Raw genomic sequence first — 90,482 nt, 5'->3', positions numbered from 1 at the left:
GGGGTAGGGCTCGCTCCGTCTACGTGGTGCGCACTTTCTCGTGTCGCTGAGTGTGCAATCTATCGTGTCGCTCAACACGCGGCTTCTTCAGGGGAGTCCCACGGCAGGGACAGGTCTGACACAGCAGGAAGCTGCTCGACAATACCAAGCACCTCTTCGGCGTCATACTGAGCCTGAAACAGTGGGATTTGCTGCACTTGCTCAGGCCACCAGTCAGGAATGCTGATGCCTCGCTCAAGGATGACTTCCGCTACCTCGATGAAGGAATCGCAGAGCATCCCTGCGTTGTAGTAGATCCAAAAGTCCTTCCCGAGGTCCTCCCGGCTCAGCCCCGCGTATTCGACAAGGAAATCGAGGAGCCCAGCGAAGTCGAGCATCGACGCGTCCAGCCGGGCGAAGTACGGCATCGACTCGTAATCGCGCGAACGCAAGTCAGCCAGCTGAACCACTAGGACCTTCCTTCCACATCAATCGGAAACGCGGTGAGTTTTCCCCACCACCGTCAGCACCAATATAGTACTGCGATCTCAGAGAAACACCAGCATAGAACATATCTTTACGTACCCGGGCACAGCCCTTCGCGAGTCTCTGTGGCACAATTACATGGCGCTTCACATGTGCCACGGTGCGGGGTGGTCCACACGGTTGGTGATGTGCCCGGCGATCGTCTGAATTTCTTTCGGCGTGTACGGGGGCCGGAACCGCGGGATACATGCGAGCTGTTCGAACCACCACGACGGCACGGGCACATCACGCACGATCACCTCGTCGACGACGTAGCCCAAGGAGTCCTCCGGGTATCCGCAGTCGAGGCATATCCACGCGTCTTCGTTCAGGTCGTCTCGGGTAATTCCTGCAAGCTCGATGAGGTAGGTGACGAGCGCAAGAAAGTCCTCAAACATCACGTCGTTAGCATCGCTGTGACTCATGGACATGTAATCTCGCGTCCGCATGTCAACCAGTTCAACAGCCATCGCCCTACCTCCTTGAAGCTTCCTTGAGGGGAACGCTATGAGCTTCGCCCCCAATCACCATCGGCATCAGCATCGTACTGCAATCGCACTGTAGCCCCAGCGTGCGATGCCCCGGTTTTCGACCCATCCGACTTGCGTGCGAGTGTCCTTGGGAGTGTCTGAAAAATGTGGGGGATTGTCGCGGGATGGCGTTTTGAGGTCCGTATAGAGGACGCACAAAAGCTCCCTACCTGGAGAAACAGGTAGGGAGCCAGTGGTGGAGCTAAGGGGAATCGAACCCCTGACCTTCTCATTGCGAACGAGACGCGCTACCAACTGCGCCATAGCCCCTGTGAGTCACGGGCACTGCCGGGGTGGCGTGTGTCCGTGTGGACTCCTTAGAGGTTACTCCTTCACGCCCGGGACACAAATCATGCCCCGGGCCTGCGGGTTTTCTTAGGCGTTGACGGGTGCGTCGCCGAGGATTCCGACACCCATGGTGGCTTTGAGGTCGCCCATGAGGGAGCCGGAGCGGGTGACGCGGAGGTTTTCGCCGAGGACCATCATGGTGGTGCGGTCCGCACAGGTGAGGTTGACGTAGACGTCGGATTCACCGGGGTGGGCGGCGAGGACTTCTTTGAGTTTGACGAGGTTGGCGGGGGTGCATTGGTCGGTGCGCAGGGTGATGCGCAGCGGCAGCCCGTTGCCGTTGCCCGCGCCCAGGTCGGGGGTTTTCAGGTCGTCGCAGAACAGGCTCATGCGGTCGTCGCGGATGCTGATGTGCGCTTTGGCGAGGACGATGTTGTCTTCGACGATCTGGGTGGACACCATGGAGTAGACCTTGTTGAACACGAGCAGTTCGACCTGCGCGCCGTTGTGGTCTTCGATGGTGACGATGGCCCAGGGGGAGCCGTCTTTTTTGGAGAAGCGGCGGTCGACGGAGCTGATGATGCCGCCGATGATGACTTCGGTGCCGTGGGTGAGCTCGCCGCCGAGGACGGTGGTGAGTTCGGTGTCGGTGTAGGCGGCGAGTGCGCCCTCAAAGCCGTCGAGGGGGTGGCCGGAGACGTACAGGCCGAGCATTTCACGTTCGTCGTGGAGTTCCGTTTTCCGGTCGAGGGTGGTCTCCGGGATGTCGATGTGGAATGCGCCGGCGAGTTCGGGGTCGGCGTCGCCGAAGCCGGCGAAGAGGTCGTATTGGCCTTTGTCGGCGGCTTTTTTGGTGTTGAGGACGGAGTCGATGGCGGCTTCGTGAATGTCCCACAGGCCGCCGCGGGGGTGGCCGAGGGAGTCGAAGGCGCCGGCTTTGATGAGGGAGCCGGTGACGCGCTTGGAGCAGGCGACGGTTTCGATCTTGTCGAGGTAGTCGGAGAACGAGGTGTAGGCGCCTTTTTCTTCGCGGGTTTTCACGATGGAGGCGACGACGTCTTCGCCGACGTTGCGGATCGCGCCGAGGCCGAACCGCACGTCGTCGCCGACGGCCTGGAAGTTGAGGGAGGATTCGTTGACGTCCGGGGACAGCACCCGAATACCCAGGTGGCGGCAGTCCGCCAGGTAGATGGCGGACTTGTCTTTTTTATCCGCCACGGAGGTCAGCAGGGCTGCCATGTATTCGGCGGTGTAGTTGGCCTTGAGGTAGGCGGTCCAGAAGCTCACCAGGCCGTAGCCGGCCGCATGGGACTTGTTGAACGCGTAGGAGGCGAAGGGCTCGATGGTGTCCCACAGGGCTTTGATGGCTTCCTTGGAGAAGCCGTTGTCGAGCATGCCTTTTTCGAAGGTGACGAATTCCTTGGCGAGGACTTCGGGCTTCTTCTTACCCATGGCTTTACGGAAGCCGTCCGCCTGGCCAGCGGTGTAGTTCGCCACCTTCTGGGAGATCCTCATGATCTGCTCCTGGTACACGATGAGACCGTAGGTCTCTTCCAGGATGTCCTTGAGGGGTTCTTCGAGTTCCGGGTGGATGGGGGTGATTTCTTCGCGCCCGTTTTTGCGGTCGGCGTACGCCCAGTGCGCGCCCATGCCCATGGGGCCGGGGCGGTAGAGCGCGAGCGCGGCGACGATGTCGTCGAAGCCGGTGGGCTCCATGCGCTTGAGCAGTTCGCGCATGCCGCCGGAGTCGAGCTGGAACACGCCGAGGGTGTCGCCGCGGGCGAGGAGTTCGTAGGCGGCGGTGTCGTCGGTGGTCAGGCCCTCAAGGTCGAGGTCGAAGCCGCGGTTGGCTTTGATGTTTTCGATGCAGTCACCGATGACGGTGAGGTTGCGCAGGCCCAGGAAGTCCATCTTTAGCAGGCCGATGGCCTCGCAGGCGGGGTAGGGCCAGCCGGTGATGAGCGCCCCATCTTGGGCGCGCTTCCACATGGGGATGCAGTCGAGCAGCGGCACGCTCGCCATGATGACGGCGCAGGCGTGCACGCCCGCCTGCCGGACCACGCCCTCGAGGCCGAGGGCGGTGTCGTAGATCTTCTGCAGCTCCGGGTCGTTTTGGATGACGGAGCGCACCTCCCCGGCCTCCCCGTAGCGGGGGTGGTTGGGGTCGAAGATGCCCGACAGGGGGATGTCTTTCGCCATGATGGCCGGCGGGAGGGCGCTGGTGATGGTTTCTGCCATCTTGTAGCCCATCTGGCCGTGCTGCACGCGGGCGGAGTCTTTGAGCGCCTGCTTGGTTTTCACGGTGCCGAAGGTGATGACCTGGGCGACTTTGTCTTCGCCCCAGTTGTCGGCGGCGTAGCGGATCATTTCGCCGCGGCGACGATCGTCGAAGTCGATATCGATATCGGGTGCCGAGGGGCGTTCCGGGTTGAGGAAGCGCTCGAACAGCAGCCCGTGCTCGATGGGGTCGATGTTGGTGATCGTCAGCGCGTAGGCGACGAGTGCGCCTGCCGCGGAGCCACGGCCCGGGCCGACGCGGATGCCGATGGAGCGGGCGTGCTTGATGAGGTCAGCGACGATGAGGAAGTAGGACGGGTAGCCCTTCATGTCGATGACTTCGATTTCGTACGTCGCGCGGTCGATGTACGCCTGGGGCACCTGGCCGCCATCGAAGCGGTCTTTGAGCCCTTCCATGACCTCGTGGGTGAGCCAGCTAGTGGGGGTGTGCCCGTCGGGCACGTCCGCGATCGGCATGCGGTCGTGGGTGTGGGGTTCCCAAATGGAGCTGTAGTCCTGCACCCGTTCCGCGATGAGCAGGGTGTTGTCGCACGCCCCGGGCACCATCTCGTCCCAGGTGTTGCGCATTTCCTCGGCGGATTTGATGTAGTAGCCCTCGCCGTCGAATTTGAAGCGGTCCGGGTCGGCGAGCGTCTTGCCGGTCTGCACGCACAGCATCGCCTCGTGCGGCTTGGCCTGGGATTTGAGCACGTAGTGGCAGTCGTTGGTGACCAACGGCGGCAGGTCGAGCTTGCGGCCGATCTCCAGCAGTTCGTCGCGGACGCGGCGCTCGATTTCGATGCCGTGGTCCATGAGCTCGAGGAAGTAGTTGTCCTTGCCGTAGATGTCCTGCCACATGGCGGCGGCCTCGAGGGCCTCGTCGAACTGCCCGAGGCGGAGGCGGGTTTGCACGTCGCCTGAGGGGCAGCCGGTGGTGGCGATGATGCCGGTGGCGTTCTCGGCGATGATGTCGGCGTCCATGCGGGGCCACTTGCCCAGCTGCCCTTCGTAGGACGCCATGGAGGACAGGTAGAACAGGTTGTGGAGGCCTTCAGCGGTTTCCGCCAACATCGTCTGGTGCAGGTACGCGCCGGAGGCGGACACGTCGTCCGCTTTCTGGTGGGCCTCACCCCAGCGGACGCGTTGCTTGTTGAAGCGGGAGCCGGGCGCCATGTACGCCTCGATGCCGATGATGGGCTTGATGCCCGCGTCGACCATCTTGCGGTAGAACGCGTCGGAGCCGAACATGTTGCCGTGGTCGGTCATGCCGACGGCGGGCATGCCCTGCCGCAGCACTTCCTCCGCCAGCAAATCCACCTTCGCCATGCCATCGAGCATCGAGTACTCGGTGTGGTTGTGGAGATGCACGAAGGATTTACTCATGCGGCCATTGTACGGGGGCCGTCAAGCCCCCACCCCGCGGCCACAATCCCGCAGGCCACACCCCATTTTTCACCCGTTTCCAGCAGTGGCACTCCCCCACCCCGGAAGGCCCCCGCCGTCCCCTCCCGCCACGGCACTGCGCGCACGCCCCACTGCCCTCCCCGCGCGCCCCACCCCGCGGGGGCGCACACCGTCGGGTCCGGGTTCGGCGGCAGCGAGGGTGTCGGATACAGTGACTGGCCATGCTCTTCGCCCTCGCCGCCTACCTGTTGTGGGGAGCCTTCCCCGCCTACTTCCCGCTGCTACAGCCAGCCACCCCGCTGGAGATCCTCGCCCACCGCATCGTGTGGACCGCCGTCGTCATGCTCCTCGTGCTCGTGGCGAGCGGCCGCTGGCGGGAGCTCGTGCGACTGTCAGCGCGCACGTGGGCGGCCACGGGCCTGCTCGCGGTGCTCATCGCCACGAACTGGCTGCTCTATGTCATCACCGTCAACAGTGACCACGTCGCGGAGGCCGCCTTGGGCTACTTCATCAACCCGCTGGTCTCTGTCGCTCTCGGCATGCTGCTCCTCGGGGAGCGGGTGCGGGGCCTGCAGTTGGCGAGTGTGGTGCTCGCGGTGGTGGCGGTCGCCTATCTCACGATCATTGGTGGGCAGCCGCCCCTGCTGGGGTTGGGGTTGGCGTTGTCGTTTGGGTTCTATGGGCTGCTCAAGAAGCAAATTGGGATCTCGGCGGCAACGTCGCTTGCGGCGGAGACGCTGATCCTCGCACCCCTCGCGTGCGGGTACCTGCTGTGGTTGGGCCACGCGGGCCGCAGCACGTTCCTCACCGAGGGCGCGGGGCATGCCTGGTTGTTGATCTCGACGGGCGTGGTGACGGCGGTGCCGTTGCTGCTGTTTGGGATTGCTGCCCGCCGGATTCCCCTGTCGACCGTGGGGATGCTGCAGTACATCACCCCGACGTTGCAGATGCTGTGGGCGGTGTTCGTCGTCGACGAGCAGCTGGACACGACCCGCTGGGTGGGGTTTGTGCTCATCTGGGTGGCGGTCGCCCTGTACCTGTGGGATGTGCTCCGCCAGCGGCGCCGCGCACCCCGGACTTAGAGATGTGGCTGCGGGTGGGCCCGCCGCAGGCGGCGCTTGCGTGCGGCTAGCTGCCGCTGCCTCGGGCGCCCGCAGTGGTACTCCCGGCGGTGGTAGCGGCCGTCGTGCCGGCGCCCTCCGCGCGGCGCTGCACGGGGCTGACCCCGAAGCGCCCCCACACGGCCCCGACGGGGGCGGGGTCGATCGCCAGGATCCCGGAGCGCCCCTGCAGTTGCCGAATATCGGCGGCGGTGTCGCGCACGATGAGGCCATCAATGCCGTCGATGGGCAGCCCTGCCCGCTGGGCGCGGCTGAACCATTGGGTGAACACGTCCTCACGGTTCTGGCCCGCCACCGGTTCCGGGAGGGCGAGTTCTTTCGACCCGTCGAACACCAGGGCGCTGACCCGGGTGAGCGGGACGCCCTCGATGACGACGGCAACCTGGGCGGGGCTCAGCGGCTGGGAGAACGACACCAGCGCGTAGACGGTGTCCGTCTCCCCCAGCTCGCCGAGGGCGTGGTCGGTGCGGGCGATGTAGTCCTCCATCGTCTCCCCGGTCTCCCGGCCGATGTGGTCGCCGTTGATGAGCATCGGCTTCGCGGTGCGGTCGCTGCGCGCCAGCACCACCCACAGCCCCAGCAGCAGCACGCCGATGAGCACGAGTGCGGCGACCCGCCGGCGCCGGTAGATGACCTCCGGGGGCACGGGCCGCGGGCCAGCGCCTGGCCGCGCGGTGGGCGCGGGGCGTGTGGTGTCTTCCGCGCGGGGCACGACGCGGCGCGTCACGCGGGACGAACGATCGCCGGGTCTACCGGTCGTGTCGGTCACGGTGGTCTCCGAGGACGTCACGCTAGTCGGCGCGCAGCACGTCGAGGGCGTGCTGCAGGTCGTCCGGGTAGGGGCTTTCGATGAGCATGCGGCGGCCATCGGCGGGGTGGGTGAACCCGAGGGACACCGCGTGCAGCCACTGGCGTTCCAACCCCAGCTTGGCGCTGAGCTGCGGGTCGGAGCCGTACATCGGGTCCCCGCAGCACGGGTGGTGCAGGGCCGAGAAGTGCACGCGGATCTGGTGGGTGCGGCCGGTCTCCAGGTGGACGTCGACGAGGGTGGCCTCCCGGAAGGCCTCCAGGGTGTCGTAGTGGGTAACCGAGTGCTTTCCGTCGGTCGTCACCGCAAACCGCCACCCCGCCGAGGGGTGCCGGCCAATGGGGGCTTCGATGGTGCCGGACAGGGGGTCCGGGTGGCCCTGCACGAGGGCGTGGTAGGTCTTGTCGACGGTGCGGTCACGGAACGCTCGCTTCAAGTGGGTGTAGCCCCGCTCGCTGGCGGCGACGACCATGACCCCGGAGGTGCCGACGTCGAGGCGTTGCACGATGCCCTGGCGCTCCGGGGGCCCGGAGGTGGAAATGCGGTAGCCGGCGGCCGCGAGCCCGCCGACGACGGTGGGGCCTTCCCACCCGACGGTGGGGTGGGCGGCGACACCGACAGGCTTGTCGACGGCGATGACGTCGTCGTCGGAGTACAGGATCGTCATGCCCTCGACGGGTTCGGCGGTCGGCAGGAGCGGCGCGGGTGCCTCAGGCAGGGTGACCACGAGCCACGCGTCGGCCACCAGCCGGTCGGACTTGCCCAGGGCCACCCCGTCGAGGAGCACGTCGCCGGCCTGCGCGAGCTCTGCGGCGACGGTGCGGGAGATGCCGAGAAGTTTCGCGAGCCCCGCATCCACCCGCATGCCGGCCAGGCCGTCGGGCACGGGAAGCTGTCGTACGTCACGCATGCGTCTGTCCTGTCGTCGGGGCGTCGGCGGGAGCATCCGGCTGGAGGAACACCAGCACCACGATGAGTGAGGCGCCGCAGGTGATCGCCGCGTCGGCCAGGTTGAAGATGGCGAAATGACCGATCGAGATGAAGTCCACCACGTGCCCCACGGGGAAGCCGGGGGCGCGGAAGAGTCGGTCGATGAGGTTGCCGGCGGCGCCGCCGGCAATCAGGGCGGTGCCCACCGCAGTGCCGCGGGTGGTGATCCGGGGTGCGGCGATGGCCGCGCCCAGGACGAAGGCCGCCTGGATGAGGGTGAAGACCCAGGTGTGGTCGCGCCCGAAAGAAAACGCCGCACCGGAGTTGAAGGTGAGGTAGAGCCGGGCAATCTCGCCCACGATGGGGGTGGGCACCCCGGGGGTCTGGGTGGCGAGGATCATCGCTTTGCTCAGCTGATCAAGCGCCACCACACCGGCGGCGATGAGCAGCATGAGGGGAACATGGTGGGTCTTCGGCACCCGCCCATCTTGTCACACCCTGGGGCGTGCCGGGGAGACGGGCCGGGTAGATTTGTGGTTTATGACATCCTCCGCCGCCGCTCTCTTCCCGCTGTCTGTCCCGCCCCGCCGCACTGCCGCGCACCCGAGGCTCGCGTCTGTTCCGCGCCGCGTGGCGGCGATGGTGCTGGCGTGCACCCTGGCCGCGGGACTGTCGGCCTGTTCTCAGGACGAGGGCGCCCAGGATGCCGCCGTCGCAGGTGAGGGCAGCGCCCCGCTGGAGGTGGATGCGGCGAAGCTGACGCTCGTCACCCCCGGCGAGGGCGATAAGCGCGTCCTGGCCTACCGCGCACCCGCCGGGGAGGCCCCACAGACCCAGGAGGGCAAGCTGCGCCTGGCGCAGGGGTTCACCCAAGGCATCGGCGACGCCTCGACCTCGCCGCTGCCGGCGCAGGAATCGGAGGTCACGGGCCTGTCGGTGCCGTACACGGCCCGCACGGTGCACGCTGAGGACACCCGCATGGTGACGCTCACCCTGGGGCAGGGGCGCTTCGATGATCTGTCGCGGGCGGGCGACGTCGTCGCCGCGGCCGATGGGTTCTCCATGGCGATGGCGGTGGCCGACACCGGGCAGGTGCGCACCGTGTCCCTGTCCGCCCCGCAGGACGCCACCGATGCGGGCCGGGCGGTGGTGGAGTCCCTGCTCATGGCGCAGCTGGCGACGCCGGTGGTGTTTCCCGCCGAGCCGATTGGTGTGGGCGCGGTGTGGGAGTTGGATTCCCGGGTGCCGGGCAGCAACGCCCTGCTGCAGCACACCACGCTGACCCTCACAGCACTGGAGGGGGACCGCGCCGAGGTCGATGTCACTCTCACGCAGCGCCCCACCCAGTCCGCCCTCGACCTGGGCAGCGTGGGCCGCGAGGGGGAGCTCAAGGTGTTGAGCTCGGAGACGCTGTCCCGCGGCAGCCTGACGGTGGACCTGTCGCAGCCGCTGCCGACGAGCGGCTCGATCGAGGCGATTACCCGGGTGATCTACGGGGAGGACACCCCCGACGCCACGCAGCGGGTCGTGCAGGACACGAGCTTCCTCGTCGACTACGCCCCGCAGCCCACCGCCGGCTAGGCCCCCACGCCCGCCGCGGACACACACCACTGCGGGCACTGATTCCCGTCCCACTCCCCACATCACCCCTATCCGGGGGTAGCGTGGGGAAATTTTTTCGCCCCTCCCCCAACCGGCCGCATCGCCCCCACAGCGGCGCGATCCCCTGCGGCATACCCGGCCCCACGCCACTGCACTGCCGGCCAGCACGAGCGAAAAAGTCGCAGCGCACAACCCCTTCGGGCCAGCGCGGCGCCCCTCGGGCACGACGCCATCCGAGCCGTCACGGCTGCCCCGCGGGGCCGCTGCGCGTTGTGATGCGCGGTGGCGCGAGAGGGGCGCGAGAGAAAAATTTTCTTCCCAAATCGCCCCCACGCACGCGCCCGGTCGCATACATTCCTAAGCACGAAAGCACCGCGCGCCGCTGGCCCGACCTCAGGAGCTCGCGCACCAGGGCCCGCGACCGCGCGGCGCTTTCGCACACGCCGAGACCACCTTCATGGGTGAGGTATGGAAGAGCCCGTGATTCTTTCTCGTCACGGCACACCCCGCCTCCCCCGGGGGTGGTCTCACGCGCGCCAGGGGTAGGTGTGGCATGACGAACGCCCCGGGGCACCTGGTGAGGTGCCACGGGGCGTTGTGCCGCATGGGGCCTGCGATCGTGATGGCCGCAGGCGGCGGGTTTAGTTCTCGGCCGGGGCGTCGGCGGGGGTGTCCGCGGCGACCTCGCCGGGGGCTTCCGCATCGGCGGCGGGTGCCGGGGCGGCGGGCGCGGGGGCGACCTCAGACTGGCACATCGCCGGAACCTGGTCCGGGGTCACGGTGTTGGTGATCAGGGTGCAGGCCCAGGAACGGGACAGCTTCCAGGCGCCGTCCTCGTAGACGAACTCGACGTTCTCCGCGGTCTGGGCGGGGCGCTCCGGGAGGGTGAAGGACACGGTCGCCAGTGCGGAGTTCGGGGTGTAGCCCGGCAGCACCGGGTTGACGACCTGGAACACGGCGCCGGACTCTTCCTTGGAGCGGGTCATGGTCTCGAACAGTTCGGGCGCGGTGTCGCCGTCCTGCACGGTCATGATCTTCTCTTCGACCGGCAGCGCCGGGTCGGTGGCGCGGTTGAGGACCTCGTTGAGTTCCTCTGCGGTGGGGGCGTCGGCCATGGCGGCGGCGGTCGTGGTGGTGGCCTCCGCGGCGGTGGTGGCGGTGGTGCTGGTGGCGGGAGCCTCGTCGTTTTTGTCGCTCGAGCACGCGCCCAGCGTCACGACGCAGGCGACGAGTGCGGCGGCGGCAGCAGCCTTGGGTGTCTTCATGTTTCTCCTTGGGGGTACTTTCACAAGCTCCCCCACCGCCGGTGGCGCGGTGGGCGGCAGGGTGTCCCACACCCTCGTGCACCGCACACAGGGTGCGTCTGCACGTGGCAACCCCGGCGCCGCGAGGCGGCGCGGGGTGCCACAGAAGGTGGGGTACGTGCCCTCCCGGCGCCGGGGCGCCTGGCAGGGATCAGCGTGGGGTGGTGGCAGTCGTCCTGCACACACAACGCACTCATGGTACACCTGTGACGGATGTGAATCGAATGCACGGCTGTGGTTTGCAGATGTGCGCCACCGCAGGAGCATGACCGCCGCAGCACCGCGCCCGGGGTGCGGCCCCCTGCGGGGGCAGCGGCCGCCCTGCCGCGGGGCGTATGCATATGGCAGCATGTTGTGCATGACTTCCCCCGCAGACGTTTCCGCGCCCACCGACCAGCAGCCGGCGAAGGCCATCGTGGTGCTCACCACGGGCGGCACCATTGCCTGCACCCACGTCCCCCAGGGGGAGCTTCTTCCCACGGTGTCCGGGGAGGAACTCGTCGCCCCGGTGCGCGCCCGCTTCGAGGGCACCGGCACGGAGATCCGCGTGCAGGAACTCACCCGCATGGATTCCGCGTCGATGACGTTTGCCGACATCGACGAGATCGTCGAGGCAGTCCACACCATCCTGGAGGACGACACCGTCGCCGGCGTGGTCGTCACCCACGGCACCGACTCCATGGAGGAGACCGCCATCGCGGTGGACACCTTCCACAACGATCCCCGCCCGGTGGTGTTCACCGGCGCGCAGCGCTCCTACGACCACCCGGAGTCCGACGGCCCCGGCAACCTCTTCGAGGCAGTCGTCATCGCCGCAGATCCCTCCGCCCGCGATATTGGTGCTCTCATCGTCTTCGGGCATGCGGTGCTGCCCGCCCGCGGCGCGACGAAGTGGCACACCAGTGACGAGTTGGCGTTCGCCACCAACGGCCCCGAGGAGCCCACCCGCCCGCTACCGATTGTCCCGCACCAGCTCGACGGGATCCGCGTCGATACCATCAACGCCTACGCCGGCGCGAGCGGCGACCTCGTGGATGCGGCGATCGCGGCCGGCACCCAGGGCATCGTCGTGGAGGCCATGGGCTCCGGCAATGTGGGCTCCGCGATGGGGGCGGCCCTGGGCCGCGCCCTGGAGCGCGACATTCCCGTCGTCATCACCACCCGAGTACCCCGCGGCGAGGTGTTCGGCGCCTACGGCGGGGCCGGCGGGGGCGCGACCCTCAACGCGAAGGGCGCGGTGGGCTCCACCTACTTCCGCGCCCCGCAGGCCCGCGTGCTGCTGGCCATCGCTGTGGCCACGGGCCACCACCCGGCCACCCTGTTCTAAACACTCGCCCGTCGCCCACGCCCCACCCTTCTCACGCGGCCCCGCGCCCGCCCGCCTCCCCCGGCAGGGCGGGTACTGCCGGGGGAGGCGGCATATCAGCCCTCTGGTAGCTCCTCCCCTACCGTGCGGTCTTCCCTCCCGGGTACGGCGTCGCCGGGGTCCTCGTCGCTGTGCCCGGCGCGCGCATCCTCCGCGGGCTCCCGGGCGGCAAGTGCGGCTGCGATTTCCCGCTCGCCTAAGCCCCACTCGAGGCTATCCAGCGGGTCCGCCGGCTCCAGGAGGGGATCGTCGACGGCGAAGCTGCGCGCCCGCGGGGTCGTCGTGGTGCGGGTTTCAAAGCGCACGCTGACGACCCCGTGCCCGGAGCCCTGCACCCACCCGTGGCCGTAGTCGGGGTGCCACACGTCGCGGGTGGGCCACCACTCGTGGGTGGGCTGCGGGCCCGCGTCCTCCCCGCCCTCCGCGCCGGAGGCGTCTGTGGGTGCTGGCTGCGGCATCGTCATCCCGGCCTCCCACTCGGCGGCGCGCTCCGCATCGCGGGCCAGCTGATGCTCCTGCCGGGTGGTGACCAGCAGGCGGTCGAGTTCGGGGAACATGACCTGCTGGTGGGCGTGCTCCAGGTTGGAAAAGCTCACGCCGACGAGCCGGATGGGGCCCACGTCCGCCGGGTAGCGCACCAGGGTGGTGGCCTGCAGCCACAGCACGTCTTCGTCGCTGGTGGGGTGCGGCAGGGTGGCGCTGCGGGTGTGCTGGGAGAAGTCCGACAGCTTGATTTTCACGGTGACGGTTTTCGCGCCGCGCGGGTCTTTGCGGAAGCGGCGGAGTGCCGCGTCGAAGGCCCGCCGCAAGGCCTCATCGGTGTGCGCGGTGGTGGTGAGGTCTTGCGGGTAGGTGTGCTCCGCGCCGATGGACTTTGCTTCCTTCCGCGGGGCGGTGGGCCGATCGTCGCGCCCCTGGGCCAGTTCGTGGAGACTACTGCCCGCAGCCTGCCCCAGCAGCCGGACTGCGTCCGCGCGCCGCAGTGCGGCGAAGTCGCCGATAGTGCGGATCCCGGCGGAGTGCAGTTTGGCTTCCGCGACGGGCCCAATCCCCCACAGGCTGCGGACGGGCAGCACACTGATCTGTTCCTGCTGGGTGGCGTGGTGGATGACGTGCACCCCGTCGGGTTTCGCCAGCCCGGAGGCGATCTTGGCGTATTGCTTCCCGGAGCCCGCCCCGACGGAGCTCGGCAGGCCGGTTGTGGCCGCAATCTCCGCGCGCAGTGCCTCCGCCCAGGCCACGACCTCGGAGGCGTCTGCGCCCTGGAGGTGGGCGGGTTCAAGGAAGGCTTCGTCGATGGAGAGCTGCTCGACCACGCCGGCGGCGCGGGAGATGATGTCGAATACTCTGCGGCTGGCGGCGACGTAGACGGCCCGCCGGGGGCGTACCGTGACGGAAGAAAAACCGGCGAGTTTTTTCGCCTGCCACATCGGCATCGCCGAGTGCACCCCGAACGCCCGGGCCTCGTAGGAGGCGCCAGCGACCACGCCGCGCCCGTCGACACCGCCGACGAGCACCGGCCGGCCCCGCAGGGTGGGGCGGGTGAGCTGCTCCACGGAGGCGAAGAACGCATCCATGTCGATGTGCAGCACCCAGCGGCGCGGCTGGGTGGGCGCGCCACTGCTGTGAGCCTGTGCGGCGAGTTCGCCTGCGTCAGGCGGCGTGGCTGTGGGTTCGCTGGGTACTGTCATGGGTTCTCAGGCACACACAGTACAGGCCCGGGGTCTACCCGTCTGAGCAGGAACCGGCACCTGAGGCCTCGGCCGGATCCTCGCGAGGCATCGCTGCGTCTTCGCGGCGGCGGCCACCCGGGGCGGGGCGCTGGGGAGTTTTCCGCAGCGCGACCGCCACCACGACAAGCCCAATCCCGCAGATCTCCACGGGCGTCAGCGACTGGTGGAGCACCAGCCAGCCCAGTACGGCGGCGGTGACGGGGTAGAGCGCCGAGAGCACGGAGAACACGTCCCGCCCGGCAATCCGCATGGCCTGCTGATCGCACATCGCCGGCAACACCGTCGACAGCACCGCCAGCGCAAGCGCCATGCCCGCAAGCGTCGGCACGGGCACCGTCCACCCCGGCCAGGTGACCAGCAGCACCGGGCTGGTGAGCACCGCCGCGTAGAGGAAGCTAATGCCGAGGGACTTGTTCGACAGGCCCGCATTGGCGATTTTCACCCCGGCGATGATGTACAGCGCCCAGCCGGTCGCCGCGCCGAGGGCGAAGAGCACACCCAGCGGGCTGCCCTGCCACTGGGCGCCGCTGACGGCGACGACGCCGAGGACCGTCGCGGCGAGGATGAGCCAGTCCCGCAGGGTGCGGCTGCCAAGGGCGGCGACGACGGCGGGGCCGAGGAATTCGATCGCCACCGCGGTCCCCATGGGAATCCGCCCAATTGCCTCATAGAAGCACATGTTCATGCCGACCATCGCCAGCCCGAAAATCACCGCCGTACGCCCCGGGGTGCCGACGAAAAGCTCCCTTCGGGGCCGAAACAGCACGAGGAGCACCACACTGGCGACGGCGACGCGCAGCCACGCCACCGTCACGGGCGACAGGTGGGTGAACAGGCTGATGGCGACGGCGGCACCACTATAGAGGGACGTGGCCGATGCCACGATGAGCGCCGGGGCGGCGGCAGCCTGGGCTGCAGGGTGCCCAGAGAGGCGATGGGCGGTCGGCATGACTGGGGCAACCTTCCTTCACGGATTCACGGTGGGCGTGGGGCGGGAACGGGGGCTCATAGGTACGCGACACCCCGCCGACGCCAGGAAGAAGAGCACCTGGCGTCGGCGGGGGTACACGGCGGGGGCCGGGGTGCGGCCCCGCGTGGGGTGTTAGGCGTCGACCTTGCGGCAGACGGCGGTCACACCGTCGACCACCTGGTGGGTCTCACCGTCGAGGGCACCGCCGACGATCTCGAAGTCCTCGGCGAGCACCTCCCCACTGATGAGGTCGCGGTGGCGCTGCGCCCACTCGAGGCGCTCCTCGGGCACCGCGAGGGTCACGGCGATGCGGTCAGACACGTCGAAGCCGCTGGCCTTGCGGGCGTCCTGCAGGCCGCGGATCACGTCCGCCGCCCAGCCTTCGGCCTCCAGTTCCTCGGTCAGCGTCATGTCGAGCACCACGAGCCCGCCGACGCCTTCCACCTGGGCGGTGGAGTCGGGGTCAACGGCGACGAGGCGTTCGGTGAACTCGCCCGGCTCCAGGGTGATGCCGTCGGCGACGACGGTGTCGCCTTCGCGGGTGTAGTTGCCGGCCTTGACGGCCTTGATGGCGCGCTGCACATCGCCCCCGAGGCGGGGGCCGGCGACGCGGGCGTTGACGACGACCTCGAAGCGGCCGACGGAGTCCACGTCATCGGTGAGCTGCACGTCCTTGACGTTGACCTCGTCGCGGATGATGTCCGCGAACGGGGCGAGTGCTGCCGAGTCCGGCAGGGCGACGGTGAGCTTCGGCAACGGCAGGCGGTTGCGCAGCTTGTGGGACTTGCGCACCGAGGACGCGGCGGAGCACACCGCACGGGTCTCGTCCATGGCGGCCACCAGTGCATCGTCGGCCGGGTAGTCGGCGGCCTGCGGGTAGTCCGTCAGGTGCACGGAACGTTCGCCCGTGAGCCCCTTGTACATGACCTCCGTCGCGTACGGCAGCAGCGGGGCCGCCACCCGGCACAGAGTCACCAGCACCGTGTAGAGGGTGTTAAAGGCCTCCGGGTGGGCGTCGTCGCCCGCCCAGAAACGCTCCCGGGAGCGGCGCACGTACCAGTTGGTCAGCGCGTCGCAGAACCAGCGCACCTCATCGCAGGCGCGCGCAATGTTCGTATCATCGAGGGCTTCCTGCACCGCGGCCACCAGGTTGTGCGTCTTGGCGAGGATGTAGCGGTCGAGGACGTTGTCGGAGCTGGTGTCGAAGGACGCGGCCTTCGAGGAGTACAGGGTGAGGAAGCTGTAGGCGTTCCACATCGGCAGCAGCGCCTGGCGCACACCCTCCCGGATGCCCTGCTCGGTGACGATGAGATTGCCGCCGCGCAGGATCGGCGAACTCATGAGGAACCAGCGCATCGCATCGGAGCCGTCGCGGTCGAAGACCTCGTTGACGTTGGGGTAGTTGCCCTTCGACTTGCTCATCTTCAGCCCGTCGTCGCCGAGCACGATGCCGTGGGCGACGACCTTGGAGTAGGCGGCCCGATCAAACAGGGCGGTGGCGAGCACGTGCATGGTGTAGAACCAGCCGCGGGTCTGCCCGGAGTATTCGACGATGAAGTCGGCCGGGAAGTGCGTCTCGCACCAGTCCTTGTTCTCGAAGGGGTAGTGCTTCTGCGCGAAGAACATGGAACCGGACTCGAACCAGCAGTCCAGCACCTCCGGGACGCGGCGCATCATCGACTTGCCGGTCGGATCGTCGGGGTTGGGGCGCACCAGCTCATCGATGTAGGGGCGGTGCAGGGAGGTCGGGCGCACACCGAAGTCGCGCTCCAGCTCGTCGAGGGACCCGTAGACGTCGACACGGGGGTAGTTGTCGTCGTCGGACACCCACACCGGGATGGGGGAACCCCAGTAGCGGTTACGGCTGATGTTCCAGTCGCGGGCACCCTCCAGCCACTTGCCGAACTGGCCGTCGCGGATGTGGGAGGGCATCCACTCGATCTGCTCCCGGTTGAGTTCGACCATGCGGTCGCGGAACTTCGTCACGGCGACGAACCAACTCGGCAGCGCCATGTAGATGAGCGGCTCCCCGGAACGCCAGGAGTGCGGGTAGGAGTGTTCGATGGTCTGGTGGCGCAGCACCCGGCCCTTCGCCTTGAGGTCCTTGATGATGTCCTTGTTGGCGTCGAAGACGAGCTGGCCTTCGTAGTCGGGCACCAGGGAGGTGAACTTGCCGTCCATGTCGACGGGGATGACGACCTCGATGCCGTAGGCGTCACAGGTGTTCATATCGTCCTCACCGAAGGCGGGCGCCTGGTGGACGATACCGGTGCCGTCCTCGGTGGTGACGTAGCTTGCTTCCAGGATCTGGAAAGAGTTCGGGTGGTCGGCGAAGTAGTCGAACACCGGGGTGTAGGTCAGGCCCGCCAGCGCGGAACCGGGGAAGGTCTCCACCACGGTGTGCTCCTTGCCGAGCTCCTTGGCGTAGGCGCCGATGAGGTTCTCCGCGAGCAGCAGCTTGCTGCCCCGGAACTCCTCCAGCCCGTCCTCGCCGACCTCGACGAGGGCGTAGGTGACCTCGGGGTTGACGGCGAGCGCCAGGTTCGACGGCAGGGTCCACGGGGTGGTGGTCCAGGCGATGGCGGCCGCGTCGTGCAGTGCCGGGTGCTCCGCCCAGGTGTTCTCCGCGGCGGTGCCGGGCTTGGCGCCCGTCAGCGGCAGCGTCACCGTGAGCGTCGGATCCTGACGCATGCGGTAGGAGTCATCCATGCGGGTTTCCTGGTTGGACAGCGGGGTGTGCTCCGCCCAGGAGTAGGGCAGCACGCGGAAGCCCTGGTAGATCAGGCCCTTGTCGTAGAGGGTCTTGAACGCCCACATGACGGACTCCATGAAGTCCATGTCCATGGTCTTGTAGCCGTTGTCGAAGTCCACCCAGCGGGCCTGGCGGGTGACGTAGTCCTTCCATTCCTCCGTGTACCGCAGCACCGAGGTGGCGCAGTACTCGTTGAACTTCTCCAGGCCCATGGACTCGATTTCGCCCTTGTCCTTGATGCCCAGCTGCTTTTCCGCCTCCAGCTCTGCGGGCAGGCCGTGGCAGTCCCAGCCGAAGACACGGCCGACCTTCTTGCCCCGCATCGTCTGGTAGCGGGGGATGATGTCCTTGACGTAGCCGGTCAGCAGGTGACCGTAGTGCGGCAACCCATTAGCGAAGGGCGGGCCGTCGAAGAAGGTGTACTCTTCGGCCCCCTCACGCTGGTCGATGGAGGCCTGGAAGGTGCCGTCCTGCTGCCAGAACTGCAGCACCTGCGCCTCCATGTCGGGGAACTTGCTGGACCCGCCGGTCAGATCGACCTTGGGGTACACCGAGCCAGTGTCAGCCATAACGTGTGCGTCCTTCTTACTCCACGCCCCCGCAAGCCCCCTGCGAAGCACCCCCGCCCACCGCTCCACGGTGCCGCGGCCCACCTGCTGCACAGCACCCCTGAAAAAACAGGGGGCGCGACAGGGTGGGTCTTCGGGCAGCGCTCGGGTGTGTGGCGTGCGTGCGCGCAGTGACCTGGAGGACGAAAAACCTTAGTCTGACGACCGCCGCACAAGTGCGGGGTGTGTCAGGTGTGCGTTGTCATCCAAACGCCCCCACCTGCCGCGGATGCGACGGGTGCGGGCGGTGCACGATGCAGGGACGCGTGCCGCGCGGTACCACCCTGCTTGGGTGCCCCTTTCCTCCCTTGGCGCGCGCGTCAGCGGCGCGAAGGAGGAGCAGGACACCCCACTTCGTTGGTGTGTTCAAAAGGTCACAGTGCGAGCACTCCCCCGGGTGCAACAGCCACCACGAGAGCTACTCCTCGGGGAATATCGACCCCCGCCTCGCCCGGTTCTACTAGCCACCGCACATGAATCAAGGCGGCTGCGTTCTTCCGGGGCGCTTCCCAGTGATCGCTGGATCAATGCGCACGTTGTTGGGATTTAAGCTACCTGCGCTTGGCCATGTGGTCAAGCGTGAAGAGCACCAGGCCAATAAGCACATCTGCCAGGAGGAGGTAGAGGTAGATGTCGCTGGTGGACTGCACGGCGACCACGAGGAGGCCGAAGCCGATGAGTGCGCACACAATCGCCGCAACCAGCATTGCTTTCCTCGCCTCCAGTGCGAACCCCGGACGCGGCGCGCGCGGGGAGAAAAAGTCATTGAACAGGTGGTGTCCGGGCGCAGCTCTGCGCCGGGCACCAGGGGGTGATTCTAGCGCACCGACCCGCACACCCCCGGGCATGACGACACCCCCGCTGCCCTTGGCGCGTGCGCGCCACGGGAAGCGGGGGTGCGGGGGTTCTCCCCTGAGGCGGGGAGTAAGCGTGAGTTAGGAGTTGTCCGGGGAGCCGGCGGGGGCGGCGGTGCCGCGGGTCTCCAGCTCGGCGAGCTGGCTCTCCAGGTAGCTCTTGAGGCGGGTGCGGTACTCGCGCTCGAAGGTGGACAGCTCGGCGATGCGTGCTTCGAGAGCAGTCTGCTGCTTCTTCACGGTCGCCATGATGTCGGTGTGCTTCTTCTCCGCGTCGGCCTGCAGGGCGTTGGCCTTGTCGGTGGCCTGCTTGATCTGAGCCTCGGACTGGGCGGTCGCCTCGGCGATCATGGTCTCAGACTTCTCCTTGGCCTGAGCCACCATGGTCTCGGACTTCTCGGTCGCCTCAGCGACAGCCTTGTCGGCGCGGGCGCGAGCGTCAGCCAGGGTGTTGGCAGCCTCGGTCTTCGCGGACTCGAGGGTGGCCTTGGAGGAGGCGTTAGCGTCGGAGATGGTCTTCTCGGCGGCGGTGCGCGCATCGTCCAGCATGGACTTGGATTCGGCGCGAGCGTCGTTGGTGAGACGATCGGCCATCTCCTGGGCCAGGCCCAGGACGCGAGCGGCCTGCATGTGGGTCTCGGCGGTCGCCATCTCGCCCTGCTCGGCGGCGGGTGCGGCCACGGCGGCAGCCTGTGCCGGTGCGGCAGCGGCGTTCTTCTTCGCTGCGGCAGCTTCCTCGCGGGCAGCCTTCGCCTCAGCCTGAGCCTTCTCGGTGGCCTTGGTCGCGTCGGCGAGCTTCTTGTCGTACTCGGCACGCAGCTCAGCCTCGATCTCCTTGCGGAGAGCAGCCGTGTCGACCTTCGCGTCACCCTTCGAGGCAGCAGCAGCGGCGGTCGCGCCACCCTTGCCCTTCAGTTCGGCCTCAAGCTCTTCCACGTGCTGGCGCAGGTCAGCGTTTTCTTCCTGCAGCTGGCCCAGAGTGTCCTCAACGAGGTCGAGGAACTGGTCGACCTCGTCCTCGTTGTAGCCACGCTTTCCGATCGGCGGCTTGCTGAATGCGACATTGTGCACGTCGGCTGGAGTCAGCGGCATGAACGTACCTTTCCTACATGGCCCAAACGCGGCAAGCGCCGCACATGTGCCGTTGACGAAGATTCATGAAGAAGTTGTTACCCGACAAGTGTACCCAGGCACACCCGTCAGTGCGTGTAAACCTAGGCCAATTGTGGGCTGTGTCCGAAAAATACACAACTTCACACCGGCTATCTACCCCCTGCATCGGGGGTAGCGCGCAGGTGATGCGCGAAACGTCACACACCCCGATATTCGGAATGCTTCACGGCTCGCACGCCCCGCAGACACGCACCGTGTCGTGGTGCTGCGGGCTGGTGGAGAACTGTCGTGGCAGGCGATCATGGCCTGGTCACCCACCACGGGACAGGGCTTGCCGCAGACCACACACACCCCGACGATCGCGGGGTGCGGCCTGCGGCAGGAGATGCAACAGCACTCCACCGCTGTGGTGACGCACATCGGGTGCGCGCCACCATCCACCTGCCCATCCTGCACGAATTGCCCCCGCACGCGGCTGCGCAACACGCTGGGACCTGCGAAGTTTTCCACGCGGTGCCATCCGCCGCGCGCCCACCCCCAGGCCACGAGCCTCATCCCACTCCTCTCCCACGGCCGAGGATCACGTGCCAACAGCGTGTGCTGCGCCCGCCCGGGACTGCGACCAGCACACACGCCGCACTACCTGCGTATCTGCCGCCACACTCGGCGCAGGCCGGCGGGGCACGCCCCGCGGGTGCCCGGGCAGACGTGCCGACCACGCGCGCTCACCCCACCGCGCGGTGCGCGCCACCGAAGATGACGCACTGCACCCACCCAATTCGAATGCGAATATGTGTAATTTTCGCGGGGGTCACACGAAAGATGGATTTTTCCGCCCGCCCCACCCGAAGAATCCATAAAAGGTTTCGCATGGGCGTGGCGCACCATGGGGCCCACACCCCGTGACTGCTGAAGCGACACCCGTCAGCCGCACTCGGGCGCAGCCAGTCGCACACACCTCCCCCGCCCACACCCTCCGCCCCGAGGACACGGGGCTGCTGCACGTCTCTGCACGTCTCTGCACGACAAAGGCCCGCAGCCTCAAAAGCGGCTGCGGGCCGTGGGAGTCCTATGCAGTGGTGTCAGGTGCCTGCGAGAGCACCTGGCACACCACCATCGTGGCGGCGGGTCTGAGCGCGCAAGACTCGGGGGTGTGGCTTAAAGGAAGACGCGCTGAATGATGAACTGCGCGACCATGATGAGCAGGAACAGTGCCAGCACACCCATGTCGAGGCCCACGTTGCCGAGACGCACCGGCGGGATGAGGCGGCGCAGCGCCCGCAGCGGCGGGTCGGTGAGCACGAAGAGCACCTCGCTGATGGTGGCGAACCAAGCCGGGGGCCGGAAGTCGCGGGAGAAGGACGCGATCATTTCGATGATGATGCGGCCCAGCACGATGTAGGAGTACAGCTGAAGGGCGACGAGAGCGATGAGTGCGACGTTTTCCACAAGCGCCCACCATACTTGACCGCCGCGCAGAAAGGGTCCTGCGCCTGGCCGGAGGGCACCACGCCCGCACGTGCCACGCCCCTGACATGCGAAAGCCCCGGGAGGCACGCGGCGTCACCGGGGGGTGGTCACCTGACTGGAAGAGGCGTTGCTCTGCACGCGCCTGCACGAGGATCCACCCGCCTTCCACTCCCCCGCAGATTGCGGGGTGTGGGAACGCTGGTGGGGGCAGGCGCAGTACCCGCGTGAACGGGAGCGTTTAGTCGCCCCGGTAGGCCTTGAGGAGTTCGTTGTCGGTGAACAGGCGGTTTTTATCCATGAGCGCCCACACGTTGTCGTCGAGGCGACGCAGCGTGCCCCGCAGGCCGAAGGCCAGGCCGGTGGCGAAGTCGAAGACGCGCTTGGCTTCGTCGTAGGCCATGTTGCTCAGGTCGAAGATAACCGCGTCGCCCTGCTTGAAGGGGTCGCCGATGAGCGGGCAATCGCGGAAGGAATCCACCACGACGGTGACGACGACATCGGTGGCGGGGCGGATCATGTCCGCGGGCGCCATCTCCGGGCGGGCGACCAAGTCCTCATACTCGGCGTAGCTCTCCGGGCCGGTGTAGGCACCGGGACGGAGGCCGAAGTAGTCCTTCAGGTAGTTCATCATGGTCATCGTGGTTCCTCGAGGTTTTTTCGCGTTCGTGCGGGGGAAGACAAAACAAACGGGCGACGCCCCGGATCCTGCGTGTTCCCCCATAGTGCGGGGGAGAAACACAAGCGCCGTGCGGGCGGTGTCCACGGTAGCTCAGCGGGCAGGATTTCTGCTGCTGACACGCACCGTTTTTAGGGATTTTTTATGTTCCAATCCCTCGGTGGCGAAGGCTCACTTCAACCACCACAAGTTCGGATATGAGTGCCCCGGCCGCGGCCGGGACGGGGTGGGCCCGTGGGTGCCGCGCGCATTCACTCGCACGCCACACACGGGCACCGGTGGGCGCCGTTACAGCGCCTGCAGTGGGGCTCCGGTGAGGAACCCCAGGGTCGCCTGCCGCCCGCAGGTGCCCTGCCGGCGGTAGGAGAAGTAGTTGTCGTCGGTGATGGTGCACTCCGGGTTGACGGTGACGTTGTCGATCCCGAGCTGCGCCAACTGGTGGACGATCCCTCGTCGCAGGTCGAGCCCCGCGGTGCCAGCCCGTGTCGTGACCCGACTGCCGGGCAGGTGCTGCTCGACATCGCGGGCCATCGCCTCCGGCACCTCGTAGAGCGCGCCGGAGGCCGCCGCCCCAATGAGGACGTGGATGGTCTCCGGGCGGGCCCCGAGATCCTGCATGGCGGCCACCGTGCGGGGCACGATGCCATTGCGCGCGCCCAGGCGTCCGGCGTGCGCGGCGCCGACGACGCCGTGCACCGGGTCGGAGAACACCACCGGCACACAGTCGGCGGTGAGCACCACGAGCGCGAGCTTTGCTGTGGTCGTCACCAGGGCATCCGTGGCGGGCACGGGCCCGCCCACAGGCTCGTCGACCTGGGTGACGGTATTGGTGTGGAGCTGCTCCATGTACACCATCCGCTCCGGGGGTAGGTCGGCGATGCGGGCCAGGCGGGCGCGGTTGGCGGCGACATGCTGAGGGTCATCACCGACGTGGTCGCCCAGGTTGAAGGAGTCGTAGGCACCGGTACTCACCCCGCCGTGGCGGTTGGTGTACAGGGTGCGCACGGGCCGCTGCTCCGGGGGGAGGCCGCCGGCGTACTCGACGTCCGCGTCGTGTGCTTCGGGCCCGGTGGGAGCAGGTGAGGCCATGTGTTTCTGCGTCCTTGAACAATCGCTGCCCCAGAACCAACCGCGCATGGCGGGTGTCTCAGCGGGCAGGGGTGGATGGGAGACAAGTTCGGCCCATCGGCGGGGACAAAGCCACTCCACGGGCGGGAAGAAGAAAAAAGGGGGTAAGGCTGAGGTATCGGCCCATGCGCGGGCTCCACCGGCATGCGCGGGGCGTGCAGGTGGAGTCTGTGCACTGGGACGACACACCGGGGTGTGTCACACCAAGAAGTCCCAGGGGGCAGTGGGTGCCGACCTTCGGGGCGCGCAGCGCGCCCCCAGGGCCGTTCACGCGCCCTTAGAGGAAGTCCGGCACCTCAAGGTCGCGGTTGGTATCGCGGCCGTGGCGCTCCTCGCGGGGGTGCTGGCGGGGCGCCTCGTAGGAGGTGCGGTCGGTGTAGAGGCCCGGGCGCTGCGGCTGCGCAGGCGGGGTCGGCTGCACCGGCTGCTGCGGGGGCAGCTGCTGGTGGGTCGGCTGCGGCTGGGCCACCGGCTGGGCCGGCTGAGCGGGCTCGCGGTGGATGTCCTGCTGCTGCGGGGCGGCGTACTCGCCGGCGCGCGGGTTGGTGAAGGACAGCGAGGGGGCGGGCTCCACAGAGGGCTGGGGGGCGACGACCGGCTGCGCGGCGGGAGCCGGGGTGGGGTTGGTGTCGGCGACGAAGGCGTCCGGGGTCGGCTGCTGCAGCGGCTGGTTGACCTGGGCGGCCTGCTTCTTCTGCTCCGCCTCGGCGGCCAGCGCGCCCGCCGCCTTCTCGCCCTTGATGTCCTCGTTGAAGCCAGCGGCGATGACGGTGATGCGGATTTCGTCGCCGAGGTTGTCGTCGAGGACGGTGCCGAAGATGATGTTGGCGTCCTCGTCGCAGAGGTCTCGCACGACAGAGGCTGCGGCGTTGACTTCCTTGAGGCCGATGTTGGAGCCGCCGGCGATCGACATGAGCACGCCGCGGGCGCCGTTCATGGAGGTCTCCAGCAGCGGGGAGTTGATGGCGTGGTGCACGGCCTCAGTAGCGCGGTCCGGGCCCGATGCGGAGCCGATACCCATGAGCGCGGAGCCCGCATCACTGATGACGGAGCGCACGTCGGCGAAGTCGACGTTGATCATGCCCGGGGTGGTGATGAGGTCGGTGATGCCCTGCACGCCGTTGTGCAGCACGTCGTCCGCCTTGCGGAAGGCGTCCATCATGGACAGGTCGTCGACGTCAAGCGCCAGCAGGCGGTCGTTCGGGATGACGATGAGGGTGTCACACACGGCGGCGAGCTCAGCGATGCCCTCCTGCGCCTGGCGGGTGCGGCGCTTGCCCTCGAAGCCGAAGGGGCGGGTGACCACGCCGACGGTCAGCGCGCCGAGCTTCTTCGCGATCGACGCCACGACCGGGGCGGCGCCGGTGCCGGTGCCGCCACCCTCGCCAGCGGTCACGAACACCATGTCCGCGCCGCGGAGGGTCTCTTCGATCTCCTCCTTGTGATCCTGCGCCGAGGTCTCACCGACCTTCGGGTCGGCGCCGGCACCCAGGCCACGGGTGGCCTCACGGCCGATGTCCAGCTTCACATCAGCGTCGGAGAACATCAGGGCCTGCGAATCGGTGTTGATCGCAATGAACTCAACACCCTTCAGGTCCTGCTCGATCATGCGGTTGACGGCGTTGCAGCCGCCGCCACCGACACCAACGACCTTGATGATGGCCAGGTAGTTCGGGCTCGGGGTGTTCGGCGAAGTCATAGGGGGAAGTCTCGCTTTTCCGGTTGGAGGGGCTTCTTGGTTGGTTTACATCTTGAAGCACGGGCGAGCGTTTTCGGCGCACATTTTGACCCGCGTGTCTTACCCTCAAGCTTTACTTTAGGGTTTTTCACCTGCGGTTTTAGGGCACCCACCCACCACTTGCTCGACGCTTTCTACCAGCCGCCCACTATGGCCCGCGCCACCGCCACACAGTCAGTGAGCGACACCCCATAACGCAGCGCACCCGCCCCGCCCGGCAAGAACCGCCGCCACCCCCGCACCCCACACCCGACCGCCACGACAGGCGCGAACCCCAACATCTAGCGCCCACGCCACCCCCACACCACAAGACGACGCCGCAGACTCCACGCACCAGCGCCCGTCCATTGCCCGCACAGGGCACATATACCCCGACAGATTCCCCGCCGGTACGCGCCACGCACCCCACAGGCGATCGCACCACACGCCCCGTACGCACCACGTGCCGCATCGGCGTCACGTGGGCGACGCGCCGCCGCGCAGCATCACCCCTCCCCCGCCACATCCGGGCCCCCATCCCACACCCCGGCAAGGAGTGGGCAACATCACAGTCGATTCAGGCCCCGCGCGTGTCGCCATCTGCATCATGCGGAAAATCGCATGAGTGGTGGGGTGGTGCGCCGCGCACGACAAAGGCCGCGCCCTTTTTTCAGGAGCGCGGCCGTCGTGGACGTTAATCCTTGCGGGTCACCAAATACGGGTCGGAGACGTTCCACTCCTGCCCCGGCTGGGTCAACACCGTCGCCGTGACGCGGGCTTTGTGCTCCGCGTCCTCACTGCTGCCCCAGTACACGGAGCGCTCCTGCGTACACCGCAGGGTGATCCGCTCCGGGGAGGTGATGTCGATGGCCTCCACCTGGGCGCGCACCTCCGGCGCGAGGCTCGCCACCACGTGGGCCGCCGCCTGCAACACCTGCTGATCCTCCCCGTCGGTGCCGATGACCTCGACGGTGCCGGCCGGGGGCGCGGCGATGACGAACTTCGCCCCCTTGGTATCGACGAGGATCTCCCCTTCCGGGGCGCGGAGGAACAACAACGGCTCGTGCTCCTGCACGGTGACGTCCACCGTGTCGGGGGCGTGCTGGTGGATCTCCGCCTTGACGACCCACGGCAAGGCAACCACGTTGCGGACCGCCTGCCCCATGTCGATGCGCAGCAGGTTATCCCCCTCCTGGATGCCGGTCGCGTCGACGACCTGCTGGTAGGGGGTATTGGTGTTGCCCTCGACGGTGATGGTGCGGACTTGCAGCACCGGCACCGCCATGAGCAGCACCCCGATGATCACACCAGCGACGATGAGCGCACCGGCGCCGAAAGCGATCTTGGTGCGCAGCGCCAACTGCCGCCACCCCGACCCACCCGTCGCCTCCTCGACCGCGCGCTGCGCTGCAGCGTCATCCACGCGGATGTCGGCGGGGTCGTTCTCGCGGGCGGGGTCCGGAATGTGAGGCATGCGGGGTGTCCTTGGGGCGCAAAAGAAATTGGGGCGGGCGAACAGCGGCACACAGCCCGCCGCGGGTGGCGGGCGTGCCGAGGCGGACGGGGGTTACTCCCCGTAGGCGAGGCGTTCGAGAATATCGTCGGCGAGCATCGTCACGGACCCCGCACCCATGGTGAGGATCAGGTCCCCGGGCTGCGCGACGGAGGCCACGCGCTCGGCCACCTTCGACATGTCGGGCTCGTAGATCACCTCGGCGCTGACCTTGTCGGAGATGGTGCGCCCGTCCACACCCGGCACCGGCTGCTCCCGGGCACCGTAGACGTCCAGGACGATGACCTTATCCGCCAGCGACAAGGCGTCGGCGAATTCCTGCGCGAACTCCACGGTGCGGGAGTACATGTGCGGCTGGAACACGACGACAACCTGGCCGCCCTCCCCCTGGGCCTGCAGCTTCGCGTGGGAGGCCTTGAGCACCGCCGCCACCTCAGTCGGGTGGTGGGCGTAATCGTCGAAGACCCGGGCACCCAGGAACGGGCCCTCGGCGATGGTGCCACGGTGCTCAAAGCGGCGGCGCACACCGGTAAACCCACTCAGGCCCTCGGCGAGGCGCTGCACGTCGCCACCCGCCAGGGCGGTGGCCAGGAGGGAACCCGCCGCGTTGAGCATCATGTGCTCGCCGGGGACGTGGCAGTCGACGTGCACCTCCTGCGAGTCCTGCCCCTCGAGGTCCACCCGGCAGTCAAAGCTCGTGCCGAAGTCCGTGACCTCAAACGAGGTGATGATGGCTCGGGCGGGGATGTCCGGGTGGGCGTCCGCATCCGCCTGCAGGCCGTAGCCCGCCACCCGGATGCCGCGGGCCTGCGCCCGCTCACCCAGGGCCGCCGCGCCCTCGTCGTTGAGGCACACCACGAGCGTGCCCTCCGGAGTGATGCGGTCGGCGAACTTATCAAAGACCTCGTAGTAGGCCTCCGCGGTGTGGAAGTAGTCGAGGTGATCCGGCTCGACATTGTTGACCACCGCGATCGTCGGCCGGTAGCGCAGCAGCGAGGCATCCGACTCGTCGGCCTCCGCGACGAAAATATCGCCGGTGCCGTGGTGGGCGTTCGTGCCCGCCTTGTTCAACTGTCCGCCGATCGCGAAGCTCGGATCCAGGCCCGCGGCCTGCAGGGCGACCACCGACAGCGACGTCATCGACGTCTTGCCGTGCGTGCCGGCCAGCAGCAGCTCCGTGTACTCGCTCATGAGCTCGGCCAAGAGGTCGGAGCGGCGCAGGATCCGAATGCCGTGCTCCTTGGCGGCCACCAGCTCGGGGTTATCCTGCGGGATCGCCGCGAAACTCGTCACCACCGCCGTCGGCAACTGCCCACCCAGGGTGAGGTTCGAGGCCTCATGCCCGATAGCAACATCCGCGCCCATGGCGCGCAGCGCCAACACGATGCGGGAATCCCGCATATCGGAGCCGGTGACCGTGGCCCCCTTGGCGAGCAGAATCCGGGCCACGCCCGACATCCCGGCGCCACCGATACCGATGAGGTGCACGCGGGACAGATCCACGGGGGTGGTGTCCTCCGGGGTGGTGGAGGGGGTGGGGGCAGCAGAGTCAGTCATGACACACCTTCACTGGCTCCCCGCGGCCACACCCGCGCGCGCAGCGCGGGAGGGAAGCGGGGAGACAAACATAAAAACAACACGAAAAGCTTGGTGCACCTCGCGGCAGCCAGAGGCGGCCACCCACGACGCGCAGGAGAAGAAGAGAAAGAACAGTCACCGCGACCAGGGCGAGATGCCCGCGGGGCTAGCTGCGGCGGGCGGCCACCGCGTCGGCGATACGGCGGGCGATGACTTCGGCGGCGTTGCCCGCCTCCGATGCACTTGCCGCGTGCCGCATCGCGGCCGCCTGATCGGCGTCACCCAGGATCTCGGTGACGTGGCGGACCACCACCTCGGGCGACAGCTCCGCGTCGGCGACCAACCGGGCCGCGCCGGCGGCCACCACGGCTTCGGCGTTGAGCGCCTGCTCGCCGTTGCCGTGCGGCAGCGGCACATACACCGCCGGCACCCGGGCGGCGGTGGTCTCCGCCACCGTCATCGCCCCGGAGCGGCACACCACCATGTCGGCGACGGCGAGCGCCAAATCCATCTCGGCGATGTACGGCACCGGCACGTAGCCGGGGTGTGCCTCCGGCAGGGGGTTCTTCTTCCCCACCGCGTGGAGGATCTGGAAACCCTGGTCGGTGATCTCCCGGGCGGCGGCCTGCACCGCGCCGTTGATGGACTGCGCGCCCTGGGACCCGCCGGTGACGAGCAGGGTGCGCTTGGCCGGATCGAGGCCGAAGTGCGCGTAGCCGCGCTGCGCGCGCTCGGCCAGCACACCCGGATCGGTGGCCGCCAGCTCGGCGCGGATGGGCACGCCCACCACGTCGCCGGCCAGGCCCGAGTTCGGCACCGCGTTCAGCCCCACGCCGCCCAACGCCACGCCGAGCTTATTGGCCAGGCCCGCGCGGGCATTGGACTCGTGCACGAAGAACGGCAGCTTGAGGCTGCGGGCCGCCAGGTACGCCGGGGCGGACACATAGCCACCGAAACCGATGACGGCGTCAGCGGAATGCGCCCGCAGCACCTCGCGGGTCTGCCGCACGGCGGCCGCCACCCGGCCCGGCAGCTTCAGCAGCGCCAGGCTCGGCTTGCGGGGCACCGGCACCGGGTCGATGAGTTTAAGTTCCACGCCGCGGGCGGGGACGAGGTCAACTTCCAAACCTTTAGGCGTGCCCAGGGCCACCACGTCGGCGTCGAAGTGGGTGCGCAGCGCGTCCGCGACCGCCAGCGCGGGCTCAATGTGGCCGGCGGTACCGCCGCCAGCGACGACGACGCGCAGCGGCCGGGGCGTTGTGGGATGCGGGCTCGTTGGGGTGCTCAACTGGAACTTCCACCACCTTGGGGACAAACGTCGGGGAGCAAAAAGACAAAGCAAGCGCCGGCGCGCAGCCGAGCTCTAGCTGTCCAGTCTAGGCCCGCTCGGTGGTTCAACCCCGCTGCGAAACGTCGGCGCGCCCCACCTGCGACAACCGTGCGCGGCACACGCACCGACTCAAGGCCCACGCACCCGCGTGCGCTAGCGGCGGTCCGTGCCGCGCCCGCGGCGCTGGCCGCCGCGCGGGGTGCGGCGCTGCTCCCGGGGAGAGCGGCGCTGGTCACGCGGCTCGTACTCGGTCCGTTCGCGGCGCACCGCGCCCCGGGCCCGGCGGGGCGTGTCCTCGTGCGCACTGTCGGCGCCCAAACGCCCCCGGCCGCGGGGCGGGGTGCCGGCGGCCCCGCCACTGCTGCGCGCCGCGCGGCCACGGGCGGTCACCGGCACCTGCCGGCTGCTGCGCGGCTGCCGGGAGGTGCGCGCAGCAGAGCCTGCGGTACGCGACCCCCGACCGGTGTCCTCCCCAGCAGTCCTGCGCGCGGACGCATCCTCGCCACCGCGGGGGCGGCGCCGGGTGGGCTCCTCCGGGGCATCTGCCCGGTACGGGCGGGGTGCGGGCAAACCCAACCACTTGTCGAAGTTGCTGCGGCCCCGATCCGCGATCGCGGAGACGTGCTCCGGCTCGTGGCGGGCACAGTTCGCCACCAATCCCAGGGAGGCCAAGGTGATGATCGTGGAGGTACCTCCCACCGAGATCAGCGGCAGCTGAATACCCGTCACCGGCAGCAGGCCGACGACGTAGCCGATGTTGTACAACGCCTGGAAGACGATGCCCAGCACCAGGCCACCGGCCAAGAACCGCAGGTAGGGGTCGGCGTTGCGGCGGGCGGCCCGCAGGCCGAAGAACCCGAGGAACACGAACAACAGCAGCACCATGATGGCGCCGACGCTGCCGAGCTCCTCGCCGACGATGGCGAAGACGAAGTCGTTCTTCGCCTCCGGCAGGTAGAACCACTTCGCGCGCGACTGGCCCACACCGACACCGAACAGCCCGCCCTCAGCCAGGGAGAGGAACCCCTGGTAGGACTGGAAGGCCTCGTTTTGGGTATTCGCGAAGTCGCCGGTGAAACCGTCGAGGAAGGTCTGCAGGCGGGAGGCGCGGAAGTTGTTGCCGGAGGAGCCGTGGCCGAACCAGATGAACGCTAGCGCCAGCGGCACGAACAGCGCCAGGGCGCTGCCGATGGACTTGTAGGAGGCGCCGCCGAGGAACACCACGATGGAGCCCACCACAAGCACCGTCAGGGTCATACCGAGGTCGTTTTCGGCGAAGATGAGGCCACAGACCAGCACCATCATGCCGGTGTAGACGATGAGCCTGTCGACCCGGTCGAGCAGCGGGATGAGACGGGCGCGGCGGCCGGCCAGCCAGTCGGCACCCCACATCACCAGGGCCACCTTGGCGACCTCACTGGGCTGGAGGCGCAGCGGGCCGAACTTCAGCCACGACTGGGAGCCCTTCTCCGCCTCGCCGATACCGAGCGGGGTGAACACCAGCAGCAGCAACACCACCGCCAGCACCATGAGTGCCGGGGTGAAGCGCCGCAGCTGCGCCGGGGAGATCCGCAGCGCGAAGTAGAACGCCACGGCTCCGAGGCACACCATGATGAACTGGCGCAGGAACTGCCCGTACACGCTCGCACCGGAGATGTACTGGCCGGAGTCGTCGTAGAACGACGACGGGCCGGTGATGCTCGCCGCCATGATGAGGCCGACGAAGGTGAGCGCACCGGTGATGATAAGCAGCATCGTGTAGTCGACGCTGGGGCGAGACAGGAAATCGGCGACGTTGTCGCCGATGCGGCGCGCCAGGCCCCGGCTGCTGGTGCGGGCGGGCTGTGTGGCCCGGGGCGGTCGGCCCGTGGCCTTGGTGTTCGGCGCGGTGGCGCGACCGGCCGTGGCTTTCTTCGCGGCGGGGCTGTCCTGCGGCACCCGCCGGCGGCGGGAGTTGCGTGCATCCATGGTGGTCTCCCCGTCGTTAGTGTGCGGCGCGGGCTGCGGCGGCAAACAGGTCGCCACGCTGCCCCATGCCCTGGAACATGTCGAGGCTGGCAGCCGCCGGGGCCAGCACCACTGCGTCACCGGGCTGCGCGGCGGCGATGGCGGCGGCGACAGCGGCATCCATGGCGCGGGCGGGGTCGGTGTCGTCGATGAGGGTGACCGGCACCTCCGGGGCCGCGTCTGTCAGCGCCTCCGCGATGAGCGGGGCGTCGACGCCGAGCAGCACCGCCGCCCGCAGGCGCGGCGCGCAGGACGCAACGAGGGGGCGGACATCCGCACCCTTGAGCTGCCCGCCGGCCACCCACACCACGTGCGCGAAGCCGGCGAGTGCCTGCTCTGCGGCGTGGGGGTTGGTGGCCTTAGAGTTATCCACGAACACGATCGGGTCAGCACCCGGTGCCGGGGTCAGCCGGTGCACCACCTGCCCCCGGTGGGGGGCCACCTCAAAGCCTGCGAGCGCGGCGGCGATCTGCTCAGCTGTAATCCCCTGCGACAGGGCGATCGCGGCGGCCGCCAACGCGTCCAAGATCCCCGCCGGCCCCTGCGGGCTGATGTTGTCGGCCGGGCACAACGCACCCGCCCCACAGGCATTGTCGTAGAGCATGCCGTCGCGCACGCCCAGCTGGCCCGGCTTCGGATCGCCGGCGGTGAACTCGATGACGCGGGTCGCGGGGTCGTTGAGGCGCTCCAGCTGTGCGGCGGCTGCCGCACAGTCCACGCCCACCACGGCCACGTCGCCGACGAGTGCGCGCGCCTTGGCCGCCGCATAGCCGGGGTAACCGCCGTGCCAGTCGAGGTGATCTTCCGCCACGTTGAGCAGCGCGCCCGCCGCCGGGTGCAGCGTATCCGACCAGTGCAACTGGAAGGAGGACATTTCCGCCACGAGCACATCCACCCGCGGGGTAGCGGTCAGCGCGTCGCCGATGGCGACACCAATGTTGCCCACCGCCTGCGCGGTGCGCGGCCCCTGCTGCATCATGGCCGCCAGCATCGCCGTCGTCGTCGTCTTCCCGTTCGTGCCGGTGACCACCAGCCAGGTACGCGGCGCGCCGAAGCAGCCCGCCTGGTCGAGCTGCCACGCCAACTCCACGTCGCCGATGACGCGGTGGCCGGCGGCCTGCGCCGCCTGCAGCAGGGGTGTCTCCGGGCGCCAGCCCGGGGAGGTCACCACCGCGCTGAACTCCCCCAGCCGCCGGGCGGCGTCCTCGGTCGACACCGAGTCGCAGCCGGTGGCCTCCACGACGCGGAGGCGGGCGGTTTCGTTATCGTCGGCGATGGTGACGTGGACGCCCAAAGCGCTGAGCATGTGGGCGCAGCCCGCGCCGGACACGCCCGCGCCGCACACCAGCACCTGGCCGCGCAGGTTCTCCGGGAGGCGGGGGGATGCAACAGAAGTCATGGTTTCTTCGAGTTACCTTTCAGCAGCGGGGGCGCGCACCGCCACGCCACAGCACACTCACCTGACAGGAGGCGCGTGTGCTGCTGGGTTCTGGGCCCGCAGGCTGGGGGCAACCTGCGTCGACGGCGGTGGACAGTCGTCATCAGTTGATACTACTGGTGCGCCTGTGACACCGAGGGCGAAGACACTCGCACACCCCGCACCCGGGCGCTCCCCCGCACACCCCGACATACGCCGACGCACCGCCAACCCCGGGGAGATTCCAGGGGCGGCGGTGCGTCGATGAGGGTGGCTCGACCGAGGTGCTTAGACGCCGGCGGCGTAGAGCCAATCCGAGTAGAACAAGGCCACACCGACCAGGCAGGCCATGGCGGTAATCAGCCAGAAACGAATGACGACGGTGGTTTCCGCCCAGCCACCATTTTCAAAGTGGTGGTGGAAGGGAGCCATGCGGAAGAAACGGGTGCCGCGGGTGCGGAACACGATGATCTGAATCGCCACGGAGGCGGCCTCGATGACGAACAGGGAGCCAATGATGATCATCAGCAGTTCCGTGCGGGAGGCGAAGGAGATACCGGCGACCAGGCCACCGAGTGCAAGCGAACCGGTGTCGCCCATGAAGATCTTCGCCGGGGCGGCGTTCCACCACAAAAAGCCCAAACATGCGCCCATGCCGGCGGCGGTGAGCACCGCCAGGTCCAGCGGGTCGCGCACCTGGTAGCAGCCGGGGGCGGCGGCAATGGCGCAGGAGTTGCGGAACTGCCAGAAGGTGATGATGGAGTACGCGCCCATGACCATCGCCGTCGACCCCGCCGCCAGGCCATCAAGACCATCGGTGAGGTTCACGGCGTTCGACCAGGCACTGATGACGAACACCACGAAGATGAGGAACACGATCATGCCGAGGATCCCGGCGCCGACCTTGACGGGGAAGGTGTCGATGTCGCGGATGAACGACAGCTTGCCGCTGCCCGGGGTGAGCCCCTTGTCGTTGGCGAAGCTCAGAATTCCCCAGCCGAACAGCAACGACACCACCAGCTGGCCAATGAGCTTGGCCTTCTTATTGAGGCCCAAGTTCCGGCCCTTGGCGAGCTTGATGTAATCGTCGGCGAAGCCGAGCAGGCCGAGGCAGATCGTCAGCGCGAGCACCAGCAGACCGGAGGCGGTAAACCCGCCGGTGCCGCGGGCCAAGGAAATCAGGTTCGTACCCACGTAGGCGACCACGATGCCGGTGAGGATCGCGATACCACCCATGGTGGGGGTGCCACGCTTCCGCAGGTGAGACTTCGGCCCCTCTTCGCGGATTTCCTGGCCGAGGCCCTCCGCGCTGAAGAAGCGAATCAGTACTGGTGTGAAGAAGATCGACACCAGGAAACTGAGCGCCCCACTGATAATGATCTGTTGCACGGTTGTTTTCCGGTCCTTTGTGCGTAGTCGACGTCCACGTGCCACGCGCACGGCATGCACGGGCGTGTTCGGTTCGATTTCACAGCGTATCGGTTGCGCCGTGAGAGTTACTAAGCGCGCAGGTCGCTTCACGCTGCGCGCTGCCGGCGGCAGCAGCGCCGGGCTAGCCGGTGGCGAGAAGCCCCTGGGCGACCCGCCACAGGCTTTCCGCATAGGACGCCTTGACGAGGACGACAGGCGGGTGGGCGGCGTCGTGGTCGAGGAAGGCGGTGAGCTGATTGTCGACGAGGTTGACGGCGGCGTCAGCGCTGTCCGCGCTCACGGTCGCGATCCCGAGCTCCGCGGCCCGTGCCGCGAGCGCACCGATGTGCACCCCGGTGCCGACGGCGACCAGGGAGCGCACCCCCAGCGCGGCGAGTTCCTCGGCCAGGGCTTGGTGTTCCTCGGTGGCGGCGTCGCCCAACTCCCCCATCTGCCCCAGCACCGCAATGGTGGGGGCTCCGCCGCGGGCGTCCGCCATGCGGGCCAGGGCGCGCAGGCCCGCCCGCATGGAATCCGGGTTGGCGTTGTAGGAGTCGTTGATGACGGTGACCCCGTCGGCGCGGTGTTGGACGTCCATGCGGTGCGCCGAGGACGCCTCGTGGGAGCCCAGTGCCTTGACCACGAGGTCGAAGGGCAGCCCCGCTTCGAGGGCGGCCGCTGCGGCCGCCAGGGCGTTGGCGACCTGGTGTTCGCCGGCCACTTTCAGCGTCACGGGCGCCACCCCGGCCGGGGTGTGGAGGGTGAAGCTGGCGCGGGCGAACTCGTCGGTGCGCAGCTCGGTTGCGAAGTAGTCGATCCCGCGCTCGGCCGCAGTGTCCGCATCGACTGCCGTGGAGAACAGCACCACCTTCGCGGTGGTGCGGCCGGCCATGCCGGCCACGTACTCATCGTCGGCGTTGAGCACCGCCACACCGCCGTCGGCGGCAGACGGCAGCGCCTCAACGAGTTCGCCCTTGGCCTGCGCGATGACCTCCCGGCCACCGAACTCCCCCAGGTGCGCGGTGCCGACGTTGAGCACCACCCCAATCCGGGGCGGCGCGATCCGCGCCAGGTGGGCCACGTGCCCCACCCCGCGGGCCGACAATTCCGCCACCAGGTAGCGGGTGTCTTCCTCGCAGGTGAGCACCGTGTAGGGGTGCCCAATTTCGTTGTTGAAGCTGCCAGGGGGAGCCACCGTCGGGCCCGCGGCCCGGAACAGGCTCGCCATCATGTCTTTCGTCGAGGTCTTCCCCGCGGACCCCGTCACCCCAATGATGGTCATGCCGCGCGCCGTGAGTGTGGTTGCCACGTGGCGCGCCAGGGCACTCATCGCCGCCAGCACGCTGGCGGTCGCGCCCGTGGGGTCGTTGTCGAAGGCCTCGGCGTTGCTGTCGGGCTGCTCCACGGGCGCGGCGATGATCGCCGGCGCGTCCACCGGGCGGGCCGCGAGTGCCGCCACCGCCCCGTCGGCGATGGCCTGCGCGGCAAAGTCGTGGCCGTCGACCCGCAGGCCCGGCAGCGCGACGAACAGCCCACCGGGGGTGAGTTTGCGGGAGTCGAACTCGACCGACCCGGTGACCTCCACGCTGGGGTCGTCCACCAGGTCGAGGGTGCCGCCGGTGAGGGTGGCGATGTCTTCAAGGCTCAAAGGGATCACAGCAGGCCGCCTAAAACAACAGGGGTAAGAAACAAGCTCAAGGGAAGAAGAGAAGCGAGAAAAAGAAAGAGGACAAACATCAACGGCAGAAAACAACCACGCCGGTACAGACCTTGCGGCCCTCGCGGCGCTGCACGAAGAAACGAACACAACGTGCGGCCACCACGGGTGTCGAAGCACCTCGGTGCTTCACCGGGGTGCCCCCGGGTGCGCGCTCCCGCTAGCGGGTGTCGGCCGCGTGGGCGTGGAGTGCCCGGCGTAGTTCTTCCCGATCGTCGAAGGGGTGGGTGACGCCGGCGACGAGTTGGCCGGTCTCGTGCCCCTTGCCGGCGACGACGATGGCGTCGCCGGGCTGGGCCCACTGCACGAGCGCATCAATCGCCCGGGAGCGGTTGGGCTCCTCGCGGATCTCAACGGCGCGCCCACCGGCGGCGCGGGCGCCCTCGAGGACGGCGGCGCGGATGGCGGCCGGGTCCTCATCGCGGGGGTTGTCATCGGTGACGACGACCAGGTCGGCGCCCCGGGCGGCTTCGGCACCCATGAGCGGGCGTTTGGCAGTGTCGCGGTTGCCGCCCGCACCAATGACGATGCCGACGCGGCCGGTGACCTGCTCAGAAAGGGTGCGCAGGATGGCGGCGACGGCGGCCGGCTTGTGGGCGTAGTCGACGACGGCGAGGAAGGGCTGGCCGACGTCGACGCGCTCCATGCGGCCGGGAACAGCCACCCGCGACAGGGCGTGGGCGGACTGCTCCAGGTCCTCGCCGACCTCGACGAGGCAGGCCAGTGCCAGCGCCGCGTTGGCGACGTTGAAACGGCCCGGCAGGGGCAGCTCCACCTCGGCCGCAGCGCCGGTGGCGTGGTCGATGAAGGAAAAACCATGGCCGCCGCCGGGGCGAGAAGTCACCGCGCCGACCGCGAAGCGCGGTCCCGCAGCCTCACCGGGGGCGACGTCAGCCGCAGCGTCGCCCAGGGCCACGGTGTCCGCGCGCTCGCCGAGACGCTCAGCAAGACGGCCTGCCCACTCGTCGGCGAGGACCACCACAGCCTTCGTGTCGGCCACTGCCGGGTCGCCGTCGACGAGCGGGGTGAACCACTGGGCCTTGGCCTCGAAGTACTCCTCCATGGAGTGGTGGAAATCGAGGTGGTCCTGGCTCAAGTTCGCAAAGCCCTGCACCGCGAAACGGGTGCCGGCGACCCGCCCGAGGCTGATCGCGTGGGAGGAGACTTCCATGACGACGTGGGTGACGCCCTTGTCCACCATGGTGGCGAACAGCTGCTGCAGGGTGGGCGCCTCAGGGGTGGTCAGCTGCGTCGGAATCGGTTCCCCATTGATGCGGGTGCCAGTCGTGCCAATAAGGCCGACGGAACGGCCGACAGCCAACAGTGCCGCCTCCACGAGGTAAGAGGTCGTCGTTTTACCGGAGGTACCCGTCATGCCGATGATGGTGAGCTTGTCACTCGGGTGCCCATAGATCGCGGAGGCGACCGCGCCTAAGACCGCGCGCACGTCAGCGACCACCACGACCGGCCGGTCGAAGCCCGCGTTGCTCAGGATCTCCGCACCAGCGGCGTCGGTGAGCACCGCGCCGGCGGCACTGTCGACAGCGAACGACGCCCCGTGGGCCCGGGTGCCGGGCACGGCGGCGAACATGTCGCCCGGCCCACACGCCTGGGCATTGATACTGATGCCGCTGACAGGTTGCTCACCGGCCCCGGCGCCGAGGAGGGTTCCTCCGGCGAGGTCGGCGAGTTGGGCCACGGACTTCTTCGCGGTCGACACGGTGTGGTAGCCACTCCTTGATCACATGTGGGGGTTGGTTTCTCGCCTGCGCTGCAGGGGTCTGCGCGGAGGCGTTGTCGTGGTACTTAAGGCTACCCGCCGGGGCCAGCACCGGCGAAGTGCGCAGCCGTACGCGTGTCCCTCCACCCACCTGCCCCGACCGCACCCCTCCCCCAGGCACGCCGCAGGCCCCGGGTCACCCCCCGCAGCAAACGACGGGTGGGGTGACACGGGGCCTGGGATGCGTGACGCGAGGGGCTGTGGCTACTGTGCCTGCAGGATGAGCTTGCCGCTCGGCGGCGGCGACAGCGGCACATTGTCGCGATCGAGCAGCCAGGAGGCAATGTCGTGGAACAGTGGGGCCGCCGTCTGGCCGCCCTCGCCGTGGACGCCGCGCTCCGGGTCGTCGAGCATGAGCGCGATGACGTAGCGGGGATCGTCCGCGGGTGCGATCCCGGCGAAGGTGATCCAGTAGTCCGAGTTCGAATAGCACTTACAGTTCGGGTCGATCTGCTGGGCGGTGCCCGTCTTCCCGGCGATCTGGTAGCCCTCCACGGCGGCACCGGGGCCGGTGCCCTGCTGCACACCGGTGGGGTCCTTTTGGGTCACGGCCTGGAACATGCTCCGCAGGGTGGACGCCGTCTCCGGGGAAATCACCTTGTGCTTCGGGGCCGGCTCCGGGATGGTTTCCGTCCCATCCGGGGAGATCACCTTCTTAATGATGCGGGGCTCCACGCGCACGCCATCGTTGGCGACAGTCTGGTACATCGAGGCCATCTGCACGAGGTTGAGGGAGAAACCCTGGCCGATGGGCAGGTTGGCGAAGGTGCCGCCGGACCACTGGTCGCGGGGCGGCAGGAAGCCGGAGTTCTCGCCGGGCAATTCCAGCCCGGTGGGCTGGCCAACGCCGAAGTCGCGCAGGATGTCCGCGAATCGGTCCTCGCCGACGCGCTGCGCCAGCATGAGGGTGCCGACGTTGGAGGACTTCCCGAACACGCCGGTGGTGGTGTACGGCACCACCCCGTGTTCCCAGGCGTCGCTCACCGTCGCCGACCCTAGGGTGATCTGGCCCGGCACCTGCAGCACCTCATCCGGGGTGGTGAGCTTGTCCTCAATTGCGGCGGCGGCGGTGACGATCTTCGCCACCGATCCCGGTTCGAAAGCGGCGTAGAGGGACTCGTTGGTGAAGGACTTGCCCTCCTCCAGCTGCTTGGCCACATCCCCGTTGGGGTTGACCGTGCCGGAGTTCGCCATCGCCAGCACCGTGCCGTCGCGGGCGTCAAGGACGACAGCGGACGCCGACTTCGCACCGGAGTTCGCGGTGGCCTGCTCCAATTGCTGCTGCACGTAGGTCTGCAGGTCAATGTCGATGGTCAGCTCGAGGGAGGAGCCGTTGGTCACCGGCAGGATTTCCTCCAGGGAGCCGGGAATGACCTGGCCGCGGACGGAGACTTCCTGCTTGCGTTTGCCGGCGTTGCCGGCGAGCTTGGCGTCGGCGGAGGCCTCGAGGCCGAACTGGCCGGCGCCGCTCATCTCGGTGCGGCCGATGATGTTCTCACCGATCGCGCCGTTGGGGTACTGGCGAATGTCCTGGCGGTCGGCGGCCACCTCGGGCACGTCGCGGGCCACCAGGGTCGCGATATCGGGGTCGACGTTGCGAATAAGGACCTCGTAGTCGCTGTCCTCGTTGAGGGTGCGAATAATGTCCTCAGTCTTGACCTTTTCCGCCATCTCCGCCCCACCGTAGGTGGCGACCGCGTCGTGGATGTCCTGCGCGAGGGCAGCGAGCTGCTTGTCCACAGTGTTCTTCGGGTTCCACCGGGCCGGCTCTTCCGCGTCGAGACGCACCCGGTTGGGGCTAATCGTCAACGATTTCGCCGGCAGCGTGAACGCAAGGTTCGCGCCGTTGCGGTCGAGGATGGAGCCGCGGCGCGGCGGGTCGACGTAGATGCGGGTGCGCTGCACCTCGGCTTTCTCGGAGAGTTCCGCACCCCGGGCGACCTGCAGCCAGCTCAGCCGCAGCACAATGCCGACGAGCAGCAGCATGACGACAAGCTGCAGCACCCGCGAACGGGAGGAAAACATCGCCGTATCCGTGCGGTGCGCTTCCAGCGCGGGATCCCGGCGGAGGGTGTTGCGGAACATCTCCCCCAGGCCGCCGCCCGCAGGAGTGCTGCGCCCGGCGGGGCGCGGCCTGCCAGACCGGTCGGTGTGCGTAGACGCGCTGGTCGTTCGGTCCTGGGCACGGCGGAAGCCGCTCCGGTGGGTGTCACCGGAACGGCCCCTGTTGTGTGCGTCGTCGCGTGGCGTGCGAGTGCTCACCGTCGTCTAGTCCCTTCGCGTCGCCTCGTAGGGTGCGGCCGCGGGCAGCGGCGCCAGGTTGGCCGCCACGCCCGGCACGGCCTGCGGGGCCTGGACGACCTGGCCGGCCACAGCCGCGACGTCCGCCGGATTGGTGGTGGGCTGCAGGGGGCGAATCTGTTCGCCGTTGACGTCGACCAGCGGGCGGGTCTTCGACGGGTCGGCCTCTCGCAGCTGGGCGACAGTGCCGTCCGGCTGGACGGCCAACACACCCGGCTGGTCCGGCACGACCATGCCCATCTCCATCGCGCGGCGCGCGATCTCCGCCGCCGAGTCCGCGTTGCGGACGTTGCGGTTGAGGGTGTCAATCTGATTGTCGAGCAGTTCCTCGTTGGCTTTGAGCTGCGCCAGCTCGAAGGACTGGCGGGTAGCTTCCCCGGAGAACAGCATCGTCACCGCCACCCCGCCGACCAGCAGCAGGGAGATGAGCAGGGTGAAGCGGATGAACGCCGGATCGGACTTCGGCATCGGCACCCGGCGGCCACGCCGCTGCGGCTGCACCACAGGGCCCCGGGGGGCTGCCTCCGGGCGGGGGCGCACCGGGATGGTCGGCGTGCTGCGGCGCTGCGGCGGTGCGGCCACCACGTCGAGGGCGTCGCCACGCTGGGGGCGCGGGAGGGTGCGCACGCTCCCACCACCGGCGGGCACGGTGAGCCCGAGATTCGCCAGGCGCTCCGCCTGACTGCGGCCGGTGGTGCGGCTGCCGGCGTCACTGCCCATGTGGACGCGGCGCACACGCCCGCCGGGGTTGTCCTCGGGGAACTGCAGAGCCATGGTCATCGGTTCGCGTCCTTCGCGTCGTCGTGGTCGGTCGTGGGGGGTGTGGTGGGGTCGAGCTCCGCGCGCCAGGCGGCCAGCGTGTCCGCCGCGGGCGGGGCCTGGTCGGTGGCGATGCGTTCGGCGGCGCGCACCCGCACCGGCGCGGAGCGGGGATTCTGCTCCTGCTCGGCCGGGGTGGCTTTCTCCGCGCCGCGGGTCACCAGCCGGTAGTCCGGGGCGGTGCCCGGCAGGTCCATCGGCAGCCCCGGGGGCGTCGTCGACGTCACCAACTGCTTGAAGGCCTTCTTCACGATGGTGTCCTCCAGCGACTGGTAGCTCATGAACACCATCCGGCCGCCGACGGCCAGGATCTGCGCCATCGTGGGGATGAGCTGGGTGAGCGAATCCAGTTCGCTGTTGACCTCCACGCGCAGCGCCTGGAAGGTCCGTTTCGCGGGGTGGCCGCCGGTGCGGCGGGTCGCCGCCGGGATGGTGGCGTACAGCAACTCCACCAGGCGGGCGGAGGTCTCAAAGGGGGCCTTTTGTCGTTCCTTGAGCACGGCGGCGGCAATCTTGCCGGCGAAACGCTCGTCGCCGTAGTCCTTGAGCACCCGCGCCAAATCACCATGGCTGTAGGTGTTGAGAATGTCGGCGGCCGTGGTCTCCAGGGTGGGGTCCATGCGCATGTCCAGCGGCGCATCCACCCGGTAGGCGAAACCGCGCTCCTCCTGGTCCAGCTGCATCGAGGACACGCCGAGGTCGAACAGGGCGCCGGCGACGCCGCCCGCGCGGGCAGCCTCAAAGGCCGGCCCCTCGCCGCGGGCCAGGGCCTCGCCCACCCCATCGAAGCGGGTGTGCACGCCCACGAAACGCTCACCGAAGCGCGCCAGACGCTCACGCGCCTGCGCCAGGGCGTAGGGGTCGCGGTCCAGCCCGATGACGGACGCTTCGGGGAAGACGGTGAGGAAGTGTTCGGTGTGGCCGCCCGCCCCCAGCGTGCCGTCGATGATGACGGCGTCGCGGCCCAGGGCCTCCACCCCGGGGGCCAGTAGATCCGTCACCCGATCCCGCATCACCGGCACATGCCCGTGATTGGCCACCAAATCGGCCTGCACCTGCTCGTGATCAACAGCCATCGCGCCGGAAGCACCCCCCTTTTCGTCTTGGGTCTGCGTTGCCAAGGGAACAACGCCCACACGGGGCGAACCACCAGAGGCGAGACGAGGGGCACACACCCCACACGCGCCGGTGGTGAAAAACAGTGCGAGCACCCCACCGAAGGGGGTCATCTCGCCGAAGGACACACCCGCACGCCCACCAGGGACGAGGCACCCCGTGGATGGTGGGATGGATGCGGGAGGAGGAAGAAAAAGGCCGACCACGACACCCACCAGCCGTCGGGAAGAGTCGACGACTGTGCACAGCGGACGCCGCGGGCGGAAGACAGTGAAAACACCACGCCACGCCCCCTGCCCTTTTCGTTGACGGCGCGGCCGCCTGGAGGAGATGTGGCAAAAGGGTGCCCACAGAGCCCTGCTTGGACGTAGCGTCCCTCTGATGTTGGGGAAGTGCACCAGAGAGCGGACGCTTAACAACCAAGCAGAGTTCATGCATGCACCCTGCTCACCCGTTGTGGATATGCAGTTCGTTGGCGGGGCCACGCGAGCCCCAGCGAAAACAACCTCTAGATGAGGTCCATGAAGACCGCTTCCTGACCCGCGGAGAACGAGGCTTCGTTCTCCTTCTGGTAGGCGGCCCAGGCTTCGGCGTCCCAGATTTCCAGGAAGTCGACGGAGCCAATGACCACACAGTCTTTTGTCAGCCCCGCATAGTTGCGGTGCTCTGCAGACAGCTTGATGCGGCCGTTGCCGTCGGGACGCTGCTCGTCGGCACTCGCCGCCAAGGTGCGGATAAACGCACGTGCCTCCGGGTTGGAGCGGGAGGTCTCCGCCACTTTGCGCAAGCGCTTCTCGAAAGCTTCTCGAGGGTGCACTGCCAAAGAACGGTCCTGCCCCTTGACGATGGCCAAGCCACCGGCGAGCTCGTCGCGGAACTTTGCGGGCAAGGTCAGTCGACCTTTGTCGTCCAGTTTCGGGGTGTAGGTGCCGAGGAACATACGACACCGCCCTTCCCTGGTGTTTGCCTTGTTCGCGTGCTCCGCATCAACCGCTCGCGCGATGCGCCCCCTTGGTTCGTTGGTGGCGCACTCCCCGGAAGGAGGGAGGGTGTCACAACAGTGAAGGGGAATTCTCGCGTGGTGTGTCGCGGGGTCCGCGAACCACCATGCCGGTTCTGCACGCCCCACAATACCCCACTTTCCCCCACCCAGGGAAGAGCAAAGGCCCACTCCGCCCCACCCGGACGCAAAACGCACAGGTCACAGCCGTGAAAAATTGTGGGGCGGCCACCCAGGCACAGCACAGACCCATCACCCCACCAGCATCAATAGCCACATGAGCCACAGCTGCAACACAAGGTGAAAGAAGAGTCCCCCGCACTCCCCCACCCCACAACCCACCACGCCCCACACCCGAGTAGACCTGCGCAAATACAGCACACACGCCAACGGCCACACGCCACGCCAGCTCTACTCCCGGAGGCAATGAACGCCTCCGCGTGGATCAGGGTGGGTGAAAGTGGGGGATCGGGGGATTGTGCCCAGTTTTTCTTCCCCCACCTGGCGTTCACCCCAGCCCAGTGGGGCCGCCACCCCGAGACCCCACAGATCTCACCCACGCACACCCCCACAGCCCCCTCGCGGGGGCGACCGGCCCCGACAGAGACTCACCCGCAACATCGCCCCGCGCGGGCATCACACAAAAACCTCCCCGCCGGATCCACCTATCGGATCCCACGGGGAGGTGACGCCTCCTTCGACAAGAGGAGAAGGCGAAGAACGCACAGAGCCCGGGCGATGCACGCCCGGGCTCACAGTGACAGGGAGTTAGTTATCGAAGCGCTTGCGGAAGTTGTCTTCCATGCGACGACCCAGTCCACCATTCGCGCGACCACGCCCCGGTCGCGGTGCCGGGTTGGCGGCCGGACGGCCAGCCATCGCACTGAGCGACTGGGCGGGAGCCTCCTTGGCCGTCCCACGCAGCGCCCAAATGCCAGTGCCGAACATGACGATGAAGCCGAGGACGGACAGCAGCATGAAGTACTTCGAGGTCGGCAGCAGGGCCATGCCGCCGATGAGGAACACCAGGCCGAGAAGCACCAGGGCAACGACCTTGGCGCCGACGCCCGCAGGGCGTCGAATGGTGCCAGCAAACACCGGATCATCGGCGTAGAGCTGAGCTTCAATCTCGCGGAGAACCTTCTGCTCCTGCTCAGAGAGTGCCACTGTTCCTCCTGGTGGGGTGGTGCGGAGTGAGTCGGATGACGACAAGCAACGGCCCGCACATGACGTGGGCGGGCGGCAGCTGCTGGGCCCGCAGCGGTGGCGGGCGGTCAGTCAATATAACGCCAACCCTACCGCGAAAGTTCCCCTCATGGGCCGTCGCCAGGATCAACGGCCCTTCACCCCACCGCCGATGCCCGTTCCGGCGCTTCCACCGGCCTCGACAGTGCCCGCCCACACCTGCGGAGAGGAACCCCAGGCGACAGGCCCTCCGACGCCAACCCTGCACCGGCGCTCACGGCCGCAGAGTCACGGGCCCTGCTCCCGGCAGTCACCCGGGAGCAGGACGCGCCCACACCTGTACGGCTCAGGCTGCGGCGGCACCTTCGCCGACGACGGTCGCCTCGAAGAACTCGCGCACGGCGGCGAGAAGTTCTTCGACGACGGCGGGATCGACGTCGCGCTCGATGCCGGAGTTCACCCGGGAGCGGGTACGGGAGTAGGCGCCGAGGCGGCGGGCCCACTCGGCGGAGTCCTGCCCGACGAGCGCGAGCTGTTCCCAGGCCCCGGAGGGCAGCCGCTTACGGCGCGCGATGACCGGGGAGGTCGCGGTGCGCGCACCTGCGGTGCGCAGGCCCGCCTGGTAGGCGTACTCGAGCGCGAAGACCAGGTCGCCCGCGGCGAGGGCGTCTTCCGCCTGACCGAGCAGCACCTGGGCGCTGGAGATGAAGGAGTCCCAGTTGCGGAAGCGGGTGCTGCCACCGGTGCGGGGGTGCAGGCGGGTGAGGGTGGCGGAGTGAATGGCCCCCTCCCCTGCCTGGGCGGCAGGCTGCGACGGGACGGGCGTGGGGTGCAGGGTCGAGGTGGTCATGGTCATCTCCTCCTTACGTGGGGTCTTCGGTGGCGGTGGACGCCTCTTGCGGTGAGTATCGATGCGACTCCCCGGCGGGCGCGGTGATGCTCACTGTAGGCAGCACCCCGGGAACCGGGAAGAAAAAATCTCGAACGGACTTTCTATCTCTACTTCCTTTGTAGCACCACACGCGCCAGTTCGCTAGGGGTTGGGCCAAGATTTTTCTTCGAACACCTCTGCCCTGGAATGTGCGGCGACTCTGTGTCGAGTGCAACAGCGTCACCCACCCGCAGATTCCCACCCCTGAGACACGCCGGGCAGCACCCCACATCACCGCAGCTAGCGAGCACTTTTCGCCCGAGGCATTCCCGCGGCACCTCGCGTGTGCGCGCCGCGCGGCACCAGTGCTGCGAGCACGGCACGGACACCCGGACCCCTACTCTCCCCTCCCCCGGAGCACTTGCGCTGGGGCGCGGGGATGACACGATAGACGCGTGAGTTATTCCGTTGCCCGCCTCAGCCCCACCGAGTTTTCTCTGCTCGCACCCCACCTGGTGGGCATTTACCTGCGTGCGATGGACTACCCCCGGGAGATGTTTGCCGGGCGGGTGACCGCGTGGCGGCGGGCGATCATGGAGCCCGGCTTCGCCGCCGTGGTGGCGCTGACCGAGACGGAGGACGGGCAGCGCCCGGTGGGCGTGGCCTACGGTTCGCTGGGCACCCACCTGGATTGGTGGTACGCCAACGTCCGCTACGGACTGTTGGCGGCGGGCACCCCGACGGATGTCTTGCGAAATTACTTTGAGCTCACGGAAGTCCACGTCGACCCGACGCACCAGGGCGCGGGCTTGGGCCGCCTGCTGGTGGAGGAGCTCGCGATCGCCGCCGCGGAGGCGGGCGCGCAGCGGATGTTGTTAAGCACCCCGGAGGTCGCCCAAGAGGCGAACAACGCCTTTGGCCTCTACCGGCGCTTAGGCTTCGGTGACATCCTCCGCGATATCACCTTCCCCGGCGATGCCCGCCTGTTCGCCATCCTCGGGGCACCGCTACCGCTGCCCGGCGCGCGGCGGACCGCCTAAGCCCGCGCGGGGGGCGCTTAGCGAAGGACGTCGTGGCCCTGGGAGGCGTCCCAGGCGGGGGCCATGCCGAGGTTGTGGAGGACTTCCTGGGTGGCGCGGGCGAAGTTGAGCGTCATGAAGTGCAGGTCCGGAACCCCTTCGCTGATGAGGCGTTCGGCCATGTGGGTGGAGTATTCGATGCCGATTTTTCGGATGTCGTCCCGGTGGGCTTCCTCGTCGCCGGCGGCGGCGCGCACGAGCGCGTCTTCCAGCGCGGGCGGCAGGTAGGCGCCGGAGAGTTCCACCTGCCGGCGCACGCTGCGCAGGGAGGTGATCGGCATGAGCCCGGGGATGATGGGTTTTTCGCCCTGTTCGGGGTCGGCGGCGGCGATGCGGTCGCGCAGCCGGAGGTAGTAGTCGACGTCGAAGAACATCTGGGTGATGGAGTAGTTCGCGCCGGCGCGCAGCTTGGCGACGGTGTACTTCGTATCCTCGTCGAGGCTGGCGGCCCGGTAGTGCCCTTCGGGGAAGGAGGCTATGCCGATGTCGAAGTGGGCGCATTCCTCCATGCTGCGCACCATGTCGATGAGTTCGCTGGCGTAGCGCAGTCCGCCGGGCACGGGCGTCCAGTCGCCGAGGGGATCCCCGGGCGGGTCGCCGCGCAGCGCGAGCAAATTGGACAGCCCGGCCCGGGCGTAGCCGCGCAGGATCTCTTTGAGGTCGGCGGTCGTGTGTTCCACGAGGGTGAGGTGCACCAGGGTGGTCAGTGGCCGCTTGGCGAGCTGTTCGGCAACGCGTTGGGTGCGGGCGCGGGTGGAGCCGCCGGCCCCGTACGTCACGGAGACGAAGCTGGCGCCGAGGTCGTGGAAGGTCGACGCCGCGCGGGTGAGCCGTTGTTCGGCCGCATCGTCGCGGGGCGGCATGAATTCCACAGAAAACGGCACCCGGCCCGCCGGGGTGCGGCGGAGCGTGTCAGTGATGCTGAGCTGAAAGTTCTCCACGGGCGCGGCCGGGGCCGGGTTCGCGGCGGGATCGTGGGAGTGCTCTGGGGTGGGGTGCGCGGTCGCCATGCTTGGACATGGTAGAAGCCAGCCCGCATGTTTGTACAGCAAACGCGCGCACAAAGTGGACAGCTTTGTTCACACCCCGTTCCGTGCCGTGGAACGCAGTGCCCGCACGCTGGCACAACGCACCCCACACCCCACCCCCGCACCGGCTACGCGCGCCTTGACACCCGGCGCGCCCACTCCCCCTGTCCGGGGGTAAGAAGCATCCGCAGGCGTGCCTGGGACGCTGGGGAGGAAGCCGCGTGCGCGGGCGTGCGAGAATAAGACACTATGAGCACCGCCTACGATCTCACGCCTCCTGACATCGCCGCCACCGTCACCGCCCGCCTGGGGGCGTTCCTCGACGAGCAGTGCGCCATCGTCGACGACATCGACCCGTCGATTTCCTACGCGGGGCAGCTGCTCAAGGAGTTCTGCCTCAGCGGCGGCAAGCGCATCCGCCCGGTGTACGCCTGGGCGGGCTTCGTCGGCGCCGGTGGCCTGGACGCGGATATCGACCCGGAGGCGGTCCTCACGGCAGTGTCCTCCCTGGAGCTCATCCAGGCGTGCGCGCTCATCCACGACGACATCATTGATGCCTCCGATACCCGCCGCGGGCGCCCCACCGTGCACCGCGCCGTGGAGGCCCGGCACCGCAGCCTTGGGCACTCCGGCGCGGCGGAGCCTTTCGGGGCGGCCGTCGCCATCCTGCTGGGCGACCTGGCGTTGGCGTGGGCGGATGACATGCTCATGACCTCAGGCCTGGATGCTGCCGCCCTGCAGCGGGCGCGGCTGCCGTGGCAGCGGATGCGCACCGAGGTCATCGGCGGGCAGATTCTCGACATCTCCGCCCACGCCGCGGGCTCCGAGTCGGTGGAGGACGCGTGGAAGATTAACCGGCTGAAGACCGCCGCCTACACCATCGAACGCCCCCTGCACTTGGGCGCGGCGATCGCCGACGCCCCGCAGGGCATCGTCGACGCCTACCGCAGCTATGGGCAGAAGGTGGGGGTGGCGTTCCAGCTGCGCGACGACGTGCTGGGCGTGTACGGCGACCCGGCGGTCACCGGCAAGCCCGCCGGCGATGATCTGCGGGAGGGCAAGCGCACCGTCCTCTACGCCACGGCGCTTCACGCCGCGCAGGAGCGCGCCCCGGAGCAGGCGGCCGCCCTGCGGGCCGGTATCGGGCAGGTCACCTCCGAGGAGGACATCGCCCGCCTGGCCGAGCTCATCTCCTCCTTGGGCGCGGTCGACGCCGTCGAGCAGCAGATCCAGCAGCTCACCGCCGAAGGGCTCGCCGCCGTCGACGCCGTCGAACTGCACCACAGTGTCGGCGATCTCTTGCACGACCTCGCGGTGCGGGCCACGGCCCGCCGCGCCTAACACACGCAGGTGCGTGCTGCTGCCATGACTGCCCCTGCTTCCCACTCCCCGACCACGCCCACATCTCCCACCTCCCTGCGCCAGGATGGCCCTGTGGTGTGGCTGCTGCGCGCCCTGCGCCGCCACCCTCTCGCCGACACCGCCCGCCTGCTGGGCACGGCAGGCACCGCACTGATCGCAGCCGGTTCTTTCGGCGCGGGTGCTGTGCGCTACTCCGGTGGGATGCTCCGCCACCTGGGCCTGGGCAATCTCACCTTTGGGCACGCCGCCGTGCTGCTCAACGCCTGCTTCTGGACGGGGCTGACAGCACTGGTGGTGGCCTGGGTGTGCCTCGGGCGGGCGGCCGTGTTCACCGCCTCCGGGGAACAGCAGCGCCCCTTCGCGCCCGCGGCGGCGGTCGTGCGCCGCTGCCTCGTGTGGTGGACGGTCCCCCTGGTCTTCGCCGCCCCGGTGCTCTCCCGGGACGTGTACTCCTACCTCATGCAGGGCGCGCTCACCCGCGACGGCTTCGACGCCTACACCCAGGGCGCGATCGTCGACCCGGGCGTGTACTTGGCGGAGGTCTCCCACGACTGGCGCACCACCACCACGCCCTACGGGCCGCTGCACCTGTGGATCGGGCAGGTCATCACCAGCATCACCGGCGACAACGTCACCCTCGGGGTGGTGTGCTACAAGGCCCTGTCGGTGCTGGGCTTCGTGCTCATCGCGCTGACCACCAGCCGCATCGCGACCCGGCTGGGTGGGAACCCGGCGCTCGCACTGTGGCTGGGTGTCGCCAACCCCGTCACCCTCACCCACCTCATTGGTGGCATGCACAACGAGGCGCTCATGGTGGGCCTGTCCGGGGTCGCGGTCGCACTCGCGGTGCGGGGCCGGATGCTCAGCGCGACGGCCGTGCTCGCGGCCGCGATCGCGGTGAAAGCCACCGCCATCCTCATCCTGCCGTTTGTGGCGTGGATGGCCGCCGGCCAGCTGCTCGGCTGGTGGGGGCGCCGCCGCAGCCGCACCGTGGTGGGCTCCCCCACCACGCCCCCGGACCCCACCTTCACCAGCCGTCTCCTGGCGGCCGTGCTCTGCGGCGCGGGCCTCGGCGCTTGGCTGGTGGCGGTGCTCGCCGTGCTTACCGCCGCGGTGGGGTCCACCTGGGGCTGGGTGAGCGAAATCAGCGGCAACGGCAAAGTCATCAACCCCCTGGCCTTCCCCTCCTTCCTCGCCGGGCTCATCGTCAGCGTCGGTCGGCAGTTCTCCGAGGACTTCTCCTACAACGACACCCTGGCCGTCACCCGCGCGGTCGCCACCGTCGCCATGCTCGCCGGGCTCGTCGCCAGCTGGCTGTGGTTCCACCGCAGCCGCCGCCAGGCCATCGGCGGCATGGTCGCCGCCTTCTGCGTGGCGTGTGTGTTCAACGCGGTGACCCTGCCCTGGTACTACATCAGCCCCCTGGCACTCGTCGGCACCATCCGCCCGCCGCGCTGGGTGACAAGCGTCGTCATCGTCGGCAGCATCACCGTCGGCATGTCCTTTACCGCCTCCGGCAACCACAAGCTCTACGACACGATCTGGATTTGGCCGCTGCTGCTCATCGCCTGGGCGACGGCCCGCTGGCTTGTGGGTCGTCCCCTGTGGGCGCGGCAGGACCGCTAGCCGACACGCACAAAACACCCCGGTGGGGGTGCAGGGAGTCCAAGCAACGCTTACACGTCTCTGCACCCCACCGGGGTGTCGTCGTCAGGTGGGCGGGTGCGGGGTGTTAGATCGCCATGCCCTGGGCGCGGCGCATGACCTCGCGGGCGAGGTGCCCATGCAGGGCATCAATGGGGCGCCCGGGGAGGGAATCGTCCTCGGTGAAGAGGAACTCGATGATCTCCTCGTCGCTGTAGGAGCCGTCGGCGAGGAGCTTCGTCACGCCCGGGACGAACTTGTTGATGTGCCCCTCGGCGGTGAAGTACTTCTCCGGCAACACGGCCACACCCTCACGGTCGAGGGCGATGATCTCGTGCTGCTTGAGCAGGTTCTGCACCTTGGTGACGACCACGCCCATCTTCTCGGCGGCGTCCGGCACCGTGAGCACCGGCTCATCCGCGCCCAGCAGTGCCACGCTGGGGCGGGGTGCCGGCGCGGGCGCCTGCTCCTCGGTGGTGCTGCCACGCAGGTCGCGCCCCTCACCACGGGGCACGAAGGTCAGCTGCGGGCGGCGGCGGGGGCCGCGCGGGGAGGGTTTACGGGAGTTTTTCTTTCCAGCCACGCCTGACAGCGTAGCCGGAAACCGCCTGCCGCCGCGATTACGCCCACCCGCTTGAGCCCGCTGGTGCGCTGTCGCGGTGTGGTGGGTGGCCAGCCGCTGCAGGCCATGCCACACTAGTGCCCATGGCGCACCTCAAACCCGGCGATGTTCTCGACAGCCGCTACCGCATCGATTACCCGATCGCACGCGGCGGCATGTCGACTGTGTACCGCTGCATTGACTTGCGGTTGGGGCGGGCAGTGGCGGCGAAGGTGCTGGACGACGCCTACGCCCACGACCAATTGTTCCGCACCCGCTTCCGCCGGGAGGCGCGCAGCATGGCGCAGCTGTCCCACCCCTGCCTCGTCAACGTCTACGACACCTCCTCGACGGGGCCGGACGTGTTCCTCGTCATGGAGCTCATCACCGGCGGCACCCTCCGCGAACTCCTCGCGGAGCGCGGCCCCATGCCGCCCCACGCGGCCACCGCGGTACTCCGGCAGGCGCTCACCGGCTTATCGGTGGCGCACCGGGCCGGCATGATCCACCGCGATATCAAGCCGGACAATGTGCTCATCAACAGCGACCACCAGGTCAAACTCGCCGATTTCGGGTTGGTGCGCGGCATCAACCGGGCGGATGCGCCCGAGGACACCATCATGGGCACCGCGGCGTATCTCGCACCGGAGCAAGTCCGCGGGGAAAAACTCACCCAGGCGGCCGACGTGTACGCCGCCGGTGTCGTCCTCTTCGAACTCCTCACCGGGGTGACCCCTTTTACCGGCGCAGACCCGAAGGAGGTGGCCTACGCCCGCCTCCGGCAGGACGTGCCGGCCCCGTCGACGATGATCGAGGGGGTGCCGCCCGCCTTCGACGAGTTGGTGCGCACCGCGACGGCCGCCGACCCGGCGGACCGCTACCCTACTGCGGACGAGTTCCTCGCCGCCCTCGACGCCGCGGCAGATCAGTTGGGGCTGCCGGCGTTCGTCGTGCCCGTGCCCCGCAATGCGGCCGCGCACCGCGCGTCCGCGGTGCCGACGGAGCAGACCGACCTCATCACCGGGGTCATTGCCGGCCCCGGGGCCAGCGCGGCCGCCCCCACGGAAGTACTCACGACCGCACTGCCGACTCCCCCCAGCCGCCCGCCGCGCCGCGGTGGGGACGCGGCCGACGAGGAGGCCACGACAGTGCTGCCCAGCGGCGGCCAGACCGCCGCCCTGGAGACCTCAGTGCTGCCGCAGGTCGACGACGCGGGCAGCGGCGACGCCGAGCCGATGCTGCCGGGCATGGCGGGCGCGACCGCAGCCCTGCCGACCCCGCAGGCCACCGCCCAGTACCCGCAGGCCACCGACTATCCCCCCGCCCCACACCCGGGCGTGCAGTATGCGGGCGTACAGCAGCCGCTGTTCCCCGGCGGCGAGGTCGCCACCGGGGATGAGGAGGAACTCGAGGAACTCGTCGACGCGCCCGTGGTGCGCAACCGCTCCGGGTGGAAAACCGCCCTATGGGCGGCCGTCGTCGTCGCCATGCTTGCCGCCATCGCGCTCGGCGGGTGGTGGTTCGGCTCCGGCCGCTACGGCGACATCCCCGTCGTCATCGGCATGCCGCCGGAACAGGCGCGCAGCACCGTGACCGGCGCCGGCTTCACCCTCGCCGAAGAACACACCTACAGCGACGAGGTGCCCGCCGGCCAGGTCATCGGCAGCACCCCGAAGGCGGGTGAGCGCCTCCCAAAAGGCCGAACGGTGACGCTGGAGTTGTCCCTCGGGCAGCCAGTCGTCCCTGAGATTCCCGCCTCCCGCACCTTGGAGGATTTCGACCGCGACGCCAGCGGGCGCACCTTGAACGTGCTCACCGGCACCGAGGAGTACAGCGACACCGTGCCCCACGGGCAGGTGGTGTCCGCGGAACCTGCCGCGGGCACCCAGGTGGGCGTCGGCTCGACGGTGACGGTGCACCTGTCGAAGGGGCCCGCCCCGGTTGCGGTCCCGCAGGTCCATGATCTGTCGGTGGAGAAAGCCACCGAGCTGTTGGAGAAAAACGGGCTGCGCGTCGGCTCCCGCATCGAGGAGTTCGATGAGCACACCCGCGGCGGCATGGTGGCCGGCACCCGCCCGGAGGCCGGGCACGAGCTGCTGCGCGGCTCCACGGTGGACCTCGTGGTCTCCACCGCACTGGAAGTCCCTCAGCTTGCGGGGATGAGCGAAAAGGAGGCGCGGGCCGCCCTGGCGGAGGCAGGGCTCACCGTCGGCCAGATCGTCACCGAGGACCAGCCCGCCAAGGCCAATACGGTCCTCCGCAGCTACCCGGAGGCCGGCCAGCTCGTCAACCCCGCCTACACGGAGGTCGACCTGGTGCTGCCGGCGAAGGTCACCGTCCCGAAGGTCACCGGCAAGAAGGTCGAGGAGGCCACAAAGATCCTCAAGGCCGCGGGCTTCCAGGTGGACACCACCGCCTCCCGCGGCGCCCGGGTGGTGAGCACCCACCCGAAGGCCGGCAGCGCCCAGAAACCTGGGGCGCGCGTGAGCCTGAAAACCCTCGGCTAAGCGGCCCGCCGCGCCCGCCGGCGCGACCTGCCACGGGCTACACTCCTAGCCGTGCCCACGACCACACCGCAGTCCCCGCCGCCCGCCCCGCAGGACCCCACCGCAGCTGGCGCGCGGCACGGCGTGCCCGCACACCTCGCAGCCGCGTTTTCCCGCCCTGTGTGGCCGCTGGCCCTCGGGGTGGCGTTCATGGCGGGCTTCTTCCTCCTCTCCCCCCACGGTGGGCTGCACCTGGCGGTGCGCCAAGTCATCGACACGGGCGTGTACTGGGGTGGGGCGCGGGAGTTCGTCACGGGCGGGGATCTCTACGGCACCTCCATCGCGACCGTCGGCACGACACTGCCGTTTACCTACCCCCCGTTTGCGGCGTTGTGCTTCGCCCCGCTGCTGCTGTTGAGCCAGTTCTTCGCCGGGGTGGCGTTCACGGTGGCGAACCTGGGGTGGCTGTGGCTCATCGCCCGGATGCTGACCCCCACCGCATCGACGGCCACGACGGCGTGGCTGTGGTGCGCGGCCCTCCTGGCGGACCCGGTGCTCAACACCTTCGGCTACGGGCAAATCAACCTCGTGCTCATGGCTTTGGTGCTCGCGGATGTCACCCGGGGCGTGGGCCTGCCCGGCTGGCTGGCGGGCGCGGTGTCTCGGCTGCCGCGGGGCGTGCTCATCGGGGTGGCGGCCGCCATCAAACTCACCCCTGCGATCTTTGTGCTGTTTTTCCTCCTGCGCCGCGATACCCGCGGGATCCTCGGCATGCTGGCCGGCGGGGCGGGCGCCACGCTGCTGGCGGCGGTGCTGCGACCGGCGACGTCGTGGGAGTATTTCCGCCACATCTTGACCGACCCGAACCGGATTGGGGATGCGGGCTACGCGCTCAACGTCTCCGCCCGCGCCCTCGTCGTCCGCCCCCAGCTGGGCGGATCGGCGGAGTTCGCCGCCTGGGCAGCACTGGTCGGTGCGACCGGGGTGCTGTGTCTCCTCGCCGGCTGGCGGGTGCGCGAGGACGCGCTGGCGTGCGTGACGGCCGTGGCGCTGCTGGGGCTCGTGGCGAGCCCCGTGTCCTGGGCGCACCACTGGGTGTGGCTGCTCGCCGTGGCGGTGACCTGCGCCCGCCGTGCCCCCTGGTTGAGCCTGTGGGTGGCTGTCGCCACCATCGTGGCCCCCATCCATGCGAAGCTGCCCCGCGGCGAGGGCGTCGAGTACACCTGGGGGCTGCTCGCACAGTTGGGTGCCGCCCAGTACTTAGCGATTGCGGTGGCGACCTGGCTGGTGTTCCTCACCCGCCCCACAGTCCGGGCGCCTCTCGCGAGCGCCCCCACAGGCGACGTGCCCTAAGGGCCCTTCCTCGGGGCGGGCGTACCCTTCACGGCTGGACATGCCACAGGCACCCACGCAGTCTGCGTGGGTGCCTGTGGTGTGTGCCCCCTTGTCCACCTGGTGGGGGCGGGTGCGCGTTACTTGCCCTTGCGGGTGTTGCGCAGCATCTCTGCGACGAGGAACGCCAACTCCAGCGACTGCTGGGTGTTCAGACGGGGGTCGCAGGCGGACTCGTAGCGGCCCGGCAGGTCAACATCGGTGATGTCTTCGGCGCCGCCCAAGCACTCGGTGACGTTTTCACCGGTGAGCTCGATGTGGATGCCGCCCGGGTGGGAGCCCAGCGCGCGGTGCACCTCGAAGAAGCCCTGCACTTCGTCAATGACCTTGTCGAAGTGGCGGGTCTTGTAGCCGTTCGAGCTCGTCGTGGTGTTGCCGTGCATGGGGTCGCACTGCCACACCACCTTGTGGCCGGAGGCCTCCACGGCCTGCACGATGCCGGGCAGGACGCTGCGCACCTTGTCGTGGCCCATGCGGGCGACGATGGTGAGGCGGCCGGGCTCGAAGTTCGGGTCGAGACGATCGGCGTAGGCGACGGCTTCCTCCGGGGTGCAGGTGGGGCCAATCTTGATGCCGACAGGGTTGCCGATGAGCGCGGCGAAGTTGACGTGGAAGTCCTCCATGCCGCGGGTGCGCTCACCGACCCACACCTGGTGGGCGGACAGGTCGTAGAGCTCCACGTCGCCAAACTCGTTCTCCCCCAGGCGCAGCATGGCGCGCTCGTAGTCGACGAGAAGGGCTTCGTGGGAGCAGAAAATGTCCGCGGTGCGCAGGTTCTGATCGGCGACACCACAGGCCGCCATGAAGTCGAGGCCGGCTTCGATCTCGCTGGCCAGTGCCTCGTAGCGAGCACCCGCCGGGGAGTTCGCGACGAACTCGCGGTTCCACTCGTTCAGGCGGTGCAGGTCCGCAGTCCCCGAGTGGGTCAGTGCGCGCACCAGGTTCATCGCCGCCGAGGCGTTCGCGTAGGCGCGGATCATGCGGCCCGGGTCGTGGCGGCGGCCTTCCGGGGTGGCTTCCACACCGTTGACGATGTCGCCGCGGTAGTTCGGCAGGCCGTTCTCATCCAGGTCGGAGGACCGCGGCTTGGCGTACTGGCCGGCGATGCGGGCCATCTTCACCACCGGGGTGGAGGCACCGTAGGTCAGCACCACAGCCATCTGCAGCAGGGTGCGGATGTTGGCGCGGATGTGCGGCTCGGTATTCGACTCGAAGGTCTCCGCGCAGTCACCGCCCTGCAGGAGGAAGGCGCGGCCCAGGGCCACGTCCGCCAACTGCTTCTTCAGGTTCAAAATTTCGGGGGCGACGACGATCGGCGGCACCGACTCGAGAATCTTGCGGACCACATTGGCCTGCTTCTGATCCCAGGTCGGCTGCTGCTTGGCGTCGCGGCCCACCACATCGTTAAAACGTTCCTGGATTGCGCCGGGCAACGGCGGCAGATCGGGAAGTTCTTCTACAGGTAAATCAACGGTCCAACTCACGGCACTAGTTGTACCACGAGGGTGGCCTCACCCACGATTCCCGCGGGCAGCGACCCCCACCCCCACCCCACGCCACGACGTCCCACGTGCCGGGAACCGCGAGGTCACAGACCTCACCCGCACACATTACTGCAGGATGCACACCGGGATGCCGCCATGACCCGCGCGGGCCGAGTTTTGCACTGTTCAGCACCCCCATGAGCCCACTTAGGTGACGCGTCCAGCATTTCCGCTGGTGACGGAGGTGTCTCACCCTGCGGACGCGCTGAAAGTTTAGCTCTTCTTCGCGCCAATGACGCTGTGGTGGTTCATCCCCAACGCGCGGGAGATGATGTCGAACTTCGCCTTGTTGTGGCGGGCATCCACCAACGCATCATGGTGGCCCTCCGGGACCTCCGGCAGGGCGGGCTTGCCCGCCATGTGCCACAGATGCTTGAGCTCCGCGGTATACCGCGGCATATCCCGCGGCAGGGCCTGCATATCGCCCCACAGCTGCGCCAACACCACGTGATCGTAGGCCCCCACCCACGCCCACAACTCCACATAGCCCTTCTTCTTAAGGAAGGCATACACCTCGTCGCGGATCGTGGCCCGATCCTTCCACACCGGGCTCGCCGGACTCGGCAGCTTGTTGAGCACATTGGCCCGCACCCAGCTGTTGGCCTTGGAGCGATCGAACTCGGTCGACACGGCGTAATACTCGCGCCCATCCTCAGCGACGATGCCGATGGAGACAAGCTCAATCGTCGACCCGTCCTCGATGAACTCCGTGTCGTAGAAGTAGCGCATGACACCACACTCTACTTCCCCACCGCACCCGGCTCCTACCCGCGGCCCGTCGCCGCCGGGGTGGTGTCACGCAGCGTGGCTGATGTGGCGCGCGCCTGCCGGCGCACCAGCTGCGGCGGAGTGAGCAGCCACTGCACATAGGGGGTGCGGCTTGCAGCCCACGCCACCGCACAGCCGACGGCGCAGAACAGAAACTGCAGGAGGAACCACCCATTGAGGTGCGCGGCGAAGTCCACGCCCCGCAGCGTGAACAGGTGCAGGAACACAAACATCCCCAGCGGGTGCCCGATGTAGAGCACCAGCGTGTTGCGCCCCAACAGCTGCACCGCCTGGGATACCCCCGGCACGCGGCTGAGCACCACCGCCAGCGCCACCGCCACCGGGATGAGTGCCAGCCGATAGACCAACTCCACACCGATGACGAGATCGTTGCGGTCAAAGACGAACTGCCAGCCCGCCGCCGAGAACACCCTGGGCTCCGCGAACGCTCCTTCGGCGAGCTCCGCGCGGAACACCCGGTAGCGCAACTCAATGAGCACCCCGGCGACCAGCAGCCCGCCGCCCACCACCGGGTTGGCGGCGGCGCGCGCCACCTGGGCCACCAGCTGCCGGGCGCGGGCACCAATCATGAAGATCGGCACGTAGACCATGATGCGGAACTGCCAGTCCGGCACCATCTGCTGCTGCGCGAGCAATAGCAGCGGCGCAAAGGTCACCGCGAACGCCGCCACGGTGCCCAAGCGCCGGGTGGCCCACAGCCACAGGTTGCACACGATGAGCATCTGGAAAAACCAGTAGATCGTCACCCCCTGGGTGAGCCGGTCGCCATAGGCCTCCCAGGTCAAGGGATCCGCCCCGTGGGCGATGGTGCTCGCCGCGGCCGACTGCACGATATCCACGCTCGCCCACACCACATACGGCACGAGGAAAAACCACAACCGGCGGGCCGCCAAGGAGCTCAACGACTGGCGCAGCACCTTGGCGCTGAAGTAGCCGGAGATGAGGAAAAACAGCGGCAGCCGCAGCGGGGTCAGCACGTCGTTGAGCGGCTGGATGAACGTCTCCGTCCCGCCCGGGATCGACGTCGACGCGTGCAGCAGCACCACCCCCAGGATCGACAGGCCGCGGCCGACGTCCGGCCAGGCGAGGCGGGCGCGCGGCGCGGCGGGGGCCGACGCAGGGGTGACAGTCATGGCAGATTCCCAATCATCGCCCGCACCCCACCTACTGCGGCGCGAGGCACGCCCGGCGGGGCGTGCGGTGGGGCGGGCTTGTTCTCTGAAAAAAAGATGCGCGGCCAAAGACGGCCGGCGCTGACAAAAAACGCGGCGGGGTTGCACGCCCCGCCGCGCCGGTCTTCCGGTCAATCTTAGAAGATCCTGGGAAAATGTCGAAAAAGTGGTGTGCGCCCCACCTGCTAGGCGAGTGCCTCCGGCTCCGTGCCGGGCGGGTAGCCCAGCCCCTCGGCGAGGTGCTTTTTCACATCCGCCGCATAGGCATCCACATACGGGTTGCCGCTGAGGTCGGCCAGGATGTGCTGCACGTGATCGGCCAGTGCGCGGGCCGCCTCGTGGGAATCGCGCGCCAAGCCCTGGGCTTCCACGTAGGCCACCGGGTCGATCGGCGCGCCGACGGCGACGCGCACCTTCGCCGGCCGCAGCACCCAGGAGCCAATCGGGTTGGCCTGGCGGGTGCCGAACATCGCGACCGGCACCACGGGTGCCCCGGTGCGCAGCGCGATCCGCGCCATGCCGGTCTTCGCCTTGTAGATTCGCCCATCGGGGCTGCGGGTGCCCTCCGGGTAGATACCCAACAGGTCGCCGGCCTCGATGACCTTCACGCCCGCATTCATCGCATCCTGGGCCGCGCCCGCGTCACTGCGGTCCACCGGCACCTGCCCGACGGAGGTAAAAAACCAGCGCTGCAGGCCGCCGACCACACCGGTGCCGGTGAAGTACTCCTTCTTCGCCAGGAAGGTGATCTGCCGGGGGCACAACAGCGGCAGGAAGAAGGAGTCCATGACGGACTGGTGATTCGACGCCAGGATCGCCGGCCCCGTGGCGGGAATGTTCGCCGCGCCGGTGATCTCCGGGCGGTTGTAGACCCGCAGCACAGGGCCCAGCAGGATGTTCTTAAACGCCCAGTACCACTTGTTGTGCATGGTGATCTCCGTCAGTCGCGTGAGGTGTGAAGGATCCGCCCACCTGCCACAGGGCGCTACCGCACAGGGCCTCGGCGTGTGGCGCGGCACACCTGCGGCGGTGGGACGGTGATGTGCTCACCCTACCGCGTTGCACGGCCCGCCCCACCCCCACCGGGTGAGGACGGGGGTAGCGGGGGTAGGCAGGGCCCGGCTAGGGCTGCGCCAGCGCCCGGTGCGCGAGATCCGCCACGCCCACCAGCCCCGCCCGGGAGCCCAGCTGGGCGACGGCGATCTCCGGCTTGGGCCGGTACGCGGCCCCCACCATGGTCTCCCCCATGACCCGCGTCGCGGTCGGCAGGAACAGGTCGGCGTCGCCGACGACACCCCCGCCCAGCACAATCATTCCGGGATCGAGGATGTCCGCCACGAGCGCGAAGCCGCGGCCCATCCAGTGGGCGAAATCGTCGACCGCGCGCACGGCGACCTCGTCGCCCTCCCGGCAGGCGGCCATGACGGCCGCACCGGTGACCTGTTCACGAGGCAACGCCCGCAGGGTCGACGGTGCGGTGCCCTCCGCAAGCAACTGGGCGGCCGTCGTCGCCAGCGCCGTCCCGGAGCAGTAGCGCTCCAAACAGCCGGACTTGCCGCAGCTGCACGGCCGCCCGGACGGCACCGCCGTGATGTGCCCAAACTCGCCCGCCGTGCCGAAAGCACCCCGCAGAATCGTGCCGTCGATGACAATCGCCCCGCCGATGCCGGTGCCGACAGCAAACAGCGACCACTGGCGCTGCCCGCGGGCCGCACCATAGGTGTACTCGCCCCACGCCGCCGCGTTCGCATCGTGCTCCAGCACCACCGGCATCCCCAGGCGCGCCTGCAGAATGTCCTTGACGGGGGCCTGCCGCCACGGCAGGTGCGGCGCGAAACGCACCGTGTCGCAGGTGGCGTTGAGGAAGCCCGCCACCGCCAAGCCGACGGCCGCCACCGGGTAGGAGGCGCGCAGCGACTCCACCACGTCCACGATGGCGTCGTTGAGCTCCTCCCCCGTCGCCGGGGTGGGGCGCCGTTCCGCGGCGATGATGCGGCCCTCGGCGTCCACGACACCGCCGCGCAAGTTCGTGCCACCAATGTCGAAGCCGATCGTCAGCGGCGCGGCCGCGGGCGGCACGACGTCGCCTGCGGCGGCGGGGGTGGATGCGGGCGTCGACGGTGTAGACATAACAAGGCTCCCAAGGGGGTAAACAAATAACGACAGGGTGGAGAAAGCACAGGGTGGCGGGGTTTGCTAGGCCGGTGGCCCGCCGAGGGCTGCGTGCAGGCGGGCGAACTGCAGCTCCCAGTTCCACTGCTGCAGCACATGCTCCCGGCCGCGCTGCCCCATCGCGGCGCGCTCCGCAGCGGAGGCAAGCAGCAGGCGCTGCAGGACCGCGCTGAGCACCCCGGCGTCACCGCCGGGGACGACCACCCCGCAGCCGGGGCCAATGGTCTCCGGGGCGCCGCCGGAATCGCCGGCAATGACCGGCACCCCACAGGCCTGCGCCTCCAGGAACACAATCCCCAGGCCCTCGACGTCGAGCCCGCCCCCGCGGGTGCGGCAGGGAATCGCACTGAGCGTACTCGCGGCGACGACGTCGCGCAGCGCATCCCGGGGGATGCGGCCGGCGAAGTGCACCCTTGACGCCGCCTCCTTCGGCAGGCTGGCAGCGCGGCGGGTCAGCACCCGGCGGTAGCTGCCCTCGCCGACGAACAACAGGTGCGCATCCGGGGCGGCGGCGTGCACCTCCGGCCACGCCTGCAGCAGCGTGTCCTGCCCCTTGCGGGGCACGAGTCGGGAACAGCAGACCACCAGGGGTGCTGTGGCCGGAATGCCGTGGGCCTGCGCCAGCTCCTCGCGCACCCGCGCCCGGGACTGCTCATCGAGGGGGTGGAAGTAGTCGGCATCCACCCCGCTCGGCATGCGCTGCCACTGCGGCGCCGGGCCGAAGGCCGCGCGCAGGCGGCCCAGGGTGTAGTCGGAGATAAACGTGACCACGTCGGCGTGGTCGCCAATGCGGCGCAGCAGCTGCCGGGCGCCGGGAATCATCGACCAGCCCACCTCGTGCCCGTGCGTGGACGCCACCACCCGGCGGGCGCCCGCCTCGCGGGCTGCGCGCCCCAAAAGGCCCAGGGGGGCCGCCGCCCCAAACCACACGACGTCGATGGCGTGCTCCCGGATGAGCTGCTGCATGGCGCGCCGCACCGACGGCGTTGGCAGCAGCACCCGGTGGGGGCTGCGCACCACCGTGTACGGGGCTTCTGCATCGAAGGCGGAGGCAGCAACCGCGTCCTGCGTGGAGGCGAACACCACCACCCGTGCGGGGTCCAGGCCCCGCAGGAAATCCGCCAGGTAGGACTGGATGCCGCCCACGGTGGGCGGGAAATCGTTGGTGACCAGCAGCACCCGCGGATGAGCGGGGGTGCGACCGGGCGGGGGTACTGGGGTGTGCTTCACGGCTCTCATGCTATCGGCTCCCACCCCACCGGTATGCGCGACGCCGCAGCGGTGCAAGGACGAGGACGTCCTTCACACGGCTGCGGCGCGCGGAGAAAAAAGATCGTGTTAGTAGCGGCGGGCGCCCACAAAGGGCATCGCGTCGAGGCCCACCACCTGCACGGGAATGCCGTAGTCGGCGGCGTGGACCACCTTGCCGTCGCCGATGTACATGCCGACGTGCGTGGCCCCCGGGTAGTAGCCCACCAGATCGCCGGGCTGCAGCTTATCCTTTGGGATCGGGATGCCGCCGCCCATCTGTGCCTGGGAGGTGCGGGGAATGTTCTTGCCCTGCTGGCGGTAGGCCCACACCATCAACCCGGAGCAATCGAAAGAGTCGGGGCCGGTCGCGCCCCAGGAGTAGGGGGAACCCACCTTCGTCAGTGCGGTGCGGGCGGCCTCCACGCCGCCGGGATTCTCGCCGTCGATGAGTGCCGGGTCGAAGTCGAAGGTCGGGCCGTTCTTGTTCTCCCAGCGGCGACGCTGCTCCTCCTCGAGGGCATCAACCCGGGAGCGAATCTCGTTGGTGCGCTGCTCCAGCTCGGCGCGCTTCTCATCGAGGGTTTCGCGTTCCTTCTTCAGGTTCGCGACCTGGAACTCGGCCTCTGCTTTCGCGCGAGTCACACGATTGTGGGCGGCCGCAGCCTCGGCGGCAGCAACCTCCAGCTCCTTCGAGGCATTCTCGGTGCGCCGCGCCAAGGCCTGCAGGTAGGCGCTGCGGTCGATGGCCGACTGGGGGCTCGACGCCGCCGCGACGGAGGTAATCGGGTCGACGTTCGCGCCGCGATACTTCGCCAACGCGATGCGGTCGATCTCCGCCTGGGTGCGCTCCACGTTGGCGCGCGCCTCATCGGCGGCACGGGTGGCCTCGTCGACCTGGCGCTGGTAGTCAGCCAGCTCTTGTTCCTTCTTGCCCAGGTCCTCCTCGAGGTGCTTGACCTGCTCCGCCTGGGCTTCCGCCTCGCGGCTCACCTCAGCCATGGTGGCGATGAGCGCGTCCAGGTCCTGCGGATCACCCAGGGCGCCCGGCACTGGCAGCGCGCCCAAGAGGACGACGGACGCACAGGCGGCCAGGGCCAGCCGCAAGCTTTGGCGGTTACGCACGATGGAACATCCTCGGAGTCGAAGCACACACAACATCACTGGGCAGCAGGGGCGCCCCAGTGCACCCCGCGCCCGGGCGCGGGGATGTGCCCCTCCACCGGCGGAAATGCCGGGGCGCTGGGGCACAAAAAATCTTTCCTAAGAATAGCCTGAGTATCGGCGCGGGAGCAACCAGGGGAAACGACAAGGGTGTAACTCACCTGTGCAGCCGCCACCCACCAGCGCGAAGACGTCAGACCACGAACCTGAAGCCCCAGCGCACACCAGAAAAAACCCGCCCCCAATCGCGCCACACACCCGGCCCCCACCGCCGGTTCCCCACCGCCAACTACCTGAACAAAGCCTGAGAAAGACCCGCAGGGCACCTGAGGCGGCACGCCGACGCACACACTTCTTGACGCCTACCCCGGCACCACTGCCTCGGACACCAACCCCCAAACGCAGACAATGACCGCACCACAGGGATCCTGTGATGCGGTCGCAGACAAGTGTGTGCGGCGAGAACTGCCGCGCGCAGTGGCTTAGTAGCGGACTGCGGAGTGGAACGGCATGTAGTTCACGCTGGTCTCGCCCAGCGGGGTGCCGGAGTTGATGGCGTGGATGACGGTGCCGTGGCCAGTGTAGATGCCGACGTGGGATGCACCGGAGTAGAAGGCGACGATGTCGCCCGGCTGCATGGCGTTGAACGGCACCGGGGTGCCCTGAGCAGCCTGCGCGTAGGAGGTGCGCGGGATGTGCTTGCCCACCTGAGCGTATGCCCAGGAGGTCAAGCCAGAGCAGTCGAAGGCGTTCGGGCCGGTCGCGCCCCACACGTAGGGAGCGCCGATCTTGGAGGCTGCGGCGTTGACGATGGCCTGGCCCTGGTTCGGGGCCGGAGCCGGTGCCGGGGGAACGAAGTTCGCGACGGCGTTGTAGTTCGCCGGGGCTGCCTGGCCGGCGAGGGAGGGAACCCATGCGGCAACGCCGGGGACGTTGGCCAGGTTCGGCACGTTCTCGAGGCCTGCAACCTCGAAGCGGATGTCGCTGTTGGGAACGACGATCTCAGCGGCCTGAGCCGGCTGAGCCAGGGTGGCGGCTGCGCCAATGGTCAGAGCGGAGGCAACGGCGGTGTTGCGAGCAGTGCTCGACGTCCGGCGGCTGTGCTTACCCACGAATAATTCTCCAAATCTTCCTTTTTCCTACCGGGTTAGCTGTCGGGTTCGGAAACAGAAAGCTCCCTACCTCTTCTCTCCACCAGGCTGTGCGGCTGGCTCTTGAATCGTTGAAGAGGATTCACCCCAGAGGAATTGTTGGTTCCCCGGCCCGCGGCCCATCGGTGGGCGGCGCGGAAAGGTATCAAATTTTTCGGTCTTGAAGCGAACCGCCCTTGGGGGGCGCCGCAATGTCTCGATTAGGTTACAAATTGGTCACGCACCGTGTCCACTGATGCACGCAACTTCGGACCGTTATCAAGTTGTTATCAACCCGTGCCCAAAGCGCCACAATCGGCCGCCGAGCCGCGGCTACACACGGGCGCGGCGCCGCGAGCGCGTCACGTCCCCCCAGCGCACAGGGCGATTCTCAGACTCCTCAAAGGTGGCACGGCCGCCCGAGCAGAGCCCCGGATGCGGCGGCACGATTGTCACAAAATCGACCACTGTGACCTTGAGCACATACCCCCTAGGTGGGGTCCCGGAAGCCCCCAGATGCCCCTCCCCACGGTGCGTCAAGCATCCATCAACACGCCATCCCGCACCGCCACAGGAAACACATCCTGCCACACGCGCCCGCGACTGCCTCACGCGCAGCATGCAGCGCACTGCGCCACCGTCGCCCACCTCTGCCACAAGCGCACCACCTCTAGCCCCAACGAAGGGCCCCAACACGGCGAATCCACAGGCGCACACCACAACCGCCCCACGAATCAGGTCACCCCGGCGCCACACTGCGCCCTCCGCGACCACAGCGCAGTGGCGCAGCCGCTTCCCCCGTGTCGACACGCGGCGGGCTCTGTGCGCAGCTCCGAGGCAGAGCAATCCAGGTCGTTGCTCACACGCCCATACACGCGCCCCTCGACCGACGTCCGCGCCACCACGGTTACGGACCAGCGGCGTCTCGCATCCGCGCACCAAGCTTCTTGCCGCGCCGCGGCCCCGGGGACCGCCTGCGGAATGCAAGCACGGCCGACACCCCGAAAAGGACGACGCGTAGGAGCTTCCCTCAGCCGATGACTTCGCGCGATGACGGCACCACCCGCGCCGGATCAGCGGCACTCCTGGTGTGACGATGCATGCCATGCACCTCCCAGGGAGATGCCATGTTCTGCGCGGCAACGGGGAGCAGACAGCCGGCACAGACGCCCGACGCCACCGGAAGCCGTCCTTCTGCCGTGCGCCGAGGCGCTTCTCCCCATCCGCAGCACCGGAGCACACCCCGCCGACGCCACCTTTCCCGATGAGGGGGGGGGGGACAACAGCGAGTGCCGTGCAGCTCCTCTCCCTGGGCGCTGGCGTGACCCACCAACCTGCTGCGGCCCCGACGCAGCCCGACACGACGCGCAGAAGCCGCCACTACTCGGACTACGGCGTGCCCTGCGCCTTGAGAGCGACAGAGCCGAAACCGGCGGCAGTTGCGCGCCCGCACACCACCCTGCGCGCAAGCTCCCTAGGCCGCCTGACGACGCCGGCGGATGTCACCCCCGCAGCGATGAATCTGCGCGTGTCATCCCGCCCGACACCGCGCGAGAACATGAGCCATACATATATATAGGTGTGCGGAATCCCGTGACGGCCGAATACGAACTCACGGCAGGACGCGACATCCACCGGCGTTGTCCTCCCGACGCGCCGTACACCTTGGTGTGGTCTGTAAAGAAGGGGCCGAAGCACCCGCCGTCTGAGGATCGAGACTTCGACGATGGGCACCCGCTGCCCGCTGGGCGGTCTGGCGCTCCACGCGCGCACTGCACCCGGATCTGGTCAGGTCCGCCGCCGCGGCACCCGTGAATGCACTGCGCGCACACCACTCCTCCCCTCCGGGAGCCATCTGGCCCCGGCACCGCTCACCCCGGTGGGAATACTGCGCGGCAGCCGTGAGCGCGACCCAACGACCCGATCAGTCGAACCGGCCGCCCAGGACGCGGGGTTTGGGCGGCAGACATAAAAAAAGGGGACGACCCCCGTCCCGTTGTGGGAGGGGGTCGTCCTGTGAGGCAGTTGGTTGCCTTGGGCGCTGGCGACAGCGAAGAAGTTACTTCTTCTCGTTGTCAGCGGCGCGGTTGGCTTCCTGCAGGTTCTCCAGCATGGCCACTTCTTCTTCGTGGTTCTGGTGCTCGATCTCCGCAGCCTTGGCGGCGATGTCGACAGGATCGGGGGAGAAGAAGGAACCGCGGCCGGGGTGGCCGGCGAAGCCCAGCTGGTTCATCTGCTTCGGCACCGGGGCGCCGGCGTAAGCCAGCGGGATCGGGTGGCCGTGCTCGTCCACCGGGCCGAGCGGCTGGTGGACCTCGATGAAGGCGCCGTTGGGCAGCTGGTTGATGACACCGGTCTCGATGCCGTGCTCCAGGACCTCGCGGTCGGAGCGCTGCAGGCCGATGCAGATGCGGTAGGTCGCGATGTACACCAGCGGCGGGACCACGATGAGGCCGATACGGCCAACCCAAGTCATTGCGTTCAGCGAGACGTTGAAGTGGAAGGCGAACAGGTCGTTACCACCGGACAGCGTCAGCAGAGCGTAGAAGGACAGGGCCATCATGCCGAGCGAGGTACGGACCGGAACGTCGCGCGGGCGCTGCAGCAGGTTGTGGTGGGCGTCGTCGCCGGTGATCTTCTTCTCGATCCAGGGGTATGCGAAGAGCAGGACCACGAGGACGCCGAGGAGGAGAGCCACCCAGAAGACGGCCGGGATGGTGTAGTTACCGAGGTAGAGCTCCCATGCCGGCATGACACGGGCGGCACCGTCGGTCCACAGCATGTAGATATCCGGCTGGGAACCAGCGGACACCTGGCTGGGGTTGTAGGGGCCCAGGTTCCAGATGGCGTTGATCTGGAAGGCACCCGCCATGAAGGCCAGCAGGCCGAAGGTGATGGCACCGAAGGCGACGGACTTGACGGCGAAGACCGGCAGGATGCGGACGCCGACGACGTTGTTCTCGGTGCGGCCAGCGCCCGGGAACTGAGTGTGCTTCTGGTACCAGACCAGCGCCAGGTGGGCGGCGATCAGGCCGAGCAGGATGCCCGGGATGAGCAGCACGTGGGCGATGTAGAAGCGGTCCAGCATGATCTCGGACGGGAAGTCGCCGCCGAAGATCATCCAGTGCATCCAGGTACCGATGACCGGCAGGGAGATGACGATCGCGGACATAATGCGCAGACCCACGCCGGAGAGCAGGTCGTCCGGGAGGGAGTAACCCATGAAGCCCTCGGCCACGGACAGCAGCAGCAGGATGCAGCCGATGATCCAGTTGGCCTCACGCGGGCGACGGAACGCACCGGTGAAGAAGATGCGGAACATGTGCACCATGATGGACACGGCGAACATCAGGGCTGCCCAGTGGTGCAGCTGGCGGATGAACAGACCACCACGGACCTCGAAGGAGAGGTTCAGTGCGGTCTCGTAGGCGCGAGACATCTCGACGCCACGCAGCGGCAGGTAGGCACCGTCGTAGATCACCTTGGTGATCGACGGGTCGAAGAAGAGGGTCAGGTAGATACCCGAGAGAAGCAGCACCACGAAGGAGTAGAGCGCGATCTCACCCAGCAGGAAGGACCAGTGGGTCGGGAAGACCTTGTTGATTTGGGTTCGGATGCCCGCGGACAGCGTGTAGCGGGAGTCTACGTTGTTGCCGATGTGGGCCATTTTGTTGTTGCTCATGAACGACGCTCCCAGAATGCCGGACCGACGGGCTCGATGAAGTTGCCGGCGGCGACGAGGTAGCCCTCGTCATCAACGGTGATGGGCAGCTGCGGCAGTGCACGTGCGGCGGGGCCGAAGACCGGCTTGCCGTACTGCAGTGCGTTGAACTGCGATTGGTGGCAGGGGCACAGGATGCGGTTGGTCTGCTGCTCGTAGAGCGAGGTGGGGCAACCGATGTGCGTGCAGATCTTGGAGTAGGCGTAGTAGTCGCCGTAGTGGAAGTCTTCCTGACCTTCACGCTGGATGGCCTTGAGGGCATCCTCGGTGCGCAGACGGATCAGCATGACGGGGTTACGGGGACCGTGGACCGAGTGCATCTGCATCTCGTAGACGTCGCGGGTCGGGTCGTAGTTGTCGCCGTCGTTGACGTAGTCGGCAGGAAGCGGGAACACGGTCTCCATGGCGCCGGCGGACAGGTCCTCCGGGCGCATGCGCACCAGGCGGGAAATGCCCTGGGTGCTGTAGTGGCCGTGGTGCTCCTCGGCAATGGCGCCGGTGTCGCGGCCGAGGTAGAGCTTGACGCCCTCGTTGGCCAGCGTCCAGCCGGAGGTCCACAGGGTGCCGTCACCCTGGACGCCCAGTGCACCGGGCTTCCACGGGTTCTTGATCATGCCGCCCAGCGGAGCCAGGATCGACAGACCAGCGAGCACGGCACCGCCGGCCATCGCACCCTTGAGCACCTTACGGCGGCCGAGGGTGGAGGTCTCCCAGGAGTCGTTCAGCAGAGCGACGAGGGTACGACGGTCAACCTCTTCGGAGGGGCCGTCGTGGCGGCGCTGCACGGAAATTTCTTCCGGGATGAACTTCTTGACGTACTGCACGGCGCCGACGCCCATGCACATGATGGACAGACCCATAGTCACGCCCAGCAGCGGGGTGAACAGGGTGTACATCCACACGCCGTCCTCGCCGAGGGCCTTGTACTGCCACGGCCAGAACAGGTAGATGGCCATGAAAGCCAGGGCGAGGACAATGCCCAGCACGAACCAGATGGTGATGGTGCGCTCGGCGCGCTTCTCAGCCGGGTCGTTCGGGATCGGGAAGCGTTCCTTGCGGTACGCGACGGTGACCTCGTCGAGCTCGGTGCCGAGGCGGGCGAGCTCGTCGTTACTCATGGAGTTCAGCTCCTGAGTGGTGTACTTCTTTTGTTCTTTACTCATGAGCGGGATCCAATCCACAGAGCGGCGATGACACAGACAGCGATGCCGAACAGCCACATCATCAGGCCTTCAGCCACGGGGCCGATGCCGCCGAGGCCCCAGCCACCCTGGGTGGGGGTGTCCTTCTGGGACTTGATGAACGCGATGATGTCCTTCTTCTCATCAGCGGTGAGCTGGCGATCAGAGAACTTCGGCATGTTCTGGGGGCCGGTGAGCATGGCCTGGTAGATCTCCTGCTCGTTGGCAGGATCCAGGACCGGGGCGAACTTACCGGAGGACAGTGCGCCGCCACGACCGGTGAAGTTGTGGCAGGAGGCACAGTTCAGGCGGAACAGCTCGGAGCCGCGGGCCACGTCGGCCGGATCAATCTTGCCGTCGGCGTAGTGCTGGCCACGGAGGTCCTCCATGGCGATCTCGCCGTCCGCGTTACGGACGATGCCGGGGCCGCCGCCGTTGGCATCCACGTAGGCTGCCAGCGCCAGGGTCTGCTCCAGGTTGTAGCGCGGGGTCTTGCGCATCGCCTGGGCGGAGTTGCTCAGCATCGGCATACGGCCGGAGTGCACCTGGAAGTACACTGCGCCTTCGCCGACACCGATGAGCGAGGGGCCGCGGCCCTCAACGCCCTGCAGGTTCGCACCGTGGCAGGTGATGCAGGCGACGTCGTAGAGGTCCTTGCCCTCAGCGATGAGAGCCTGCTTGTCCTGGGCTGCGGTGGCGACCTGTGCATCGGGGGTCAGTGCGTTGGCCAGAAGGCCAGCGCCGGTCAGGCCGAGGGTCAGCGCGGCGGCACCAGCGATGGTGCGGCGTGCCTTCCGGCGGGCCTTGACCTTTTTCGCCGAGGAGGCCGGAGCCTTCCCGGTGGTCTCGGGGGTGGTTTCCATCATTTCCCTTATGTCTCTGGTCGGAAAGTGAAGGGCTGTAGGCCGAAGGCGTATCTACTCCCCTGGGTGATGGGGAGAAGCCTTGAGCCAGTACGGCCTACTTAATGAAGTAAATGGTGATGAACAGGCCGATCCAGACCGCGTCAACGAAGTGCCAGTAGTAGGACACAACCATCGCTGCGGTGGCCTGGGCCGGAGTGAACTTCGACTTGGAGACGCGAAGAAGCACGACCACGAAGGCAAGGACACCCGCCAGAACGTGGGCCGCGTGGAAGCCGGTCGTGATGAAGAAGACCGAACCGTACACGCTGTTCTGGATGGTGAGGCCCTCGTGAACGAGGTGGTAGTACTCGTAGCCCTGTGCACACAAGAAGATGGTGCCCATCAGAGCAGAGAGTGCGTACCAGCGCCTCAAGCCGAACACGTCACCGCGTTCAGCCGCGAACACGCCCGCCTGCGCCGTGAAGGAGGAGCTGATCAGAATGATCGTTGCCACCAGGGCGTAGGGGACGTTGAGGTGGCCGGCGTCGACCTCCCACTGGTTTCCCTGGCCATTTGCGCGAGACACGAAGTACATCGCGAAGAGGCCAGCGAAGAACATCAATTCCTGAGACAGGAACACAACGGTGCCGACACTGACCATATTGGGCCGGTTCAGTGCCGCAACACGTTGCGGTGCTGCCATATCTTTGTTTCCAACTGCGCTCGTCACGCCTTCTAGTATGGCCGCTGGGCCACACGATGTCACTTCATTTCGACCCCACTACACCCACAGCGAACGCCCAAAAATGCTGGTTGATGCCTGACAGGAACTTGCCAAGAATTTTTTGGAACCGTTGGGAACTTTTCACCCCGCCCATCCGACGCCCTATTTGCGCAGGTTGCGGGACCACCCTTCAGGCCGGGGGCCGCAGGGGACGACTCCTCCCCCACCACCACCCCCACAGTGGAGAGAAAATCGGGCCATCCGGGCACGAATTGGCAGTGATGTATATCTCACCCACGCCTGGGAACTAAGATCCGAAGCTACAACTTTCGATTGATAAACGGCTCAACCGCTCGGCCAAATATGGGGCTATCCCAATGGCCCACGCTCAGCTAGCCATCTCAACCATGCCACCACCGGCCCTCGGACACCGCTGACTGACATCATCTCGGGCGCACCCCCACCCCGCAGCTGCACGCGGCAGTGTCACCGTCATGTCGGGCGCCCCGACCGTGATCACGCGCGGCAGGGAATCGACGCCCACCCGCGTTGAGCGCACGCCATACCCGTTCAAGCGCAACCCCCATCCCGAGCCGCGTCAGTCGTCAGGGCACGAGGGCCGACATCCGACCCTGCACGCGGCACTCCGTCCACGCCCCAGTCGGTAAATCCGTACACAGGCCTTGATTCCATCAGCGCTGCCGGGCGCACCGCCAGTGAGACGCCGCCTGCCGCAGGCAGCCCGCTCAACGTCACGTGACGAGCAAGGGGCACGCACCCCACCGCCGCCAGGTTTCATTCGTCTCACCTCCTAGCCTTCGTGGCCGGTTGATTGTGTCTAGACAGACGACAGCGGCGGGCCGCACTGTGTTGTGTGCGACCCGCCGCTGTCGGGGGTTTCTCATCCCGAAGGCATCATCGGGATGGGGAAAGTTCTAGTGCTTCTCGCGGGGAAGACCGTACTGCAGGTTCAGCATGGTGCCGGACCAGATCAGGACGACTGCGCCGAGAACGATGAGCCAGTAGGCCATGAAGGCGATGCCGTAGCCCATGAGGGCAACTGCGACGGTCATGACGAAGGGCCAGATGGAGCCGGGGCTGAAGAAGCCGAGCATACCTGCGCCGTCTTCGATCTCTGCCTCTTCCCAATCCTCGGGGAGGATGTCGATGCGGCGCTCCGTGAAGTGGAAGTATGCGCCGAGCATCAGGGTCAGCAGGGTGGCGAGCACCAGGCCGGTGGCGCCAGCCCACTCGAGGCCTTCGATGTTTCCGGTGTCAGAAACCTTCTTGGTGGCCAGGATGTAAATCACGGTCATGACGCCGAGGAACACCGTCACACCGTAGAAAATTTTGGCGGAAGACTTCATGTCAGCGCATTCCTTACTTGTTCAGGTCGACCGTGTTGCTGCCGGACTCGACGGAGCGGGTAGCTTCGCGGCCGGACAGGAACGGGCTGGTGGAGGTGGCGTAGACTGCCTCACCAATGGACTTGAGAGCCTCGGAGTTCGGGGCCTCCGGGTTGTCCATGCGGTACTTCAAGTACTCGGTGAACTTCTCCGGGGAGACCACACGGATCTCGAAGTTCATCATGGCGTGGTAGGTACCGCACATCTCGGCGCAGCGGCCGACGAAGGCGCCTTCCTTCTCGATCTTCTCAACCTGGAAGACACGCTGGGACTTGTTGCGCTCCGGGTGCGGGAATGCATCGCGCTTGAAGAGGAACTCCGGAACCCAGAAGGAGTGGATCACGTCGGCGGACGCGAGGTCGAACTGGATCGCGGTGTTGGAGGGGAGCACCAGGACCGGAACCTCGGCGGTGGAGCCGGTGGTCTCGATCTTGTCGAAGTGCAGGTAGCTCATGTCCGCGGCAGACTTGCCGTGGATCGGGCCGACAGCCTTCTCGTGACCCTCTGCCTCACCGTGGGCGGTGCGGGTGGAGTCAACGAACTCGCCGGCCTTGTCGAGGTGCTGCTGGGCAGACTCGTCAACACCGATGTACTCGGAGCCGGTCGGGGACAGCTCGGCTGCCACCTGGCCGTAGCCGAACTTCCAGTTCCACTGGAAGGCGGTGACGTCGACGGTGACCTTCGGGTCCTTGTCGAGTGCGGTGACCTTGTCCTGAGTCTGGACGGTGAAGAAGAACAGGGTCATCACGATGATGATCGGGATGACGGTGAGCACGGCCTCCAGCGGCACGTTGTACTCGAACTGCTTCGGGAACTCGCCCTTGCCTTCCTTCTCGGCCTTCTTCGCGGAGAACGCCACCATGCACCACAGCATGAGGGCCCACATGATGATGCCGATGATCCAGGCAGTGACCCAGGTCCACACCCAGAAATTGCCCATTGCGGTCGCCTCGGGGGTAATACCCTCCGGCCAGCCCATTCGCAGGGCCTTGCCGAAGCTGCCGCCCGGAGGGGCAACGTCACAGCCGGCGAGGGCCACAGAGCTCGCGCCAACGGTGGCGGCAAGCATGGCCTTGCGCGAGAAAACGCGCGTAAAACGCTGTTTCACGTGTGTCTGCCTTCCTGTCCACACAGTAAATATTGTTTGAGAACTTTCCACGTTCGCTGGCCCATGGGCGCTTCCACCGTCCACCCGGGGGTGAGCCAGGGAGAGGGGGAAGCGGAGATGAGACAGCATCAGGCCATAGCAGTGGCCCGATAAACACCTGTGAGTTTACTGCATGGGGTTTGCCCCCACCCAACACCTTGGGATTGCATGTAGCGCAACTCACAAGGCATCCAACTTATGGTTGATCGGCCCACGAACTGGGGTTTTCCTCCCCACCACCGCCAGGGCCTGTGCCTTTAACGTCACATGCAGCACGCGTGGCGTTCCACGCCTGTGCCCAGGACCCGTATCTATCGGCCCACTCAGGCCCGGCACTGCCCCTCACAGCCACCCCCATTTGAGGGCACTCTAAATGCTGAGTCGGACGGGCGGCCGCGTCGACGTCACCGCCAGCCGCGCACGCACCGCCGCCGTGGCAGCGGCCGGCACCCCTCCCCTACCGCCCGAAGTCCCCGCGCCCGACGGCACCGCGTCGCGAGCGAGGCCTCTATATCTATGGCCCTAACGCGCCCACTGGATGGCACCCACACGCCCGGTATCGCTGAAGGCGAACGCCACATGCACTCCCCGGAGGCTGTTTTCCCTGGTCGAGTGCGTCAACCCGGCGTTGCCGGTCTCGGATTTAGGCGCGCACCAGCGTAGAGTGGATGCAATCATGCCTCCGCTCCACCCTCGCAGGGGTGGGTCGTGGGGCATCCCCTTGTCAACGCACCGTAACTTGTAAGGACAGCTTTACGCCCATGTGTGGCCTCCTCGGAATTCTCACCGCGAACAACAACGCCGCCGACTTCACTGCCGCCATCGAAACGGCGCTGCCGTGCATGCGGCACCGCGGCCCCGACGAGGCCGGCACCTGGCACGACGACACGGTCGCCTTCGGCTTTAACCGCCTGTCGATCATCGACATCGCCCACTCCCACCAGCCGCTGCAGTGGGGCCCGGAGGACGAGCCGAATCGCTACGCGATGACCTTTAACGGCGAGATCTACAACTATGTGGAGCTGCGCAAGGAGCTGCAGGATCTCGGCTACTCCTTTAACACCTCCGGCGACGGCGAGCCCATCGTGGTGGGCTTCCACCATTGGGGTGCGGACGTCGTCAAGCACCTGCGCGGCATGTTCGGCATTGCGATTTGGGATTCCAAGGAGCGCACGCTGTTCCTCGCGCGCGATCCTTTCGGCATCAAGCCGCTGTATTACGCCACCACCCCTGCGGGCACGGTGTTCGCCTCGGAGAAGAAGTGCATCCTGGCGATGGCCGATGCGCTTGAGCTGCCGCTGGATCTGGATTTCCGCGCGATCGAGCATTACGTGGATTTGCAGTACACCCCGGAGCCGGAGAGCCTCCACCAGGCAATCCGCCGCCTGGAATCGGGCACCTACGCCTTCGTCACCCCCGGTGGCGAGCTGGAGCAGCACCGCTACTTCTCCCCGAAATTCGCCACCACCCCGGTGGTCAAGGGCAAGGAGCAGGACCTCTTCGACCGTATTGCCCGCGCCATGGAGGATTCCGTGGCCAAGCACATGCGCGCCGATGTGACGGTCGGTTCCTTCCTGTCCGGCGGCATTGACTCCACGGCGATCGCGACGCTGGCGAAGCGCCACAACCCGAACCTGTTGACCTTCACCACCGGCTTTGAGCGGGAGGGCTACTCGGAGATCGACGTCGCCGCCGAGTCGGCCGCGGCGATCGGGGCAGAGCACATCGTCAAGGTCGTCTCCCCGGAGGAGTACGCCGACGCGGTGCCGAAGATCATGTGGTACCTCGACGACCCGGTGGCGGACCCCTCCCTCGTGCCGTTGTACTTCGTGGCGGCCGAGGCCCGGAAGCACGTCAAGGTGGTGCTCTCCGGCGAGGGTGCCGACGAGCTGTTTGGCGGCTACACCATCTACAAGGAGCCGCTGTCGCTCGCTCCCTTCGAGAAGGTGCCCTCCCCGCTGCTCAAGGGCCTCAACCGGCTGAGCCGGGTGCTGCCGGACGGGATGAAGGGCAAGTCCCTGCTGGAGCGCGGCACCACCCCCATGGAGGAGCGCTACTACGGCAACGCCCGCTCCTTTAGCTGGGAGCAGCTCAAGCGGGTGCTTCCCGAAGCGCGCCGCGAGTGGGACCACACGGACGTCACCTTCCCCATCTACGCCGAGTCCAAGCACATGGACCCGGTGGCTCGCATGCAGCACCTTGACCTGTTCACCTGGATGCGTGGTGACATCCTCGTCAAGGCGGACAAGATCACCATGGCGAACTCCCTGGAGCTGCGGGTGCCGTTCCTCGATCGGGAGGTCTTCGCCGTCGCGGAGACCATCCCCTACGACCTGAAGATCTCCCACGGCACGACGAAGTACGCGCTGCGCAAGGCGATGGAGCAGATCGTGCCGCCGCACGTGCTGCACCGCAAGAAGTTGGGCTTCCCGGTGCCGATGCGCCACTGGCTGGCCGGCGATGAGCTCTACGGCTGGGCGCAGGATCAGATCACCGCCTCCGGCACGGAGCACATCTTCGACAAGCAGGCTGTGCTCGCGATGCTGGCAGAGCACCGCGAGGGCATCTCCGATCACTCCCGCCGCCTGTGGACGGTGCTGTCGTTCATGATCTGGCACGGCATCTTCGTCGAGGATCGGATCCACCCGCAAATCGAGGACAAGGACTATCCCGTCACCCTCTAGGCATAACGAGCCTTCCCCCTCCTTCCCCCACGCCGCCCGGGACCAACAGCGGCACCTCCCCGTGTCCGCCAGGAGCGCTGGATATGCGAAAGCCGCCGCCGAAGATTCGGCGGCGGCTTTATTCGTCTGCGGGCTTAGTTGAAGGAGTCGCCGCAGGCGCAGGACCCGGAGGCGTTCGGGTTGTCGATGGTGAAGCCCTGGCTTTCGATGGTGTCCGCGAAGTCGATGCGGGCGCCGGTGAGGTACGGGGCGCTCATCTTGTCGACGACGAGTCGCACGCCACCAACGACGTCGACCTTGTCGCCGTCGAGGTCACGGTCGTCGAAGTACAGCTGGTAGCGCAGGCCCGCGCAGCCGCCCGGCTGCACGGCGATACGCAGGGACAGGTCGTCGCGGCCCTCCTGGTCGAGCAGAGCCTTGGCCTTGGCAGCCGCAGCGTCGGTCAGGATGACGCCAGTGCTGGTCTCGGGAGCAGTCATGGGTGTGCAGTCTCCTTGAATGATGCGAAAGAGGTGAAGTCGGAAGAAGTAACCGACGTGCGGGCCGGCCGCGTGCGGCGGCGGATATCACACCACGGTACTACGACTTCAACCACACCGCACCGGTGCCCTATTCCCACCCGCGCACCCCACGGTCGCTGTCTGGGTGCCGCGCGCCGCCGTTGGCCCACCCTACGTGTCACGTCAGCCGCGAATGCTTGTAGCCTAAAGGGCGTGAAAAACAGCGAGACTGAATCGAAGCCTGCCACGCAGAAGAAGGGCTACACCCCGCCGAAGGGGCGCCCCACCCCGAAGCGCAATGACGTCGAGCGCGCCCACGGCACCCGCCGCGGGCCAGCCAAGCCCCCGGAGACCCGCGTCGAGGCCCGGAAGCGCCGCAAAGAGCTCAAAGCTTCCCTGTCGAAGGAGGAGTACAAGGCGCTGAAGAACAAGGAGCGCGCGGAACGCCAGGCGCACCAGCGGATGGTGCAGGAAGCGATCGACCGGGGCGACCAGCGCTACCTGCTCGACCGCGACAAGGGCGAGGTGCGTGCCTTCGTGCGCGACTGGGTGGATTCCCGCCGCTTCCTCAACAACTTCATGATGCCGCTGGCGCTGGTGCTGCTGGTGCTCATGCTGGTGTTCCAGTCGCAGCCGCAGCTGGCCGCGCCGGTGAGCTTCGGCGTCATGGTGGTGCTGCTCGTGTTCTTCATCGAGGGGATCACCATCGGCCGGCGGGCCAACAAGGCCGCCCGCGCGAAGTTCCCCTCCACCACGGAGACCGGTTTCAGCCTGGGGTTCTACGCCTACTCGCGCGCCAACCAGCCGCGCCGCTGGCGCAGCCCGAAGCCGCGCGTTGCCCTCGGCTCCCACACGAAGTAGCGCGTCCATGAGTGGCCAGCCGCGCACCCTCATCCTCGGTGGGGCGCGTTCGGGGAAATCGGCGCACGCCGAGGCGCTCCTGCACGGCGCAGACGCAGTGACCTATGTGGCCACCGCCCGCCCCTGGCCGGGCGATGAAGATTTCGCGCACCGCATCAACGAGCACCAGCGACGCCGCCCCGCATCCTGGGTCACCGTGGATGATGTCGACGCGGTCGATGCCCTGCGGGATCCCGCCGTGCGGCGCACGGCGGTGCTTGTCGACGATGTGGGCACCTGGCTCACCCACGCCCTCGACGAGGCGGGCGCCTGGGAGTTGCCCCGGGGCACCCTGCGCCCCCGCATGGAGGCCCTGGTCGACGCGGTGGCCGCGTGGCCGGGCACCCAGCCGCTCGTGCTGGTCACCCCGGAGGTGGGACTGTCCGTCATCCCGGAGCACCGCTCCGCACGGCTGTTTCGTGACGAGCTGGGCTGGCTCAACGCCGCCCTCGCCGCCCACTGCGAGCAGGTGCGCCTCATCGTCGCGGGCCTCACCCTCGACCTGAAATAGGACCTCGCTGTTGTCGCACCCATGACTTTCCGGCCCGCTCCCCTCGCGGGCACCTTTCCTTCTTCGTCGATCTTGTGTCCCCTCTTTTGTGCTTTGGAGTGTTCCATGCCGCAAGCAAACCTGTTTCCCCTTGTTGCCGCCCCCGACGAGGCGGCGGAGGCCGCCGCCCGTGAGCGCCAGTTGCAGCTGACGAAGCCGGCCGGTTCCCTCGGCCGCCTCGAGGAGCTCGGCGTGTGGGTCGCCGCCTGCCAGGGGCAGTGCCCGCCCGCCCCCATCACCCGCCCCCGCATCGTCGTCTTCGCCGGCGACCACGGCGTTGCCGCCTCCGGGGTGTCCGCCTTCCCGACGGAAGTGTCCATCCAGATGGCGGCGAACATTGCCGCCGGCGGGGCCGCCATCAACGTCCTCGGGCGCGCGGCGGGCGCCTCGGTGCGGGTGGCGGACATTTCCCTCGACCACGACACGGATGCCCCGGAGCACCTGCAGCGCTCCTGCGGCAACATCAAAGTCGAGGACGCCATGACCGAAGAACAAACCCTGGCCGCGATCCGGATGGGCATGCAGATCGCCGACGAGGAGGTCGACTCCGGCGCGGACCTGCTCATCGCCGGCGATTTGGGGATCGGCAACACCACGCCCGCCGCCGCCCTCATCGGGGCGCTGACGAACGAAGAACCCGTCGTCGTGGTGGGCCGCGGCACCGGCATCGACGACGAGGGCTGGAAGCGGAAAGTGGCCGCCGTACGCGACGCCATGTTCCGGGTGCGGACCCACACCCACGACCCGGTGGCGGTGCTGCGGATGATCGCCTCCCCCGATCTGGCCGCCATGGCGGGGTTCCTCGCGCAGGCGGCGGTGCGCCGCACCCCGGTGATCCTTGACGGGGTGGTGGTGACCTCCGCGGCGTTGGTGGCCAATAAGCTCGCCCCGGGGGCGCGCCGCTGGTGGGTGGCCGGCCACCGTGGTGCGGAGCCCGCCCACGTCAAGGCGTTGGCGAAGCTGAAGCTGGAGCCCATCGTGGAGTTCGATATGCGCCTCGGGGAGGGTTCCGGCGCGGCGACCGCCCTGCCGCTGGTCAAGGCCGCCACCGACATCCTCATCGACATGGCGACCTTCGCCTCCGCGGGTGTGTCCGACAAGGACGCCCCCGAGTCGGAAGGCTAACGCCCACCCATGTCCGGCAAAGCAGGCCCCGGCGGCACGGGCCCCCACGGCCACCCCCTCGTCGAGGGCATCTCTACCGCCCTGTCCTGGCTGAGCATCCTGCCGGTCCGCGGCGCGGAGGTCTTCGACACCATCACCGGCCGCCGGGCGATGCTCGCGATGCCGGTGGTGGGGGTGGTCCTCGGCATCGTCGGCGCCGCGGTCGTCACCGCCGGCTGGGTGCTGGGCACCCCGGCGCTGCTGCTCGGAGTGCTGGTGGTGGTGAGCTGGGAGCTCGGCACCCGCATGATGCACATCGACGGCCTCGCCGACGTCGGCGACGCCCTCGGCTCCTATGCGCCCCCGGCGAAAGCCCAGGAGATCCTCGCCGACAAGTACACCGGGGCGCTGGGCATGGGGGCGGTGCTGCTCACACTCATGGCCACCGTGTCCGCCACCGGGCTGCTCAGCGCCGCCGGCCCCCGGGCCATGGTGCTGGTCGCCCTGGTGCCCTGGCTCGCCCGCATCGGGGCGCTGCGGGGGTGCGTGACGGACTTCCACCCCATCCACGCGGGCGGGTTCGGGGGGCTGACCATCGGTACTGTCCCCCGCGCAGGTTTCCTCGCCTGGGCCGCACTGGGGGTGGTGGGCAGCAGTGCCGCCGCTGCCTGGGCGACACTCCCCCTCACCCCGGCGGGTCTTCCGGTCCTGCTGGGCGTCTACGCGCTGCTGCCCATCGGTGGGTGGCTGCTGACCACGGGCCTGCTGCGACACTGTGCGCGCCGCTTCGCCGGTCTCAACGGCGACTGCCTGGGCGCGGCCATTGAGGTCGGCACCGCCGCCCACGCGGTGCTGCTGGTGCTCGCCACCTACGCGCTGGCATAAAAAAAACTCGACCAGTCCCGGATGCACGGGGCTGGTCGAGTGGTGTTAGGCGGGGATGAGGGTGGTCATCCAGCCGTGGGTATCCGGCACGGTGCCGCGCTGGATTCCGGTGAGCTGCTCCCGCAGCTGCATCGTGATCCGCCCGGTTGCGCCGCCGCCGACGGTGAAGTCGCCGTGGGCGCTCTTCACGGTGCCGACGGGGGTGATGACGGCGGCGGTGCCGCAGGCGAAGGTTTCGCTCATCGCCCCGGAGGTGGCGGCTTCTTCCCACTCGCGGGTGGTGACGATGCGCTCCTCGGTGGCGTAGCCCAGGTCGCTGGCGACCTGCAGCAGGGAGCGGCGGGTCACGCCGGGCAGCAGGGAGCCGGACAGTGCCGGGGTGACGACGGTGGCGTCCGCGCCCTCACCGAAGACGAAGAACAGGTTCATGCCACCCATCTCCTCGACGTTGGTGTGGTGGATAGCGTCCAACCACACCACCTGGTCGCAGCCCTTCTCCGCGGCCTGCGCCTGAGCCAGCAGGCTGGCGGCGTAGTTGCCGGCGAACTTCGCCGCGCCGGTGCCGCCCGGGCAGGCGCGCACATAGTCTTCGCTCAGCCACACGCTCACCGGGTTGATGCCCCCGGAGAAGTACGCGCCCGCCGGGGAGGCGATGACGGCGTAGGTGTAGGTGTTCGCCGGCCGGACCCCCAGGGAGGGCTCGGTGGAAATCATGAAGGGGCGCAGGTAGAGGGACTCCTCGCCGCCGGCGGCGGGCACCCAGTCCTGGTCGACTTCCACGAGGGCGCGCAGCGACTCGACGAACAGCTCCACCGGCAGCTCCGGCATCGCCAGGCGGCGGGCCGAATCGTTGAGGCGGGCCGCGTTCGCCTCCGGGCGGAACGTCTTAATCGACCCGTCGGCCTGCCGGTAGGCCTTAAGCCCCTCGAAGATCGCCTGCCCGTAGTGCAGCACACTCGTCGCCGGGTCGAGCTCCAGGTTGTGGTACGGCTCGATGCGGGCGTTGTGCCAGCCCTCGTCCACCGTGTAATCGATGAGGGCCATGTGGTCGGTGAAGACGCGGCCGAAGCCCGGGTTGGCGAGAATCTCGGCCAGCGTATCCGGGGCGGTCGGAGTCGCGGTGCGCGTGACGCGGAAAGTGAGGTTCGACATGCTGATAAACATACACCCCGCCCAGCCTGCCAATCCCCGCTACCCCTGGCGGGGTGTCGGTAGAGTAAGACCCCGACAGGCACGCACCACCCCCGCGCGCCTGGCTCCACGCCACGGCCCCAAAAAAAATCACCGGCCGGTGGAGCACGACATTGTTCTCCCTTGTGTGTTTGTAAAGGAAGTGCGACCGACGTGTCCGACGCTTTGACCCTCCCCGCCCGCGGCCACGTGCCGGAGATGACTCTCGCGGCCAGCCTGCCGGAGGACTGCGAGGCCCTCCTCATTCCCGTCCTCAGCGACGGCGACGGCCTGGAACTGCCCTCCGTCGGCCTGGGTGACCAGGTGGACCGTGACCTGCTCACCGCGCTCGGCGCCGTAAAGGCCACCGGCCAGGCAGGCGAAGTCACCCGGGTGCCGGCGCCGGAAGGCCTGCCGGTGGAGATGGTCATCGCCGTCGGGCTTGGCGAGGATGACTCCGTCGATGCAGAGGCGCTGCGCCGCGCCGCCGGCTCCGCGTGCCGCGGGCTCAAAGGCATCGCCCGCATCGCCACCACCCTCGGGGTGTTCGGCGTGGCTGACGCCGTGCTGGGCTGTGCGCTCGGCGCCTACACCTACCGGGGCCGCAAGACCGCCGCGGTGGAGGACTCCGCCCAGCCGGTCGGCCACATCACCTTCCTCAGCCAGGACGTCGCCAAGGATGAGTCTGCCTTCGCCGACGCCGTCACCCTCGTCGACGCGGTGGTGCTCGCCCGCGACCTGGTGAACACCTCCTCGGATGCGCTGTACCCCGCCAGCTACGCGGCGGTGGCCCGCGAGGCCGGCGAGGCCGCAGGCCTCGACGTCGAGGTCCTCGACTTCGACGAGCTGCAGGCTGCCGGTTTCGGCGGCATCGTCGGCGTCGGCCAGGGTTCCGTCCGCAAGCCCCGCCTGGTGCGGCTGAGCTACACCCCCGCCAATGCCACTGCGGAGACCAAGTCCGTGGCACTCGTCGGCAAGGGCATCACCTTCGACACCGGCGGCATTTCCATCAAGCCGGGCGCGCAGATGGACCACATGATCTCCGACATGGGTGGCTCGGCGGCCGTCATCGCCTCCGTCATTGCTGCCGCCCGCCTGGGTCTCGGCGTCAAGGTCACCGCCACAGTGCCGATGGCGGAGAACATGCCCGGCGGCGGCGCCTACCGCCCCGGCGACATCCTCACCCAGTACGGCGGCACGACCGTCGAAATCCTCAACACCGACGCCGAGGGCCGCCTGGTGCTCGCCGACGCGATCGCGCGCGCCTGCGAGGATCACCCCGACTACCTCATTGAGACCGCCACCCTGACCGGCGCGCAGCTCGTCGCCCTCGGTGACCGCACCACCGGCGTCATGGGCAGCGAAGACTTCCGCGACCGGGTGGCCGCCCTGGGCCGCTCCATCGGCGAGCAGGCGTGGGCCATGCCGCTGCCGGAGGAAATCACCGAGCGCCTCAAGTCCCCCGTCGCGGACCTGCGCAACATCACCACCGACCGCCTGGGCGGCATGCTCGCCGCCGGCGCCTTCCTCGGGCACTTCGTCGCCGACGGGGTCGAGTGGGTGCACCTGGACGTCGCAGGCCCCGCCTTCAACACCCACGGCGCCTACGGCTACGTCCCCGCCCGCGGCACCGGCAACCCGGTCCGCACCATTGTCGCCACCCTCGCCGACATCGCCGAGCAAGGCTAAACCGCACCCCCTTCACACCCCGGCCCCGCGCGCCTCTGCCCCACGGCAGGATGCGCGGGGCCGGGGTGTGTGCGTGCACCCGCCCAGATTCACAGCCACCACCTATGAGGGTGATGCGTCACAGGCGGGGTGTGCCCCGCGAGGACACCACACGCCCGCTGCCCCCGGATTGGGGTAGCTTCCCCGGTGGAAAACAGCCACGACAGTTCCGCACCCCGGGGGTAGGGCGCACGACCCCGGGAGACCAGCAGCAACGCCACCCCGCGCCTGTGTTTTACGCGTCGCCCTCTTCGGCTGCGCGGCGGGCCTCCCACTCCGCGCGGCGGGCCGCCTGCTCGGCACGTTTGCGCAGGATTCGCTCCCGCTCAATCCGATCCCGCATGCGCTGCGGGTAGCCGGTCTCCTCCACGTCGAACAGCTCAATACCCAGCTCACGGCGCAGCACATCAATCCCCTTCGGCCCACCAATGGGGCGGCGAATGAACTCACCGTCGGCATCCACGAGCACGACAGAAAGCTCATTGACCAGCGTCTCGGGCTCGACGTAGCCCTCGACGAGCACCCTCTGCGCCGCCCACTGGCGCAGCGCTGCCAAGTCCGCGTCCCGGATCGTCTCGCCCGGGGCGCGTGGGGGTCGGGGGCCTTGTTTCCGGCGTCCTTTGCCAAAGATGTTGAACACAATCCACCATCCTAGGCACTCCCCGCGGACTACCCCCTACCCCCACGGATGGGGTAACGCGACATCTGGGGTGAAGACCTAGTAGTCTTTGTGAGTATTGCGACCGAGCCTGCGCGCGCCCCACGCCTAGTCACCCGAGGACGTGAAAGAAAGGGCCGCGCGGCTGGGACCTTGAGAAACAATCAACAATCCATCTAGGAGTTTGAACCACATGGCGTTCTCAGTTGAGATGCCCGAATTGGGCGAATCCGTCACCGAAGGCACGATTACCCGCTGGCTGAAGCAGGTCGGCGACACCGTCGCTGCCGATGAGCCGCTGCTCGAGGTCTCCACCGACAAGGTCGACACCGAGATTCCCTCCCCCGCAGCCGGCGTGCTGCTCAAGGTGCTCGCCAACGAGGACGACACCGTTGAGGTGGGTGCCATCATCGCGGAGATCGGTGACGAGGGCGACGCTGCCGCCGCTCCTGCAGAAGAGCCGAAGGCTGAAGCACCGGCTCCCGCGGAGGAAGCCCCGGCCGCAGCCGCCTCCGGTGCCGCCACCGACGTGGAGATGCCCGAACTGGGCGAGTCCGTCACCGAGGGCACCATTACCCGCTGGCTCAAGCAGGTCGGCGACACCGTCGCCGTCGACGAGCCGCTCCTCGAGGTCTCCACCGACAAGGTCGACACCGAGGTCCCCTCCCCCGTCGCGGGTGTCATCGTCGAAATCCTCGCCAACGAAGACGACACCGTCGACGTCGGCTCCGTCATCGTCCGCATCGGCGACGAAAACGCTGCACCTGCCGCCGCACCGAAGACTGAAGAGCCCAAGGCTGAGGCCCCGGCCGTGGAAGAGTCCGCACCGGTCGCCCCCGCACCGGGTGGCGCCGCCACCGACGTGGAGATGCCTGAATTGGGCGAGTCCGTCACCGAGGGCACTATTACCCGCTGGCTCAAGCAGGTCGGCGACACCGTCGCCGTCGACGAGCCGCTCCTCGAGGTCTCCACCGACAAGGTCGACACCGAGGTCCCCTCCCCCGTCGCGGGCGTCATCGTCGAAATCCTCGCCAACGAAGACGACACCGTCGACGTCGGCTCCGTCATCGTCCGCATCGGCGACGAAAACGCCGCACCTGCCGCCGCGCCGCAGACTGAAGAGCCCAAGGCTGAGGCCCCGAAGCAGGAAGCTCCGAAGGCTGAAGAACCCAAGCAGGAGGCTCCCACGACCGAGGCTCCGAAGGCTGAGGCTCCGGCGAAGACCGTCAACACTGGCGACAACCTGCCGTACGTGACCCCGCTGGTGCGCAAGCTCGCCGACAAGCACGGCGTTGACCTCACCACCATCACCGGCACCGGTGTCGGCGGCCGCATCCGCAAGCAGGACGTCCTCGCCGCTGCCGAGGGTGGCCAGCCCGCCGCAGCGCCCAAGACCGGCTCCGCGATCTCCACCAAGCGTGTCGACCCGGAGAAGGCGAAGCTGCGCGGCACTACCCAGCGCGTCAACCGCATCCGCGAAATCACCGCGAAGAAGACCCTGGAGTCCCTGCACACCGCCGCACAGCTCACCCAGCTGCACGAGGTCGACATGACCAAGGTGGCGGAGATCCGCAAGGCCAACAAGAAGGCCTTCGCCGACAAGTACGGCGTCAACCTCACCTACCTGCCCTTCTTCGCGAAGGCCATCGTGGAGGCCCTGGTCAGCCACCCGAACGTGAACGCGTCCTACAACGCCGACACCAAGGAAATGACCTACCACGCGCAGGTCAACCTCGGCATTGCTGTGGACACCCCGGCGGGCCTGCTGTCCCCGGTCATCCACAACGCCCAGGACATGACCCTGCCGGAGCTGGCGCAGGCCATCGTCGACATCGCCGACCGGGCCCGCAACAACAAGCTCAAGCCCTCCGATCTCACGGGCGGCACCTTCACCATCACCAACATTGGTTCCGAAGGTGCCCTGTCTGACACCCCGATCCTGGTGCCGCCGCAGGCCGCCATGATCGGCACCGGTGCCATCGTCAAGCGCCCCGTCGTCATCACCGAAGACGGCGTCGACGCCATCGCGGTCCGCCAGATGGTGTACCTGCCGATGACCTACGATCACCAGGTCGTCGATGGTGCGGACGCGGGTCGCTTCATGACCACCGTCCGTGACCGCCTGGAGACCGCCGACTTCGACTACGATCTCGGCCTCTAGCCACCACGTACCCCACGCGAAGCCTCGCGCCGCCGGAAGTTTTCTCTCGGCAGCGGCGGGGCTTTGTTGTACCTGTCGGGAAGTTTTCCGCCCCCTGGAGTGTTGACCCAACTATGACCGCCCCTCGTGCGCCTTTTATGGATCCCGATGAACCCATCCGTGACACCTCCCGCCCGCTGGAGGTCCGCCAGCTTGGCGAGGTGGACTACACCTCCGCCTGGCAGCTGCAGGCAGACCTCGCCGCCCAGGTAGCCCGCGGTGAGGCCCCCGACACGCTGCTGGTGCTCACCCACCCCTCCTGCTACACGGCAGGCAAACGCACCCAAGACTCCGACCGGCCCCGCAACGGGCTGCCCGTCATCGATGTGGACCGCGGCGGGCGGATCACGTGGCACGGGCCCGGCCAGCTGGTGGTGTACCCCATCGTCCGGCTCGTCACCCCCATCGATGTCGTCGACTATGTGCGTCGCGTCGAAGAAGCCCTCATTCAGGTCGTCATCGACCAGGGCCTGCCGCAGGCGGGACGGATTGCAGGGCGCTCCGGGGTGTGGCTGCCGGAACCCGACCGCAAGATCGCGGCCCTCGGTATCCGCGTCACCCAGGGGGTGACGATGCACGGGCTGTCGCTCAACTGCAATAACTCCCTCGACGCCTACGCCCACATCGTGCCCTGCGGCATCGACGACGCCGGGGTGACGACACTGAGCGCAGAGCTTGGCCGCGAGGTCACCCCCGATGACGTCGCGCCCGCGGTGTGCCGCGCCCTGGACGATGCCCTGGCGGGCCGCCTGCAGGTCGCCAACCACCACCTGGGGAGCGCCCCGGACCCCTGCCGTTGAACCGCACACGCACAAACAGTTAGGGTAATTGCCTTATGACTATTGCACCGCCGAACGGCCGCAAGATGCTCCGCATCGAGGCCAAGAACTCCCAGACCCCCATTGAGGTCAAGCCGCGCTGGATTCGCACCACCGCGAAAACCGGCCCGGAGTTCACCGACATGAAGAAACGCGTGGCGGGCGCCTCCCTGCACACCGTGTGCCAGGAGGCCGGCTGCCCCAACGTGCACGAGTGCTGGGAATCCCGGGAAGCCACCTTCCTCATCGGTGGGTCCCAGTGCTCCCGGCGCTGCGACTTCTGCCAAATCGACTCTGGTAAGCCGGAGCCGCTGGACAGGGACGAGCCGCGCCGCGTAGCTGAATCGGTGCGCGAGATGGGGCTGAACTACGCCACCATCACCGGGGTGACCCGCGACGACCTGGAGGACGAAGGCGCGTGGCTCTACGCCGAGGTCGTCCGTCAGATCCACGCCCTCAACCCGCACACGGGCGTGGAGAACCTCGTGCCGGACTTCTCCGGCAAGCCCGACCTGCTCAGGGAAGTCTTCGAGGCCCGCCCCGAAGTGTTCGCCCACAACATTGAGACGGTGCCGCGTATCTTCAAGCGGATCCGCCCGGCGTTCCGCTACGACCGCTCCCTCGACGTCATCCGCCAGGCCCGCGACTTTGGGCTCGTGACGAAGTCGAACCTCATCCTCGGCATGGGTGAAACCCGGGAGGAGATCACCCAGGCTCTCACCGACCTTCGGTCGGCGGGCTGCGACATCATCACCATCACCCAGTACCTGCGCCCCGGCCCGAAGTACCACCCCATCGAGCGGTGGGTGAAGCCGGAGGAGTTCGTCGAGCACTCGGAGACGGCCAAGGAGCTCGGCTTCACGGGTGTCATGTCGGGCCCGCTGGTGCGCTCCTCCTACCGGGCGGGCCGGCTGTACGCGCAGACGATCGCCGCCCGCGGCGAGGAACTGCCCGAAAACCTCCGCCACCTGGCGGAAACCACCGAGGGCTCCACCGCGCAGGAAGCATCCTCCCTCCTCGCCCGCTACGGTGCCTCCGAGGACACCCCGGTGTACTCCCGCCAGGGCTAAACCCGGGGCGCTGATGGAGCCTGGCGGGGCCGTGCCCTATTGTTTATGGCATGGCAGACGCAAAGACGAAGGCCCGTGCGGCCGAGAAGGAAGCAAAGGCAGCGAAGCGCGCGCAGCGTAAGCAGACCCGCCAACAGCTGTGGCAGGCATTCCAGCTGCAGCGCAAGCAGGACAAGGCACTGATTCCCATCATGCTGGCCTGCCTGCTGGGCGTGGCGCTGGTGTTCTTCCTCCTCGGCCTGCTGTGGGGCGGCCAGTGGTTCATGCTCATCCTGGGCCTGATGTTCGGCGCCCTGCTGGCGTTCTGGATGTTCACCCGCCGCCTCGAGGCCTCCATGTACGACAAGGTCTCCGACCAGCCCGGTGCCGGCGGCTGGGCGCTGGAAAACATGCGCAACGGTGTCGGCATGGTGTGGCACACCAAGACCGCCGTCGCCGCCAACCGGGAGATGGACGTGGTGCACCGCGTCGTCGGTAACCCCGGCATCATCCTCGTCGGTGAGGGCAACGCCCAGCGCCTCAAGCCGCTGATGAACCAGCAGAAGAAGCGCCTGCAGCGCGTCGCCGGCCAGCACCCCATCTACGAAATCCTCGTCGGCGACGGCGAGGGCCGGGTGCCGGTGAAGAAGCTGCAGCGCGAAGTGATGAAGCTGCCCCGCAACCTCAGCAAGGATGAGGTGGGCACCCTGGCGGCCCGCGTCGATTCCATTGACACCGCAGGCCCCGGCCTGCCGAAGGGCCCCATGCCCGCAGGCGCGAAAGCCATGAGCGGCATGAACCGCCGCGCCCGCCGCGCACAACAGCGCGGCAAGTAGAGAAAAACATTGGCCGCACCCGCTTTTTCGCGGGTGCGGCCCTTTTTTAGCCCCGAATGACGGCGGTTTGGGTGGCGCGGTCGTGCAGGCCCCGGCCGTCGGAGTCCACGAGAACCGGCGGCAAAATCAGCACCGTGAGCAGCGCCCGGGCCACGGCCCGCACAACACCAACGCGGGCATCAGCGGAGTCGATGCGAGCCACCCCCATGCCCATCACTGCCTGCCCCGGGGTGCGGGCGAACAGCGTCACGGAGACCACGCTGACAAGGAAGAATGCGATGAGCACCACGGTGGAGAAATCCCCCAGCGCCGTCGTGACCCGGGTGACAACGTAGGCGAGCATCATCGCAAACACCCAGTCGAGCCACACCCCACCGACTCGGCGCAGCACACTCGCCAGGGAGCCGGTGCCGGACTGCGGCAAGCCGAGGAACTCCCCCGGCCAGCGGGAAACACCAGTATCATTCGCACCGACCATGGCGGGGGTATCCAGCCAGGACTGTTTCTTCTGCGGATCAGCCATGCTGTTAACCATAGCGAAGCCACAGTGGGGGCGGTCGGTGGGGGTGAGAAATATGGTCGAGTTATAGAAATTGGTCTAGACTTGTACCCCAGCGCCAGGTTGCGGCGCCCCACTTTCCCCACTTGCCCAAGGAGCCACTGTGGCATTTGAGACCACCGAAGATGTCGTAGCATTCATCAAGAACGAGGGTGTTGAGTTCCTCGACATCCGCTTCACCGACGTTCCGGGCGCAGAGCAGCGCATCACCATCCCGGCGTCGACGTTCACGGAAGAAACCGCCGAGGAAGGCTTCGCCTTCGACGGGTCCTCGATCCGCGGCTTCACCTCCATCGACGAGTCCGACATGAACCTCCTGCCGGACGTGTCGACCGCAGTGGTGGATCCGTTCCGCAAGGTCAAGACGCTGAACATGAAGTTCTTCGTGCACGACCCCTTCACCCGCGAGCCCTTCTCCCGCGACCCCCGCAACGTCGCCCGCAAGGCCGAGGAGTACCTGGCCTCCACCGGCATCGCTGACACTTGCTTCTTCGGCGCCGAGGCCGAGTTCTACCTCTTCGACAAGGTTTCCTACGCCACCGACACCAACGTCGGCTTCTACGAGATCGACTCGGATGCTGCCTGGTGGAACCGTGGCGCGGACGAGAACCTCGATGGCTCCGTCAACCGTGGCTACAAGACCCGCCTCAAGGGCGGCTACGGGCAGACCGCACCCCACGACATGTTCGAGGACCTGCGCGACGAGATGACGATGCTGCTGTCCCAGGCCGGCTTCGAAATCGAGCGCGCCCACCCGGAGGTCGGCACCGGCACCCAGCAGGAAATCAACTACCGCTTCAACACCCTGCTGGCGGCAGCTGACGACCTGCAGACCTTCAAGTACATCATCAAAAACGCCGCATTCCGGGCCGGCAAGACCGCCACCTTCATGCCGAAGCCCCTGGCTGGCGACAACGGCTCCGGCATGCACGCCCACCAGTCGCTGTGGAAGGACGGCACCCCGCTGTTCCACGACGAGGCCGGCTACGCAGGCCTGTCCGACATGGCCCGCTACTACATTGGCGGCATCCTCCACCACGCGGGCGCTGTGCTGGCGTTCACCAACCCGACCCTGAACTCCTACCACCGCCTGGTGCCCGGCTTCGAGGCCCCCATCAACCTCGTGTACTCGCAGCGCAACCGCTCCGCCGCGGTGCGCATCCCGATCACCGGTTCCAACCCGAAGGCCAAGCGCATCGAATTCCGTGCCCCGGACCCGTCCGGCAACCCCTACCTGGGTTTCGCCGCCATGATGATGGCGGGCCTCGACGGCATCAAGAACCGCATCGAGCCGCACGCCCCGGTCGACAAGGACCTCTACGAGCTGCCCCCGGAGGAGGCTGCCTCCATCCCGCAGGCCCCCACCTCCCTCGAGGCATCCCTCAAGGCCCTGGAGGAGGACCACGACTTCCTCACCGAAGGCGACGTGTTCACCGATGACCTCATCGACACCTACATCCGCCTGAAGAACGACGACGAAATCGCGCCTGTGCGCCTGCGGCCCACCCCGCAGGAGTTCGAGATGTACTTCGACTGCTAAGCCGCCACGAGAAAAGCCCCACCCACCCCGGTGGGGCGTTTTTCGTGCCTGTGGACCAAGGTTCGCACCCCCTGCCACCAGCGCACACGGTGTGGGCGGGGCGAGTTATCCACAGGCTTGCGCGCACCCCCTAGATTTCCGGATTGCTGTGCTCTTAGGGTGTGCGGCATGGATTGGATCAGCCTCACTAAGGCCATGCCCAGCATGACCTCCGAACAGCGGCGCGCAGCCATGGAACAAGCGCAGCCGCAGCTTCGCGCTGCCCAA

68 protein-coding genes, 1 tRNA gene, 1 pseudogene and 1 riboswitch are annotated in these 90,482 nt (G+C 68.0%); of the genes and pseudogenes, 19 read left to right on the top strand and 51 right to left on the bottom strand.

The genetic code is table 11. From position 1 onward, the window contains the following. Positions 1-71 precede the first annotated feature (71 nt). The 4 genes from C1Y63_RS07935 to dnaE all read right to left on the bottom strand — a co-directional run bounded on the left by C1Y63_RS07935 (position 72) and on the right by dnaE (position 4,982). Positions 72-449, bottom strand: a complete 378-nt coding sequence (locus C1Y63_RS07935; RefSeq protein ID WP_106015921.1) for a hypothetical protein — start codon at positions 447-449, stop codon at positions 72-74. A 162-nt stretch (positions 450-611) separates the two neighbouring features. After that, positions 612-974 carry a hypothetical protein gene (locus C1Y63_RS07930; protein ID WP_106015920.1) on the bottom strand — a complete coding sequence of 121 codons (363 nt, stop codon included), beginning with the start codon at positions 972-974 and terminating at the stop codon, positions 612-614. 254 nt (positions 975-1,228) lie between these two features. After that, a tRNA-Ala gene (locus C1Y63_RS07925) sits at positions 1,229-1,304 on the bottom strand. 105 nt (positions 1,305-1,409) lie between these two features. Continuing rightward, on the bottom strand, positions 1,410-4,982 hold the full coding sequence (dnaE, locus tag C1Y63_RS07920) for a DNA polymerase III subunit alpha (RefSeq protein ID WP_106015919.1): 3,573 nt from the start codon (positions 4,980-4,982) through the stop codon (positions 1,410-1,412). 242 nt (positions 4,983-5,224) lie between these two features. Here dnaE and rarD point away from each other — a divergent pair, with 242 nt between their 5' ends. Continuing rightward, positions 5,225-6,085 carry an EamA family transporter RarD gene (gene rarD / locus C1Y63_RS07915; protein WP_106015918.1) on the top strand — a complete coding sequence of 287 codons (861 nt, stop codon included), beginning with the start codon at positions 5,225-5,227 and terminating at the stop codon, positions 6,083-6,085. Positions 6,086-6,131: 46 nt separating this feature from the next. On the opposite strand, the gene C1Y63_RS07910 is transcribed toward rarD, so the two are convergent. The 3 genes from C1Y63_RS07910 to lspA are packed head-to-tail and all read right to left on the bottom strand — an operon-like array spanning position 6,132 to position 8,341. Beyond that, positions 6,132-6,893: a hypothetical protein gene (locus C1Y63_RS07910; RefSeq protein ID WP_146128900.1), complete on the bottom strand. Its 762-nt coding sequence runs from the start codon at positions 6,891-6,893 to the stop codon at positions 6,132-6,134. Positions 6,894-6,915: 22 nt separating this feature from the next. Then, the gene (locus C1Y63_RS07905) at positions 6,916-7,842 is read right to left on the bottom strand and encodes an RluA family pseudouridine synthase (protein WP_106015916.1); all 927 of its coding nucleotides are present in this window, start codon (positions 7,840-7,842) and stop codon (positions 6,916-6,918) included. Next, the gene (gene lspA, locus C1Y63_RS07900; protein WP_369831033.1) at positions 7,835-8,341 is read right to left on the bottom strand and encodes a signal peptidase II; all 507 of its coding nucleotides are present in this window, start codon (positions 8,339-8,341) and stop codon (positions 7,835-7,837) included. Before lspA ends, C1Y63_RS07905 begins: the two co-directional genes overlap by 8 nt. Positions 8,342-8,402: 61 nt before the next feature. Here lspA and C1Y63_RS07895 point away from each other — a divergent pair, with 61 nt between their 5' ends. Further along, positions 8,403-9,443: a hypothetical protein gene (locus C1Y63_RS07895; RefSeq protein ID WP_146128899.1), complete on the top strand. Its 1,041-nt coding sequence runs from the start codon at positions 8,403-8,405 to the stop codon at positions 9,441-9,443. Between the two features lie 662 nt (positions 9,444-10,105). Here C1Y63_RS07895 and C1Y63_RS07890 read toward each other — a convergent pair. After that, positions 10,106-10,729 carry a hypothetical protein gene (locus tag C1Y63_RS07890; RefSeq protein WP_106015914.1) on the bottom strand — a complete coding sequence of 208 codons (624 nt, stop codon included), beginning with the start codon at positions 10,727-10,729 and terminating at the stop codon, positions 10,106-10,108. 397 nt (positions 10,730-11,126) lie between these two features. On the opposite strand from C1Y63_RS07890, the gene C1Y63_RS07885 reads away from it, so the two are divergent. After that, complete coding sequence (locus C1Y63_RS07885; RefSeq protein ID WP_106015913.1) at positions 11,127-12,095, top strand: asparaginase; 969 nt, start codon at positions 11,127-11,129, stop codon at positions 12,093-12,095. Positions 12,096-12,190: 95 nt separating this feature from the next. On the opposite strand, the gene C1Y63_RS07880 is transcribed toward C1Y63_RS07885, so the two are convergent. The 23 genes and pseudogenes from C1Y63_RS07880 to C1Y63_RS07775 all read right to left on the bottom strand — a co-directional run bounded on the left by C1Y63_RS07880 (position 12,191) and on the right by C1Y63_RS07775 (position 45,178). Beyond that, a complete protein-coding gene (locus tag C1Y63_RS07880) occupies positions 12,191-13,825 on the bottom strand; it encodes a DNA polymerase IV (protein WP_106015912.1) in 1,635 nt (544 codons plus the stop codon). Positions 13,826-13,859: 34 nt separating this feature from the next. Next, entirely contained in the window at positions 13,860-14,816 is a 957-nt protein-coding gene (locus C1Y63_RS07875) for a DMT family transporter (protein ID WP_106015911.1), read from the bottom strand. Positions 14,817-14,969: 153 nt separating this feature from the next. Further along, on the bottom strand, positions 14,970-18,158 hold the full coding sequence (gene ileS / locus C1Y63_RS07870; RefSeq protein ID WP_106015910.1) for an isoleucine--tRNA ligase: 3,189 nt from the start codon (positions 18,156-18,158) through the stop codon (positions 14,970-14,972). 590 nt (positions 18,159-18,748) lie between these two features. Further along, positions 18,749-18,904 carry a hypothetical protein gene (locus C1Y63_RS12850; RefSeq protein WP_199189088.1) on the bottom strand — a complete coding sequence of 52 codons (156 nt, stop codon included), beginning with the start codon at positions 18,902-18,904 and terminating at the stop codon, positions 18,749-18,751. Between the two features lie 228 nt (positions 18,905-19,132). Further along, entirely contained in the window at positions 19,133-20,143 is a 1,011-nt protein-coding gene (locus C1Y63_RS07865) for a DivIVA domain-containing protein (protein ID WP_106015909.1), read from the bottom strand. A gap of 1,179 nt (positions 20,144-21,322) precedes the next feature. After that, positions 21,323-21,613 carry a YggT family protein gene (locus tag C1Y63_RS07860; RefSeq protein WP_106015908.1) on the bottom strand — a complete coding sequence of 97 codons (291 nt, stop codon included), beginning with the start codon at positions 21,611-21,613 and terminating at the stop codon, positions 21,323-21,325. Positions 21,614-21,872: 259 nt separating this feature from the next. Further along, on the bottom strand, positions 21,873-22,271 hold the full coding sequence (sepF, locus tag C1Y63_RS07855; RefSeq protein ID WP_158256117.1) for a cell division protein SepF: 399 nt from the start codon (positions 22,269-22,271) through the stop codon (positions 21,873-21,875). Between the two features lie 327 nt (positions 22,272-22,598). After that, positions 22,599-23,399, bottom strand: coding sequence for a peptidoglycan editing factor PgeF (gene pgeF / locus C1Y63_RS07850; protein ID WP_106015906.1), 801 nt, complete (start codon positions 23,397-23,399; stop codon positions 22,599-22,601). Positions 23,400-23,715: 316 nt separating this feature from the next. Continuing rightward, positions 23,716-25,137 carry a cell division protein FtsZ gene (ftsZ, locus tag C1Y63_RS07845; protein ID WP_233195646.1) on the bottom strand — a complete coding sequence of 474 codons (1,422 nt, stop codon included), beginning with the start codon at positions 25,135-25,137 and terminating at the stop codon, positions 23,716-23,718. 712 nt (positions 25,138-25,849) lie between these two features. Further along, a complete protein-coding gene (locus C1Y63_RS07840; RefSeq protein WP_106015905.1) occupies positions 25,850-26,629 on the bottom strand; it encodes a cell division protein FtsQ/DivIB in 780 nt (259 codons plus the stop codon). A 93-nt stretch (positions 26,630-26,722) separates the two neighbouring features. Next, positions 26,723-28,225: a UDP-N-acetylmuramate--L-alanine ligase gene (gene murC, locus C1Y63_RS07835; protein ID WP_106015904.1), complete on the bottom strand. Its 1,503-nt coding sequence runs from the start codon at positions 28,223-28,225 to the stop codon at positions 26,723-26,725. 187 nt (positions 28,226-28,412) lie between these two features. Continuing rightward, positions 28,413-29,534 (bottom strand): undecaprenyldiphospho-muramoylpentapeptide beta-N-acetylglucosaminyltransferase, encoded by a 1,122-nt coding sequence (murG, locus tag C1Y63_RS07830; protein WP_106015903.1) that lies wholly within the window; start codon positions 29,532-29,534, stop codon positions 28,413-28,415. Between the two features lie 195 nt (positions 29,535-29,729). After that, positions 29,730-31,544: an FtsW/RodA/SpoVE family cell cycle protein gene (locus C1Y63_RS07825; protein ID WP_146128897.1), complete on the bottom strand. Its 1,815-nt coding sequence runs from the start codon at positions 31,542-31,544 to the stop codon at positions 29,730-29,732. 16 nt (positions 31,545-31,560) lie between these two features. Further along, the gene (gene murD / locus C1Y63_RS07820; RefSeq protein ID WP_106015901.1) at positions 31,561-32,982 is read right to left on the bottom strand and encodes a UDP-N-acetylmuramoyl-L-alanine--D-glutamate ligase; all 1,422 of its coding nucleotides are present in this window, start codon (positions 32,980-32,982) and stop codon (positions 31,561-31,563) included. 306 nt (positions 32,983-33,288) lie between these two features. Further along, complete coding sequence (gene mraY, locus C1Y63_RS07815) at positions 33,289-34,389, bottom strand: phospho-N-acetylmuramoyl-pentapeptide-transferase (RefSeq protein WP_106015900.1); 1,101 nt, start codon at positions 34,387-34,389, stop codon at positions 33,289-33,291. Positions 34,390-34,552: 163 nt separating this feature from the next. Next, entirely contained in the window at positions 34,553-36,067 is a 1,515-nt protein-coding gene (gene murF / locus C1Y63_RS07810) for a UDP-N-acetylmuramoyl-tripeptide--D-alanyl-D-alanine ligase (RefSeq protein ID WP_106015899.1), read from the bottom strand. A gap of 220 nt (positions 36,068-36,287) precedes the next feature. Then, on the bottom strand, positions 36,288-37,847 hold the full coding sequence (locus C1Y63_RS07805; RefSeq protein WP_106015898.1) for a UDP-N-acetylmuramoyl-L-alanyl-D-glutamate--2,6-diaminopimelate ligase: 1,560 nt from the start codon (positions 37,845-37,847) through the stop codon (positions 36,288-36,290). A gap of 264 nt (positions 37,848-38,111) precedes the next feature. Next, on the bottom strand, positions 38,112-39,932 hold the full coding sequence (locus C1Y63_RS07800) for a penicillin-binding protein 2 (RefSeq protein ID WP_106015927.1): 1,821 nt from the start codon (positions 39,930-39,932) through the stop codon (positions 38,112-38,114). Between the two features lie 243 nt (positions 39,933-40,175). Then, positions 40,176-40,988, bottom strand: coding sequence for a hypothetical protein (locus C1Y63_RS07795; RefSeq protein WP_106015897.1), 813 nt, complete (start codon positions 40,986-40,988; stop codon positions 40,176-40,178). Positions 40,989-41,095: 107 nt separating this feature from the next. Beyond that, positions 41,096-42,103, bottom strand: a pseudogene (rsmH, locus tag C1Y63_RS07790) (16S rRNA (cytosine(1402)-N(4))-methyltransferase RsmH); the annotation flags it as partial. 548 nt (positions 42,104-42,651) lie between these two features. Then, the gene (gene mraZ / locus C1Y63_RS07785) at positions 42,652-43,083 is read right to left on the bottom strand and encodes a division/cell wall cluster transcriptional repressor MraZ (protein WP_106015896.1); all 432 of its coding nucleotides are present in this window, start codon (positions 43,081-43,083) and stop codon (positions 42,652-42,654) included. Between the two features lie 828 nt (positions 43,084-43,911). Further along, the gene (locus tag C1Y63_RS07780) at positions 43,912-44,310 is read right to left on the bottom strand and encodes a DUF3040 domain-containing protein (RefSeq protein ID WP_106015895.1); all 399 of its coding nucleotides are present in this window, start codon (positions 44,308-44,310) and stop codon (positions 43,912-43,914) included. 364 nt (positions 44,311-44,674) lie between these two features. Beyond that, positions 44,675-45,178, bottom strand: a complete 504-nt coding sequence (locus C1Y63_RS07775) for an SAV_6107 family HEPN domain-containing protein (protein ID WP_158256116.1) — start codon at positions 45,176-45,178, stop codon at positions 44,675-44,677. A gap of 476 nt (positions 45,179-45,654) precedes the next feature. On the opposite strand from C1Y63_RS07775, the gene C1Y63_RS07770 reads away from it, so the two are divergent. Continuing rightward, the gene (locus tag C1Y63_RS07770; protein WP_106015894.1) at positions 45,655-46,239 is read left to right on the top strand and encodes a GNAT family N-acetyltransferase; all 585 of its coding nucleotides are present in this window, start codon (positions 45,655-45,657) and stop codon (positions 46,237-46,239) included. 17 nt (positions 46,240-46,256) lie between these two features. Here the strand turns inward: C1Y63_RS07770 and metF are convergent, their stop codons facing one another. Continuing rightward, positions 46,257-47,288, bottom strand: coding sequence for a methylenetetrahydrofolate reductase [NAD(P)H] (gene metF, locus C1Y63_RS07765; protein WP_106015893.1), 1,032 nt, complete (start codon positions 47,286-47,288; stop codon positions 46,257-46,259). 267 nt (positions 47,289-47,555) lie between these two features. Here metF and C1Y63_RS07760 point away from each other — a divergent pair, with 267 nt between their 5' ends. Together C1Y63_RS07760 and C1Y63_RS07755 are read left to right on the top strand one after the other, a co-directional pair. Beyond that, entirely contained in the window at positions 47,556-48,647 is a 1,092-nt protein-coding gene (locus tag C1Y63_RS07760; protein WP_106015892.1) for a polyprenyl synthetase family protein, read from the top strand. A 24-nt stretch (positions 48,648-48,671) separates the two neighbouring features. Further along, a complete protein-coding gene (locus C1Y63_RS07755) occupies positions 48,672-50,294 on the top strand; it encodes an alpha-(1->6)-mannopyranosyltransferase A (protein WP_106015891.1) in 1,623 nt (540 codons plus the stop codon). Positions 50,295-50,400: 106 nt separating this feature from the next. On the opposite strand, the gene C1Y63_RS07750 is transcribed toward C1Y63_RS07755, so the two are convergent. Then, positions 50,401-50,748 carry an Rv2175c family DNA-binding protein gene (locus tag C1Y63_RS07750; protein WP_369831035.1) on the bottom strand — a complete coding sequence of 116 codons (348 nt, stop codon included), beginning with the start codon at positions 50,746-50,748 and terminating at the stop codon, positions 50,401-50,403. 269 nt (positions 50,749-51,017) lie between these two features. On the opposite strand from C1Y63_RS07750, the gene C1Y63_RS07745 reads away from it, so the two are divergent. Both C1Y63_RS07745 and C1Y63_RS07740 read left to right on the top strand, forming a co-directional pair. Beyond that, the gene (locus C1Y63_RS07745; protein WP_106015890.1) at positions 51,018-53,420 is read left to right on the top strand and encodes a PASTA domain-containing protein; all 2,403 of its coding nucleotides are present in this window, start codon (positions 51,018-51,020) and stop codon (positions 53,418-53,420) included. A 51-nt stretch (positions 53,421-53,471) separates the two neighbouring features. Next, on the top strand, positions 53,472-54,752 hold the full coding sequence (locus tag C1Y63_RS07740) for a glycosyltransferase 87 family protein (protein ID WP_146128896.1): 1,281 nt from the start codon (positions 53,472-53,474) through the stop codon (positions 54,750-54,752). A gap of 119 nt (positions 54,753-54,871) precedes the next feature. Here C1Y63_RS07740 and C1Y63_RS07735 read toward each other — a convergent pair whose 3' ends face one another. From C1Y63_RS07735 to C1Y63_RS07665, 14 genes are all read right to left on the bottom strand, one after another. Continuing rightward, positions 54,872-56,275, bottom strand: a complete 1,404-nt coding sequence (locus C1Y63_RS07735; protein WP_106015888.1) for a class II 3-deoxy-7-phosphoheptulonate synthase — start codon at positions 56,273-56,275, stop codon at positions 54,872-54,874. Between the two features lie 273 nt (positions 56,276-56,548). Further along, on the bottom strand, positions 56,549-57,064 hold the full coding sequence (locus tag C1Y63_RS07730; protein ID WP_106015887.1) for a polyadenylate-specific 3'-exoribonuclease AS: 516 nt from the start codon (positions 57,062-57,064) through the stop codon (positions 56,549-56,551). 35 nt (positions 57,065-57,099) lie between these two features. Then, positions 57,100-58,257: an acyltransferase family protein gene (locus tag C1Y63_RS07725; protein WP_106015886.1), complete on the bottom strand. Its 1,158-nt coding sequence runs from the start codon at positions 58,255-58,257 to the stop codon at positions 57,100-57,102. A gap of 224 nt (positions 58,258-58,481) precedes the next feature. Then, complete coding sequence (locus C1Y63_RS07720; RefSeq protein ID WP_106015885.1) at positions 58,482-59,225, bottom strand: 1-acyl-sn-glycerol-3-phosphate acyltransferase; 744 nt, start codon at positions 59,223-59,225, stop codon at positions 58,482-58,484. Between the two features lie 193 nt (positions 59,226-59,418). Next, on the bottom strand, positions 59,419-60,426 hold the full coding sequence (locus C1Y63_RS07715; RefSeq protein WP_106015884.1) for an ROK family glucokinase: 1,008 nt from the start codon (positions 60,424-60,426) through the stop codon (positions 59,419-59,421). A 66-nt stretch (positions 60,427-60,492) separates the two neighbouring features. Then, positions 60,493-61,707: a glycosyltransferase family 4 protein gene (locus C1Y63_RS07710; protein WP_106015883.1), complete on the bottom strand. Its 1,215-nt coding sequence runs from the start codon at positions 61,705-61,707 to the stop codon at positions 60,493-60,495. 99 nt (positions 61,708-61,806) lie between these two features. Further along, positions 61,807-62,877: an NlpC/P60 family protein gene (locus C1Y63_RS07705; protein WP_106015882.1), complete on the bottom strand. Its 1,071-nt coding sequence runs from the start codon at positions 62,875-62,877 to the stop codon at positions 61,807-61,809. Between the two features lie 485 nt (positions 62,878-63,362). Further along, the gene (locus tag C1Y63_RS07700) at positions 63,363-63,992 is read right to left on the bottom strand and encodes a C40 family peptidase (RefSeq protein ID WP_106015881.1); all 630 of its coding nucleotides are present in this window, start codon (positions 63,990-63,992) and stop codon (positions 63,363-63,365) included. A gap of 9 nt (positions 63,993-64,001) precedes the next feature. Further along, positions 64,002-64,181: riboswitch (cyclic di-AMP (ydaO/yuaA leader) on the bottom strand. Between the two features lie 1,888 nt (positions 64,182-66,069). After that, entirely contained in the window at positions 66,070-67,692 is a 1,623-nt protein-coding gene (locus C1Y63_RS07690; RefSeq protein ID WP_106015879.1) for a cytochrome bc complex cytochrome b subunit, read from the bottom strand. Continuing rightward, positions 67,689-68,894, bottom strand: a complete 1,206-nt coding sequence (locus C1Y63_RS07685; RefSeq protein ID WP_106015878.1) for a ubiquinol-cytochrome c reductase iron-sulfur subunit — start codon at positions 68,892-68,894, stop codon at positions 67,689-67,691. The genes C1Y63_RS07690 and C1Y63_RS07685 overlap by 4 nt, the downstream gene beginning before the upstream one ends. Beyond that, a complete protein-coding gene (locus C1Y63_RS07680) occupies positions 68,891-69,778 on the bottom strand; it encodes a c-type cytochrome (protein WP_199189087.1) in 888 nt (295 codons plus the stop codon). Before C1Y63_RS07680 ends, C1Y63_RS07685 begins: the two co-directional genes overlap by 4 nt. A gap of 94 nt (positions 69,779-69,872) precedes the next feature. Beyond that, the gene (locus tag C1Y63_RS07675) at positions 69,873-70,487 is read right to left on the bottom strand and encodes a heme-copper oxidase subunit III (protein WP_106015877.1); all 615 of its coding nucleotides are present in this window, start codon (positions 70,485-70,487) and stop codon (positions 69,873-69,875) included. A gap of 929 nt (positions 70,488-71,416) precedes the next feature. Then, a complete protein-coding gene (locus C1Y63_RS07670) occupies positions 71,417-71,848 on the bottom strand; it encodes a cytochrome c oxidase subunit 4 (RefSeq protein WP_106015876.1) in 432 nt (143 codons plus the stop codon). Positions 71,849-71,861: 13 nt separating this feature from the next. Then, a complete protein-coding gene (locus C1Y63_RS07665; protein ID WP_369831034.1) occupies positions 71,862-72,956 on the bottom strand; it encodes a cytochrome c oxidase subunit II in 1,095 nt (364 codons plus the stop codon). 839 nt (positions 72,957-73,795) lie between these two features. Between C1Y63_RS07665 and asnB the strand changes: the two genes are divergently transcribed. Then, positions 73,796-75,718 (top strand): asparagine synthase (glutamine-hydrolyzing), encoded by a 1,923-nt coding sequence (asnB, locus tag C1Y63_RS07660; RefSeq protein WP_106015874.1) that lies wholly within the window; start codon positions 73,796-73,798, stop codon positions 75,716-75,718. A gap of 134 nt (positions 75,719-75,852) precedes the next feature. Here asnB and C1Y63_RS07655 read toward each other — a convergent pair whose 3' ends face one another. Then, positions 75,853-76,197, bottom strand: coding sequence for an iron-sulfur cluster assembly accessory protein (locus C1Y63_RS07655; protein WP_106015873.1), 345 nt, complete (start codon positions 76,195-76,197; stop codon positions 75,853-75,855). 234 nt (positions 76,198-76,431) lie between these two features. On the opposite strand from C1Y63_RS07655, the gene C1Y63_RS07650 reads away from it, so the two are divergent. The 4 genes from C1Y63_RS07650 (at position 76,432) to C1Y63_RS07640 (ending at position 79,657) form a co-directional block, all read left to right on the top strand. After that, positions 76,432-77,079: a DUF3043 domain-containing protein gene (locus tag C1Y63_RS07650; RefSeq protein ID WP_106015872.1), complete on the top strand. Its 648-nt coding sequence runs from the start codon at positions 76,432-76,434 to the stop codon at positions 77,077-77,079. 7 nt (positions 77,080-77,086) lie between these two features. Next, positions 77,087-77,629 (top strand): bifunctional adenosylcobinamide kinase/adenosylcobinamide-phosphate guanylyltransferase, encoded by a 543-nt coding sequence (locus tag C1Y63_RS13070; protein ID WP_233195643.1) that lies wholly within the window; start codon positions 77,087-77,089, stop codon positions 77,627-77,629. Positions 77,630-77,734: 105 nt separating this feature from the next. Continuing rightward, positions 77,735-78,793, top strand: a complete 1,059-nt coding sequence (gene cobT / locus C1Y63_RS13065) for a nicotinate-nucleotide--dimethylbenzimidazole phosphoribosyltransferase (RefSeq protein WP_233195642.1) — start codon at positions 77,735-77,737, stop codon at positions 78,791-78,793. Positions 78,794-78,802: 9 nt separating this feature from the next. Next, entirely contained in the window at positions 78,803-79,657 is an 855-nt protein-coding gene (locus C1Y63_RS07640; protein ID WP_106015871.1) for an adenosylcobinamide-GDP ribazoletransferase, read from the top strand. Between the two features lie 45 nt (positions 79,658-79,702). Here C1Y63_RS07640 and C1Y63_RS07635 read toward each other — a convergent pair whose 3' ends face one another. Beyond that, positions 79,703-80,809: a branched-chain amino acid aminotransferase gene (locus C1Y63_RS07635; RefSeq protein WP_106015922.1), complete on the bottom strand. Its 1,107-nt coding sequence runs from the start codon at positions 80,807-80,809 to the stop codon at positions 79,703-79,705. Positions 80,810-81,001: 192 nt separating this feature from the next. Between C1Y63_RS07635 and C1Y63_RS07630 the strand changes: the two genes are divergently transcribed. Beyond that, the gene (locus tag C1Y63_RS07630; protein ID WP_106015870.1) at positions 81,002-82,516 is read left to right on the top strand and encodes a leucyl aminopeptidase; all 1,515 of its coding nucleotides are present in this window, start codon (positions 81,002-81,004) and stop codon (positions 82,514-82,516) included. Positions 82,517-82,790: 274 nt separating this feature from the next. Here C1Y63_RS07630 and C1Y63_RS07625 read toward each other — a convergent pair whose 3' ends face one another. Then, positions 82,791-83,195: an oxidoreductase gene (locus C1Y63_RS07625; protein ID WP_106015869.1), complete on the bottom strand. Its 405-nt coding sequence runs from the start codon at positions 83,193-83,195 to the stop codon at positions 82,791-82,793. A 211-nt stretch (positions 83,196-83,406) separates the two neighbouring features. Between C1Y63_RS07625 and sucB the strand changes: the two genes are divergently transcribed. The 4 genes from sucB (at position 83,407) to C1Y63_RS07605 (ending at position 88,116) form a co-directional block, all read left to right on the top strand. Then, positions 83,407-85,374 carry a 2-oxoglutarate dehydrogenase, E2 component, dihydrolipoamide succinyltransferase gene (gene sucB, locus C1Y63_RS07620; protein ID WP_106015868.1) on the top strand — a complete coding sequence of 656 codons (1,968 nt, stop codon included), beginning with the start codon at positions 83,407-83,409 and terminating at the stop codon, positions 85,372-85,374. A 113-nt stretch (positions 85,375-85,487) separates the two neighbouring features. After that, a complete protein-coding gene (lipB, locus tag C1Y63_RS07615) occupies positions 85,488-86,213 on the top strand; it encodes a lipoyl(octanoyl) transferase LipB (protein ID WP_106015867.1) in 726 nt (241 codons plus the stop codon). Between the two features lie 35 nt (positions 86,214-86,248). Next, complete coding sequence (lipA, locus tag C1Y63_RS07610) at positions 86,249-87,301, top strand: lipoyl synthase (RefSeq protein ID WP_106015866.1); 1,053 nt, start codon at positions 86,249-86,251, stop codon at positions 87,299-87,301. 50 nt (positions 87,302-87,351) lie between these two features. Further along, entirely contained in the window at positions 87,352-88,116 is a 765-nt protein-coding gene (locus C1Y63_RS07605) for a DUF4191 domain-containing protein (RefSeq protein ID WP_106015865.1), read from the top strand. 46 nt (positions 88,117-88,162) lie between these two features. Here the strand turns inward: C1Y63_RS07605 and C1Y63_RS07600 are convergent, their stop codons facing one another. Continuing rightward, the gene (locus tag C1Y63_RS07600) at positions 88,163-88,639 is read right to left on the bottom strand and encodes an RDD family protein (protein ID WP_106015864.1); all 477 of its coding nucleotides are present in this window, start codon (positions 88,637-88,639) and stop codon (positions 88,163-88,165) included. Between the two features lie 139 nt (positions 88,640-88,778). Between C1Y63_RS07600 and glnA the strand changes: the two genes are divergently transcribed. Then, a complete protein-coding gene (glnA, locus tag C1Y63_RS07595; RefSeq protein WP_106015863.1) occupies positions 88,779-90,215 on the top strand; it encodes a type I glutamate--ammonia ligase in 1,437 nt (478 codons plus the stop codon). Positions 90,216-90,482: the final 267 nt, after the last annotated feature.

It is taken from the genome of Corynebacterium sp. 13CS0277 (genome assembly GCF_002994655.1).
Lineage (GTDB): Bacteria > Actinomycetota > Actinomycetes > Mycobacteriales > Mycobacteriaceae > Corynebacterium.
The sequence above is the reverse complement of the archived record's forward strand: the minus strand, read 5'-3'. Positions and strand labels throughout refer to the sequence as shown.

What these genes read in the sequence shown, in the direction of transcription:
- C1Y63_RS07605 (WP_106015865.1), top strand. Translation starts at nt 87,352, where the DNA reads ATGGCAGACGCAAAGACGAAGGCCCGTGCGGCCGAGAAGGAAGCAAAG.
- C1Y63_RS07775 (WP_158256116.1), bottom strand. Translation starts at nt 45,178, where the DNA reads ATGACCACCTCGACCCTGCACCCCACGCCCGTCCCGTCGCAGCCTGCC.
- asnB (WP_106015874.1), top strand. Translation starts at nt 73,796, where the DNA reads ATGTGTGGCCTCCTCGGAATTCTCACCGCGAACAACAACGCCGCCGAC.
- C1Y63_RS07865 (WP_106015909.1), bottom strand. Translation starts at nt 20,143, where the DNA reads ATGCCGCTGACTCCAGCCGACGTGCACAATGTCGCATTCAGCAAGCCG.
- C1Y63_RS07745 (WP_106015890.1), top strand. Translation starts at nt 51,018, where the DNA reads ATGGCGCACCTCAAACCCGGCGATGTTCTCGACAGCCGCTACCGCATC.
- C1Y63_RS07840 (WP_106015905.1), bottom strand. Translation starts at nt 26,629, where the DNA reads ATGCCTCACATTCCGGACCCCGCCCGCGAGAACGACCCCGCCGACATC.
- C1Y63_RS07905 (WP_106015916.1), bottom strand. Translation starts at nt 7,842, where the DNA reads ATGCGTGACGTACGACAGCTTCCCGTGCCCGACGGCCTGGCCGGCATG.
- metF (WP_106015893.1), bottom strand. Translation starts at nt 47,288, where the DNA reads ATGGCGACCGCGCACCCCACCCCAGAGCACTCCCACGATCCCGCCGCG.
- pgeF (WP_106015906.1), bottom strand. Translation starts at nt 23,399, where the DNA reads ATGGCCTCACCTGCTCCCACCGGGCCCGAAGCACACGACGCGGACGTC.
- C1Y63_RS07825 (WP_146128897.1), bottom strand. Translation starts at nt 31,544, where the DNA reads ATGGATGCACGCAACTCCCGCCGCCGGCGGGTGCCGCAGGACAGCCCC.
- lipB (WP_106015867.1), top strand. Translation starts at nt 85,488, where the DNA reads ATGACCGCCCCTCGTGCGCCTTTTATGGATCCCGATGAACCCATCCGT.
- C1Y63_RS07670 (WP_106015876.1), bottom strand. Translation starts at nt 71,848, where the DNA reads ATGAAGTCTTCCGCCAAAATTTTCTACGGTGTGACGGTGTTCCTCGGC.
- ileS (WP_106015910.1), bottom strand. Translation starts at nt 18,158, where the DNA reads ATGGCTGACACTGGCTCGGTGTACCCCAAGGTCGATCTGACCGGCGGG.
- dnaE (WP_106015919.1), bottom strand. Translation starts at nt 4,982, where the DNA reads ATGAGTAAATCCTTCGTGCATCTCCACAACCACACCGAGTACTCGATG.
- C1Y63_RS07800 (WP_106015927.1), bottom strand. Translation starts at nt 39,932, where the DNA reads ATGTTTTCCTCCCGTTCGCGGGTGCTGCAGCTTGTCGTCATGCTGCTG.
- C1Y63_RS13070 (WP_233195643.1), top strand. Translation starts at nt 77,087, where the DNA reads ATGAGTGGCCAGCCGCGCACCCTCATCCTCGGTGGGGCGCGTTCGGGG.
- C1Y63_RS07880 (WP_106015912.1), bottom strand. Translation starts at nt 13,825, where the DNA reads ATGACAGTACCCAGCGAACCCACAGCCACGCCGCCTGACGCAGGCGAA.
- murD (WP_106015901.1), bottom strand. Translation starts at nt 32,982, where the DNA reads ATGACTTCTGTTGCATCCCCCCGCCTCCCGGAGAACCTGCGCGGCCAG.
- murC (WP_106015904.1), bottom strand. Translation starts at nt 28,225, where the DNA reads ATGACTGACTCTGCTGCCCCCACCCCCTCCACCACCCCGGAGGACACC.
- C1Y63_RS07715 (WP_106015884.1), bottom strand. Translation starts at nt 60,426, where the DNA reads ATGTCTACACCGTCGACGCCCGCATCCACCCCCGCCGCCGCAGGCGAC.
- C1Y63_RS07710 (WP_106015883.1), bottom strand. Translation starts at nt 61,707, where the DNA reads ATGAGAGCCGTGAAGCACACCCCAGTACCCCCGCCCGGTCGCACCCCC.
- C1Y63_RS07600 (WP_106015864.1), bottom strand. Translation starts at nt 88,639, where the DNA reads ATGGCTGATCCGCAGAAGAAACAGTCCTGGCTGGATACCCCCGCCATG.
- C1Y63_RS07795 (WP_106015897.1), bottom strand. Translation starts at nt 40,988, where the DNA reads ATGACCATGGCTCTGCAGTTCCCCGAGGACAACCCCGGCGGGCGTGTG.
- lipA (WP_106015866.1), top strand. Translation starts at nt 86,249, where the DNA reads ATGACTATTGCACCGCCGAACGGCCGCAAGATGCTCCGCATCGAGGCC.
- C1Y63_RS12850 (WP_199189088.1), bottom strand. Translation starts at nt 18,904, where the DNA reads ATGCTGGTTGCGGCGATTGTGTGCGCACTCATCGGCTTCGGCCTCCTC.
- C1Y63_RS07680 (WP_199189087.1), bottom strand. Translation starts at nt 69,778, where the DNA reads ATGATGGAAACCACCCCCGAGACCACCGGGAAGGCTCCGGCCTCCTCG.
- C1Y63_RS07685 (WP_106015878.1), bottom strand. Translation starts at nt 68,894, where the DNA reads ATGAGTAAAGAACAAAAGAAGTACACCACTCAGGAGCTGAACTCCATG.
- C1Y63_RS07705 (WP_106015882.1), bottom strand. Translation starts at nt 62,877, where the DNA reads ATGTTGTGTGTGCTTCGACTCCGAGGATGTTCCATCGTGCGTAACCGC.
- C1Y63_RS07930 (WP_106015920.1), bottom strand. Translation starts at nt 974, where the DNA reads ATGGCTGTTGAACTGGTTGACATGCGGACGCGAGATTACATGTCCATG.
- C1Y63_RS07635 (WP_106015922.1), bottom strand. Translation starts at nt 80,809, where the DNA reads ATGTCGAACCTCACTTTCCGCGTCACGCGCACCGCGACTCCGACCGCC.
- rarD (WP_106015918.1), top strand. Translation starts at nt 5,225, where the DNA reads ATGCTCTTCGCCCTCGCCGCCTACCTGTTGTGGGGAGCCTTCCCCGCC.
- C1Y63_RS07725 (WP_106015886.1), bottom strand. Translation starts at nt 58,257, where the DNA reads ATGACTGTCACCCCTGCGTCGGCCCCCGCCGCGCCGCGCGCCCGCCTC.
- cobT (WP_233195642.1), top strand. Translation starts at nt 77,735, where the DNA reads ATGCCGCAAGCAAACCTGTTTCCCCTTGTTGCCGCCCCCGACGAGGCG.
- mraZ (WP_106015896.1), bottom strand. Translation starts at nt 43,083, where the DNA reads ATGTTCCTCGGCACCTACACCCCGAAACTGGACGACAAAGGTCGACTG.
- C1Y63_RS07885 (WP_106015913.1), top strand. Translation starts at nt 11,127, where the DNA reads ATGACTTCCCCCGCAGACGTTTCCGCGCCCACCGACCAGCAGCCGGCG.
- C1Y63_RS07655 (WP_106015873.1), bottom strand. Translation starts at nt 76,197, where the DNA reads ATGACTGCTCCCGAGACCAGCACTGGCGTCATCCTGACCGACGCTGCG.
- sepF (WP_158256117.1), bottom strand. Translation starts at nt 22,271, where the DNA reads ATGACCATGATGAACTACCTGAAGGACTACTTCGGCCTCCGTCCCGGT.
- C1Y63_RS07720 (WP_106015885.1), bottom strand. Translation starts at nt 59,225, where the DNA reads ATGCACAACAAGTGGTACTGGGCGTTTAAGAACATCCTGCTGGGCCCT.
- ftsZ (WP_233195646.1), bottom strand. Translation starts at nt 25,137, where the DNA reads ATGACTTCGCCGAACACCCCGAGCCCGAACTACCTGGCCATCATCAAG.
- C1Y63_RS07665 (WP_369831034.1), bottom strand. Translation starts at nt 72,956, where the DNA reads ATGCTTGCCGCCACCGTTGGCGCGAGCTCTGTGGCCCTCGCCGGCTGT.
- C1Y63_RS07730 (WP_106015887.1), bottom strand. Translation starts at nt 57,064, where the DNA reads ATGCGCTACTTCTACGACACGGAGTTCATCGAGGACGGGTCGACGATT.
- C1Y63_RS07640 (WP_106015871.1), top strand. Translation starts at nt 78,803, where the DNA reads ATGTCCGGCAAAGCAGGCCCCGGCGGCACGGGCCCCCACGGCCACCCC.
- C1Y63_RS07690 (WP_106015879.1), bottom strand. Translation starts at nt 67,692, where the DNA reads ATGAGCAACAACAAAATGGCCCACATCGGCAACAACGTAGACTCCCGC.
- C1Y63_RS07875 (WP_106015911.1), bottom strand. Translation starts at nt 14,816, where the DNA reads ATGCCGACCGCCCATCGCCTCTCTGGGCACCCTGCAGCCCAGGCTGCC.
- C1Y63_RS07755 (WP_106015891.1), top strand. Translation starts at nt 48,672, where the DNA reads ATGACTGCCCCTGCTTCCCACTCCCCGACCACGCCCACATCTCCCACC.
- C1Y63_RS07760 (WP_106015892.1), top strand. Translation starts at nt 47,556, where the DNA reads ATGAGCACCGCCTACGATCTCACGCCTCCTGACATCGCCGCCACCGTC.
- C1Y63_RS07890 (WP_106015914.1), bottom strand. Translation starts at nt 10,729, where the DNA reads ATGAAGACACCCAAGGCTGCTGCCGCCGCCGCACTCGTCGCCTGCGTC.
- C1Y63_RS07895 (WP_146128899.1), top strand. Translation starts at nt 8,403, where the DNA reads ATGACATCCTCCGCCGCCGCTCTCTTCCCGCTGTCTGTCCCGCCCCGC.
- sucB (WP_106015868.1), top strand. Translation starts at nt 83,407, where the DNA reads ATGGCGTTCTCAGTTGAGATGCCCGAATTGGGCGAATCCGTCACCGAA.